Origin of the sequence: Pseudoxanthomonas spadix BD-a59 (assembly GCF_000233915.3) — a bacterium.
Taxonomy (GTDB): Bacteria; Pseudomonadota; Gammaproteobacteria; order Xanthomonadales; family Xanthomonadaceae; genus Pseudoxanthomonas_A; species Pseudoxanthomonas_A spadix.
Genome location: NC_016147.2, coordinates 2,955,890 through 3,068,519 on the forward strand (window position 1 = coordinate 2,955,890; position 112,630 = coordinate 3,068,519).

Sequence of the window (112,630 nt, forward strand, 5' to 3'; positions counted from 1 at the left end):
TTGTGACTTCTTCCAGCGAAGCGCCGCCATTGGAAGAGTGGCTGGGGGAGATCGCAGCGCCGCTGACGGACATCCTGGGCGGGGACGGGAAACTCAGGCTGCTGGGCTACCACAAGGTGATTTACGCCTCGAACTGGAAGGCGTACAACGACAACGACGGCTATCACGCGCCTTTGCTGCACAGCGCCTTCCGCATGCTGAACTGGCAGGGAGGAAAGGGCCGCCAGATTGCGACGCAGAGCGGACATAACGCGATCGAGGCAGAACTTTCGCTGCCGAAGGGCAACCGCTTCTTGAATGATCCTTCGCTGATCGAGTTCAAGGGGGCCGACCCCAGGCAGGGCTCACGGGTGGTGCAGCTTTTCCCCTTGACCGTGGCCACCAAGCACCTGGACACGATCAACCTGCGGTTTGCGATCCCGCGTAGCGTGGACGCGACAGAGGTGCATTACGCCTACTTCGGCCTGGAGTCGGATTCGGAGGAGATGCTTCGCCATCGCGTGCGGCAGAGTTCGAATCTGCTGGGCCCGTGCGGCATGATCTCGATGGAGGATGCTTCCATCTTTCAGCGCGTTCATCTTGGGACCTTTACGCCGGGCAACGTGGAGTTCCAGAAGGGTGTCAAGCGCACTGACGAGTTCTGGTCCGATTTCAAGCAGAATGACGAGGCCAGCTTTCTGCTGAAATGGGAGCACTACCGAAAGGTCATGGACTTCGAAAGGAGGCCGCAAGCATGAGCGCTGCATTGGAGCGTTTTGAGGTGCTGGAGCAGATTGATTCGTTGCAGCAGGCCTACGTGCAGGCGCTGGACTCGGCGAACATGGAGGACTGGCTCAATTGCTTCTCGCAGGAGCAGGCCTCGTATGTCTGCATCTCCGACGAAAACGAGAAGCGAGGCCTGCCGATCGCGTTGATGCTGGACGACTGCCGCGAGCGGATCAAGGACCGGGTCTCGTTCGTGACCAAGATCTGGGCGGGGACCTTCGAGCCGTACCACACGACCCATTTCGTGCAGCGCCTGGGCGTGGAGAAGATCGCCGCGGACACGTATCGTCAGGTTGGCAACTTCTCCATCATGATTTCCCCGGAGATGGGTTCGAGCTCTGTGCTGGCGACCGGGCGTTACCACGACCTTGTGGCCCTGGAGGATGGCAAGGCAGTGTTCCGGGAAAAACGCGCCATCTACGACACCCGGATTCTGCCGCGGTACGTCGTCTACCCCTTCTGATACCGGGCCTGCGCCTTTGCGCTGAACCCCGGTGGCCGCGCCGCGTTTGCCTGCTCGATCGGCAGGCACCCAACGGGTGCGGGTTGCTTGGGTCGGGCCACAAGCAGGGCAAACAGCCGGGCCCACAGCAGGCCCGGCGTTGCAGGCATGACCGCCGTCAGCCGAGGGCCATCAATCCTGCGGCATCTTCAGCTCGTACTGGGCCGGCGGCGTCCCACCTGCCGGGTGGCGCACGAAATAGTCCCAGCGACGGCGCAGGCACGGCTGAGTCGACAAGGTGACCTCGCCGGACGCTTACGGTCTGCCCGAGGCAAAGACGGCACCGATGACCGCCCCCATGCTGGTGCCGGCGACCACGTCGACCATGATGCCGGCACGCAGCACGCCGATGTGCGCCAGACCGCGCGCCGAACCGCTACCCAGCGCCAAGCCGATGCGGGCCGCCTGGGCGGCGTCAGGCCCGCCGCCGGGGCCTGCTTGGCTGGTGGCGCGTTCATTGGCTTTCTCCCTTGTCCGGCCCCTGCCCCGCAGGCCGGTGGCGCCCACCGGCGCGCCGGCGCAGACGCCGGATACCTTCGCGCAATGAGCGCCGCAGCATCGTGGCCCGCGCGGGTCGCGCGCCCTGGCGGGCCGGGAATTCACGCCCCACGGCGGCCTCGAACACCTGAAAGCGCTTGAGATAGGCCTCGATCTCCTGGCGCCGCAGGCGCCAAGCGTCGATCCGGCCATACTCGGCCACGAGTTCGGTGAACAGCACCCGCATGCGCCGCGCCCCCCGGTCTTGCAGCACCTCGTCGGCACGCTCGGTGGCGATGCGCGCCAGCGCCAGGCTGCGCTCCAGCAGGCGCCGGATGTCCTGTGCGCCGTCAAGATCACCCAAGCGCCCGATCTCCCGCAGAGGCCGTCTGGCCTGGGCCGCCAGCAAGCGCCGCAGGTCGGTCGCCAGGGCGCTGGCCAGGCTGCGCTGCACGCGGCTGAAATGCGCCGCATCGTCGGCCAGGGCGCCAGCCCCGTGGCCACGCAGGTCCTCAAAATAAAGCTGGTGGTCGCCGAAATAGCCGGTCAGCTGCTTGGTCGCGGCCGCTTCGAGAGGCTCCCGCGGCGCCTCGCGCAGCGCCCGCGCCACTGAGCGCAGCGGTTGCCCGAGCGACAGCGGAAAACGCGAAAAGCGATAGACCGCGTGGGCGCCCGGCACCTGCCGGTAGGCCACCAGTTCCATGCGCAGGGAAGCGTCTTCCTCGCAAACCTGCCGGGCTTCTTCAAAAATATCGAGCGGCATGGCCGGCAGCCACTGCCGCGCCAGCGGTGGCGAGCGGTCATAGCCGCCCGCGCGCAGGATGCGCACCACCACATCGGCGCAATTGAACTCGCTGCGGTCCCACAGCAGGCGGCCTTGCCGAAACGCCGCCTCGATCCGGTGCGCCTCGGCCACCATGGCCGCCTTGCGCCCTGCCGCCACGCCCGCCACCCGCAAGCCAAGCGTTTCGCGGCCATAGGCCATGCCGTAGGTGTTGGTATGCACCTGCGACGGCGACGGCGGCTGCACGCCGTACAGGTAGTCGGCCAGCGTCACATGCTGCAACAGGTTGGGGTCCTGTCCCGGCACGGCCACATGGTTGGCGCTGTAGACGGTGTCGTCCACGCGAATGGCAATGTGCCCGAACGGGTTTTCCAGCACCACGCGCTGCGGTGTTTTGGCGGTCGAGTAGGACAGCAGCAGTTCGATGTCGCAGGGCACCTCGGCCTGGAGCCGCGCCAGCGCCGCGTCGATGTCGGCGACGGCGCTGCCGTGCTCGGCGCCGAAGTCCACTGGCAGACCCGGCGCAGGCAGGGCCGGGTCGAGCGCGAAGCGGGCGATGCGCCCGAGGCCGGCACGGTCGTGAAAGGCGAGCTGGGCGCGGCGCATTGCCGCCTGCCGCTGCGGGCTGGCCAGCACCGCGGCCGCCAGCTCGCCCGCCTGCGCCAGGGTGTCAGCCAGATCGGCCACCCCCAGCCGCACGAACAAGGCGGCATTTTCCCGTTCATGGCCGCTCACCACATCGAGCAAGAGGGTCGGAATGCCGATGGCAAAGGCCTCGGCCGGCGTCATCCCTCCGGCCTTGGTGATCAGCAGGTCCGCCGCGCCCATCCAGGCCAGCAGGTCGGCGTGCGGCACCAGGCCGCAGACCTTCAGCGCCACCGCCTCGGGCAGGCGCTTTTGCAGTGCTGTCAGCTGCGCCTGCTGCCGGGCGTTGGCGCCGCAGACGGCAATGATCTGCAGCGGGCCGGCGTGGTGGCGCGCGAGGCTCTCCACCACGAGCGCGTAGTCGCCGATGCCCTCCTTGCCGGAGGTGATGAGCACGGTGGGCGCATCCGCGGCCAGACCCAGCGCCATGAGCGCCGTCTCCCGGGTTGCGCCGTCGGCGGCCGGGGCGCGCACCGGCATGCCGCTGGTGGTGACCTTGTCGGGCGGAACACCCGCCGCCAGCCAGCGCGATTCCAGCTCGGGGTGGGCGAGAAAAGTGCGGTCGATGCGTTTCGAGATGCGCGGAAAATAGCCCTCGAAGAAGTCCGTGTGCAGCCAGCCGATGTTCACCTGCGCCAGCAGCCCGCGCTCGCGCAGGGTCCCGAGCACCTGCGCCGATCCGTAATGCGTGGCGAGCACCGTGTCGGGGGCCTGTGCCTCCAGGAAGCTGCGCACCTTGTCTTCCGGGTAGTCGTTGGACAGCCATGCCAGCGAAGGCACCCGCTTGCCGCGCGCCTGCAGGGCATGGAACAGCGCGTCGAAGCTTTCCGGGAGATTGCCGGCGATGAACCAGTAGAGCCGCTCGTCCACCCAGCGCCAGAGCGGGTGCATGAACTCGCGGATGTCCTGCAGCACCACGCGCGCGCCCGGCGCCAGCCGGCCGATCTCCTGCTCGATGGCCTGCGCGGCGCTGATGTGGCCATGGCCGATGGACGAATAAAAAATGACGATCTTTCGGCTCTGGGCGGCCCCGGCATCGCCCGCCGCCGGCGGGTGCGCAGCCAGTTGCCGCACCCGGTTGCGTCGCCGCACCAGCGCCCGCCATGCCAGGGCCGCCAGCAGGGTGAATGCGAACACCAGCGCCAGCGCGATGAGCGGGTCCATGCCCCAGGTCTGCGGTCCGCTCATTCCTTGCCCCCGCTGCGCCAGATCGACAGCAGCAGCCAGAGACTGCCGATGACGGCACCGACGAAGCCGAGCAGGCCAAAGAAGGGCAGCCCCGGCAAGGTGGGGCCGCCGGGCACGGTCATGACGATGGACGAGCCGACGATGAGGGCGGCGACGACGATGCCGATCACCCGCCGGTCGGCGGCACTGTCGAGCTGGTTGCCGACGCGCTTCAGGTGCGTGACATCGATGTGGATTTCCAGCCGCCCACGCCGCGCGGCACGCAGCAGCCGGGAGAGATCCTGGGGAAGACCGGCCACCAGCGACAGCGCCTCGCTGACCCCGCGCCAGCCGCGCTGGAGGAGGACCGAGGGTGCATGACGCGCGCGCAGCGCCTGCTCCAGCAAGGGCATGGCCTCGCCGGCCATGTCGAAGTCGGGGTCGAGCTCGCGGCCCATGGCGTTGCGCACGATTGCCGTCACCGCGCCCAGAGACCCTGGTGACTGTCTTACGGCAACCAAGGCCGCAATTTCCTGGCCGCAAACTGGCTCGTCAACGCAGCAAGACCCGTCGTGCCAGCGAAGCGATTGGGCGCTCTGCCCAGCGCTGCAGCCGTGCGTTTAATTGCAAAGGTTTGAGCGCCATGCGCACAACCATATCCATGGGGTACTGTTTAATCATCAGTTCGCACACCTGCTTGTGGATGACCGCGTACGCAGGTGCTTCACCGCCCCTCCCCCGAAAGCGCCAGGCCACGGCATGTCGCAGCGCGATGTCGGCGTCGCTCTTGCGCAGTTCAGCCATGCGACGCCAAAGTGTGGCGATTACATGCCACCTGCGTAGATTTTCCTGCTGCCGATACCGGAGAAAGTATTTGTAGAAATGCTTGTAATGCAGCACCTCGTCGGTGCGGATGCGCCAGGTGATATCCCGCAGCACAGGCTCATCGAACATGGCATTGATCGCCTGATAATAGGTGGTCGTGCCCATTTCGACGATGCAGCGCGCCACCAACTCCTGACCCCGCGTGGGTTCCAGTTCGTCGCAGGTGCATAGCTTGACATATTCCGCGAAAAAGTCGCCATAAGCGCTGTCCCAGTCGAACTCAGGCCAGACATGCTGCACATAGGTCTTCAGCGCGCGGCCGTGCTGCAGTTCCTCGACTTTCCAGTGCTCGTTCAGCCATTCTCCGACCTCCGTATCGCCCGTGAAATAGTCCGCCAGGTTATGAGCGTAGGTTTCTGCGCCACTTTCGACGAACGAGGCGCTGCACACCAGAAGAAAGATGTCGTCGCGCATGCGCATGCGCGCGGTGTCGATGGAGGAGAAATCGATATCTTCCAGATGCCAGCGCAAATCTGTTGCACGTTGATCGCTGTGCATTGCCATTTCCCCCTCATGGAAGAGATTCGTAGCCTTTTGATCATGAATCAAGCGGTTTGTTGCAAATATAGCCACAGTTGCCGCGCAATCAGGCGCATCATTGCCACCATCCGTGTACGCACGAACAGCAAGGCCTGGAAAGCGCCTTCAGGGCACATGCCATCCGCACGATCCGCCGCCAATGCGACCGCGGGCCATGCTTGCCTCAGGTGATGCTCAACAAGTTCTGGCGATGGGCTGTGCTCCGCATCGGCGATAGGGTGCAAGGCACAAACCGCGCCACAGCCCAAGCCATGGCACGGATGCAACGCCGCAGACCCGCCGTTGCGGGATGCAGCACACACGCTGGGGGCTTGTTCAGCGTGGCCTAAAACGACTTGCTGATGGCGTCTTTGGCCTTCCGGGCCATTTCCGTTATTGCATCCAGAGCCTTGTTGGCAGCATCCCTGGCGACTTCTGCTGCACGCTGGGCCGCTTCCTTACCGGATTCGGCCGCGTTTTTGACCGATTCCTCGGCCTTCTGCGCCGCATCGCTGGCGGCATCCGCTGCTTGATCGGCCGCGTCCGAGATTTTTTGCAGCGCGTCCCGGGTGGCTTGCGCGGTTTTGTCGACCAGCGTTGTTTCAGCCTCGGCCAGCCGGCTCCGGGCCGTCTTCAGGTTATCCTGAAGACGGGTGCGCAAGCCGGCGATCTTCTCGCTGGTTTGGTCGGCAGTGGCCTGCAAAAGCGCATCGGCATCGGCAACAATCTGCTTCATGTCGGCGATCAGTTTTTCTTTGTTCATAGAACCGTTGGATTCAGACATGGAAAACCTCCATCAGTGATTAAGAAAAAAATATCGGTGTAACAATTCTCAGGTCGGTAAGCACGCTCACGGCGGCCTAACCCGTTCGAAGCAGCCGCCTGCCAAGGGTTACTTCGTCATGGCATCTTTGACGTCTTTGACCGTTTCCTTGGTTACCTCAAGCGCTTTGTCGGCTGCCTCTTGGGTGGCTTGCGTGGCTTTCTGTGCGGCGTCTCTGGCGGCTTCGGCCGCTTTCTGCGCAGCCTCTTTGCCAGATCTGGCCGCCTTTTCCGCCGCTTCCCCGGCCTTCTGAGCGGCTTCCTTGGTCGCTGCGGCGGCCTTTTTGGCGGCTTCCTCGGCCTTCTGTGCAGCCTGCTTGGTCGCTGGGGTCGCTTTCCGGGTGGCTTGCGCAGTCTTGCGGGCTGCCAATTTGGCAGCTTGATCAGCATCTTGCGCGGCCTGATGGGCTGCTTCGGCGGTTTCCTGCGAGGCTTCACTGACGGCTTGTTCAGCCTTCTCTGCAGCCCGCTTGGCGGCCTCTGCAGCCTTGTGCGTCGCTTCCCTGGCTTCCTCGGCCGCTTTCTTCGCGCCTTCCTCCGCGTTCTGAAGCATGGGCGCCTTGGCCGTCTCGCCCGTCTTTGCCGCGGGTTCTTGCGCAGCCTGTGCACTTGTGCCCACGACCAGCGCTGACAGGATCAACCATGTTTTCCATTTCATCATTGCTTCTCCTTGCAGTCATGGAGCAGAGACGTCTGCTCCGCACGTTTGCCCTGGGCCGGGGGTTTGTTGTGATTTTCCCTCGCTGTTTGTGCCAAGACCGTTACGCATCAAGCCCACGACATGCCGCGCAATGGCCTCTGGGTCTTCATGCTGTCGCTGGTAGCCCGGCAGGAAACGTCGCACCGACCGGGTTTCAAAGGGATAGATCACCAGACCGATCAGTGAAATGACGAAAGACTGGGGGTCATGGCCTGGAGCGACCTCAACGGCGAGATGACGCAGTGCGCTGAATAAGTCTCGAAAGACTTGATCGGCCAGGCTTTGCAGGCGCCGCTCATCGCTGTCCAGCAGTACCCACTGGATCAGGCGTCTAAAGTTCTCTTCCTTGGCGAGCAGGCGCGCGAACTGGAAAACGAAGGATTCGAGCCGGTCCCAAGGATTTCCTGCGCCGTCAAAAAGGGCCTTCAAGGGCTCCATTTTTTCTTCAAAGGCACAGCCGACCGCATCCAGATAGAGCTGATCCTTGTCGGAGAAGTAGTAGTAAAGCGCCGCTTGGGTGAGGCCGGCGACGGCAGCGACATCGCGCATCGAAACGCCGTCATAGCCGTACTGGGCAAATAGAGGCGCCGATAGCTCGAGAATCTCTTCCCGCGTTTTCCTTTTGGGGATGCCTTTAATCATCTGACTGCCCATGGACAGGCTCCAACAATGAACTTAACGAACGTTCAGTAACTATACGCCGTTGTGCTATTGATTGGCAAGCTGCCGGCGGAAAGTCTTGTTTAGGTGTCCGCGCCGCCAGATTTTGGAATGTCCGGTGGGGAACTGGCAGACTCAACTTCCAAGTGCAGTTCACCCGGATTCTGCCGCGGCACGTCGTCTACCCCTTCTGATACCGGGCCTGCGCCTTTGCGCTGAACCCCGGTGGCCGCGCGTTTGCCTGCTCGATCGGCAGGCACCCAACGGGTGCGGGTTGCTTGGGTCGGGCCACAAGCGGGGCAAACAGCCGGGCCCACAGCGGGCCCGGCGTTGCAGGCATGACCGCCGTCAGCCGAGGGCCATCAATCCTGCGGCATCTTCAGATCGTACTGGGCCGGCGGCGTCCCACCTGCCAGGTGGCGCACGAAATAGTCCCAGCGACGGCGCGCCACGTAGGCAGTCAGCGAGCCATAGCCGTGGCGCGCATTGGGGATCATCAGCATGTCGAAGTCCTTGTTGGCCTTGATCAGCGCCTCGGCCACCAGCAGCGACAGGTACGGCGGCACGTTATCGTCCAGGGTGCCGTGGACCAGCATCAGGTGGCCCTTGAGGTTGCCGGCCAGGGACTGGTTGGCCTGGCTGTCGTAGTTGCTCTTGCCGTCCTTTTCGATCAGTTCGCCCTGGTAGCGCTCGGCCCAGTCATCCTCGTAGCCGCGGTTGTCGTGGTTGCCGCTTTCCGACCAGGCCACCTTGAAGAACTCCGGATAGCGCAGGATGGCCGCGGTGGAGGCATTGCCGCCGCCGGAGTGGCCCCAGATGCCGGCGCGTGAGAGGTCGATCCACGGATGGCGCGCGGCCAGTTCCTTCATACCCGCCACCTGGTCGGGCAGCGTGTTGTCGGCCATGTCGCCATACCAGGCATCGTGGAAGGACTTGGAGCGCCACGGCGTACCCATGCCGTCAATGGCCACCACGATGAAGCCCAGTTCGGCCAGCGACTGATTGTCGACATGGGTGGCCAAAAAGCTGCGGCCGCGCACCGAGCCGGTCTGCGGGCCGGGGTAGATGTAGTTGACGATCGGGTACTTTTTGGACGGATCGAAGTTGGAGGGCTTGAACATCACCCCGTACAGCTCGGTCCTGCCGTCGCGCGCCTTGACCGTGAACGGCACCGGCGGCACCCAGCCGGCAGCCTTGAGGCGGGTGATGTCGGCGCGGGCGACTTCGGAGACCTCGGTCCCGTCGGCCGCGCTGCGCAGCAGCGTCACCGGCGGCACGGTGGTGGTCGAATAGGCATCGACGAACAGCTTGCCGTCCGGCGACAGCGACACGGTGTGGTCACTGGGTTCAGGCGTGAGCAGGATCGGCGCGCCACCGTCCAGGCTGGCCTTCCACAACTGCTGGTAGTACGGGTTGATGCCGGGGGTGCGGCCGACGCCGCGGAACCACACGGTGCGCGAAACCGGATCGACCTTGAGCAACTCGGTGACGTTGCCTTCGCCGGTGGTGATGGCGTGCTTGAGCTGGCCGGTGGTCAGGTCGTACAGGTAGAGCTGGCCCCAGTCGGAGCGCTCGGAAAACCAGACCGCCTCGTTGGTCTGCGGCAGGTAGGCCCAGCTGGCCGTGCCGTTGCCGCTTTCGTACTGGGTCTTGACGTGCTCGGAGAACACCGTGCGCACCTGACCGGTGGCCACATCGGCGATCCGGAACCACGCATCCTTGTGGAAACGCGAGGTGGAGACGAAGGCCAGCGCCTTGCTGTCCGGTGCCCACTTCACATCGTCCCAGCCGCCGTCCGGGCCGCAACTGATGTCATCGCACAGCGTGGAACGATGCTGGTCCGGGGCCATCTTCAGGCGGGTGACCTTTCTGGTGGGCACCTCGATCACCACGCGCTCGATCATGGTCACCTCCTTGTCGCCGGGCAACGGATATTTCCATGACTCCAGCTTCGGGTGGCCCACCTGGGTGTTGACCAGATACATCTGCCCGGTCTTGCGCTGGTCCTGCTGGAAGGTGGCGATCCTGTTCGAATCCGGCGACCACTCCACGATCGCCTTATCGGTGTGCTTCCAGCCGGCGTTGTCGGTGGCGTAGCCGTAATCCTCGACCCCGTCGGTGGTCAGCTGGGTCTCCTTGCCGGTGGCCAGCTCGCGCACCCACAGGTTCCAGTCGCGAACGAACGCCTCGGACCGCTTGTCCGTGGACAGCGCGCCGGGCTCCGGATCGGCCTTGGCGTAGACCTTGGCGCAGCGGGCGTTGGCATCGCAGACCACCTGGGTGTCACGCACGGCGAAGCGGTAACGGCGATCGGCGGTCAGCGCGATCTTGCCCAGGCCCAGCTTCTCGGCCTTGATCGGCTTGTCGCCTGTGGCCAGCAGGGTGTTCAGCGCAGCCGCCAGCGCCTGGGCGTCGAACAGCGGCGCGGTCCTGCCGGTGGCCACGTCGGTCTGCAGCAGGCGGTCGCCAGTGGCGTCGTGGTCGGTGTAGACGAAGTGGGTGGCGTCCAGCCAGGTCACACGGGTCACGGCGTGGTCGACCAGCGGCTGGGCGAACAGCAGCTTGTCGGCCCGGGCATAGTCGGCGTAGGTCACGGTCGGGGTCTGCGCGCAAAGGCCGGCCGACAGCGCGGCCAGGACCAAGGCGCCAAACAGGCGCGGGGCAGTGGATGTCAGGTGCATGTGGATCCCAGGCGAAGACGGAGCACGCCGGCGTGGACCAGCGCGTTTGCGAACGGCCGATCGTACCGCCGCCGCGTCCCGGCTTCCCCTGCCAGAGGTCCCGCTCGGGGTTGCGTCGGCCACGCAGTCAACTGCCATTTCACAGCCGAGTTCATCACAATGTGACCGCCTGGCCTTCGCCGGGCCCATGGCGGAAGGTCCGTCGCGGCCGCGCAGGGGTGCCACGTTGAAGCATTCATTCCTGATGGATGACGGCCAGCTGGGACGGCTGATCGCGCAACACGACTGGGCATCGACCAGCCTGGGTCCGATCGACGACTGGCCGGACGCGTTGCGCACCGCCGTCGCCCTGATGCTGCAATCGCCGGTGCCGATCGTGACCCTGTGGGGCCGCGAAGGGGTGATGATCTACAACGATGCCTATTCCAGGTTCGTCGGAGAGCGGCATCCGTCGCTGCTGGGCTCCAACGTCCGCGAAGGCTGGGGCGAGATCGCCAGCTTCAACGACAACGTGGTGAGCCACGTGCTGCTGGGCAACCAGCCGCTGTCCTATACTAAGCCAAGCGTTAGTAAGCCTCATGCCGCGGCACAGGCGCATGTAGGCGTGCGGAAGAATCCAGCAACGATATGCGGGAGCTTCTGGAGTCGGCGCAGGGCACGACTGACGGCGGCCTTCATTGTGGCCCTTGGTCTGCACGGTGGCTTTGGCAACGCGTGCCTTGACGTGGTTCCAGACCAACTCGTCAGGGTTGAGGTCAGCTGAGTACGGGGGGCAGGAAGAACAATTCGATGCGATCGGCGTGTTCTTCGACAAAAAGCTTCACTAGCCTGGCCTTGTACGAAGGGTGGCCGCCGACGATCAGGAAGATCTTCTGCGTCTGGCCGGCAATCAGGCGCTGCAGGAATTGCTTGAACACCTGGCCATTGACGCTGCCCTCGACGCTCATGAAGCGGAAATGGCCGCGCGCGTTGACCGCCGAGAGTATGTTGAAACCAAAGCGCGCCCCGGTGGCCTTGACCACCGGGGTCTGTCCAACCGGTGCCCAGGTGGTTCCGGCATGATGGTCCGAACGGATGCCTGATTCATCGGCAAAGAACACCAGGGCGCCTTCGCGCTTGGCCCGGGCGACGATCTTCGGGTACTGCTTGGCGTGCCACTGCGCAACCAGTAGCGGATCCTGTTGCCAGGCTCGGTACAGCGGGCGCTGCGGCGAGTAGCCCAGGCGCTTCATCGTAAGCGTCCGCCCATCACACCTACCAGAACGCGTCCCAGCTCGCCACGCTCGCGCCCGATCAACCGGGAGCGAAGAACGTGGCGATGCAAATGGAACGGCGGCGATTCTGGGTGGGGCATGTGGCGCGCTTCGATGCAAGCGGTCTGACTCGGCGGCAGTATTGCGATCGGCACTGTCTGGCGCCAGCAACGCTGGACTATTGGCGGCGGCGCGCTCGCATGGAGCCCGCACCGGCGTTCGTGCCCGTGCAGGCCCGCGCCGGGTCTGTCGCCGTGGTCGCAGCGACCGCCGCTTCCGTGCTGCACCTTCGCCTTGGAGAGGTTGATCTCACATTGCCCGCCGATGTCGATCCGACATGGCTCGCATCGCTTCTGCGGGCGCTGCGCTGATGCGCGCGTCGCGTTGGTTCATGGCGGTGGCGCCGGTCGATCTGCGCTGCGGCATGGATCGTCTGCTCACGATGGTGCAGTCGGCTTTCGGTCGCGATGCGTTCGATGGATCGGCCTATGTGTTCCGCAATCGCAGTGGTACGCGCATCAAGCTGCTGCTGGGCGATGCCACCGGCGTGTGGCTGTGCGTGCGCCGCCTGCAGTCGGGCAGCTTCGTCTGGCCGCGCGAAGACGACGAACTGTGCGAGCTGTCGGCCGAGCAGTTCGAGTGGCTCTGCGCAGGCGTCGACTGGCGTCGACTTTCCGTGCCGAAAACGCTTGCAAAGATGCTCTGATCCGATAGCCTTCGCGGCATGGATTTGGCGCAGCTTTCGACCATCACCGATGCGGACGTGCTGCGCGAACTGGTCGTTGAAAAGATCGGCGAAATCGCCAAGCACCAGCAGACGCTGGCCACGCGCGATGAAACCATCCGCAACCGCGACATCCACATCGAAGCATTGACGCACGAGATCGCACGCCTTCGGCGCGTGCAGTTCGCGGCTCGCTCCGAACGCATGAATCCGGAGCAGCGCGCCCTGTTCGACGAGAGCATGGACGCCGACCTGGCCGCGGCCGAAGCGGCGCTGGAAGCGCTGCGGCAGCCCACCGACATGTCCGAACCGGCAGCGCCGCGCAATCGGCCCAAGCGCCGCCCGCTGCCGCCGGAACTGCCGCGCGTGACCACCGTGCACGAGCCCGACTGCCAGGGTTGCGAACGCTGCGGCGGCGCACTGGTGAAGATCGGCGAACACGTGCGCGAGCGGCTGGCCTGCAAGCCGATCGAGTTCTTCGTGCAGCGCCAGGTGTTTGCGCAATATGCCTGCCGTCCGTGCGAGCGCGTTGTCGCCACGCCGGTGCCGCCGGCGATCCTGGATCGCAGCCAAGCCGCACCGAGCCTGCTGGCGCAGAGCCTGCCCCCGCGAAGGCGGGGGTGGCGGTCGCCAAGTACGTCGATCATCTGCCGCTGTACCGGCAGGAAGCGATCTACGCACGCAGCGGCGTGCCGTTGTCGCGCTCGACCCTGGCCGAGTGGATCGGCGCGGTCGGTGTCGCCCTGCAGCCGCTGGTGGATGCCACCCGCCAGGCGCTGCTGTCGTGTCCGGTGCTGCACGCCGACGAAACCCCGGTCGCGCAGCTGGAGCCCGGCCGAGGCCAGACCCGGCGCGCCTACTTGTTCGCCTACCGCAGCGACAGCGAGCGACCGCTGATCGTGTTCGACTACTGCGCCAGCCGCAGCGGTGTGCATGCACAGCGGTTCTTGGGTGAATGGCGCGGGGCGCTGATGGTCGACGACTTCGCCGGCTACAAGGCGCTGTTCGCCGACGGCGTTACCGAACTGGGCTGCTGGGCGCATGCGCGCCGCAAGTTCGTCGATCTGGAAAAAGCCAGCGGCAGCGCGATTGCCCCCGAAGCGCTACACCGCATCGCGGCGCTCTATCGCATTGAACACGAGGTGCGGGGCGCCGATCCGCACACGCGTCACGCCTACCGGCAGCAGCACGCGGCGCCGATCGTGGCGGCCCTGCACGAATGGCTGCGTGAGTTGCACCCCAAGGTGCTGGGCAGCAGCGGCACCGACCGCGCCATCGCCTACACCCTCAAACGCTGGCCGGCACTGGTGTGTTACTTGGACGACGGCCGCTATCCGATCGACAACAACCCGATCGAAAATGCCATCCGTCCGATCGCATTGGGTCGCAAGAACTGGCTGTTCGCCGGCTCCGGGCCGGCCGGCCGGCGCGCCTGCGCGATCATGAGCCTGCTGGCGACCGCCAAGGCAAACGGCCACGACCCGCATGCGTGGCTGAGCGACGTGCTCGAGCGACTTCCCGTCACCAGGAACAGCGACATCGCCACCCTGCTACCGCATAGCTGGCAACCGGCCGGCTGAGAACTGCCGGAGTGAATCGCTGAGGGGAAGGTGTGATCAGCGGACGCTTACGCTTCATCAGTCGGCCCACCGAGACTTCGCTCAGCGAGACCGCGAACTCACGGCGGATCAACTCCCGGATCATCGACAAGGTCCACACCGCAAACTCGAACTGGCACTGCAGCGGAGACTTGCTTTGGATCATGCGCAGCAGCTTGGCCACCTGCTTGGGTCCGAGCTTTGGAGGTGCACCGGCGATCGGCTTGGCCTTCAGTGCGTCCAGGCCACCGTAGTGATACGCCAGAAGCCACCGATAAATCTGCCGCCAACTGATGCCAATCCCCTGGGCCACGGCCTCAGGGCTTTCACCAGCGTCAATGCGCGTGACTGCCGACATCCGAATCTGCTCCAGCGCCTGATGACTGAAGCTGCGCAGGTCAATGGATTTTTTTCATTCCATTAGCCTGCTTGCGAAGTATAAGGCTTTACTAATAAATCCACTTTTATTTCAAAGCACTCTCTTAGAAACGAATGACTGTCTTAAGCCAGAAATTGTCACCCTGCGGCCGATTACGCGCTGAAAATTCTCGCTGGTATTGGAACCACACTTGGATGGGATCGAAGTTATACTTGAGCTCTGGACCTACGGCGAAAACACGACCTCGAAAGCCGTCCGAACCGACGCGCATGCCGCCAACTCGGTCATCTGTCGTTTGCCGCAACACGTACCCTCCGATGCCGGCCGTCAATGGTCCAGCGTTCCAACCAGCAGCGTAGTCGGCGTGAAACACTTGTCCGGACTTATAGTTCGTGTCGTCGTTCTTCTCGTTGAAGTCGTACATAAGCTTCAAATCCAACTGCGGACCATTCGGTTTTGAATAGGAAGCTGCGAAGACCAGTTCATAAGTGCCGAAGCCAGGACTTGGGTTGGCGACCGCGCGCGGGTCATACTTCCCTGTGTTGAAGAAAATGTCGATGCCATAGGCCAAATGAAAATTTGGAAGCGGGTCGGATGTCGCGAACAGCGTGAGATCGAGGTTGCCCAAACCGGTCCGCTCCTGCCGCAAGGCGGGCGTGTGGACCGTCAGGTTGACAACTGGAATCAACACCATCATCCCGAACCTCTGCCCCCCCCAAAGCTCCGGGCTGACGACGAGGACGCGGGGATCTATCGAGTTTGCTTCGATACTAAAGTTGGGAATGGAACTCTTCCCGTTCCTGTCATTGAAACGGTCTGCCGAGTAATGATTGGCATAGACGACGGTATAAATACCCGGTGGCGGGGGCGTGACAAGATAGCTCTCCGCCCCATTTGGATAATTCCCTCCCCCTGCCTCAGTTGCGACGGCCGATTGCGATCCGAGGCCAAGCATGACCGCTCCGAATCCGATGATCCGACTCCAGCGACAGCATTTAGACATTATCCTTGCTCCTTGAGTGTGGATTTTCATTTCTGAGTTTTTGGTATACGCACGATGAGCCCGTTCATGCTTTCAGTTAGCTCGATCTGACAGGCAAGGCGAGAGCCGGGCTGACGGTTGACTGCGTAGTCAAGCATCTCGTTTTCCAGATCGTTCGCCGGCCCGGCTGCGGCGACCCAACTTGCGTCCACAATCACGTGGCAGGTCGCGCAGGCGCAGGCCCCACCGCATTCGGCCAAGATTCCCTGAACTCCCGACTGGACAGCAATACGCATGAGGGTCGTGCCAAGCGCTGCACTCCGGACCTGCGAAGTGCCGTCCTCGCTCAGAAAGGTCACGGCGATCATCGCGCCACCATCCCGACGCAAGCGGCGCGAAACGGTATCGCGGGATCGCTCAGCAGATCTGGATCGAGAATTCCAGCGCGGCCCATAACCTGCCGGGCCGCTAGAAAATCGCCCGGCGCACCGACCGCTTCGACAGCGAGCAGATGCCCTGAAGGCGTGAGATGCGCGACTGTGATTCGGTCGGATCCCGGACGTGTTCTGACAACGAGCGCCGCCCCCTGGGGCACTAGGCCCGCAGTCTGCAGTTTGTAAGCATACTGATCGGACCAGAACCAAGGGACTTCTAGAGGTGGTGGCGCGCTGCCGCAAAGATCCGCAATGACCTGGCGCCCCTGCTCTAAGGCGCTTGGCACACTCTCGAGACGAACATTGCCCTCATGGCCGGTGACAGGCCTGCTCGTGCAGTCGCCGATCGCGTAGAGACCAGGACAGACCCGCGCGGCTGAATCAACTTTGATAGGACCGTGGTGGAGTAGTCCGGCCTGCACAGCCAACCCGGTATCCGGCTCCACGCCCACACAGGACAGAACGGCATCGCATGCGATCCGAGTGCCGTCATCGAGCAGGACCGCTGACACCTTGCGATCCTTTCCTTCGATCTCGACTGCGGTGCGCCCGAGATGAAAAACCACGCCCTGGGCCTCGTGCCGAGTACGCAACCAGGCAGCCATGGTTTCGCTCGCGGTGCGGGCGAGCAAACGGTGCGCCCGCTCGACAACAGTCACCGTCACGCCTGCGGCGCGGAGGGAGGCGGCGACTTCGAGGCCGATCGTCCCGCCGCCGAGGATCACGAGGCGGGCGCCAGGCGGACTTGCGGCACCAAGTGCGACAGCGTCGGCTAATGTGCGTAGCGCGCCGACGCCGTCCAGAGTAGACCCGGGGATATCAAGCACACGAGGCCGTGCACCGGTAGCCATCACAAGCACGTCGAACCCTTGGCAGGTTCCATCGTCCGTGCTGACCGTGCGGGCAACGGGGTCCATCGCTGTCACTGCTGACCCGAGCCGGAGATTGATCCCTGCGGTTGAGTAGGCAGGGGCGGGACGTAGCTCAAGCTCGTCACAGGCCGGCGCCGGCCAACGTTTGGACAGCGGTGGCCGTTGGTAAGGTAACGCGGTCTCGTTACCGAACACAGTAATGGGGCCGCGCCATCCGGCCTCACGAAGGCCGATGACAAACGCGCCCGCCGCATGTCCAGCGCCAATTACGCCCACTGAACGATCCAGCCCCTCACGCATGTGCGCAGCCCATCGTGAATGCGACATTCTCAGGTTTGGGGATATCAGACTCAAAGCCATCGCCGCCCTCCTCGGATACAAGCTCGCCGTTACGACTCATGCACGTCCGTAAGGCGCGCTCCTGAAAACTATTCGGGCGCCGCGGTAAACCTCCGCGCACGAAGGTACCAACTGACGCATCGGCCGTGCTGCTGTCCAAAAAGCCAACCCGCCAACTGGCTGCCGCAAATCGCAATGACCGACAGCGCGAGGATCGTGGTTGAGATACATCGGCCATGGTCTCGTGCCGCTGCTTGATGGAACGGTCGAGATTAAGCTGGTACTGGATGGAAGCCGAACTGAGGCCGCTCTTACGAGCGACCAATAGGCGATCTTCGGCCAATGGCGCGCGAAGGGTTTCCAGCTGAACCTTGCAGGCAACCCCCACGGGATCGCTGATACTGGCGGGTCGTTGGGCGATGAGTGGATACGCAGCCCATGACGCAGGCGCACCGGTCAGCGGCACGGTAACAGCGGCAGTCATGCGGCCGTCAATGCGAAGTCACGGGTGATGCGCGCAAACGCAACGGGATGCTCGATCATCGCCCAGTGACCGCAATAGGGCATGATATAGCCGGATGATTGCTCGATTAAATCCAGGAATTTGTAGGCATTTGAAACTGGAACAACTTTATCGTTCTTACCGTTGACGACCAAAGTTGGTACACGGTTCTGTCGAATATAGGCCTCGGGGTAAAAGAGGCCATTCTGTTCACGGATCCATGCCATGGCTGCCGCGTAAGCCCGGCGCGTATCTGGGTCGGTTGCCAGGGAGAAGCGATAGTCGATGAGCGCATCATCAATGACGAACGCGTCTGTCGTCAGGGCGCGGACCAGGCGGACCATTCCATCGCGCGTGAAATCGTAATGGATGACGGGCTTGAGGTCCTCGTGCACCTGCGTGTTGAGCCCGGCACTGCCCATGAGTATGAGCTTTCCAATCAATTCCGGATGCTCGACCGCGATACCCAAGGCGGTGGCGCCGCCCATGGAGTTGCCGACGACAAGCGGCGCGTCCAGGTCCAGGGCTTTCAGGAACGCGGCCATGTGCCGGATGCGGGCCTGTTGAGAGTAGACGAAATCGCCATTGGGCTTGCCCGTGTGACCGAAGCCAAGCATGTCAACGGCGATCACCCTGAAACCGTCACCCAGTGCCGGAATGACGTCCTTCCAGTTGCCCCAGCTATCCGCGCCAGCGCCGCCACCGTGGATCAGCACGATGGGCTTGCCAGCACCGACGTCGATGAAAAAAGTCGACACGCCATCCACCATGATGTTGTGGCCATGTACGTCTAGATTAATCACACGCAAATCTCCTGATATACGCCGGAGGGGCCTCCGGCGCGTAGGTGTTGTCAATAGTGGTAACGAACGGGCTAGGCAGCGATTGCCATGCCGGCCATTCCCGTCATCCATTGCGGCATGGCCTCGTAGTAGACCGGTACCGCCTTTGCGCCGGGCAGCATGGACGCTGCCATCATCCAGTTGACGATTTCGAGCCCACCATTCCCGCCATCACGCAAAATCTCTTCGACAGATAGGTCCGCCAACAGCTCAGGCGCGCCATTGGCCAAGGCATCCATCACGGCCTGGTCAAACACGCTGTTCACCTTGCCGTGGCCCGGGATATTGATCCAGTGTGACAATCCCCCGGTGCCAATGACCACGATCCGCTGATCGCCTGGTAAAGCAGACAGCGTCCTGCGCAAGACTTGGGCAAGCGCGAGACATCGGCCCGGCGTTGGCGCCGGATCCATGTTGATGTTCACCAGTAGCGGCAGGATCGGGATCGAGCTGGAAGGGTCCAGGAACATGAGCGGGATGGCTATGCCATGATCCGGCCGATACTCCTCAGCCTGAGTCAGGTCGAACCCGGCTGCGGCGGCATCGCGACAGAATTGCATGGCAAGAGCACGATGGCCGGGCCGCGGAGTCTGCGGGATGTCCATGTCGCCGAACGGGGTGAAGCTATCCGACAGGCCCACGGTAAAGGGCGGTTGCAGGCGCAAGTTAATGTTGAACATGTGATCGCTGCTAATCGCCACGATCAGATCTGGCTTGCACTCCTGCGCCTTCCGGCCCAATTCCTGAAGTCCGGCGAACACGCGGCCCGCCTGCGGGTCCGACGACTTATCACCGAATAGGACGTGCGAGGTAACGAACACACCAACTATGTTGGCCATTACGCCTTCTCCTTCAGAAACCTACGCACGCTGATCATCTTCCAAGAACCTACGTACGCTGATCATCTTCGTCATCTCGGGATTTACCGCCATCGCGTAGTGCATCTGCAGGATCGGATGCACCCCTGCCCCGGCCAGCGCATTCCTGTCGCCGGCGTCGAGGGCCGCCCGCTGCTTCGCATCGAGACCGTAGCGGTCATACAGGGCCGACCGGTCTTCCTGCAGCAGGGCCAGGTTGCCTGGCGTGCTGAACAACTCCTGAACCAACCGATTCACGGCGTAGCAGTCCATCAGAGGTGCTCGCGCGACTGGATGCCCCGGTTGTGCTCGGATGCCAGACGGCGCCACTCAATGATCGACTTATCCGGCTCATAGAGAATCTCATTGATCCAGCCACGGTCATCCTGGTAGAACCGCTGGGTCGAAAGGCGGGCCATGACGTCGTCGTCGTTGAAGCCGTGCAGCGCCATCGACACCCACTTTTCGTCGAACTCTTGCTTGAACTCGTCCGTCTCAGCCTCGGTCGGACACAGTTTTCCGATGGTCTGGAAATACAAGTGATTGTCCTCGTCAATCGGCACGTACCACTCGTATTGCGTGAGTCCCGGATTGGGGAAGGGCTCGACCCGTAGCACGCACGGAAGCCACATCGAGATGTTTTCGGCGACTCGCTTGCTGCCCATGTTGCCGCGAATCTTCACCTCACCCTCGATCGTTCCTTCGAACACTGGCACCGAATGCTCGCCGATCAAGTCGAAGACACCTTTGGGGCGTCCCGGCTCGATCTCTGACCGAGTAAGCTGGGCGGAGCTGCCAGGCGCAAAGCCCAGCGGAAGGGCAATGTCGTTCCCCTTCAGCAGGATCGAATCCTTGTGGATGTAAACGTGTCCTGCGTCGAACCCGTTCTCCGCTGCAATACGCCAGTTGGATGCCACCTCACGGTGCAACCCGAACACCGTCCGGTCTGCATCAAGAAATCCCGGAGGGACGTCTTCAGACAGATCGGTCGGTTCCCGATCACCGACGTAGACGAACACAATGCCCTTCACCTCCTGCACTGGATAGGAGCGAACGTTGTGCCGTCCGATCTGGATGCTCTGGGGATTGGTGAGGATATCGACCAGCTTGCCGGTGTCCCAACGGTAGGTCCAGCCGTGATACCAGCAGCTTATGGTATCTTTCGTCAGACATTCGAGTTTGTCCGAGAAGGCAACTCCACGGTGCAAGCACCGGTCCTTGATCGCGTAGACCTTACCGTCGATCCGGTTCAGCAAGATCTTTTCACCCAGCAGCTTGATAGGGACGGGTGTCTGCTCCAGGACCTCATGGGCAAAGCGGATGGGATACCAATGATTGCGGAAACCCAGCTTTGCCTCGACATAGCGAGCCCAGCCCTTGACTTGGCTGAGCACTTCGGGGGAAACCAATGCTGTCATGATAGAGACTCCAAATTATCGGACAATAGTGAATAAGGCATGGTCTTGCGTGCGGTGTGACGCCTTTCGTGCAGGTAGTCAACAGGGCTTCACGCTGGCGAGCAGCGTTGTTGCGCCCCACTCGATCAACAACATTATCGGACAATCTTGAATGAAAATTTCTCGTGTCTTGATACCAGATTCCGTTAGGACTGTCAACAGAGCTTGAGGATGGTGAACCTGAACCTAAGCCCCTACCGAAAATTCATAATTATCGGACAATCTTGAATGAAATTTTTCCTTCACGCGTTGATACCATCTGGACAGAAGTTAGTCAACACAAATTTGGGGGCGATGAGGACGAGTGCCGACCAACGCCCGGCAAACGCCAGTTCGCACGGGTTGCCTGCGGCGCGTGGGCAACATTGGTTGCATGCCACTTTTGCGACCGCGACGTCCTGCACCAAGGTCAGCTGCAGACGCGCCACGCCATGACTGCAAGGCCTGCCGGAGCACGTTCAACGCGCGGGCGGAAACGCCGCTGGCGCGCCTGCAACACAAGAAGAAAATGGTCCAGGCAACGCGGGCCCCTGACCATACGCAGCAGGTTACAAAACGGTACGCCTGACGCGGAGCTGGGGGGTTTGGATGGCGGCACAGGTTTTTTTTATGGTTCAAGGCAAACGCCATGCCTTGCACAGAGCTTCGAAGGCGGCGACACGCTTATCCTGGAAGCATCCAAGGGCAGGAAGTAAGCGCGATGCAGCGTCAGGCTCGCAAGAGAGGTGGCAAGCCCGTCAACCCCGAGGATCTCTGATGGAAGGGGACCAGCACTCGCCGCGCGTGACTGGCTATGATGATGGGCTACAGTGAAGAAATGTCCTAGATCTCCACGGAATTGCCACCAAGGGACTCCCCAATTATCTTGGCCAGTGCAGAATAAGCGCTTTGAGACAATCCCGCATCCGGTGCCTTGATCCTCAGGGCCAATTAAGACTCAGACCATGTCAACAGGCAATGCCATAAGAACCACAATGCTTGAGCAACCTTGCCCCGCATCAGACCCGCATAAAGGCGAAGCCATCATCCGCTCCGAGCGCGTTCGGCGCCCTCGCGGCAGCGTCGTCAATGTGGTCAATCGCATCCGCGCCGACATCTTCGAGGGGCGGATGACGCCAGGCCACCGCTTGGTCGAGTCGGAGCTAACCAGCGCCCTCAATGTCAGCCGAAGCACCATTCGGGAGGCGTTGAACAGGCTCGTCGCCGAGGGTCTGGTCCAGATCGAGCCGAACCGTGGCGCCTGGGTTCGGCGCACGAGCCGCCAGGCAATGCGGCAGATGTTCGCGGTGCGAGAGCTGCTAGAAGGCCAGGCCGCACGCGAGATGGCCGAGAAGGCGCCCGGCAGTCCGCAGGCGATCGCCAGACTTCGCCATATTCGGGCGATCGAGGCAGCCCTCGACCTGAAAGCTGACGCGCTAGCCTTCATGGCGGCCAACAAGGAGTTCCACACTGCCGTTCTGGAGCTCTCAGGAAACGAGGTGCTGCAGCATCTGGTGCCGCAACTGCAGTTTCCACAATTTCGGGCAGCGTTCTTTTGCTTCTTCTCGCCTCGGATCTCGGAGCAGTCCATGGTCGATCACCTTGCGATCATAGATGCTGCAATTGAGGGCGACGCCGATCGAGCGCAGGACGCGATGCGGGCGCATGTTCGCGGCACCGCGAACCTCGTGCTCACCATGGGAGATGAGTTCTTCGCCCCGTGAGCGGGTGCCTGCGCTACCGGTGACGAAAATTCTTGGGGCGACACGCCGCGGTTTCGGACGGCCTTTCCAGAAACCTGGCACGGTAAGCGGCGGCAAAACGACCGAGATGATTGAAGCCGCAATCCATCGCCACCATCGAAATCCCGCGCTCTCCCTCTCCGGACAATAGTCGCTTGCGAACCGCGTCGAGACGAAACTCGCGGAGCGCTTGAGTCGGACTGCTACCGCGAAAACGACGAAAGCTTTCCTGCAAGGTGCGCACCGGTACGCCGACCGACTTGGCAATGTCGTCCAGCGTAATGGACTCGTGCAGATGTGCCTCAATGTAAGACTCTGCCAGGCGCACGGCCCCTGGGGCGAGTGACGGGGCTCGGCTGGCCACGTCCCCCTGACCCCGCGTGAGCAGGGAGACCAGGAAGCGTTCGCAGTCCAGTGCCAGCCGAGGGTCGCTGCGCGCCAGCGCCACCATATCTGGGTCAGCCAGAAGCGATTGCACCTGGCGGAAAAAGGGACCCATTTCCGGTCTTCCGACGTCGATCGCCGATCGCAGCCGGTATCCTCCCTTGCCCGGATGAAGGAGGCGACGGTCGATCCGCACGACAAACTGCTCGGAATCTTCCGAGAACCGGACCAACAAGCGGTCGCCTGGGTTTAGGGCGACCCCGCGGGTTTGCTCGATCGCGACTTCGCCGCGTGGCAAGACCGCTTGCGCGCGACCCCGAAGGCAGAAGATGAGCAGGTGGTAGTCTGCAAGCGACTGCGTCTCAACCTCCATCGCGCCGAAGCCAATCGTGCCGAAACCGATACGATCCAGCCGGACGAAGTCCATATGGGCACGGAACGGTCCCGCTTGCCATGCCGGCGTGAGCCGGTGAGGTTGCATGATTCCGGAGATGCGCTCGCGCGTTTCATCCACGTCCGCCGAATCGAACAATCGGTGGGTCCGAAGAACGGGGGTCGGGTTGAGCTTAAGAACCTCGCGCACGCAACGTATCCAGCAACGTATGTTCGTATCCGATCATCATGGGCTTGTAATGTCAAGAAACATTCACGGAACTCTCTATGGCGGGCCATCGCGCTGCATCCGGTGCTTTTCCCTGTGCTCCGCCACTCGCCTAGCTCGGGGCCTCCATTGACCTCGACGCCGCGGACCGACTGGATAACGCCATCAGTCAGAGCCCAGCAAGCGGGGCCAGGCAACGTTGCGCAGATTCTGAATCGCCCTGGATCTATGGACGCTCAAAACGGCTGCGCGCGCACAACTGGCCAGCAAGCACGCGCGACGCAAATGGCCGAAAAGTGCTTGCTTCCAAGACTAAAGACCACTTCGACTCGCCGAAAGCGCCCACACGATTCCGCAAAGGCCCACTAAAATCAACGGACCGAGACCTCAATCCGGCCGCCTACGACCCGAACTCGGTAAGTCTGTACGGGATTAACGATCGGCGACGACCTTGGCAACCCAGTCGCGATCTCCACCAGCCCTTGGTGCAGCGGGCATTCGACGCAGCCATTTTCGACGAAACCGTCCGAGAGCCTCGCCTGCCCGTGTGAACACAGGTCATGGAGCGCATGGAGGCTGTTGCCCACACGGAACACCGCAACCTGTATTCCACCCGCGACGCCGGCGACCACCCCATCGTCCTGGAGGGCGTCAGCAGCCCCGACGTCATACCAGTCCGGTTCGCGCGGCATCAGATCGGTACCGCCAGCAACGTATGCACCCGGAGCGTGTCGTAAATCACACGACGTTGCTGGAAACGCCAGCCAGCGTCGGTCCTCACCAGTCGGTCCTGGTAGCGACCAGCCTGATAGATTTCCGTGGCGCCGTCCTGCCCAGTGTTCAGCACCATGTAGCTGCTGCTCGCTTCGACCGTGTCGGCGTCGATCGCCTTCCATTGCAGGCCAGATGTGAAATGCCGATAAACCGGTTTCTCGTAGATGTTCGCCTCTCGCAAAGAGATCACCCGGTCGCGCAGCATGCGCGCATTGTCGCAGTGGATCACCGGCGCCGGCAGACCCGCATCCTCGTTCTCCTTCGGGATGATCTCGTAGAGGCAGTCCTCGGTGAACAGGCTGGGCCACTCCTCCAGCCGGTCGTTATCGAGCACGTCGGCATACTGGTCGAATACCTCCTGGAGCTCCAGGCGCATCAGCAGCCGGTCTACCCTAGCATTTGCGAAAGCATTCATGGGCGGGCCGCCTCCAACTGCATGTCGTCGAAGTCCATGAGGCCCTGGTAGCCCACCCAAAAGCGTCGAATGAGGCTTTCAGTAATCAGCGTGTCCTGCTGCTCTGGTGCATCGCGGGACATCTCGATAAACGACGTCTTATCGCCATCCCGTATTGTGCCGCGCTGTACCAGCTCCGTGGCTTCGGTATCTTCCATGGAGATATATCCGGCCGGGCCGACCAAGTTGGCCTGCTTAATGCGTAGCTTGCGCATCTCAGGTGTGTCGTCTGCATATCCGAAGAAATGAAAAATAAGCTCGAAATGGTTCGGCCCCTTCGGCAGGAGCTGTCGGGCCACCAGCGTGTTGTGGATCTGCTGGATCACCAGCTGCGGAAAGATCGCCTGGATATGGTTGGTCGAGAGCTCCGCGAACTCGGGTACCATCGCCAGGATGCTGTCGTCTTCGAGTTTGAAACCCTCGTCGTAGGAGCGGATGTTCTGTGCGGCGTAGTCGGCGGAGGTCGTGTCCTCTTCGTTCTTCACCGCAAGTATGATGCTGTGCAACCCCTGCGCCTCGTCTGGCCGGCAGGTCGCCTTCATGCCGACGCGGAAGATGTTGAACGTGGTGTGGAAAAGGTGCAGCAGGCTGGCGTGATAGGGGTCCTTCACGTTCTCCATATACAGCTTCCAGTTGCTGTCGGAGTATTGCCGGGTGCAACCTAAGTATTCGATAGGCCGGTTGAAGATGCGATCCACGAAAGGCCGCATCTGCGGCCCGATGTAGTCGGAAAGGGGCGGCGCATCGTCGCTGAACGAGGCGAACACCAAGCCCGCGTAGCTATCGCAACGCAAGGTCTGCAGGTTGTGCTTGGCCGGGTCGAAGTCCCGGGGCATGCCAGTCTGGCCCTTCTGGCCGCGCCGGAACGGCACGCCCTGCAGGTTGCCCTTCGCTCCGAAATTCCACTGGTGGTAGACGCAGCTATGCGACAACGCGTTACCACGTGGTGCCCGACATATCACGGCTCCTCGGTGGGCACAGCGATTGACCCAAGCGTGCAGTGTGCCGTCATCGGCCCGGGTCATCACCACTGGCGTGTCGCCGACGAACGTACTCTTGTAGTCACCTGGGTTGGGGATCTCGGCTTCGAGCCCTAAAAAGCTCCAAGTCGTGCCGCGGTAAATTTGCTCCTGCTCTCTATCATAGATCTCTTGGCTGCTGAACACCTTGTAGGGCACGCGTGACCCGTCGGTGTGCGGAAAGACCGCTAGCGGTGTGGCGATCATCGAATTCTCGTTCATGGCTTGGCCTCTGCACTATGCTGCTTGAATGATTACGTCTGCCGTGATCACTCCACTATCCACTTTACGCAGCGCGCACCGGCTCTATCCGGATTGCGCGGGAAATGTGGTCGCCACCGTTGATGGCATCTGCAGACTCAAGCGTGCCGTCCCGGAACGCGCTGCCAACGCCATTAGGCGAAAATATGCTGCGCCTGCTTCCGCCCCCTCCATGGGTTGTGTGAGTACGGAACTCGGCAGCTTCCGACGGAATGTGCAGTCGCGACCGGCCGTTACCTGACCGTCTGGGCGGCGGTGCATACCAGCTCGGCTGACATGTTCAGGGGCCATCGCCCAGCCGATGAACTTGCGCGCGTACTGGTGAGGTGTCCCCCCTTGTGTTGGAGCAGACATGACGCTGGCCAGCACCCGGGAGCCGCAGCCCCTCCCGCGGCGCTCGGCGCCCACGGCAGCGGCAGTCAACTGCCATTTCACAGCCGAGTTCATCACAATGTGATCGCCTGGCCTTCGCCGGGCCCATGGCGGAAGGTCCGTCGCGGCCGCGCAGGGGTGCCACGTTGAAGCATTCATTCCTGATGGATGGCGGCCAGCTGGGACGGCTGATCGCGCAACACGACTGGGCATCGACCAGCCTGGGTCCGATCGACGACTGGCCGGACGCGTTGCGCACCGCCGTCGCCCTGATGCTGCAATCGCCGGTGCCGATCGTGACCCTGTGGGGCCGCGAAGGGGTGATGATCTACAACGATGCCTATTCCAGGTTCGCCGGCGAGCGGCATCCGTCGCTGCTGGGCTCCAACGTCCGCGAAGGCTGGGGCGAGATCGCCAGCTTCAACGACAACGTGGTGAGCCACGTGCTGCTGGGCAACCAGCCGCTGTCCTACAAGGACATGGAGCTGGCCCTGAACCGCGACGGCCAGTTGAGGACCCTGTGGGTGGATCTGGACTACTCGCCGGTGCTGGACCAGACCGGCACCCCCATCGGCGTGTTCGCCATCGTGGTGGAAACCACCGAGCGGGTCCTGGCCCAGCGCACCATCGCCGCCGAGCGCGAGCGCCTGGCGCAGCTGTTCGAACAGGCGCCCTCGTTCATGGCGGTGGTGCGCGGGCCCGAGCATCGCTTCGAGCTGGCCAACCCGGCCTTTCGCCGGCTGGTGGGCGATCGCGCGGTGATCGGCAGCACCCTGCCCCAGGTGCTGCCCGACGCCGTGGACCAGGGCTACCTGGCCCTGCTGGACCGGGTGTTCGCCGACGGCCAGGTGTACGCGGCACAGGGCGCGCCCTATGCGATGCAGGTCCATCGGCAAGCAGCGCCGGTGCGACGGGTGGTGGATTTCGTGTTCCAGCCGATCAAGGACGAACAGGGCCAGCCCATCGGCATCTTCATCGAGGGCGTGGATGTCACCGACCGCGCCCGCGCCGAATCGGCCCGCGAGGCCCTGGTTGCCCTGACCGACGCGATCCGCGATGCCCGCGAGCCGGCGCAGCTGGGCCTGCTGGCCAGCGCCATCCTGGGCCGTGCGCTGGCCGCCGGCCGGGTCGGCTATGCGCATGCCATCGAGAGCAGCCAGGTCCTGCAGGTGACCTGTGAATGGCGCGCCGCCGGCATCGAACCCCTGGACCCGATGCTGGACCTGCGCTACGGCGCGCTGGGCAGCATGCTGGAGACCGGCGAGCTGGTGGCCGTCGAAGACGTCTGCGACCACCCCCTGACCCAGTCCATGGCCGCGCCGCTGGAAAGCAGGCAGGTGCGCGCCCTGATCAACGTGCCGGTCATCGAACAGGGCCGGCTGGTGGCCATCCTCTACGTCCATGAAAGCCAGGTGCGCCACTGGGACGAGCAGGAAATCGCGCTGGTGCGCGAGTTCGCCGAGCGCCTGCGCACCGCCGAACAGCGGCTGCACGGCGAGGCAGCCCTGCGCCATGCCAACGAGACGCTGGAGCAGCGCGTGGAGCAGCGCACCCGCGAGCTGATGGACACCGAGGCGGCCCTGCACCAGGCGCAGAAAATGGAAGCGGTGGGCCAGCTCACCGGTGGTCTGGCGCACGACTTCAACAATCTGCTGACCGCCATCACCGGTGGCCTGGAACTGCTGAAGATGCGCCTGGCCCAGGGCCGCACCACCGACCTGGACCGCTACATCAACATCGCCGCCAGCGCCGCCGGGCGCGCAGCCAGCCTGACCCATCGCCTGCTGGCCTTCTCACGCCGGCAGACGCTCTCGCCCAAGCCGACCGACGTCAAGCAGCTGGTCAACGGGATCGAGGAATTGATCCAGCGCACCGTGGGCCCATCGATCACGGTGGAGACCGTCAACGCGGCCGGGCTGTGGCCCTCGCTGATCGATCCGAGCCAGCTGGAAAACGCGGTGCTCAACCTGTGCATCAATGCCCGCGATGCGATGCCCGATGGCGGCAGGATCACCATCGAGACCGGCAACCGCTGGATGGACCGGCGCACCGCCAGCGAGCGCGGCATCGCTCCCGGCCAATACATCTCGCTGAGCGTGTCCGATACCGGCACCGGCATGCCGCCGGAGGTGATTGCCAAGGCCTTCGACCCGTTCTTCACCACCAAGCCGCTTGGCCTGGGCACCGGGCTGGGGCTGTCGATGATCTACGGCTTTGCCCGCCAGTCCGGCGGCGCGGTCAGCATCTACTCCGAGCCGGACAAGGGCTCGACGGTGTCCATCTACCTGCCGCGCTACCTGGGCGAGGCCGACCAGCCCGGCGAGGCACAGGCCTGCGGCGATGCCCCGCGCAGCCTGCAGGGCGAGACCGTGCTGGTGGTCGACGACGAAGCCGCGGTGCGGGTGCTGGTGACCGAAGTGCTGGGTGACCTGGGCTATGCGCCGCTGGAGGCCGAGGACGGCGCCAGCGGGCTGCGCATCCTCAATTCCGACGCGCGCGTGGACCTGCTGGTCACCGACGTGGGCCTGCCCGGCGGCATGAACGGCCGGCAGATGGCCGACGCGGCGCGGGTGCAGCGTCCGGGCCTCAAGGTGCTCTTCATCACCGGCTATGCCGAAAACGCGGTCCTCAGCCACGGTCACCTGGAACCGGGCATGCACGTGCTGACCAAACCGTTCTCGCTGGACGAGCTGGCCGGGCGCATCCGCGAACTCATCGCCAGCTGAGGCCGGCGCGGGTCCGGGCACTCAGGCCGCGCGCCTCACCCCGGCAGCGGCCGCAGGCACAGCCAGATCGCAGCCCAGTGCGCCGCCGCACCGCCCAGCACGTGGGCGTGCCACAGCGCACGGTTGTAGACCAGCGACTTGCGCACGTAGAACCCTACGCCCACGGTGTAGATCAGCCCGCCTGCGGCGATCAGCCACAGCACCGCACTGTCCAGCCCGGCCATCAGCGGCTTGATGGCGATCACCGAGGCCCAGCCCAGCAGCAGGTAGATCGCCACCCAGAAGCCCTTGCCCACCCCGGGCAGGAACAGCTTGCCGACCACGCCAAACAGCGCCACGGCCCACACCCCCAGGATCATCGCCCAGGCCCACGCCCCGGACAGGCCCAGCACCAGCAAGGGCGTGTAGGAGCCGGCGATCATCACGAAGATGCCGGCGTGGTCCAGCTTGCGCAGCAAGGGCTGGCGCGCGGCGGGGGCGAAGTTGTAGGCGGCCGAACAGGCAAACATCACCAGCAGTCCCAGCGCGTAGACGCAGGTGGCCACCAGCAGCGCCTCGTTGGCAAGCGCACGCCACACCAGCACCGCCCCGCCGAAAATCGCCAGCACCAGGCCGGCAAGGTGCACGATCAGGTCGGCGCGGCGGGCGGCGGCGGTCTTGTAATGGGGTGCAGCGGGGACGGGAGCGGACAAGGGCGATGTATGCGTCGGGAAGAAGGCACACAGGATACCGGCCAGGCATGGCGCGCCGGCCTTGGAAACTCATGAGAGCCGCGTAGGGCGGGTCTTGACCCGCCGTGGTCGCACCGCAATCGCAATCGCAATCCAGGCCGTACCGCGGTGGCGGGTCAAGACCCGCCCTACGGCCTCAGGCTGCCATGCCGTTGTGGCGCAGCAGCGCATCGATGCTGGGCGCGCGGCCGCGGAAGGCGGTGAAGTTCTCCAGCGCGCTGCGGCTGCCGCCGCGCGAGAGGATCTCGGCGCGGAAGCGTGCGCCGGTATCGGCCAGCTGGTCCGGGGCCTCCTCGAAGGCGGCATAGGCATCGGCACTGAGCACCTCGGCCCACTTGTAGCTGTAATAGCCCGCGCCGTAGCCGCCGGCGAAGATGTGGCTGAAGCTGTGCGGGAAGCGGTGCCAGCTCGGCGGGCGGTTCACCGCCACTTCGTCGCGCACGCGCTCCAGCAGGTCCATCACGCTGTCCTGCACCGGGTCGAACTCGGTATGCAGGGCCATGTCGAACAGGGCGAACTCCAGCTGGCGCACGGTCTGCATGCCGCTGAGGAAATGCCTGGCCGCGATCATCCTGTCGAACAGCGCCCGCGGCAGCGGCTCGCCGGTCTGCACGTGCCGGGTCATGCCCTGCAGGCGCGTCCATTCCCAGCAGAAGTTCTCCATGAACTGGCTGGGCAGTTCCACCGCGTCCCATTCCACGCCGTTGATGCCCGACACGCTCAGCTCGCCGACCGCGGTCAGCAGCGCATGCAGGCCGTGGCCCATCTCGTGGAACAGGGTGATCACCTCGTCGTGGGTCAAGGTCGCCGGCTGCCCGTCCACGCCCTTGCCGAAGTTGCACACCAGGTAGACCAGCGGGGTCTGCACGCGGTCGGCGCGCTGACGGCGGTTGCGGCAGTCGTCCATCCACGCCCCGCCGCGCTTGCCCTCGCGCGCGTACAGGTCCAGGTAGAACTGGCCGACCAGGCTGCCGTCGGCATCCTGCAGGCGGTAGAAGCGCACGTCCGGATGCCAGACCGGCGCGGTGTCGGCCACCACCTCCACGCCATAGAGCGACTTGATCAGGTCGAACAGGCCGCCCAGCACCGCCTCCTCGGTGAAGTACTGCTTCACCTCCTGCGCCGAGAAGCTGTAGCGTGCCTGCTTGAGCTTCTCGCTGACGTAGGCGATGTCCCACGGCTCCAGCGTCTGAAGGCCCAGCGCCTCGCGGGCGAAGGCTTCCAGCTCGGCCCGGTCCTGCCGGGCGTAGGGCAGCGCGCGTGCGCCCAGCTCGCGCAGGAACTCCAGCACCTGGGCCGGGCTGCCCGCCATCTTGGTGGCCAGCGAGTATTCGCCATAGGAGGCAAAGCCCAGCAGCTGCGCCAGCTCGGCGCGCAGGGCCAGGATCTTCTGGATCAGCGGCGAGTTGTCCAGCTTCTCATCGCCGGCCTCCGAGGCGCGCACCGCATAGGCCTGGTACAGCGTCTGGCGCAGGGCGCGGTCGTCGGCATAGGTCTGCACCGGCAGGTAGCACGGCATCTGCAGGGTGAACTTCCAGCCCGGCTCGCCCTCGGCCCTGGCCGCGGCGCGGCTGGCGGCGATCACCTCGTCCGGCAGGCCGGACAGGTGCTGCCTGTCCTTGATCCAGAACGCGTATTCGTCGGTGGCATCGAGCACGTTCTCGGAAAACCTGGCCTGGACGCTGGCCAGCTCCTCGCGGATCTGGGCGAAGCGTGCCTTGGCCTCGTCGGCCAGCTCGGCGCCGCCGAGGCGGAAATCGCGCAGCGCGTTGTCCAAGGTCCTGGCGCGGGCCGGATCCAGCGCGGCCGGGTCGGTCGTTTCGGCCAGCGCCCGGTACTGGGCGAACAGTGCCTGGTTCTGTGCCAGCGCGCTGGCGAAGCGGGTCACCTTGGGCAGGTTGTCGTTGTAGGCCTTGCGCAGCTCGGGCGAGTTGAGCACGCCCTGCAGATGGTTGACCTGGCCCCAGGCGCGCCAGAGTTTTTCGGTGGCATCGTCCAGCGGCACCACGAAGCTGTCCCAGGTGACCGGGCTGACGGACTGGGCCCGTTTCACCGCCGCCTCGGCATCGGCCAGCAGCGTGTCGATGGCCGGGCCGACATGCTCGGGGCCGATGGCATCGAAACGGGGCAGGCCGGAAAAATCGAGCAGCGGGTTCATCGGTGAATTCCTGGGAAAGGGCATTTCAAGATAGGGCGCGTGGCGGACACATCCAAGCGCGCCGGCGCTCAGCCGTCGTGGCGGGCGGTCTGTAGTTCAGGCAGGGCCGCGCCGGCCACCGCGGCGGCCGTGGCCGCGTCACTGAGTCGGGTTTCGATCCCGCAGCGCACGTACCAGGCCGGATCGTAATAGCTGTGGGCATAGCGCTCGCCGCTGTCGCACAGGATGGAGACGATCGAGCCGCTGCGCCCGGCGGCCTGCATCGCCTGGGCCGCGTGCAGCACGCCGACCAGGTTGGTGCCGGTCGAGCCGCCCACGCGCCGGCCCAGCGCCGTGCTGGTCCAGCGCATCGCCGCCAGGCTCAGCGCATCGGGCACCTTGAGCATCGCATCGATGCAGCTCGGCACGAAGCTGGCCTCCACCCGCGGCCGGCCGATGCCCTCGATGCGCGAGCCGCAGTGGTGCAGGCACCCGGCATCGGCCTGGCCTGCCAGCGCCTGGCAGTAGTAGTGGAAGAACACCGAATGCTCCGGATCGGCGCACAGGATGCGGGTGCGATGGCGCCGGTAGCGCACGTAACGGCCCAGGGTGGCGGCGGTGCCGCCGGTGCCGGGGCTGCAGACGATCCATTCGGGGATCGGGTGCGGCTCGGCCGCCATCTGCTTGAAGATCGATTCGGCGATGTTGTTGTTGGCCCGCCAGTCGGTGGCCCGCTCGGCGTAGGTGAACTGGTCCATGAAATGGCCGCCATGCGCCCGCGCCAGGCGCTCGGACTCGGCATTGATCGCGCCGGGCTGTTCGACCAGATGGCACTGGCCGCCGTAGAAGGTGATCGCGGCGATCTTCTCCGGCGAGGTGCTGGCCGGCATCACCGCGATGAACGGCAAGCCCAGCAGGCGCGCGAAATAGGCTTCGGACACCGCGGTCGAACCGCTGGAGGCCTCGATCACCGGCGCGTCCTGGCGCAGCCAGCCGTTGGCCAGCGCATACAGGAACAGCGAGCGCGCCAGGCGGTGCTTGAGGCTGCCGGTGGGATGGCTGGATTCGTCCTTCAGGTACACGTCGATGCCCGGATAGCCGGGCAGCGGCAGCGGGATCAGGTGGGTGTCGGCCGAGCGGTTGAAGTCGGCTTCGATCTTGTGGATGGCGGCGGCCACCCAGTCGCGCTGCGACATCGGGGTGAGCTTCGAAGACAAGGTGTGCCGCCCATTCTAGGGCCGCCGCGCCGCCGGCGCCCGGCCGGGGCATCATCCCGTTGCCGCCGCAGCGGCGGGCCGGGCCAGCGACGCGGACCAGACCCACCCTGCACAGCGGTCATATCGCGCCCTGGCTGCAGCCCCTGATCGGTGAGCCCCTGCCGCGCACCTTCACCGCGACAACAGCACCGCGCCCGGCGCACGCATCGCGCGCAGCGTCACCACCAGGCTGATGTAGCCGGCGGCCAGCTGCGCGAACAGCTCGGCCGTGGCGCTGCGGCCGCTGTCGGCCACCTCGGCATAGGCGCCGCGGCCCAGGTCGATGAAGTAGTCCTCGCTCACCCGGCGCCGCTGCGCCAGCCCGGGGAACAGTCCGGCGATCAGCAGGCAACGATCGCCCACATCGCGCAGCGCATCGGCGCGCAGCTGGCCGGTCTGCTGCTGCGCATGCAGCCATTCCAGTGCCTGGGTGCGGGCCAGCAGGTCGCGTTCGCGCTGGTAGCGCAGCAGCACGAAGACCAGGTACGCCTCCTGCGCCTGGTCCAGCGTTTGCCCCTGCTCGCCGGCTGCCTCATGCACCAGTGCCTGCCACAGTTCCATCGCCGCCCCATCCCGCCATGCCTTCATCACCATGCACCTGCCTCTTTGGTTGACCTGGCTTGACGCTACCGCGTGTGCCCAGCGCGGTGTTGGCAGGCGGCCGGCCACAGTGCTAACGCGGCCGGGCATGGATCTGACCGGCGGACCGTCGCCAGGCCAGCCCCTGGCAGGTCCGGTGAACTTCAGTCGCCGGCGCGCCTGCTGCGATGCCGGCGGCGCTTGCGATAGAGCTCCTGGTCGGCATGGGCCAGGGTCTGCTCCAGCGTTTGCCCGGCGATGCGCAGCGCAGCGCCCTTGGAGAAGCCGATCGGCGACTGGTCCGCATCGGCGCGCAGCTGGGCCATCCATTGGGCCAGGCCTTCGGCGTCGGCGTGGGCCAGCAGCACCGCGAATTCGTCGCCGCCCAGTCGCACCACCACGCCGGGCTCGGGGGTATGGCGCCGCAGGAAATCGGCAAAGCTCACCAGCACCTGGTCGCCGCGCTGGTGGCCATGGGTGTCGTTGACCTGCTTGAAATGGTCCAGGTCGAAGGCCACGCACGCGGCCGGCATGTCGGCCCACAGCGTTTCCAGCTCCAGCAGGTAGCGGCGGTTGAAGCAGTTGGTCAGCGGATCGCGCCGGGAGAGTTCGCGCAGCCGCCGCTCCTGCCAGTACTGGCTGGTGACGTCCTGGGCGTGGGCCAGCACGTAACGCTCTCCGTCGTCCTCGTCCAGCACGTTATGGAAGTTCCAGTAGCGCAGGGTGCCGTCGCGCGCGACCAGCTCGATGGTGCCCGAGGCATTGCCTTCGCGGTAGATCTCGGCCAGATAGTCGCCGAACCAGGCACGGCGCTCGGGCTGCATGAAGTCGGTGAGCTCACGCCCCAGCAGCGCCGACACGTCCATCCCTAGCGAACGCGCGGCGGCCGGGTTGATGTTCAGCAGCACGCCATGCGCATCATGGGTGCAGATCAGGCCCAGGCTGAACTCGAAGATCTTGCGGAACCGGCGCTCGCTGGCCTCCATCGCCTGCACTGCGCGGTGGCGCATGGTCACGTCCTGGAAGGCGCCCAGCAGCTTGCGCCGGCCGTCCACCACGTCCATGCGCCCCACGGTGCGCACCCAGATCGCGCGGCCGCCGCGGGTGACCAGTGGCAGCTCCAGATCCCATCCTTCGCCGGTCTCCACGCTGCGCTGCACCGCGGCGTTGACCACCTCGCGCGCCGGCTCGGGATAGAAGGACAAGGCCTGCTCGTAGCTGGCCGGGGTGAAGCCCGGCGGTACCTCGTGGATCCGGCAGGTTTCGTCGGACCACAGGATCTGGCCGCTCTCCAGGTCGGCCTCGTAGCCGCCCACGCCGGCGGTCCTGCCGGTGCGTTCCAGGAACGCCTCGCTGGCGCGCAGTTGCCGTTCCAGCGCCGCGCCGCGCTGCACCTGGGCCGACAGTTCCAGCGCGTTGTCGGTCAGTGCTTCCTGGTTTTTCATCAGCTGCTCGCGCAGCTCGATCGCCGCCACCGTGGCCTTGGCCAGCTGCTGCAGGGCGCTGCGCTGCTGCTCGCTCAGCGCGCGCGGCACGGTATCCAACACGCACAGCGTGCCAACGCGATGGCCGCTGGACAGGGTCAACGGCGCGCCGGCGTAAAAGCGCACGTGCGGCTCGCCCACCACGATGTCAAAGCGCGAGAAGCGCACGTCGCCGCGCGCATCGCGCACCTCCATCAGCTCCTCACCGCGGATCGCGTAATCACAGATGGCGGTGCTGCGCGCGGTCGATTCGACGCCGGGCAAGCCATAGTTGGACTTGAACCACTGGCGCTGCTGGTCGATCAGGGTGACCAGGGCCACCGGCGAGCCAGTAAGCTCGGCCGCGGCACGGGTCAGCGCGTCGAACAGCGGTTCTGGCGGGGTATCCAGCAGACGCAGGTCCAGCAGCCGCTGCAGGCGCTCGCGTTCGTCGTCGGTTTCCAAGCCCTTTGCATCCATCTCGCATTCTCTGCACGTTGGCGGCCCCGGCCGCATGCGCAACGGGGTCACCCGCCATCTTCGCCCATCGCCAGGGACCATTCATGCCCGGCGGCGGGATCGGATGCACAGTTTGATCACCTGCAGCAGGACTGGTGATTGCGCCGAAACGGCTCGTGCTTGCGACGAATGTCATCGGCGATCGGCGCAAATGCGCGCTGGGTTTGGCCGAGACATCCCCGGATAATCGGTGCATCCGCGCAGCACGGCGGGGCGCTCGCGCCCGCGCCACCCGGCTTCCACACCCCAAGGAGTCACCATGTCCGCTGACCTGCTCAAGGCCCTGGGCCTCAGGCACACCAATTCCGGCACCTACCTCGGCCATGGCCAGTGGTCCCAGGCCACCGATGCCGGCGTGCTGGAGTCGGTCAACCCGACCACCAACGCCGTCATCGCCCAGGTCCAGGCCAGCAGCCAGGCCGACTACGACACGGTGATCGCGCGCGCCCAGGCCGCGTTCAAGGTGTGGCGCACCACCCCGGCCCCGCGCCGCGGCGAAGCGGTGCGCCTGTGCGGCAACGCCCTGCGCGCCAACAAGGACCTGCTCGGGTCGCTGGTCGCCCTGGAGATGGGCAAGTCCAAGCCCGAGGGCGACGGCGAAGTGCAGGAGATGATCGACATCGCCGATTTCGCCCTGGGCCAGAGCCGCATGCTCTACGGCTACACCATGCATTCGGAGCGCCCCGGCCACCGCATGTACGAGCAGTACCACCCGATCGGGCTGGTCGGGATCATCAGCGCGTTCAACTTTCCGGTCGCGGTGTGGTCGTGGAATGCCTTCCTGGCCGCGATCTGTGGCGACATCTGCATCTGGAAGCCGTCCAGCAAGACTCCGCTGACCGCCATCGCCACCCACAAGATCTGCAATGCGGCGCTGGCCGATGCCGGCTTTCCGGACCTGTTCTTCCTGATCAACGATGCCGGCACCGAGCTGGCCCGGCAGTTCGTCGATGACAGCCGCGTTGCCCTGATCAGCTTCACCGGCTCGACCGAAGTCGGCCGCACGGTCGCCGAGCGCGTGGCCCGCCGCCTGGGCCGCAGCCTGCTGGAGCTGGGCGGCAACAACGCGATCATCCTGGACCAAACCGCCGACCTGAAGCTGGCCGTGCCGGGCATCGTCTTTGGCGCGGTGGGCACCGCCGGCCAGCGCTGCACCACCACCCGCCGCCTGATCGTGCATGCTTCGATCCACGACACCGTGCTGGCGGCGCTGGTCAAGGCCTATCGGCAGGTCGAAGGCAAGATCGGCGACCCGCTGGATCCGGCCAACCTGATGGGCCCGCTCAACAGCAGGTCGGCGGTCGATGCGTTCCTGGCCTCCGTCGAACAGGCCAAGGCCGCTGGCGGCATCGTGGAAACCGGCGGCAGCGCACTGGCGCGCGAGGGCAACTTCGTCCTGCCGACCATCATCACCGGCCTGGACAACAGCGATCCCATCGTCCAGCACGAGACCTTCGCCCCGATCCTGTACGTGATGCGGTACGAAACGCTGGACCAGGCCATCGACCTGCAGAACGGCGTGCCGCAGGGCCTGTCCTCGGCGATCTTCACCAACAGCCTCAAGAGCGCCGAGAAGTTCCTGTCCGCCGCCGGCAGCGACTGCGGCATCGCCAACGTCAACATCGGCACCAGCGGTGCGGAGATCGGCGGCGCGTTCGGCGGCGAAAAGGACACCGGCGGTGGCCGCGAATCCGGCTCGGATGCGTGGAAGGCCTACATGCGCCGCCAGACCAACACGATCAACTATTCCGATGCTCTGCCGCTGGCCCAGGGCATCAAGTTCGATCTGTAGCCGTACCTGGCAACGGGCGGCACCCGATCATTCGACCGTGACCGCCTTGGCCAGGTTGCGCGGCTTGTCCACGTCGGTGCCGCGCGCCAGGGCGGTGTGGTAGGCCAGCAGCTGCACCGGGATGGTGTGCACCACCGGCGAGAGCACGCCGGTGTGGCGCGGGGTGCGGATCACGTGCACGCCGGCGGACTCGCTGAAGTGGCTGTCCTGGTCGGCGAACACGAACAGCTCCCCGCCGCGCGCGCGCACTTCCTGCATGTTGGACTTGACCTTTTCCAGCAGGCGGTCGTTGGGGGCGATGAACACCACCGGCATGGTGGCGTCCACCAGCGCCAGCGGGCCGTGCTTCAACTCGCCGGCCGGATAGGCCTCGGCATGGATGTAGGAGATTTCCTTGAGCTTGAGCGCACCTTCCAGCGCGATCGGATAGCTCAGGCCGCGGCCCAGGAACAGCGCGTTTTGCTTGAGCGCGAAACGCTCGGCCCAGGCCGCGATCTGCGGTTCCAGGTTGAGCGCGTGCTGCACGCTGCCGGGCAGGTGGCGCAGCTCTTCCAGGTATTGCGCTTCTTCTTGGTCGCTGACCTTGCCATGCAGCCTGCCCAGGACCACAGTCAGCTGGAACAGCGCCGCCAGCTGGGTGGTGAAGGCCTTGGTCGAGGCCACCCCGATCTCGGCGCCGGCGCGGGTGTAGCAGACCAGTTCGCTGGCACGCGGGATCGCGCTCTCGGGCACGTTGCAGATCGACAGCGTGTGCAGGTGGCCCAGCGACCTGGCGTACTTGAGCGCCTCCATCGTGTCCAGGGTTTCGCCGGACTGGGAAATGGTCACCACCAGGTGCTTGGGGTTGGCGTAGGCGGCGCGGTAGCGGTATTCGCTGGCGATCTCCACGCTGCACGGCAGGCCGGTGATGGCCTCGATCCAGTAGCGCGCGGTCAGGCCGGCGTAGTAGCTGGTGCCGCAGGCCAGGATCTGCACCCCGGTGATCTGGCGCAGGATGCTTTCGGCGTTTTTTCCGAACAGCGTGGCCGGAAAGCCGCCCGCATCGACCGCCGCCTCGATGGTGTCGGCGATGGCGCGCGGCTGCTCGTGGATTTCCTTCTGCATGAAGTGGCGGTACGGGCCCAGCTCCAGCGAGGCCAGCGACACGTCCGAGACATGCACCTTGCGCTCCACGCGGCTGTCGGTGGCATCGAAGACGGTGACGCCGGTGCGGGTCACATCGACCGTGTCGCCCTCTTCCAGGAAGATCACCCGGCGGGTGGCCTGCAGGATCGCCGACACGTCCGAGGCGACGAAGTTCTCGCCGATGCCCAGCCCGACCAGCAGCGGGCAGCCCATGCGCGCGGCGACCAGGTGCTGCGGCTCGGCCTTGGACACCACGGCCAGCGCATAGGCGCCGGTCAGTTCCTTGACCGCCGCCTGCAACGCGGCCAGCAGGTCCAGGCCCTGCTGCTGATGGTGGTGGATCAGGTGGGCGATGACCTCGGTATCGGTCTGCGATTCGAACACGTAGCCCAGCGCGGCCAGCTTCTCGCGCTGCGCCTCGTGGTTTTCGATGATGCCGTTGTGGACCAGGGCCAGCGCGCCGTGGCTGATGTGCGGATGGGCGTTGGCCTCGGTCACCCCGCCGTGGGTGGCCCAGCGGGTATGGCCGATCCCCAGGGTGGCGCTGAAGTGCTCGGCCTGCGCGGCCGCTTCCATCTCGGCGACGCGGCCGGTGCGGCGCACGCGGCGCACCTCATCGCCCACGACCATGGCAATCCCGGCCGAGTCATAGCCACGGTATTCCAGGCGCTTGAGGCCCTCGATCAGGACCGGGACCACATCGCGATCCGCGATCGCGCCAACGATGCCGCACATGGATGACATCCTTCGAACATTGAAAATGATCCGCGCAGTTTAGAGCGTGCGATGCACCTGGAGATGGTCCGGAGCCGGCTTACGACCGCGCAGCCTTGCCCCCTCTCCCCCGCAAGCGGGGAGAGGGTCGGGGTGAGGGGGGCCCGGGGTGACAGGCATGCTGACGATGGCTATCGACACTCCGGAGCCGGCTATGGTCTGCCGGGATCCAAGCAAAAAGCCCCCCTCACCCCAGCCCTCTCCCCCGCAAGCGGGGGAGAGGGGGCGACATCCGTGCGCTGATGAAGACCGCCGCCGCCACGACTGTCCGCGCGGACGCCGCCAGTGTCCGCGCGGACACTGTCCGGCCGTGCGCTTCCTTTCGATTCAATGAGTTGCCGTTGGCACGCGCCATGCTTGGCAAGCACGGACGACTCAGCCGCCGATGCCATCCAAGCTCATGCAGACCGCCAACCCTTTCCGCATCCGTAACACCGCTGCCCAGGACACCGTGGTCCTGGCCAGCAAGGGCGCGCGCTGGAAGCGTTGGGGCCTGGTCGGCGGCGGGGTGGTCGTGCTGGCCGCCGCGCTGGCCTGGGTGGTGATGGGCTGGGCCGCGGGCGGGCGCTCGTTCGACGCCAGCCGCGTGCGCATCGCCACGGTGACCCGCGGCGACCTGGTTCGCGACCTGGCCGCCGACGGCCGAGTCATCACCGCCAACAGCCCGACCCTGTACGCCATCGACGGCGGCACGGTCACCCTGCAGGTGGTGGCCGGCGATGTGGTCAAAAAGGGCGACGCGCTGGCGGTGATCGACAGCCCGGCCCTGCGCAGCAGGCTGGTCCAGGAGCAATCCACCCTGGCCGGGCTGCAGGCCGAGGCCAGCCGCGCCACCCTGGACGTGACCCGGGCCAGGGCCGAGGCCAGCAAGACCATCGACCAGGCCAGGATCGACCGCCAGGCCGCCGAGCGCGATGTCGAGCGCTACCAGCGCGCCTTCGACGGCGGCGCGCTGCCGCAGGTGGAACTGGCCAAGTCGCAGGACACCCTGAAGAAATCCGAGATCGAACTGCAGCACGCCCGGCAGGATGCTTCGCTCAAGCAGCAGGGTGCGCAGCTGGATGCCCGCAACAAGGCGCTGCTGGCCCAGCGCCAGAACGCGGTGGTCGAGGAACTGCAACGCCAGGTCGACGCGCTGACCCTGCGCGCGCCGTTCGACGGCCAGGTCGGCCAGGTGCAGGTCGCCCAGGGCACCAACGTGGCGATCAACGCACCGATCCTGAGCGTGGTGGACCTGAGCAAGTTCGAGGTCGAGATCAAGGTGCCCGAGAGCTTCGCCCGCGACCTGGCCATCGGCGTGCCGGCGCAGCTGACCTCCGGCAGCGGCGAACCCTACCCCGGCAAGATTTCCGCCGTGTCGCCCGAGGTGGTGTCCGGCGAAGTCACCGCACGCGTGCGCTTCGACGGCAAACAGCCACCGGGCCTGCGCCAGAGCCAGCGCATGAGCGCGCGGATCCTGCTGGACACGCGCTCGAACGTGCTCAAGGTCGAGCGCGGCCCGTTCGTCGAGCAGTCCGGCGGCCGCTACGCCTACGTCATGGCCGGCTCCAGCGCCCAGCGCCAGCCGGTGCAGCTGGGCGTGTCGAGCCTGTCGGAAACCGAAGTGCTGTCCGGTTTGAACGAAGGTGACCGGGTAGTGGTCTCCGGCGCCGACCAGTTCGGCGACGCGCCACGGGTGACCGTCCACTGATCCATCCCCGGGTCGTGGGAGCCGCTACAGCGGCGAGGGGCTTTATCGGTGGGGTTCCATCGCCGCTGTAGCGGCTCCCACACATACAACACCACAACACCACATCCGTTGACTGACAAGGAACCCGCCATGCTCGACATGCACGCCGTCTCCAAGGTCTACCGCACCGAGCAGGTGCAGACCCACGCCCTGCGCTCGCTGGACCTGCATGTGGCCGAAGGCGAGTTCGTCGCCGTCACCGGCCCCTCCGGCTCGGGCAAGACCACCTTCCTCAACATCGCAGGACTGCTGGAGACCTTCACCTCGGGCACCTACAGGCTCGATGGCGAGGACGTGTCGCACCTGTCGGACAACGCCCGCAGCAAGCTGCGCAACCAGAAGATCGGCTTCATCTTCCAGAGCTTCAACCTGATCCCGGACCTGAACCTGTTCGACAACGTCGATGTGCCGCTGCGCTACCGCGGCATGGCCGCGGCCGAGCGCAAGGCCCGCATCACCCAATCGCTGGAGCGCGTGGGCCTGGGCTCGCGCATGAAGCACTACCCGGCCGAACTGTCCGGCGGCCAGCAGCAGCGCGCGGCCATCGCCCGTGCCCTGGCCGGCAGCCCGCGCCTGCTGCTGGCCGACGAACCGACCGGCAACCTGGACACCCAGATGGCCCGCGGCGTGCTGGAACTGCTGGAGGAGATCAACGCCGCCGGCAGCACCATCGTCATGGTCACCCACGACCCGGAACTGGCCGCCCGCGCCCAGCGCAACGTGCACATCGTCGACGGCCAGGCCACCGACCTGGTGCGCGAAGCGGGGTTGATGGCCTCGGCTGCACCAGACCTCTCCGCACAGGCGTAGGGCGGGTCTCGACCCGCCTTTCGCCCTCGACCCGCCATCCGGGAATCTCGCCCCGCCTCGTGCACCGCGCCACGCCAGCCCCCCGGCGGGTCGAGACCCGCCCTACGAGATCGCCATGTTCACCTACTACTGCAACCTTGCGTTACGCAGCTTCAAACGCAACAAGGTGCTGACCGCGCTGATGGTGCTGGCCATCGCGCTGGGCATCGGCGCCTCGATGACCACGCTGACGGTGTTCCACGTGCTGTCGGGCGATCCGATCCCGGCCAAGAGCGAGCGGCTGTTCCGCGTGCAGCTGGATCCGGAAGGGATCGACGGCTATACACCCGGCGAGGAGCCGCAGCGGGACCTTAACCGCTACGACGGCGAGACCCTGCTGCTGCAGAAGCAGGGCAAGCGCCAGGCGCTGATGAGCGGCGGCAGCGTCACGGTCGAACCGGCCGGCGGCGCACTGCGGCCTTTCATGCTGGATGCGCGCTACACCTCGGCCGATTTCTTCGCGATGTTCGAGGTGCCCTTCCTGTTCGGCCACGGTTGGTCGGCCAACGAAGATGCCGGCCAGGCACGCGTGGCGGTGATCGCCAGGACGCTCAACGACAAGCTGTTCAACGGCGCCGACAGCACCGGCAGGACCCTGCGCATCGATGGCCATGATTTCCAGATCGTGGGCGTGATCAACGACTGGAAGCCCAAGCCGCTGTTCTATGATCCCGACATCGGCACCTACGACACCGAGGAGCAGGTGTTCGAGCCGTTCCAGACCGCCATCGGCCTGGAACAGGAACGCAACGGCAGCATGAACTGCTACGGCGCCACCGCCACCGTCGACGGCACTGCCCGTGAAGCGCCATGCGCCTGGGCCCAGTACTGGGTAGAGCTGGACAGTGCGTCCAGGGCCGGCGACTACAAGGCCTACCTGGATCGCTATTCGCAGCAGCAGAAAGAGGCCGGTCGCTACCAGCGCCCGCCCAACACGCGCCTGCGCAACGTCATGGACTGGCTGGAATACAACGACGCGGTGCCCGGCGACGTGCGCCTGCAGCTGTGGCTGGCGATGGGCTTTTTGCTGGTGTGCCTGGTCAACACGGTCGGCCTGCTGCTGGCCAAGTTCCTGCGCCGCAGCGGCGAGATCGGCGTGCGCCGCGCGCTGGGCGCCAGCCGCGCCGAAATCTTCAAGCAGTGCCTGGTCGAAGCCGGCAGCATCGGCCTGGCCGGCGGCGTGCTGGGCCTGGGACTGGCTGAGCTCGGCCTGTGGGCCGTGCGCCATCGCCCCACCGGTTACGCGGCGCTGGCGCAGCTGGATGGCTCGATGCTGTTGATGACCTTCGTGCTGGCGGTGTGCGCCAGCCTGCTGGCCGGCCTGCTGCCGGCGTGGCGCGCCATGCAGATCACTCCGGCGGTGCAACTGAAAACGCAGTGACATTCCCCTCCCCTTTCGCGCGCAGCGCGAAGGGGGAGGTCGGGAGGGGGTGCGTTTGGCTGTGCAGGCCAGGGCATGCCAGAAGCAACCCCTCCCCAGCCCTCCCCTTGGCCGATGGCCAAAGGGAGGGAGCAAAAGCTGGCTTGCTCCATCCGACCCACCACTTCGGTGCCGAACCCGTACCCCAACGCCTCTCAAGGACGAGGGGCTCAAAGCTTCACGGAGTTGCCCATGGAAATCCGTCCGATCCTGTCCACCCTGCGACGCCACAAGACCGCTGCGGCGCTGATCGTCGTGGAGATCGCGCTGGCCTGCGCGATCATCTGCAACGCGCTGTTCATCGTGTCCCAGCGCTGGGAAAATCTCCAGGAGACCAGCGGCGTCGCCGAGCACGAGCTGGTCACCGTTTCCCTGAGCGGCGTGGGCAAGCAGACCAATCCCGATGTCATCACCCAGGAAGACCTGGCCGCCCTGCGCGCCGTACCGGGTGTGACCAACGTGGCGATGGTCAACCAGCTGCCATTCCGGCGCGGGTCCAATAATTCATCGCTGACAATCATGCCCGACCAGAAGATCCCGACCCTGAGCGCGGCGATGTACACCGGTGACGAAGGTACGGTGCGCACGCTGGGCCTCAACGTGATCGCCGGCCGCGACTTCCAGCCCGATGAATACCTCAACTGGTCCGAACTGATAACCCAGTTGAACGGCAACAGCAACGTGCCGCTGCGCACCATGGCGCTGATCGTCAGTCGCGAAGCGGCCCAGAAGCTGTACCCCGGTCAGTCGGCCGTGGGCAAACCGGTGTACATGGCCAACATCCCGCTGACCATTGTCGGTGTGGTCCAACGGCTGCGTCGTCCCAATAGCTTTGACGGCGACACCAGCTATTCGATGCTGATGCCGTTGCGTCAGAACTACACCAACGGCGGCTTCTACGTCCTGCGCGTCGGCGACCCCGCCCAACGCGGGCGGGTCCTGCACGATGCGGTCGATGCGCTGAACCGGGTCGATCCCAACCGCCTGGTCATGGCCCAGAAGACCTTCGACGACTGGCGCAGCGACTACTTCAGCAACGACCGCGACATGATGGGTCTGCTGATCACCCTGTGCCTGGCGCTGCTGCTGGTGACCGCGCTGGGCATCATCGGTCTGGCCAGTTTCTGGGTGGCCCAGCGCACCCGCCAGATCGGCGTGCGCCGCGCCCTGGGGGCCACGCGCGGCCAGATCCTGCGCTACTTCCAGACCGAGAACTTCCTGTTGGTCAGCGCCGGGATCGTGCTGGGCATGGGCCTGGCCTATGCCATCAACCAGCTGCTGATGAGCCGGTACGAACTGCCGCGCCTGCCGCTGGTGTATCTGCCGGTGGGCGCGGTGCTGCTGTGGGCGCTGGGCCAGATCGCGGTGCTGTGGCCCGCGCGCCGCGCCGCGAACGTGCCACCGGCGATCGCCACGCGGTCTGCGTAGGGCGGGTCTTGACCCGCCATGGCTTTCGGATGAGTCACAAGGCGGGTCGAGACCCGCCCTACGGTACAGCCATGGCGGGTCGAGACCCGCCCTACGAACACCCGATGAACTACGCCCTCGAAACCGGACTGCGCGGCCTGCGCCGCCACCCCCGCACCATGGTCCTGTCGATTCTCACCCTGGCCCTGGGCCTGGCCTCGGTGATGACCATGCTCAGCCTGCTGGCGATGCTCGCGGCCGATCCGCTGCCGGGCTTGAGCCAGCAGTTGTACCTGGGCTGGGTGGATTCGCGCGAGGCGGCGAAAGGCACGGCGGACCCGAGCGCGGGAGATCCCGAATATCTTTGGAAAACCCGCGATGTGGAGGCGTTGATCGCCGCACGGCCCCAGATCAGGCAAACAGCAGTGGTCACCTCGTTCTTCAGCCTGGCCGGCGCAGACGGGCGCAAGAGCGTCGACTCGGTCAACGGCATCGCGGCGATCGGGCCGTTCGGCGCGATGTTCGGCGCGCCGCTGCTGCACGGCCGGTTCTGGACCCCGCAGGAAGAACGCAGCCGCGCGCGGGTGATCGTGCTGGGCCGCAAGACCAGCCTGCGCCTGTTCGACACCGAGGATGCCGTCGGCAGGCAGGTGCGGCTGGGGCAGGACCTGTTCCACGTGATCGGCGTCCTCGCCCCCTGGCAGCCACGCCCGCGCTTCTACTTCATGCAGCCCGGCAACCCGGGCTGGAGCGCGGTCGGCGAGGAAGTGCTGGTGCCTGCGCAGGCCGTGCTGGAGGCCAAGACCCCGCTGATCAGCGAGCGCAGCTGTGACCAGGGCGCCACCGACGGCTATCAGTTCAACTCCGTCGACCAGAACGCCTGCCGTTGGCTGGCGCTGTGGGCCGAGCTGCAGACCCCGCACCAGGTCCAGGACTATCGCACCGCCCTGCTGCATTACGCGCAGGATCGCCATGCGGCCGGTGCGTTCCCGCGGCCGGCGCACACGGATCTGTACAGCGTGCAGGACTGGCTGGAAGCCAACCGCGTGGTGCCGCCCGACGTGCGCCTGAACCTATGGCTGGCATTGGGTCTGCTGGCGCTGTGCCTGGTCAACGTCGCCGGCTTGCTGGCGGCGCGTTTTCTGGGTCGCTCGACCGAACTGGGTGTGCGGCGCGTGCTGGGCGCGCCGCGCCGGGCCATCTTCATTGCCTGCCTGGTCGAATCCAGTGCCGCCGGCCTGCTCGGCGGCGTGCTCGCGCTGCCACTCACCCTGGGCGGCCTGTGGCTGGTGCGCCAGCAGGCGCAGCAGTACGCGTCGATGGCGCAGTTCAAACCCGGCCTGTTCGCCGTGCTGGTGCTGCTGGCGCTGTGCACCGGCATCGTGGTCGGGTTGGTTCCCGCCTGGCGCGCCACACGCATGCAGCCTGCGCTGCAGGTCAAGACCCTTTAAGGAGACCCGGATGTCGATCAAGCACATCGCCTCCAGCGTGCGCCGCCAGCGCATGATGCCGATCCTGCTCATCGCCCAGGTCGCGCTGACCTGCGCGATCCTGGGCAACACCCTGTTCCTGCTCGGCCAGCGCCTGGCGCCGATGCTGGTGCCTGACGGCATCGTGCGCGATGAGGTGCTGGTGGTCGACCAGGTCGTGAGCACCGAAGGCAACTGGAAATCCACCGACGTGCGCGCAGCTCGCATGGCCCTGGCGTCCATCCCCGGCGTTCGCGTGGTGTCGCAGTCGCTGGGCGTGCCGATGCGGCAGACCTTCAACCTGGCGTTTTCGCTGAAAGGGCCCACAGGTGTTTCGTTGATCGCCAGCGGCTTCGCAGGCGACCATCTGATCCAGGCGCTCGGCCTGCAGCTGGAGGCGGGTCGCGATTTCACAGCGGAGGATGCAGTGGACATCTTCGGCGGCGACAAGGACAACGCGCCGCCCATGCCGGTGATCATGACCCGCGCCCTGGCCGACAGGCTGTTTCCCGACGGGGGCGCGCTGGGCAGCGTGCTGTCCGATCCAGACGGCGACAGCTCTGGCTATCGGGTCGTGGGCATCGTGCGCCATCTGCTGCGTTATCAGATGAGCGAGTTGGACGATGGAAAATCCGAGTATTCGATGCTGGTTCCCACGCACGATGCGGGCACGCCGATCCTGAGCTACGTGCTGCGCACCGACCCAGACCGACGCGAGTCGGTGAAGCAAGCCATTCCCGACGTGCTCAAGCGCAGTTTTGGACAGCGCATCATGCGCGGCATCGAACCGGCGGTCGCAACTTACGAAGACCTGCGCGAGATGGGCTTCAAAAGCCGCCGCGCCAGCGTCTGGCTGCTGGCGGTGGTCAACCTGGTGGTCGCCACGATCACCGCCATTGGCATCGCCAGCCTGACCGGTTACTGGATCGCCCAACGCACCCGCCAGATCGGCGTGCGCCGCGCATTGGGCGCCACGCGCGGGCAGATCCTGCGCGACTTCCTGCTGGAGAATTTCCTGCTGGTCAGCGCCGGGCTGGTGCTGGGCATGGGCCTGGCCTATGGCACCAACCAGCTGCTGATGGCGCACTACGCCCTGCCCCGCCTTCCGCTTGGCTATCTGCCCATCGGCGCTGCCCTGCTGTGGGCCCTGGGCCAGTTCGCCGTGTTCTGGCCCGCCCGCCGCGCCGCGGCAATCGAACCGGCCATCGCCACGCGCGGCGCGTAGGGCGGGTCTTGACCCGCCATGGCTTTCGGATGAGCGAGTCCCGTAGGGCGGGTCTTGACCCGCCATATGGATCATCGGAAAGCAATGGCGGGTCAAGACCCGCCCTACGGACTGCTTCGCACCCCGGCCCACGCCAGCGGCGTGGGCGCTCCCGGGCACGCCGGTGCCGGCATGACGCCCCAGGCCAGACCGCTATGCTGTTCCAACCGCTTCCATGAATCCTGAAGGTCTCCCCCTCATGCTTGCCGATCCGAAACGCCTGTTGCTTGCCCTGGCCGTGTCGCTGGCCGCGTCCGCGCCCTGCGCGCTGGCCTGGCAGGCGGCCGATGGTGTGCTGGTCTCGCAGGAGACCCTGGATGGCTACGCGGGCCGCTATCTCACCGTCGACGGCCTGGCCTTCAAGGTCTGGCGCGAAGGCACGGTGTTGAAGCTGCAGCCCGAAGGCGGCGCCGCGGCCGAGCTGGTGCCCGATTCGGAGACCACCTTCCACCTGCGCGGCATGCAGGGGCACGTGGAATTCGTGTTCGACGCGGCCGACCGGGTCAGCCATCTGCTGCTCACCCAGGGCGGCGCCACCGCCAAGGCCATCCACCAGTAACCGGCACACGCCCATTGCCATGCCCACCCTGCTGATCATCGACGACAACCCTGCGGTCGCCACGGCGCTGGACGTGCTGTTCTCGCTGCACGAGATCGACACCGTGCACGCGGCCGACCCGGAGGCCGGATTGGCGATGCTGGACCGCGGCGGCATCGACCTGGTGATCCAGGACATGAACTTCTCCGCCGACACCACCAGCGGCGCCGAAGGCCGGGCGCTGTTTGCGCAGATCCGGGCGCGCCATCCGGACCTGCCGGTGGTGCTGCTGACCGCCTGGACGCACCTGGAAGCGGCGGTGGAGCTGGTCAAGGCCGGCGCGGCCGATTACCTGGGCAAGCCGTGGGATGACCGCCGCCTGCTGGCCACGGTCAACACGCTGCTGGAGCTGTCCGAAGCGCGTGCGGAGCTGGATCGCCGGCGCGCGCGCGACCGGCTGCAGCGCAGCCAGCTGGAGGCCAGGTACGACCTGCGCGGGGTGGTGTTCGACGACCCGGCCAGCGAACGGGTGCTGGCCCTGGCCTGCCAGGTCGCGCGCAGCGACCTGCCGGTGCTGATCACCGGGCCCAACGGCAGCGGCAAGGAGAAGATCGCGCAGATCGTGCAGGCGAATTCCTCGGTGCGCCACGGCGCGTTCGTCACGCTCAACTGCGGGGCGCTGCCCAGCGAGCTGATTGAAGCCGAGCTGTTCGGCGCCGACGCCGGGGCCTACACCGGCGCCAACAAGGCGCGCGAGGGCAAGTTCGAGGCGGCCGATGGCGGCACGCTGTTCCTGGACGAGATCGGCAACCTGCCGCTGGCCGGGCAGATGAAACTGCTGCGCGTGCTGGAGACCGGCCGGTTCCAGCGCCTGGGCTCCAACCGCGAGCGCAGCGTGCAGGTGCGGGTGATCAGCGCCACCAATGCCGACTTGGCCACGATGATCCGCGAAGGCAGCTTTCGCGAAGACCTCTACTACCGCCTCAATGCGATCGAACTGGCCTTGCCGCCGCTGGCCGAACGCCCGGGCGACATCCTGCCGCTGGCCGCGCACTTTGCCGACAAGCCGATCGCCGAAAGTGCGCGCGCCGCGCTGCTGCGCCACGGCTGGCCGGGCAACGTGCGCGAACTGCGCAACGTGATCCAGCGCGCCGGCCTGCTCGGCAGCGGGGCGCACATCGAGGCCGCCGACCTGCAGTTGCCGGCCAGCGCGCCCGCCTTGCGCATGCACGCGCCGCTGCAGGAGCCGGACCGGGTGCAGATCGAAGCAGCCCTGGCCCGCGCCGGCGGCGTCATCGCCCAGGCCGCGGCCGAGCTGGGCCTGAGCCGCCAGGCGCTGTACCGGCGCATGGATCGGCACGGGATCAAGTCGTCATGAACCCGCCGGCGCATTGCCGTTTGAGGCATTTGCGGTCCCCGGCCCTTCCGCGCAGGCCGGGGCTTGGTGGCTTGCCGCGCTCGCTTCGCTCGCCCCCCTCACCCCGGCCCTCTCCCCCGCAAGCGGGAGGAGAGGGAGCAAGGCATTTCGCCCTCGTCGCCCCACGGGCGGAGGAGAGGGAGCAAGGCATTTCGCCCCCATCGCCCCCACGGGCGGAGGAGAAGCAAAGCATGCGGACGGCGGCCCCGTCGACATCTGCGGCATGAACGCCCACGGCACGCCGCGTTGAAGCGCTCGCTTGCCGGCCGCCTGCTGCTGTGGCTGGCGCCGCTGGGCGTGGTCGCCATCGCCCTGCCGCTGGCGCTGCAGGCCTGGCTGGCCGATGTCTGGCTGTCCGGGGTGATCGCCGCGGCGATCCTGCTGCCGCTGGCGGTGTGGGTGCTGCGCCAGGCGCTGGCGCCGCTGAACTCGCTGTTCCGTGCCCTGTCCGGGGCGGTCAACAGCTATCGCGACGGCGAGTTCAACTTCGGCGTGCACTGGGACGGCAACGACGAATTGCACGATCTGGTGGTCTCCCACGAACAGCTGGGCCAGGTGCTGCGCGACCAGCGCCAGGGCCTGGCCCAGCGCGAACTGCTGCTGGACAGCATGGTCCAGCACTCGCCGGTGGCGATGCTGCTGCTGGCGCCCGGCGGCGATGGCGGCCTGCGCGTGGTGTTCGCCAACCTGGCCGCACGTGCCTTGCTCCACGGCGGCAAGCGCATGGACGGCCAGCGCTTGGAATCGCTGCTGCAGCAGGCCCAGCCCGAGCTGGTGGAGGCGCTGGAGCGCGGTGGCGACAGCCTGTTCGTGGTGCCCGCCAGCGAGGAAGGTGGCGAGGAACAGATCTACCACCTGGCGCGGCGGCGCTTCCAGCTCAACGGCCGCCCGCAGGAGCTGCTGCAGCTGTGGCGACTGACCAGCGAGCTGCGCCGCCAGGAAGTGCAGACCTGGAAGAAGGTCATCCGGGTGATCAGCCACGAGCTCAACAACGCGCTGGCGCCGATCGCCTCACTGGCCCATTCCGGCGGCGAACTGGTCCGGCGCGGGCGCCACGACCCGCTCGAGCACGTGTTTGCCACCATCGAGGAACGCGCACGCCACCTGGAGGAGTTCATCCGCGGCTATGCGCGCTTTGCCAAGCTGCCGCAGCCGCAGAAGCAGGCCGTCGAGTGGGCCGGGTTCCTGCGCGGGCTGCAGCAGCAGATCGGCTTCACCATCGAAGGCCAGGCCCAGGACACGCACAGCCGCATCGACCCGGCGCAGTTCGGCCAGGCGCTGCTGAACCTGGTCAAGAACGCGCACGAATCCGGCGGCGACCCGGCGCAGGTCACGGTCAGGGTGCTGCCCCTGCACGGCCAGGTGCGCATCGAGGTGCTCGACCGCGGCGCCGGCATGAACCAGGCCGTGCTGCAGAACGCGCTGGTGCCGTTCTATTCGACCAAGCGCAACGGCACCGGCCTGGGCCTGGCACTGACCCGCGAGATCATCGAGGCCCACGATGGCCGCATCGCCCTGCACAACCGCGAAGGCGGCGGCCTGTGCGTGACCCTGCACCTGCCGGGGAGCTGAAGCGAGAAACCGGTGGAGGACAGGTCAGATGCGCACGGGCAACAGCAAAAGCGCGGTCACTTCTCGTGCTTGACGCCTGCCTTCGAAGGCCGCTGCCAGTCTTCCAGGGTGACCTGACGCGCCCGCGCCAGGGTCAACTCGCCGGCCGGCGCATTGCGGGTGATCACCGAACCGGCCCCCAGGGTGGCGCCATCGCCGATGGTCACCGGCGCCACCAGCGATGCATTGCTGCCGACGAACACGTTGTCGCCGATGGTGGTGGTGAACTTGTTCACCCCGTCGTAGTTGCAGGTGATGGTGCCGGCGCCGATGTTGGTGCGGCTGCCGATCACCGCATCGCCCAGATAGCTCAGGTGATTGGCCTTGGTGCCCACGCCCAGCACCGCGTTCTTGGTCTCCACGAAATTGCCGATGTGCACGCCGTCGGCCAGCACCGTGCCCGGGCGCAGGCGCGCAAACGGGCCGATCTGTACCGCGCCCTCGGTGACTACGCCGTCCAGGTCGCAATGGGCGCGCACCTCGGTTCCGGGACCAAGCTTGACGTCCTTCAGGCGCACGAACGGGCCGATCTGGACCCCGTCGCCCAGTTCGACCTGACCTTCAAGTACGACGTCGACGTCGATCTGCACGTCCTGGCCCACGCGCACGCTGCCGCGCTGGTCCACCCGCGCCGGGTCGATCAAACGCGCACCGGCCGCGCACAGCGCCCTGGCCTGGCGCAGTTGCCAGGTGCGCTCCAGCTGGGCCAGCTGCCACGGATCGTTGGCGCCCTCGGCCTCCAGTGGATCGGCGACCAGCACCATCTCGGCCGGGCTGAATTCGGCCGCGGCCATGGCGAAGATGTCGGTCAGGTAGTACTCGCCCTGCACGTTGTCGCTGGACAGCTGCGCCAGCCAGCGACGCAGCGCGGTCGACTCGGCGGTGATGATGCCGGTGTTGATGGTGTGGATGTGGCGCTGCTCATCGTCGGCGTCCTTGTGCTCGACGATGGCGCCGACCTTGCCGGCCGCATCGCGCAGCACCCGGCCGTAGCCGCTCGGATCGTCGGGCTCGGCGACCAGCACGGCCAGGCGGCCGGGCGCATGCAGCAGCCGCAGCAAGGTCTGCGGACGGATCAGCGGCACGTCGCCGTACAACACCAGCACGGTGGCCGCATCGGGGATGTTCTCCATCGCCTGCTGGACCGCGTGGCCGGTGCCCAGGCGCTGGGCCTGCTCGGCCCAGATCAGGTCGGGCTGGTCGGCAAAGGCCTCGCGCACCTGCTGGCCGCCATGGCCGTAGACCACGTGGATGGCAGCCGGACCCAGGGCGCGCGCGGCCTGGAGCACGTGCGCCAGCATCGGCCGCCCGGCGATCGGCTGAAGCACCTTGGGCCGCGCGGACTTCATCCGCTTGCCTTCGCCGGCGGCAAGGATGATCACGTGCAGGGGCAGGGACATGGCGGGGAACCGGCGGCATGAGGACCGCGGAAGTTTAGAGCACCGCACGCATCCAACCATCATGCCGACGCCACGCCCGGTAGCATGGCGCGCATGCCATCGCCGCAGCGCCCATGTCCCTGATCCGCCAAAGCCGTGCCTTCGTCATCGTCGGCGGCCTGCAGCTGCTGCTGGACTGGAGCGTGTTCGTGGCCTTGAGCGCGCTGGGCGTGGACGCGGTGCCGGCCAACCTGTGCGGCCGGGTGGCCGGGGCGATGCTGGGGTTCTGGCTCAACGGCCGTTATACCTTCGCCTCGCGCGAGGACGGCGCGAGGCTGGGCTGGCCGCGGTTCTGGAAATTCCTTGCGGTCTGGCTCCCCGCGACCCTGCTCAGCACCTGGCTGATCGTGCTGGTCGAGCATCACCTGGGCCTGCGCCTGGCCTGGCTGGCCAAGCCGCTGGTCGAAGGCGGGCTGGCGGTATTGACCTTCCTGGCCGGGCGCTACGTGATCTACCGGTGACCCGGTCGAGCCGTTAACGAGGCTTGTTGCCCCCTCTCCCCCACACGTGGGGGAGAGGGGGCAAAGCCGGACGCGGGAAGATGCCCGCTTGCAGTCGCTTCCCAAGCGAACGACGCCGGCGTCGTCGTGTTCCCGCTTGGCGGCCAGGCACCGCCGGGCGCGGCCCTCAGTGCTTGAGCGTCCTGCGCAGGCGCTCCAGCGCCTGCAGCTGGACGATGGCTTCCATCAGCTTGCGCTGGGCCGCCTCCAGGTCCTCGGTCTCGCCGCGGTTGGCAATGACACGCTCGGCCTCTTCCTTGGCGGCCTTGACCGCGGCCTCGTCGATGTCCTGCGCGCGAATCGCGGTGTCAGTCAGCACGGTCACCACCTGCGGCTGCACTTCCAGGATGCCGCCGGAGATGGCGAAGTCCAGCTGCTCGCCGCTAGGTGTGGTCACCACGACCTTGCCGGCCTTGAGCCGGGTGATCAGTGGCGCATGCCTGGGCGCGATGCCCAGCTCGCCCAGCTCGCCGGTGGCCACCACCAGGGTCGCCTCACCGTGGTAGATCTCCTGCTCGGCACTGACGATGTCGCAACGGATGGTGCTTGCCATGGTCGACTCATTCCCACGTAGGGCGGGTCTTGACCCGCCGATTGGTAACGCAATGGCAGGTCAAGCCCCGCCGATTGGTGACGTAGGGCGGGTCTTGACCCGCCGATTGATGATGCAGCGGCGGGTCGAGACCCGCCCTACAACTTACGCCTTGGCGGCCAGTGTCTTGGCCTTTTCCACGGCCTCGTCGATGCTGCCGACCATGTAGAAGGCCTGCTCGGGCAGGTGGTCGAACTCACCGTCCAGGATGCCCTTGAAGCCACGGATGGTGTCCTTCAGCGACACGTACTTGCCCGGGGCGCCGGTGAACACTTCGGCCACGTGGAAGGGCTGGCTGAAGAAGCGCTCGATCTTGCGCGCGCGCGAGACGGCCTGCTTGTCCTCTTCGGACAGCTCGTCCATGCCCAGGATCGCGATGATGTCCTTCAGTTCCTTGTATTTCTGCAGCGTGGCCTGCACCCGGCGCGCGGTGTCGTAGTGCTCGTTGCCGATCACCAGCGGATCCAGCTGGCGGCTGGTGGAATCCAGCGGATCGACCGCCGGATAGATGCCCAGCGAGGCGATGCTGCGGCTCAGGGTCACCGTGGAGTCCAGGTGGGCGAAGGTGGTCGCCGGCGAGGGGTCGGTCAGGTCGTCGGCGGGCACGTACACGGCCTGAATCGAGGTGATCGAACCGGTCTTGGTCGAGGTGATGCGCTCCTGCAGCACGCCCATCTCCTCGGCCAGCGTGGGCTGGTAACCCACCGCCGAGGGCATCCGGCCCAGCAGCGCCGACACTTCGGTGCCGGCCAGGGTGTAGCGGTAGATGTTGTCGACGAAGAACAGCACGTCGCGGCCCTTGCCGCTCTCGTCCTTCTCGTCGCGGAAGTACTCGGCCATGGTCAGGCCGGTCAACGCCACGCGCAGGCGGTTGCCCGGCGGCTCGTTCATCTGGCCGTAGACCATCGCCACCTTGTCCAGGACGTTGGAGTCCTTCATCTCGTGGTAGAAGTCGTTGCCTTCGCGGGTGCGCTCGCCCACGCCGGCAAACACCGACAGGCCTTCGTGCGCCTTGGCGATGTTGTTGATCAGTTCCATCATGTTGACGGTCTTGCCGACCCCGGCGCCGCCGAACAGGCCGACCTTGCCGCCCTTGGCGAACGGGCACATCAGGTCGATCACCTTGATGCCGGTTTCCAGCAGCTCGGTCGAAGACGACTGGTCTTCGTAGGAGGGCGCGGCGCGGTGGATTTCCCAGGTATCGGTGCCTTCGACCGGACCGGCCTCGTCGATCGGGCGGCCGAGCACGTCCATGATCCGGCCCAGCGTGGCCTTGCCGACCGGCACGGAGATCGCCTTGCCGGTGTTGGTGGCCACCAGGTTGCGCTTGAGCCCGTCGGTGGAGCCCAGCGCAATGGTGCGGACGATGCCATCGCCCAGCTGCTGCTGCACTTCCAGGGTGATTTCGGTGTTGTCGACCTTGAGCGCGTCGTACACCTTTGGCACGTCACCGCGCGGGAATTCGACGTCGACGACGGCGCCGATGATCTGAACGATCTTGCCCTGACTCATGTTGATGTCCTCTGAACTCTCAATATCGCGTTGTAGGAGCGCCGCTTGGGCGCGATTGCAGGTCGCGGCCATCGGCCGCTCCTACGGGATGTCTCAGACTGCTGCCGCGCCGCCGACGATTTCGGAAATTTCCTGGGTGATCGCCGCCTGGCGCGCCTTGTTGTAGGACAACTGCAAGGTGCCGATCAGCTTGCTTGCGTTGTCGCTGGCCGCCTTCATGGCAACCATGCGCGCGGCGTGCTCGGATGCAACGTTTTCGAGCACGGCCTGGTAGACCAGCGACTCGATGTAGCGCGCCAGCACGTGCTCGAGCACGGTCCTGGCGTCAGGCTCGTAGATGTAGTCCCAGTCGTGCTGGGCGACGCTTTCGTCGGCTTTTGGCAACGGCAGCAGCTGGTCGAAGGCGGCCTTCTGCGACATCGTGTTGACGAACTGGTTGTAGACCAGAAACACCCGGTCGACCTTGCCCGACTCGTAGGCGTCCAGCATCACCTTGACCACGCCGATCAGCTGCTCGACATGCGGCGCATCGCCCAGGTGGCTGACGCTGCCGATCATGTCGACCTTGAGCCGGCGGAAGAACACCGAGGCCTTCTGGCCGATGGTGACCACGTCGATCTGTGCACCCTGCTCCTGCCACTTGCGCATCTCGCCCAGGGTCTTGCGGAACAGGTTGTTGTTCAGGCCGCCGGCCAGGCCGCGGTCGGAAGAGATCACCACATAGCCGACCCGCTCGACCTTCTCGCGCTCGACCAGGTAGGGATGCTGGAAGTCGGTGTTGGCCTGGGCCAGGTGGCCGATCAACTGGCGCATGGCGCGGGCGTAGGGGCGCGAGACCTTCATGCGCTCCTGCGCACGGCGGATCTTGGCGGCCGACACCATCTCCAGCGCGCGGGTCACCTTGCGGGTGTTCTGCACGCTCTTGATCTTGTTTTTGATTTCTCTGCCGCCTGCCATTTTTTTTTCTCGGTAGGGCGGGTCTGGACCCGCCATTGCGATGTATACCGAAGGCGGGTCGAGACCCGCCCCGCCTTTACCAACGGCGGGTTGAAACCCGCCCTACGCCTTTACCAGCTGCCGGTCTGCTTGAACTCTTCGATGCCCTTCTTGAAGGCCGCTTCGATCTCGCCGTTCCAGTCGCCGCTGTCGTTGACCCTGGCCACCAGCTCGCCGGCGGTGTTCTCGAAGTGCGCATGCAGGCCTTCTTCGAAGGACAGCAGCTTGTTGACCGGCACCTCGTCCAGGTAGCCCTCGTTGACCGCATAGATGCTCAGCGCCTGCAGGCAGATGCCCATCGGCGCGTACTGCTTCTGCTTCATCAGCTCGGTCACGCGCTGGCCGCGCTCGAGCTGCCTGCGGGTGGCTTCGTCCAGGTCCGAGGCGAACTGCGCGAACGCGGCCAGTTCACGGTACTGGGCCAGCGAGATGCGGATGCCGCCGGAGAGCTTCTTGATGATCTTGGTCTGGGCGGCGCCACCGACGCGCGACACCGAGATGCCGGCGTTCACGGCCGGGCGGATGCCGGCGTTGAACAGGTCGGTTTCCAGGAAGATCTGACCGTCGGTGATCGAGATCACGTTGGTCGGCACGAACGCGGAGACGTCGCCGGCCTGGGTTTCGATGATCGGCAGCGCGGTCAGCGAACCGGTCTTGCCGGTGACCTTGCCCTCGGTGAACTTCTGCACGTAGTCCTCGGACACCCGGCAGGCGCGCTCCAGCAGGCGCGAGTGCAGGTAGAACACGTCGCCCGGGTAGGCTTCGCGGCCCGGCGGACGCTTGAGCAGCAGCGAGATCTGGCGATAGGCCACGGCCTGCTTGGACAGGTCGTCGTACACGATCAGCGCGTCCTGGCCGCGGTCCAGGAAGTACTCGCCCATGGTGCAGCCCGAATAGGCGCTGATGTACTGCATCGCCGCCGACTCGGACGCGGTGGCGGCCACCACGATGGTGTGGGCCAGGGCGCCGTTCTCTTCCAGCTTGCGCACGATGTTGGCCACCGTCGAGGCCTTCTGGCCGATGGCCACATACACGCACTTGATGCCCGAATCCTTCTGGTTGATCACCGCGTCGATGGCCAGCGCGGTCTTGCCGGTCTGGCGGTCGCCGATGATCAGCTCGCGCTGGCCGCGGCCGATCGGGATCATCGCGTCGACCGACTTGTAGCCGGTCTGCACCGGCTCGTCGACCGACTTGCGCCAGATCACGCCCGGTGCCACGCGCTCCACCGGCGCGGTCTGCGCGGTACTGATCGGGCCCTTGCCATCGATCGGCTCGCCCAGCGCATTGACCACCCGGCCAAGCAATTCCGGACCCACCGGCACTTCCAGGATGCGGCCGGTGGTCTTGGCCACGTCACCCTCGCGCAGGTCCTCGTAATCGCCCAGGACCACGGCGCCGACCGAGTCGCGCTCCAGGTTCAGGGCCAGGGCGAAGGTGTTGCCCGGCAGCTCGATCATTTCGCCCTGCATCACGTCGGCCAGGCCGAAGATGCGCACGATGCCGTCGGCCACACTGGTGACCGTACCTTCGTTGCGCGCTTCGGCGGCCAGCTTGACCTGCTCGATGCGGGTCTTGATGAGGTCGCTGATTTCAGAGGGGTTGAGCGTGGTGGCCATGATGGTTTTCCTGTAGGGCGGGTCTTGACCCGCCATCGTGATCGTTCGGCGGGCCTTGACCCGTCATTCGGAGTCTTGACCCGTCATTCGGAGCCTTGACCTGCCATTCGGCGGGTCTTGACCTGCCATTCGGCGGGTAAAGACCCCACCATTCGGCGGGTCAAGACCCGCCCTACGTATTCCGGTCAGTTCGCCAGCGCCGCCTGCAGACGCGCCAGCTTGCCCTTGAGCGAACCGTCGATGACCACATCGCCGGCGTTGATGATCGCGCCGCCGATCAGCGAGGCATCTACCGCCGTGCTGACCTGCACGTCACGGCCGAACCGCCTGGCCAGTGCTGCCTTGATCGTGTCCAGCTCGCCTTCCGGCAGCTCCGCGGCCGAGGTGACCGTGGCCAGCACGACGCGCTCGGCCTCGGCGCGCAGCTGTTCGAACAGCGTGGCGATCTCCGGCAACAGGGTCAGGCGACGCGCATCGGCCAGCACGCCGAGGAAGCGCACATATGCTTGGCCGGCGCCGTCGGGCGACAACAGCATCACCGCCTGCTCGCGGCTCAGCTGCGGGTTCAGCAGCAGCGCGGCAACCCTTGGATCGGCAGCGACCTGGGCGGAAAAGCCCAGGGCCTGCGACCACGCCGGCAGCTGCTGTTCGTCGCTGGCCGCACCGAACGCGGCACGGGCGTAGGGGCGGGCAAGCGTGATGGACTGGCTCATGGGTGGATCATCCGATTCAGATCTGCGCCGCCAGCTCGTCCAGCAGCGCCCTGTGGGCGGCCGGATCGATCTCGCGGTGCAGCAGCTTCTCGGCACCACTCACCGCCAGCGCGGACACCTGCTTGCGCAGCTCCTCGCGGGCACGGTTGGCGGCGGCGGCGATCTCTTCCTGGGCCAGGTCCTTCTGCCGGTTCGCTTCGGCGACGGCTTCGTTGCGGGCTGCCTCCACGATCTGGTTGGCGCGGGCATGGGCCTGGTCGATGATCTCGTTGGCCTTGACGCGCGCGTCCTTGAGGGCCTCGTTGGCCTTCTCCTGCGCCTGGGCCAGGTCGCGCTGGCTGCGGTCGGCAGCAGCCAGGCCTTCGGCGATCTTCTTCTGCCGTTCTTCAAGCGCCGCGTTCAGCGGCGGCCAGATGAACTTCATCGTGAACACGATCAGGATCACGAAGGAGAGCATCTGGCCGAAGAAGGTCATGTTGATGTTCATGACGTGTCCTCAACGGGTTTCGTTTCGTCCCGCCATGCGTGGGTGCATGGCGGGCAGTGCATCGCGGCCCGCCTCTGGGGCGGTCCGCGCGCGACGGCTTAGCCTGCCGACTGCAGGGCCGACAGCAGCGGGTTGGCGATGCCGAAGAACAGCGCGATGGCCAGACCGATAATGAAGGCCGCGTCGATCAGGCCGGCCAGCAGGAACATGCGACCCTGCAGCACCGGGATCAATTCCGGCTGGCGGGCGGCAGATTCCAGAAACTTGGAACCCATGATGGCGATGCCCAGGCAGGCACCCAGGGCGCCCAGGCCGATGATGAGGCCGATGGCGATGGCGGTCAGGCCCTGCACGTGTGCGATGAATTCCATTGAAATCTCTCCAGCGATTGGTTGGTTGGAACGAAGGGGTGAAGCAAAAAAACGGGCAATGCGAATTCAGTGACTCTCACGCGCACCGGCGATGTAGACCACGGTGAGGATCATGAAGATGAAGGCCTGCAGCAGGATGATCAGCATGTGGAAGATGCCCCAGGCGGCATTGGCGATGACGCCGGGCACCAGGGTCACCCAGCTGGTCATCAGGCCGGCGATCAGCATGAAGACCAGCTCGCCGCCATACATGTTGCCGAACAACCGCATCGCCAGCGAGATCGGCCTCACCAGCCACTCGATGATGTTCATGACAAGATTGACAGGCGCCAGCACGATGGCCAGTGGGCCGTGCGCGTGGAACGGTGCGCTCAGCAGCTCCTTGCCGAAACCCCATCCCCCCTTGGCCGAGATCGCATGGCCCAGCAGGATGAAGAACACGGTGACCGACAGCGCCGCAGGGGTCATCAGATCTGCGGTCGGCACCAGACGCGCATAGGTGTGGTGCATGGCCTCCTCACCGGCGAAGGTCTTGATCAGCCAGCCCGGCAGATCCAGTGGCAGCAGGTCCATGGCGTTCATGAAGACCACCCACATGAAGATGGTCAGCGCCAGCGGGGTTACCGAACGGCGGTCGCCGTGGAAGGTGTCCTTGACCTGACCATCGACGAATTCCATCACCAGCTCGACGAAGGCCTGGCCCTTGCTGGGCACCCCGGCCGTGGCCCGGCGGGCGAAGAACGAGAACCACGCCACGAAGGCCAGGCCCAGCCCCAGTGCGATGAGCCAGCTGTCGAGATTGAAACGACCCAGCGCGCCATCGCCCACCAGCTGCACGCTGTTGTGCGTCAGGTGATGGTTGATGTACTCGGTCAGACCGCCCGAACTGTTGGATTCACTCACGAAACAGCACCTTTCCGTCGAATCACATTGGCCAGCACCATACCCAGCGTGGCCCCCAGAACCCCGGTGACCACCGCCAGGCCCGGAAGTCCGAACCCGGCCAGCGCAGCCACCAGCACCAACACCACGACCACCCACTTGATCGCCACGCCCATCATCAACCGCGCGAACGCGGCACCGGCCGGGGCGACTCCGCCGCCCAGCGCCACTTTCGCGGCGGCCCAGGAGCCAGCGGTGATGCCCAGGCCGCCGACCAGTGCCCCCAGGGCATGGATCGGCGAGGTTGCCAGCCAAGCCAGCGCGACCAGCACCGAGGCGGCAGCCTGCCAGGCTGTCGCCCGCTGCGCCAGTTGCCGACCCGTATGTACGGAGTTCAGCACGTTGCGATGGCCTTGCAGGGTTGCGGGGACGGGCGTGCGGGTGGGCCCGTCAAGCCAACGAAGTATAGCAGTGCGGTGAATTTGGCCACAACCGGCAGATGCCTGATTTGCCCTGTAAAAGGCGCCGATTCGCAGGGCGTGCGGCGCAATCGGTGTGGAATCGGTTACCCGGGTACCTTCTCCTGTCCAGGGGCACAGGAACTTTCCCGGCAGGGTGCGGTCGATGACCACAAGGCCCGCGCCCACTTCCTCGTCGATGCGCCGCGCGGACCTTCGAAGCCCCGGCCAGTGCCGGGGCTTCTCTTGTTTGTGGCCCTCGTTCGCTGCCGGGCAGGCGCATCGCGTGCCCTCGCCAACGGGATCGCTGGCCTGCGCAGGCAGCGCGCGCCCATCGCCGCAGCGTGCGCCAGCTGCGCCGCCGGCACACGATGCCGCCGGCGCACAAGACCCACCTCGAAAGGTGCCTTGTCCGCGTTCCATATTTGAATCTTCAACTTCCAATTCTTCACCGATCCTGCACGAGAGCCGGTGCAGCTTGTGCCCTCGCTGGCGCCCGCCGGTGACCTATTTTTGCAGGAGCAATTTTGATGAAAGCCCTTTCTTCCCTGACCTTGGCTGGCCTGACCACTGCGGCGCTGGCTGCCTTTGCCGCCCCGGCCGCTGCGCAGGCCCAAGGCGACAGCGCCTTCACCCTGCGCATCGGCGCGATGAGCGCCGACGGCGATGCAACCCTGAAAGGCAGCGCCAATACCGTGGACCAGAGCTTCAGTGGCAGTGAGGATTTCGATTTCGGAAGCTCCGAAGTCTCGCCGCGCGTGGATGGCGTCTGGAAAATCAGCGATCGCAACCGGCTGATCTTCGATTACTTCAGCTACGACAAGGACAACACCCAGACCATTGGACAGGACGTTTCCTTCGGCGGCTATTCGGTGCCGGCGGACAGCTCGGTCAAACTGGAGACCAAGTTCCAGCTGGCAAGCCTGATCTATGATTTCGCCGTGATCGAAACCGAAAACGTATCGCTGGGACTGGAGCTGGGCGCGGAGTGGGCCAAGATCGACGCGACCGTGAGCGGAGATGCGGGCGAACTTGGCAGTTTCCGCGAGTCGGTAGAGGAAGACGGCATCGCGCCGGTGGTGGGTCTGCGCTTCACCGCCATTCCCGGTGAGCACTGGATGATCAATGTGCAGGGCCAGTATCTGGACGCCGAGTGGGGCAACTTCGACTACACCGGCAAGATCAAGCGCGCCAATGCGGCCGTGGAATACAAGTTCACGCCCAACTTCGGGGTCTATGCAGGCTATGACTGGTTCGACATCGATTACAACGAGAACTACTCTTCCGGCGATGTGACAGGCCGTGCCGGTCTGGAACTGGAATTCAAGGGACCGGTGGCCGGTTTGACCTTCGCGTTCTGAAGACACGCACCACCACAGGGACGAGCAAGGGCCGCGATGCAGATCGCGGCCCTTTCGCTTGGCGGCTGCAGCCGGAGCGGCGGGTCGAGACCCGCCCTACGTGCTGCTTGCGGGGCCGAAAGCGGCGGCGTTGCTTACTTTTTCTTCGGGATGTACAGGTCGGTGATCGTGCCGTCGTAGACCTCGGCGGCCATGCCGACCGACTCGCTCAGGGTCGGGTGGGCGTGGATGGTGTGGCCGATGTCTTCGGCTTCTGCGCCCATTTCGATGGCCAGGCCGATCTCGGCCAGCAGGTCTCCGGCATGCACGCCGACGATGGCGCCGCCGACGATGCGGTGGGTGGCTTCATCGAAGATCAGCTTGGTGAAACCTTCGGTGCGGCCGATGCCGAGGGCGCGGCCGCTGGCGGCCCACGGGAATTTCGCCACGCCGACCTTGAGTCCCTTGGCCCTGGCCTCGGTTTCGGTGACGCCAACCCAGGCGATTTCCGGGTTGGTGTAGGCGACCGAGGGGATCACCCGGGCGACCCATTCCTTCTTTTCCCCCGCGGCGACTTCGGCGGCGAGTTTGCCTTCGTGGCTGGCCTTGTGGGCCAGCATCGGGTTGCCGACGATGTCGCCAATGGCAAAGATGTGCGGCACATTGGTGCGCATCTGCGGGTCGACCGGAATGAAGCCGCGCTCGGTCACCTGCACGCCGGCCTTCTCGGCGTCGATCTTCCTGCCATTGGGCGAGCGTCCCACCGCGACCAGCACCCGATCCCAGGTGCCTGATTCCAGCGCCGGCTTTTCGCCCTCGGTCGCCGCTTCGAAGGTGACGGTGATGCCCTTCTTCTCGGCCTTGACCCCGGCCGCCCGGGTCTTGAGGTGGACGCTGACGCCTTGCTTGTTCAGACGGTCGGCCAGCGGCTTGACCAGGTCCTTGTCGGCGCCGGGCATCAGCTGGTCCATGAACTCCACCACCGTCACCTCACTGCCCAGGGCGCCGTACACGGTGGCCATTTCCAGGCCGATGATGCCGCCGCCGACGACCAGCAGCTTCTTCGGCACCTCGGCCAGTTCCAGCGCGTCGGTGGAGTCCATCACCCGCGCATCGTCCCAGGGGAAGTTGGGCAGCTTCACCGCCTGCGAGCCGGCGGCGATGATGCACTGCTCGAAGCGCAGCAGCTGGGGCTTGCCATCCTCGCCGGTGATCTGGATCTCGTTGGGCGAGACGAACACGCCGGTGCCCTGCACCACCTGCACCTTGCGCTGCCTGGCCATGGCGGCCAAGCCGCCGGTGAGCTTGCCGACCACCTTGTCCTTGTACTCGCGCAGCTTGTCCAGGTTGATCCTGGGCGCGGCGAATTCGACTCCGCATTCGCTCGCGTGGGCCGCCTCGTCGATGACATTGGCCGAGTGCAGCAGCGCCTTGGACGGGATGCAGCCGACGTTGAGGCAGACCCCGCCCAGGGCGGGGTAACGCTCGATCAGGACCGTGTCCAGGCCCAGGTCGGCGGCGCGGAAGGCGGCGGTGTAGCCGCCGGGGCCGGAACCGAGCACCACCAGGCGGCATTGGATGTCGGCTTTGCTGCCGGTGCCGGCGGCGGCCCTGGGTGCTGCGATGGCATCGGGCCGGGCGGGGGAAGGGGTCACCGGCGGCGCGGCGCGCGCCGCTTCGGCGGCCGCCGGCGCGGCGGCAACATCGCCGCCCTCGCCTTCCAGGATCGCGACCAGGTCGCCCTGGCTGAGCGGGTCACCGACCTTGACCTTGACCTCCTTGACCACACCGGCGGCCGGAGACGGCACTTCCAGGGTGGCCTTGTCCGATTCCAGGGTGACCAGACCCTGTTCCTTGGCGACGGTGTCGCCGACGGAGACCAGCACCTCGATCACCGGCACGTCGGAGAAATCGCCGATGTCGGGCACCCGCACTTCGATCGGGCCGCCGGTAGCGGGCCTGGCGGCTTCAGGCTTGCTGGCTTCAGGCTTGGTGGCTTCAGGCTTGCTGGCTTCAGGCTTGCTGGCTTCAGGCTTGCTGGCTTCAGGCTTGGGGGTTTCGGGCTTGGGGGCTTCGGGCGCGGCTTTGGCCGGCGCGGCGGGCTTGGCCGCTGCTGGTGCAGCCGCTTGGTCCTCACCTTCGAGCACGACCACCAGATCGCCCTGGCTGAGCGTGTCGCCAACCTTGACCTTGACCTCCTTGACCACACCGGCAGCCGGAGACGGCACTTCCAGGGTGGCCTTGTCCGATTCCAGGGTGATCAGGCCCTGTTCCTTGGCGACGGTGTCGCCAACGGAGACCAGCACCTCGATCACCGGCACGTCGGAGAAATCGCCGATGTCCGGAACCTTCACTTCAATGGTGTTTGCCATGCGCAGCCTCGTAGGAATTGGGCAGGTGCCATCCCTGGCGTGTGTTCAGCGGCCCCGGAGAGACGGCCCGACCCTCCATGGTCGTGCGCTCACCCCGGCTGCGCAGCATCGCCGCGCAAGGCCCCATCGTCGCTGGCCTTACAGCAGGACCCGGCGCATGTCGCCCAGGACCCTGGCCAGATCGGCGGTGAAGCGCGCGGCAAGCGCGCCGTCGATGACCCGATGGTCGTAGCTCAGCGACAGCGGCAGCATCAGGCGCGGCTGGAAGGCCTTGCCGTCCCACACCGGCTGGATCGACGACCTGGACACGCCCAGGATCGCCACTTCCGGCGCGTTGATGATCGGCGTGAATGCGGTGCCGCCGATGCCGCCCAGCGAGGAGATCGAGAAGCAGCCGCCACTCATCTGCGCCGGGCCGAGCTTGCCCTCGCGGGCCTTGCCGGCCAGCTCGCCGGTCTCGGCGGCGATCTCGTTGATGCCCTTGCGGTCCACGTCACGGATCACCGGCACGACCAGCCCATTGGGGGTGTCGGCGGCAAAGCCGATGTGGAAGTACTGCTTCAGGGTGAGGTTCTCGCCGGAGGCATCCAGCGAGGCATTGAAGGTCGGGTACTTCTTCAGCAGCGCGGCGCTGGCCTTGATCAGGAAGGCGAGCAGGGTCAGCTTGACGCCGGACCTGGACTTTTCCGCTTCCTGGTTGAGCGCCACGCGCAGGTCTTCCAGCTCGGTGATGTCGGCCGCATCGAACTGGGTGACGTGCGGGATCATGGCCCAGTTGCGGGCCAGGTTGGCGCCGGAGATCTTCTGGATGCGGCTGAGCGGCTTGACCTCGGTCTGGCCGAACTTGCTGAAGTCCACCTTCGGCCACGGCAGCAGCGCCTGCCCGGGACCTGATCCGGGGCTCAGGCCGTTGCCACCCCCGGCGGCGCTCGCGCCGCCACCGGCCAGGGCCTGCTTGACGAATCCCTGCACGTCTTCCCTGGTGATGCGCCCATGGCGGGCGCTGCCGGTGACCTGGCGCAGGTCCACGCCCAGCTCGCGGGCAAACAGGCGCACGGCCGGGCTGGCGTGCGGCACCTTGTCAGGCATCACCCGCGCGGCGTCGAAGCTCACCGGCGGGGTGCTGGTCGGCGGCGATGGCGGTTCGGCCTGGCCGGAGGTCGCGCCCGAGGCGGTGCGCGACTGCGACATCGCGATCTCGCGCTGGGTCAGCTTGTCGGGCGTGGGGCTGGTGTCGACCGGCTCGACCGGCGCGTCGGGTTCGACCGGCCTGGCCGGCGACGGCGCGACGGCCTTCGCCGGCGCCGCCTCGGCTTCCTGTTCGGCCTTGGCCGCGGCGGCCTGGCTTTCGCCTTGCGGCTCGATCAAGGCGACCACGTCGCCTGCGGACAGGGTATCGCCGACCTTGACCTTGAGTTCCTTGACCACACCGCCGAACGCGGCCGGCACTTCCAGGGTGGCCTTGTCCGACTCCAGGGTGATCAACCCTTGATCCTTCTTCACCGTGTCCCCGACGGAGACCAGCACCTCGATCACGGGCACGTCGCGGTAGTCACCGATGTCGGGAACGCGTGCTTCCTGGGCTTGAGCCATCTTGGGGAACTCCGGTTTTGGATTGCATGTGGGGCGGGCGGGCCATTGTACGTCCGCCCGGCGGCCGGCCAACCTTGGCGGATGGTCGCAGGGCGAAAACGCGTCACTCAAAGACGATATTTCGTCTCCGCGCCGGTTCCAGCCGTTGCTTCATGATGAACACCGGGTGTTCACCGGCATGTGACAAGAATGCCGGCCACCGAATGTTTGCCTGTCGAAGACCGCGGCCATGACCGTCAGCCCCCCGAACCGATTTCCGCCGCCACCGGCGTTGCCCGAGCGCTGCGCGCTGTTCCTGGATGTGGACGGCACCCTGCTGGAATTCCAGGACGATCCCGGCACCGTGGCGCTCCCCAGCGGCGGGCTGGACACGCTCGCAAGGCTGGCCGATCGGCTGGGCGGCGCCCTGGCCGTGGTCAGCGGCCGGCCACTGGCGACGCTGGACCAGGTCTTCACTCCGCTCCTGTTGCCCGCCGCCGGCATGCACGGCCAGCAGTTGCGCGGCGCACCGGAGGCTCCACGGGAGGTCCCTGACGCGCTGGCCGAGCTGCATCGCCAAGCCACCGTGCTGGCCCACCGCTATCCGGGCGTGCGGGTGGAGGACAAGGGTGGTGCCGTCGCCCTGCACTGGCGCGCCGCACCGCAGGCTGCCGATGCGTTGCAGGCACTGGCCGCGCGCTTTGCCCCGCGGCTGGATGGCTACCGCATCCAGCCCGGCGACCAGGTGCTGGAACTGGTCCCGGCCGACGTGGACAAGGGTCGCGCGGTGCGCAGGCTGATGGAACACCCGCCATTTGCCGGGCGCACCCCGGTATTCGTCGGCGACGACCTCACCGACGAATACGGCTTCGAGGCGGCCAATGCGCTCGGCGGCTGGAGCGTGCTGGTCGGCCGGCGCCCCAACAGCCATGCGATGTATGCCCTGCCCGACGTCACCGCGGTGCACGCCTGGCTGCAGTCGAACCTTTAGTGTTCGGGACCCGGGTCCTGGAAAAGCGGAGACGCGGAGGGTTCAAACTGTGAACCCTGCTGTTGCTGTTGATATTGATGTTGCACCTGCTCTTGCTCCTCCCGGGTCCCGAGTCCCGAGTCCCGGGTCCCCGGTCCCCGGTCCCGAGTCCCCGGTCCCGCCACTCTCCCCTTCCCCCCGCCCCCGCCGCGACAACCCTGGAGCACGCATGAGCCACCCGAATCTGGACATGGGCGTCATTGGCAACGGCAGTTTCGGTGCCCTCATCGACAAGCAGGCGCGCGTGGTCTGGAGCTGCATGCCGGCCTTCGATGGCGACCCGGCCTTCTGCAGCCTGCTCTCGCCCAGGGACCAGGCAGGTGGCGACTTCGCGGTGGAGCTGGAAGACTTTCAATCCAGCGAGCAGCACTACATCACCAACACCGCGATCCTGCGCACCGTGCTGCGCGACACGCATGGCAATGCGCTGGAGATCATCGACTTCGCCCCGCGCTGGCGCGAGAACCAGCGCTTCTACCGGCCGGTCAGCATCATTCGCCAGGTGCGCCCGCTCACCGGCAACCCGCGTATCCGCGTGCGCGCCCGACCGCTGGCCGACTGGGGCGCGCGCAAGCCCGATTCGACCTGGGGCAGCAACCATATTCGCTGGGTCCTGCCCGAGTTCACCCTGCGCCTGACCACCGACGTGCCGGTGCGCCTGGTCCGCGAGGAAACCTCGTTCGTCCTGAACCATCAGCTACACCTGGTGCTGGGCGTGGACGAATCACTGCGCCGCTCGCTGGCCGGTTACGTGCGCGAGGCCGAGGAAAACACCCGCCTGTACTGGACCGAGTGGGTGCGCTACCTGTCGGTCCCGCTGGACTGGCAGGACGCGGTGATCCGCAGCGCGATCACGCTCAAGCTGTGCCAGTACGAGGACTCCGGCGGGATCATCGCGGCGATGACCACCTCGATCCCGGAAGCGGCCAACACTCCGCGCAACTGGGACTACCGCTACTGCTGGCTGCGCGATGCGGCCTTCGTGGTGCGCGCGCTCAACCGGCTGGGCGCCACCCGCACCATGGAGCAGTTCCTGGCCTACATCTTCAACATCGCCACCCATGACGGCTCGCTGCAGCCGATGTACGGCATCAACTTTGCCGTGGAGCTGCACGAGGATGAGATCCCCAGCCTGGCCGGCTACCGCGGCATGGGCCCGGTGCGGCGCGGCAACCTGGCCTGGATCCAGAAGCAGCACGACGTGTACGGCAGCGTGGTGCTGGCCTCGACCCAGTTGTTCTTCGACCAGCGGCTGGTCGATCCCGGCGATGTGCACACCTTCGAGCGGCTGGAACCCCTGGGCGAGCGCGCCTTCGCCCTCTACGACGTGCCCGACGCGGGCCTGTGGGAATTCCGCGGCCGCGCCGAAGTCCATACCTACACCGCGGCGATGTGCTGGGCCGCCTGCGACCGCCTGGCCAAGATCGCCGCGCGCCTTGACCTGGGCGAACGCGCCGCGCGCTGGCGCGAGCGTGCCGACGCCATCCGCAGCCACACGGTCGCACGCGCCTGGCGCCAGGAGCTGGGTTACTTCAGCGCCTCATTCCAGAGCGACTACCTGGATGCCTCGTTGCTGCTGCTGGCCGACATCGGCTTGGTCGCCGCCGACGATCCCAAGTTCATCGCCACCGTCGAGGCCATCGGCAACACGTTGAAGAAGGGCGATGCGCTGTTCCGCTACGTGGCGCCCGATGACTTTGGCGAGCCGGAAACCAGCTTCACCATCTGCACCTTCTGGTACATCGATGCGCTGGCCGCCATCGGCCGCACCGAGGAGGCGCGCGGCATGTTCGAACGCATCCTGGCGCGCCGCAATCACCTGGGTCTGCTCTCGGAGGACCTGGCCTTCGACGATGGCGAGGCCTGGGGCAACTTCCCGCAGACCTACTCGCACGTGGGCCTGATCATCGCCGCCATGCGCCTGTCGCGCTCCTGGCAGGAGGCCTCATGAGCCGCCTGGTGGTCGTCTCCAACCGGGTCGCCCTGCCCGGCCAGCCGCAGACCGGCGGTCTGGCCACCGGCCTGCGCGCGGCATTGAAGGAACGCGGCGGGCTGTGGTTCGGCTGGAGCGGCAAGGTCACCCGCCAGGACAGCGGCACCCTGCACGAGCAGGTCGACGGCCAGATCACCTTCGTCACCATGGACCTCAACCGCGCCGACCACGATGCCTACTACACCGGCTTCGCCAACCGCGCGCTGTGGCCACTGCTGCATTTCCGTCTTGATCTGGTGGACTACGACCGCAGCAAGCGCGAGGGCTACCACCGGGTCAATGCCCTGTTTGCCGACAAGCTGGCGCCGCTGCTGAAGGACAGCGATACGGTCTGGATCCATGACTACCACCTGATCCCGCTGGGCGCACGACTGCGCGAACGCGGGATCGGCTGCAGGATCGGTTTCTTCCTGCACACCCCGATGCCCTCGGCCGACCTGCTGGCCGCGCTGCCGGACCATCAGCGATTCTTCAGCACGATGTATGCCTACGACCTGATCGGCTTCCACACCCGACGCGATGTGGAGCGCTTCCAGGCCTATGTGCGCCTGTATGGCGGCGGCAAGGTGCTCGGTGGCGACCTGGTCGAGGCACCGGGCGGACGCCGCGTGCAGACCGGCGATTTCCCGATCAGCATCGATACCGGCTTCATCGCCCAGCAAGCCAGGGCCGCGATCAACAAGCCGGCCGTGCGCGAGCTGCGCCAGAGCCTGCGCGGGCGGCAGCTGGCCATCGGCGTGGACCGGCTGGATTATTCAAAGGGCCTGCCCGAGCGCTTTGCCGGCTTCGAGCGTTATCTCAAGCGGTACAAGGAGCAGCGCGGCAGCCTGACCCTCCTGCAGATCGCGCCGGTCTCGCGCGGCGAGGTGGCCGAATACCAGATGTTGCGCAGCCAGCTGGAGCAGATCGCCGGCCACGTCAACGGCACCTACGCCGAAGCCGACTGGACCCCGATCCGCTACGTCAACCAGAACTACACCCACGCCACGCTCACCGGCTTCTTCCGCGCCGCCAGCATCGGCCTGGTCACGCCCCTGCGCGACGGCATGAACCTGGTCGCCAAGGAATACATCGCCGCCCAGGATCCGGAAGACCCGGGCGTGCTGGTGCTCTCGCTGCTGGCCGGTGCGGCCAGCGAATTGACCCAGGCCCTGATCGTCAACCCGCACGACCTGGATGGGGTGGCCGACGCCATCGCCACCGCCGCGGCGATGCCCAGGCCGCAGCGCATCGAGCGCTGGCGGGCGATGTTCGAGCACCTGCAAAAACACGACATCGCCAAGTGGCGACAGAACTACCTCAAGGCGCTGGAAGCGGTGTGACCGCAGGCTTGCTGCAACTGTCCCGCCAGGATTTTCCCGCCCGCCCGCCGCGCCACATGCGCCGGCTTCCATCGCCTGACAACCGATGCATCATGTGCGCGAATGACAACGCCGACATGGCGCAAAGATGAATTCGCCACGGCCACAACCCGACCGCGTCAGCGTGAAGAAATCCGCCAGGATTTAACGTTTCCCTACGTCGCCATTGGCGATGCGCCGGGCACCGCCTGCAACAAGATGAAGCGCGGCTGTGGATCAGCCTGAATGCTGACCGGGGCGCGGGCAAGTGTTCATCTTCCGCTTCCTATGGTGTGCGCCGTCCCGCCATCGAGGCGGGCCGCAACTCACAAGAACGAAGAGGTACACCCATGAAGATTCGCCTGTTTGGCCTGGCCCTGGTGCCGCTGCTCGCCGCTCCCCCCGTGTTTGCACAGGACGCCGTCGCCGCGGCGACCGACAACGATGGCAGCCCGCGCGGGGTAGCCACCAACAGCACCACCGGCGGCGACGCCGATGCCGCCTACAAGCGCTGGGCCGTGGTTGGCAGTGCCACGGTGCTGCAGCCGTCCTCGCGCCCGTTGGATGGCTCGAGCCTGGACGTGGACGGCGACACCGCCCCGACCATCAGCGCCAGCTGGTACGCCACGCCCAACATCGCGGTGGAGCTGTGGGGCGCGGCCGACAAGTTCAAGCACGACGTCAGCGACAACGCCGGCAAGGTCGGCCGTGTCGACCAGCTGCCGCTGGCGATCAGCGGTCAGTATCACTTCGGCACGCCGGACCAGGTGTTCCGTCCGTTCGTGGGCTTGGGCTATTACCAGTCCAATTTCAGTAACGAAACGCTGGGCAGTGTGCCGGGCGCACACGTCGGGGTGGAGGACGCCAAGGGCGCCATCGGCACCGTGGGCCTGGACATGAACATCAACCCGACCTGGTTCGCCCGTGTCGATGCGCGCTACCTGGATGGGTCGCCGGAGCTGACCGTCAACGGCAGCGGCACCGGCGAGGAGTTGGACCTGAGTCCGTGGACCGTGGGCGTGGGCATCGGCGCCCGCTTCTAAACGAAGCGCCCGCGGCGCGGCCATGCATCGGTGGCCATGCCTGATCGAAGCGACGGACCTTGCCGGTCCGTCGCTTTTTTCATGCATGCAGCAAGCGCCGCAACCCGTTGTGCTCACCGCACCTTCGCACCGGCGTGGTCAGCATCGTGGCCCAACACTTCATCGGGAGTACCGCATGCCCACCGTCCGCCTGCGCGTCACCGGCACCGACGACGCCACCCTGGCATTGACCCACGCGCTGGAAGCCATCGAAGGCATCGAGCACGTCGAGGAGATCGAGGACCTGATGCCGCACATGGACGACGACGATTCCAGTTCGGCCGGCCTCAGCGATGATGCTGCGCCGGGCTTTTCGGTAATCGAGGTCGAGGCGCCCAACGAGGAAGGCGTGCGCCGCGTGCACGAGGTGGTCGAGCGCATCGCCCGCGCCACTGACAGCGCGATCGAGATCCTCAACGACCAAGACGACCAGATCTGATCGCTCAAGGCCTGCGCGGCAGCCGCCAGCGCAAGCCCCAGGCCGTGGCCAGGCCATGGCCCAGCAGCAGGCCGTCCCAGCAGCACGGCCAGCGTGCCGGTGCACAGACCCGCAACCAGGCCGCAGAGCGCATGCGCCAGGGCGTCGGGCCACCAGTGCCCGGTCAGCGCCATGCTGGCCACCAACACCCCGGCCGACCCCAGCATCACCCAGGACCCAGGCGTTGAGCCGCACCAGCCGGCGACGAGCCCTGCCCTGGCGCGAGCGCAGGGACAGCCACAGCGGCAGCAGCAGCACCCAGGCCACCAGCACCAGCATGAGGACCCCAACACGATCAGCAGCGGCATGGCGTGGAGCTCCCCGCGCGAGCAAGGGCCCGCATCGGATCATGGCGGCACCTGTGCGCGGTGACGATGGCCCGCTCGCCGCCACGACTGGCGCCTTGCAGCGGCTGCGCTACCCTTGCACTTCTTTTTTCCAGTTTCCGGTGCACGCCATGCCGTCCTTCGACGTCGTTTCCGAGGTCAACCGCCACGAACTCACCAATGCGGTGGACCAGGCCAACCGCGAGCTGTCCACCCGCTTCGACTTCAAGGGCGTGGACGCCAGGTTCGTGCTGGAAGAGGACACCATCAATCAGTCCGCGCCCAGCGATTTCCAGCTCAAGCAGATGGAGGACATCCTGCGTGCGCGCCTGATCGCCCGCGGCATCGATGCGCGCTGCCTGGAATTTGGCGAGGTCGAAACCAACCTGGCCGGCGCCCGCCAGAAGATCACGGTCAAGCAGGGCATCGAACAGAAGCTGGCCAAGCAGATCGCCGCCACGATCAAGCAGGCCAAGCTCAAGGTCGACACCCAGATCAACGGCGACAAGCTGCGGGTCAACGGCAAGAAGCGCGACGACCTGCAGGACGCCATCGCGCTGTTGAAGAAGCAGCAGTTCGAACAGCCGCTGCAGTTCGACAACTTCCGCGACTGAAAGCCGCGGGAGGCTGGCGGAGTCAGCCGGGCAGCAGGCCTGCGTCACGCGCCCGGCGCAGCTTGGCGTAGAGCGTGGTGCGCGAGATGCCCAGCTGGCGTGCGGTGGCGGCGATGTTGCCGTCGCGCTCGCCCAGCGCCTGGACGATGGCCCGCAGCGTGTGTTCCTGCAGATCGCCGTCGCCGGGCGCCGGTCCGACCGCGCGCGCTGGCGCGGGCACACCCGGATGCGCCTGCAGGCGCGCAGCCGCGGCCACGCCGCGCAGCGGCGCGCGCAGGTGCTGCACCCACAGGTGACTGCCGTCGGCGCGAGCCAGCCGCTGCGCGTGATGCGCCGGCTGCAGCAGGCGACGCTGCTGCGCGGGCAAGGCGTCCTCGAAGAGCTGCTCCAGCGTCCAGGTGGACACCGCGCCCTGCACAGGCAGGCCCAGCATGCGTCGCGCCACCCGGCTGGCGGCCCGCAGGCCGCCGTCCTCGTCGACCGCCAGCATCCCGGCCAGCGGCGTGGCCAGCCAGCGTGGATCGTGCTGGACTGCCAGCAGATGGCAATGGCGCAGCGTGGCAAACAGCCGATGTTCGGCCGACAGCGCGGCCTGGCGGAAGTGCTCCTGCAGCAGCCCGGCATCGCGCTGCCCGCGCCCGGTGATGTCGAGCGCGCCGATGACCTGGCCTTCGGTGCCCCACAACGGCACCGACAGGCAGAAGATCTGCGCGAATGCACGCAGGTAGTGCTGGTTGCCCTGCACGGTTGCCTCGCAACCATCGCTGAGCACACAGCTGGGCGCAGTGGTGCCGATGTCGCGTTCGGCCATGCGCCGACCAGTGACGATCGGTCGCAGGACCGCGTCATCGCAGGACGGGCTGTGCCGGGCGTGCACGATCACACCCTGGGGATTGGCGCAGAAGATGGTCCACGCCGGGCCACCAAAGGCGCTCCACAGCTGCTCGATTTCCTCATGCACGGATTGGTAAAGACGACGGTCGTCCGGCTGCTCACGCACGTTGTGCGGGCGCTGCGCGATGTCGTATTGCGGCGCCTGCCAGGGCTGCACGCCGGCCCGGCGCGAACGCTCCCAGGAGCGCGCCAGGCCATCGGGAAGCAGGGCCTCCGGCAGCGGTTCGCCCTGCGCAAACCGGGTACGGGCCACATCGAGCTGCTGTTGCTGCATCACCGGGAACATCGACATCGACACCGGCCCTCCGCCGTTTCACCGACTGCGAAGGATACGCCGCAACTCCACCTGGAGGAACCAATGACGGACCGCCGCCCGGAGCGCGACGAATCGGCTGCAGCCAAATCAGTTAAGTATCATTTCCTACCTCGCAGCATATCTTGCACCGCACCATGAAGCCGATGCACTTCCCGTCCCTGCCGACGCCGGCCCCGCACCTACGGGGCCTGTCGCTGCTGGATGGTGATCGCAGCATCCACCGTTGAGTTCGCCAGCGGAGCTGTCATCCACCCACATCCGCATGATGGGTCGGCATCGAGCTTCGGGCGCGGGGCAGCTCAACGGCGCGGCTTGCGCACCGCCTCATCCGCCCTGCTACAACACGATGCCGAGCATCTTCATCGTGCTCCATTGGCGGGCCCTCGGTTCAGTGACCTGAGCGCGAGCAAGTGCGCTTCTGCTAAATTGCACAGGCCGTCGCTGCGACGGTCCCTCAGGGTGATTCCTGCCCGAATATATTCGCTGCACGGGCAAGCGAACTGATCCTTCCGCATGGCAATCTGGTCGGGCTGAACTCTGAACGCTTCACCCAATCGGCCAGCATCTGCTCGCACCTGATCACGACCAGGGCCACTTTCGACTTCAGGCCAGCAAGTCTTGGGCGAGCGCCGACCAATGCGCTCGTGGGAGACTTGAACGAGCACGTCTGCCGCGCTGACTGAAATCCAGCTCTCAGCTTCGGAAGCTCATCCTGGGATTCGATTGAAAAATCTATCGGCATATATGCATTCGCGCGCCACGCCAAGTCGGAGAAGCACCAACTCCGCCGCATCCACCATCGGGGGCGGTCCGCAAAGGTATCCCTCACACGACTGCCCCCGCAGGAACTCCTCGAAATATTCAGTCACCATGCCTCGCTTTCCCTGCCACGCAGACGCAACCGGCTCTTCAGATAAAACAGGAATAATCTCAAAACGTCCGCCCCAGATCTTCTGCAGCGCCCTTATCTCATCAAGGCAATAGAGATCACGCTCTTGACGAGCCCCGAAAAACAGCAGCACGTCGCGCCTACGCTGAGCCTGGCTCATTCCCTGCAAAACGCACTTGATTGGCGCCAGGCCCGTTCCGCCCGCCACGCAAACCATCACCGCATCGCTTTCATGTAGCCCAAACTGTCCATAAGGCCCCCGCAATGTCACCGTGGTGCCGATTCGATCAGCACCGAACAACCAACCACTGAAGACGCCGCCCGGAACGAGACGAACATGGAAACTCAGGGAACCTCCAGCCTGGAAAGGCGAGGAAAATGAATAACTCCTTACAACAGACAACTCCCGGCATTCAATATCCGCATACTGCCCCGGCTTGAAAAAGATCTCGTTCTCCGGCACGAGGGTTAACTCGATTACGTCGTGCGCAAGCTTTCTCTGTCCGCTAATCACCGCACTCGTTTCTTTGGGCGCGATTGCCCCGCCCAGCTGTGTATCCAGCTCAATTTCCAGATCCCCCTTGGGAATGGATTGGCAACCCAAGCGATATCCGGATTGATACAAGTCACCACTCAGTCCCATGGCAGAGGATGCAAGCTCGCCTATCTTTCCGGAGACCAATTTATACCTGCACGTACCACAGGTACCCACTTTGCAATCGTGTGGAAACCCTATTCCTTCACGCAGGGCGCTTTCGAGGATCGTTTGACCTCGCGGCACGGTGAATTCAATATGCTGGCCCCTCACCAAAACCTTCGATGCCGGAGCAGGGGAAAAGAGCCCAGTGATTTTCTTATACAAATTCATTAGAAAGACCCGTAATTAAGCTCGTACTCGGTCGCTTGCCTAAAAAACTATTTATGTACTCCCGCGTGAGCACTTGCAGGAGGAGTTAGCGCACCGTTCGCTAACTCACTCCCCGGTCGCCCACATTCACGAGCTTCGGCCCACTTCAATCAGCGAGCGCCCTGTTCAACCCAAACGGGCCACCCGGTCTTTTTATTGGCTGCCATTGCGAGCTCGCGCTCACCTGGCGACGCATATCGTTGGTCCCAGTCCTTCAATTTTGGCTTTGCAATCAGATTGAACCACAGAGGCGGAACCAGCCCAAGAAGGAAACACACGAACAGCGAAGGCATCTGCGGGGCTTCCCTTTCCGGACGCAATTCGTAGAACCTGGTATAGCCGTCAATGTGATGATTGATATGGTTCGTGATCTCGCAACCCAGCGGGCGCACGATCGGCCCCATATGGTTCCAGGCATGGTGGAGGCGGATAGGCTGGCCGATTTCGCGCACCAGACCATAGTGCTGGAAGTAATTGAAACCCTCGACAATCGTTTTCGCAATGATCATCGCAGCAATGGTCACCAACCCGGCTGCCGCTCCTCCAAAGAAAGCCACTGTACCGGGCAAGGCGATCAGAAGCACCACATACTGGTAAACGCGGTTAGACAAATTCCATGGCGACTTGCCTTTTCTCCGCAAGGTTTCAGCCTCGATCTTGACCGCATCCTTGACAGAACCAATCGTCGCGGTCACCGCGAAACTATAAATTGTCTGGCCGCGGTACGGCGTATCACTATCTAGCGGGGTATCGAGTTCGAGGTGATGCGTCGTAACATGAGCAATGTCACGGTTTGGGTCACCATAAAACGTCGCCAACAGCTGAGCAATTCTCCGCGGCAACCAATGCCTCCGATGCATCAGTTCATGCGAAACCGGAAGAGTGGGCACACCACTCAACCAGGCCAAGGAAAGAATGCACCCTATGACTTGGCTTGGTTCACTAAGGTCGATCCTCCCGTCCCTGACCCCAAAAACAAGCAGTCCATACAGGCCGATCATCAATGGCAGCTGCAAATACTGCGTGAGATCCGCAAAAAACGGGTTGGCCCTTCTGACTGCGTAATCCTTGGGCAGAAGGACATCAAAAACCAATAGTGCTGGGAAGGTCGCAGCGCCGAGCCAGACCCACCCGCCACCGGCGTAAAAACCGAACATCCCACACGCAGTAACCAGGGGAATCAGATAATAACGAAGTGTATCCACGCGTCTCTCCCTATTCTACCTATTCAGATGATTAAACCAGTCAACTTTCAACCAGGCTAATCCATTGAGGCTGATGCAATTCATCAGTACGAATGCCTGCGAGTCAGCCAACGCTCATGGAACTAAAATTTGTTGAAGGAGCGGAGAGGTTAGCATCTCCCCCCCCCAATCATTGCCCTCGCTTTCCTCACGTTCATGATCAGGCACATGCGCCATTGGGCTCAAACAGGATTTTTAACGACTTTCCATTCAACGCCATTTCAAACGCATCCTGTGCATCGGAAAGGGCCACGCGATGCGAAACAAGCGAAGACTTCGCAAAGTCGCCCCACGTGTAGATCAGCAGGTCAGTACCGCAGATTCCAGCTGCCTCGACCTTCACCAATACGTCGCTGCCGCGGGCCTCCTTTGGCGCAGGCACATCGTCTACAGACAGACTCCCATGCCCGGCGGTAATTTTTCTTGTCGCCAACATCGCGCCACCCGCCCAAAGGTCAAATGTTATAGATATCAAGCACAGTGGGAATCAAATCATTCATCACAATGACTTTCTTGGCCCCGATACGGAACTCGCTTCCATCTTCGATAAGATGGTAATGGTAGGTTCCGTAAAACGTCGTGGTTTCTCCACCCCCTCATCAAACAGCGACAGCCACTTATCCCAGTCCCGGTCATCCAGATAACGTATCTCTGCAGAAATAAAATCCTGCACGCGCATCCGCGCTTCCAACGCAACAGCCATTACTGCTCTCCTTCAAGCCCCATGAGTTCCAGCCACCTGGCGTGCTGCGCCAGGAAGATCCCTTCATCTTCGATTTTTGCACCACTACTCGCCGGACTGATGCCCAATTCTTTTGCGAGATCGTCGGGGCCCAAGATTTCATGACTCATGCCTCTGGACATGTCGCTCCAGCGAACCACATCATGCGCCCGCGAACCCTTCTGGACCTCGGAAAACTCCGTCAGGTCATCGGGAGTTGCCATGCCACTGGCATTGAAGAAATCCTCATACTGCCTGATCCGATGCGCCCGAGCCGCTGGCGCCTCCCCCTTGGGGGCAAAACAGTAGATCGTCACTTCCGTCTTATCCACCGCCAAGGGACGAAATACCCTGATCTGACTGCTGGTCTGGTCCATGAAAAACACGTTGGGATAAATGAGCAGATTTCTCAACCTGCCGACAGCCCACTCCGCCTTTGCCTCGCCCATGCGCGACTTGAGCTCGTCCTTCACAGGAAACAGAGGCCTATCCTGAGGATTTGTCCAGTCCGACCAGATAAGGGTATGACCGTTCTTCAAGTCATAATAACCACCCCGGGCATTCGGGAGGTCTCCCACATTCATGGCCTTCGTCTTCTGACCCTTGGTGGTGGAACTCGCCCGGTTTTTTAGGGTCTGAACATAGTTTGCATGAGTGGCCGCAACGTGATAAGAGGGCCTTCTTTTCGAAGCCATCGGGGTAGCCGGCGTCTTGCTCATTCATCGGGGCGATCAAGGAACCGTTATCGTCAAATGCCCAGCCGTGAAACGGGCAGACAAAATTTGCACGCGTTCCCTTGGAAACGCGGCACAGCGTTGCGCCTCTGTGCGTACATACATTTACGAACGCATTGATTTCGCCGGCCTTGTTGCGGTTGATAATGACCGGCACGCGGCCGACCCACCGGGTAACGAACGAGCGAGGCTTGGCGATCTCGCTCTCGTGGGCGCCATAGACCCAGACCTTTTCCCAAATCCTGGGAAACTCAAGCTCGAAAAGCTCGGGGCTCGTGAATATCTCACGACTGACCCGTCGTGGCCCGGATTCAGCTTGATCCAGGAAAGGGATCGTCTTTTCCAACATGTTCATTTGTCTACTCCATTATCAATGAGTTGAAGCGCGTTCAAGTGCAAAACCCCCGCCACCTGCAACACAAAAACCGCACAAAATCAACTTAAATCAATCCAGACCGAATTATTTATAATCCTGGTCCTGTAGGTTTTGATCGGCACCACACAAGGATATTTGCATGCGGCGCCACTTCTGACGTCAAATGTCCCGCCATGGAACGGACAACTCACCTCTCCATTCGAAAATAACTCTCCGTCCGATAGAGATGCATCACCATGCGTGCACGTATCATCGATGACAAAGAACTCGTCGCTCAATCAGAGCACCGCCAATGGAGGAACCTCACTCAACTCGAGCTTCGCGCCGAAATCGTCCTCCAGCTGGCTGCACGCGATCAGTTTCACAAAGTCTTGTTGTTGCATGTGCCCCTAGATCTCGATTTATTCAGTCGAATATTTGGAGGATGGCGCGGCTACATAGGATTTCGCGGGGTTTTCAGCGTCCGTTACACGCGTCGACCGAAAGGATTGCAGATTCGAATTCGCACCAGGTCACCTCGAAAGTGCATGCCCGCGTCACTGCGGCATACGCAGCACCGCCTTGAGGGTAAGGCCCTTGGTGCTGTCTTCTGCGGCCTGGTTGATCTGGTCCAGCGGATAGAACTTGACCAGCTTGTCGAATGGAAACCGGCCCTGCTGGTACAGCTGCACCAGCTGCGGGATGAACACCTGCGGCACGCTGTCGCCTTCGACAATGCCGCGGATGCTGCGTCCGCCCAGCAACAGGTTGTTGACGTCGAACTCGGCCTTGGTCCCCAGCTTGGGCGCGCCGACCACCCCGATGCTGCCCAGCGAGCCCAGCGCCTCGATGCCCTGCGCCAGCACTTCCGGGCGGCCGGTGGATTCAAGCGCGAAATCCGCACCGCCGCAGATGGCGCGCACGGTTTCCACGATGTCCTGCTCGCCGCTGTTGATCACGTGGGTGGCGCCCAGCTCGGTGGCCAGCTCCAGGCGCGAGGCCACCACGTCCACCGCGATGATCGTGGTCGCGCCGGCCACGCGCGCGGCCAGCACCGCGCTCAGACCCACCGCGCCGGCACCGAGGCTGACGAAACTGCTGCCCGGGCCGACTTTCAGCGAATTGATCACCGCGCCGGCACCGGTCTGGATCCCGCAGCCCAGCGGCCCGAGCAGTTCCAGCGGCGCATCGGCCGGGACCTTGACCGCGTTGTTCTCGCGGCTCAGGGCATAGCTGGCAAACGAGGACTGGGCGAAGAAATGATCGTGCAGCGGCGCGCCGGCCGGATCGGTGATGGCGGTGTTGCCCTGTAGGTCGCTGCCGCCGAAGTTCAGGCCGAAGAAATCCTTGCAGTACGCGCCATGGCCGCTGTCGCAATGATGGCAATGACCGCAGGCGCCATAGGTGAGCACGACATGGTCACCGACCTTGAGATCCTTGACGTTGGGGCCAAGTGCCTCGACCACGCCGGCGCCTTCGTGGCCCAGCACCGCCGGCAGCGGCACCGGGTAGTACTGGTCGCGCACGATCAGGTCGGTGTGGCACAGGCCGGTGGCGACCACGCGCACCAGCACCTCATCACCCTGCGGCGCGCGCAGCCGGGCCTGTTCGATGGTGAACGGCGCGCCCTGCGAGCGGACGACGGCGGCGGTAATCTCGCGGATGTTCACTTCTGCGTTCATGGGTATGGTCCTTCGGATCAGAGCGGATAGGCGGGCGCATCGCCCTTGACGGTCAGCCACTGCCACTGGGTGAACTCCTCCCAGTTGGCCGCCCCCCCGATGCTGGTGCCGTTGCCCGAGGCACCGACGCCGCCAAACGGATTGATGACCTCGTCGTTGATGGTCTGGTCGTTGATGTGCAGCAGCCCGGTGCGCAACTGTTCGCCGAGCTTGAGCGCGCGCCCCACGTTCGATGACAGCACCGCCATCGACAGGCCGTACTCGGTGTCGTTGGCCAGGGCGATGGCTTCCTCATCGGTGTCGAACGGCACCACCACTGCCACCGGCCCGAAGATCTCATCGTTGAAGGCCGGGTTGTCACGGGTCACGCCGCTGAGCACGGTGGCCTGGAAGAACAGGCCTTCGTACCCGCCTCCGGTCTCGACCTTGGCACCGGCGGCGGTGGCATCGGCCACGGCCTTGGCGGTGTGGTCGCGCTGGGCGGTGTTGATCATCGGCCCCAGGTGTACCTGGCCCTTGGACGGATCACCCACCACCATCGAGCTGGCCTTGGCGTTGAGCTTTTCCAGGAAGGCATCGTAGATGCCGCGCTGGACCAGCACCCGGCCGGCGGCCATGCAGATCTGGCCCTGGTGCAGGTAGACGCCCCATGCGGTGTTGGCAATGGCCAGGTCCAGGTCGGCGTCGTCCAGCACGATCAGCGAGTTCTTGCCGCCCAGTTCCAGCGAGACCTTCTTCAGATGCTTGCCTGCCGCTTCGCCGACCTTGCGGCCGGCGGCGGTCGAACCGGTGAACTGGATCATGGCGATGTTGGGGTCGGCGGTCAGCGCCGCGCCGGCCGCGCCATCGCCCGGCAGCACGTGCAGCAGGCCCGCGGGCAGGCCGGCCAGTTCGAACAGGCGCGCAATCACGAAGCCACCGCACACGGCCGTGCGCGGATCGGGCTTGAGCACCACCGCGTTGCCCAGGGCCAGCGCCGGGGCGACCGCGCGCATGGCCAGGTACAGCGGGAAGTTGAATGGCGAGATCACCCCGACCACGCCCAGCGGGCGGCGTCGGGCCAGGCTCAGGCGGCCCGGCACCGAGGGCAGCACTTCGCCGACCGCGCGCGAGGGCAGCGCGGCGGCTTCATGCAGCCCCTTGGCGTTGATGGAAGCCTCGAAGCCGGCCTTGGGCTGGGTCGAGCCGCTTTCGCGCACGATCCATTCCATGATCTGCGGGGTGTACTGCTCGGCCAGCTGGGCAGCCTTGCGCAGCACCTGGGCACGCTCCTCGTAGGGCGCCGCTGCCCAGGCCTGCTGTGCGGCCCGCGCGGCCGCAGCACTGCGCCCGATCTGCGCGGCGTCGGCCATGCCGATGCTGCCCAGGGTGTCGCCGCTGGCCGGTTCGATCACCGGCTGGGTGGCGCCGGTGGCGCTCCACTGGCCGGTGAACACCTTGCCGGCCCACAGGCTGGCAGGCAGGAAATCGTCTTTTGACATGGAAAGTACCTCGATGGAAAACCGTCGCCGCAGCCTGCGCGTGCCCGCATGCGCAGGCCATCCACCTTTGGCTCAATCCCGCAACCCCTTGTCGCTGCGAGGCGCTGGCCGTCACATTGTCCAGAATCTGGACAATGTGACGGTTGCCCGGCGCGTGGCCAGAACGTGTACCCGACCGTGGTCTGCGGGCGAGGGGGTCGCCCTGGGCATCGTGGGCCAGCTCGCGCGCCCGGCCCAGCTCAGCTCGGCGCCCCTCCAGGCGCGGCAACGGCCAAGCCCAAGGTGCCTCCGTAGTGCAGCAGGCCCACCGCCGGCTCATCGGTGGAGAGGAGGCTGAAAGCGCCAGGGTGCTGCGCAGGCTGGCGGTGCAGCGGTCTCGCCATGCCGCCAGGCCTGCGTCGCCGTCCATTCTGTTTTCGGTCAGAAATGATAGGTTATGCCGACCATCGATCCGAGCTGGTTCCGCGGATCACGTAGAGGTTGGCCCTGGTGCTCCGATCACCCTTTTTGACATGGAGGAAAGCGGCCACGGCAGAAAGCACGCCGCGCTGCTCGCCTCAGGATGAGTGCTCGGCAGGGTCGAGTATTTCAACCTCAAACTGGCTCATGCCAACCTACGAAGACTTATTCGGTCCCCAATTGATATTGCTTGCCCAGGCCCAGGATGTCGCGATAGGCGTCCCAAAAGCCGACTATGGCGCCCTCGGTGACCAAGTGCTCGGCGTCCTCAGCCTTGCCGCCGCCCATCCCGATGTAGGAAGCCTGCTCCTGATCGCGCACCACCGCGCCGTGCACCAGCTCTACCGCCTCGCCGTCCTCCATCGAAATCAGCCCGGCCGGCCCGATCAAGTTACTCTGTTTGCGGCGGATGGACTGCATCTCCTGGTCGTCGTCGGCATAGCCGAACTGCGTCCACACCAGTTCGAACTCGTTCTCGGAGTAGGTGACGATCTGTCGTACCGCCAGCGTGTTGGCGATCTGCTGTAACACCAGGTTTGGGAAGACCGCCAGGATCATCAGCGTTACCGGATCGTCGAACTCCTTGCGTCCGGCCAGCAGGGAAGGATCCTGCAGCCTGAAGTTGGAGTCGAAGGAGCGCGCGTCCTTGAATATCTCTTTGTCGAGCTCGTCGTTGTTCGAGCTGCTCTGCGAATACAACATCGAGTGACGGCCCTGGCGGCCACCGAGCAGCGAGCCCCCTGTCTGTGAGGAGCGGTACAGGCCGAAGGTGGCATGGAACAAGTGCAGAAGACTGGCGTGATAGGGGTCACGCGTGTTTTCCGCGTAGAGCTTCCAGTTCCCGTGAATGTACTGTCGCTGATCGCCCAGGACCTTGATCGGGCGATTGAAAATACGTGCTATCGCATTAACCGTCCGCTCGCCCAGATACTCCTGCAGCGGTTCGACCTCTTCGGAGAAGGTGGCGAAGACCACGCCGTGCAACGTCTCCACGCGCAGCTGCGTGAGGCTGTGCCTGCTCATGTCGAACGACTCAGGCATGCCGCCCTTGCGCTTGATGCCTCGGCGGAACGGCACGCCGATCAGGTTGCCTTTGAGATCATAGGCCCACTGGTGATACACGCACTCCAGATTAGGGGTGTTGCCGCGCAGGCTGCGGCACACGCGCGCGCCGCGGTGGGCGCAGCGGTTCTGCATCACGTGCACACTGCCGTCTTCGGCGCGGGTGACGATCACTGGGATCTGCCCCACGAAAGTGGCCTTGTAGTCGCCCGCGCTGGGGATCTCGGCCTCCAGTGCGACGAAGGACCAGCTATTGCCACGAAACAGCCGCTCCTGCTCCAGATCGAAGTACTTGCGCTCGGTGAAGACCTTGTACGGAACGCGGTGGCCTTCCTCCGTCAACTGGACCCGTGCCTGGGCCTGCTCAGATGCGACATTCATTGTGTGTTCTCCTCTGTTCAGAGTCTGCGCGACGTTCGCCCTAAAGAGGGCGCGCGAGCAGAGTGTCGATGCGATAAGTGTCCAAGATCACCAGTTTTTCCTTGAAGCGCAGGGCGTCGCCGACCGCGACGATGCGGTCCATGTAGCGGCCGGCACTGTAGAGCTTGGTAGTGCCGTCGTTGCGGGTTTGCAGCACCGCGTAGTTGCTCTGGACGCTGATCTCGCCATTGTCGATGCCTGCGATATGGACGCTGCTCACCAGGTGCCGGTAAAAGTGCTCGGGATAGACGTTGGCATTGCGTAGCGAGACGACGCGGTCATGCAACATGCCGCGGCTGTCGCAATCCATGATGCCGATCGACATGCCGCGATCGGCATTCTCGCGCGGAATGATCCGATAGCTGCAATCGTCCACGAACAAGTCCGGCCATGCTTCCAGCCGATCATCATCGATGCATTGGACATAGCGGGTTAGCAATTGCTCCACGTGGTACTGGAGCTCCATCGCCGATAGTGTCTCCACTTGCATGTCTTCCTCCGATTCGGAAATGACTCTTTGCGGCATTCATATGCCGATGTGTTTTTGAAGCAGTTCCGGCTGGCCCTGCAGGGCCAGGCTTGGACCGTCGTAAACGATGCGGCCCTTAACCAGAATCATGCTGCGGTCGGTAAAGCCGAGCAGCACGTTGAGGTTTTTGTCGACGATCAGGGTGGCGATGCCGGAATCCTTGATGGTGCGCACCACCTGCCATATCTCCTTTCTGATCAGCGGCGCCAGGCCTTCGGTGGCCTCGTCGAGGATCAGCAGGTCGGGGTTGAGCATGAGGGCACGACCGATCGCCACCATCTGCTGTTCGCCGCCGGAGAGATTGCCAGCAAGGTGATCGATGCGCTCGGCAAGCCGCGGGAACGTCTTCAGAACTCGGGCAAGATCCCACTCGTTGCGTCCGTCGCGTCCAGCGCGGGCAGCCATGACCAGGCTCTCGCGCACGGTCAGGTTTGGGAACATTCCGCGCCCCTCGGGCACGTAGCCGATGCCTTGGCGGATGATTTCGTGGGTCGCCGCGCGGCTTACGTCGCGCCCATTGATCAGTACGCGACCTTCTCGTGGCGGGGTCAGACCCAGGATTGAGCGGATGGTGGTGGTCTTGCCCATTCCGTTGCGTCCGAGCAGGCACACGCTCTCGCCGCGGGCGATATTCAAATCCACTCCATGCAGCACATGGCTGTTGCCGTAGTAGGTATGCAGATGACTCGCCTGCACCAACAAATCGGGCGCGCTTTGCATTGCTTCTGCCATCAGTAGGCCTCCTCGCCGTCGCCCAAATACGCTTCCTGCACTGCAGCATCGGCGCGAATCTGATCCACCGGCCCGCTGGCCAGGACCCGGCCGTTGACCATGACCGTGAGCACGTCGGCGATGCTAAATACCGCATCCATGTCGTGCTCGACCAGTACCAGGGGATAGTCCTCAGCCAGCTGCCTGAGCAGTGTGGCCAACTGCGCCGACTCCTCCTGGCCCATGCCGGCCATTGGCTCGTCAAGTACAAGACAGGTGGGCTCGGTGGCCAGCACCATGCCGATTTCTAGCTGACGCTGTTCCCCATAGCTCATGGCATAGGCCGGCATCTCGGCACGGTGGTTCAGGCCACACAGCTCCAGCCCACGCTCGGCGCGGGCACGCACCGCACGGTAGGTCTCGGCGCGGCGGAAGAAGCGCATCGAATGTGGAAGGCGCGACTGCGCGGCCAGCCAGCAGTTTTCCAGGCAGGTAAAACTTGGAAAGATATTGGTGCGCTGAAAGCTGCGACCGATACCCAGCTGCGAGATCGCATTGGGCGACAACCCAGAAATATCACGGCCGTGGAAGAGCACCTGACCTTCGCTGGGCGCCAGATGCCCGGTGAGCAGGTTCACCATCGTGCTTTTTCCGGCCCCGTTGGGGCCAATGATCGCGTGCACCTGGCGCGGGCCCACGCTCAGCGAGACATCGCAGACGGCGGTGAGCCCACCGAAGTGGCGCGTGAGCCCGTGCGTTTCGAGAATATTTTCGCTCACAAATCGGCTCCTTCATTCACTGGGGCGGCCTTGTCGGTGTCCGGCCCAGCGGGCTGGACGATGGGCTTGTTCCTGCGATCAGCCCATTTCAACAGCAGTCCGCCGATCCCGCCGGGCAGCAGCAGCACCAGCGCGATCACGGTAAAACCCATGGGCAGCTCCCAGTGCGGGGTGATCGTCGAGTACCAATATTGCAGCCCTTCGAACGCGAAGGCGCCGAGGATAGGGCCAAACAAGGTACCCATGCCGCCGAGGATTACCATGATCAGCGCGTGCGCCGAAAGCATCCAGCTGACGTCGCCCGGATTCACAAAACCATACTGCGTGGCCGAAAGAAAGCCCGCGTAGCCCGAAAGGGTACCGGCGATAACGAAGGCAACGAGCTTGTAGATCACCGGGTTATAGCCCAGCGCGCTGACACGGATTTCGTTCTCCTTAATGCCGGACAGTACCCGTCCGAAGGGCGAACGTAGCAGCGTACGCAGCAGCAGATAGACTACCAGCATCGAGGAAAACACCACGTAAAAAAGCGTGGTGCTGTTTTCCAGATCAAGCAGCTGTACGCCAGCAATGCTCACCTCGGGCTTGAACATCAGGTAAATTCCGTCGGAGCCGCCCGCGAACGGGGCGTCGTGGAACAGATAGAAGAACATCTGCGAAAAGGCGATCGTGGCGATGATGAAGAAGATGCCCGAAGTGCGGATGATCAGCGCGCCAATGATCAGAGAAGCCGAAGCCGCGAGAAGCAGGCTCATTGGCAGGGCGACCCAGATATTGGCCGGTGCGAACTCCGGTGCGGTCAGTGCCAGGGTGTAGCCGGCGATGCCAAAGAAGACAGCCTGTGCAACGCTGACCATGCCCCCCACCCCGACCAGCAGATCCAGGCTCAGGGCCATAATGGCCAGAATCATGATCGTGGTAACCTTTTGCGTGAAATAGTCATGCTTGCTACCGGCCAGCGCTTCGCCAAACACGGGGTAAAGGGCAAGCAGAACCGTAAGTACCAATAACATGATCTTTATTGAGCGAGGCAGAGAGCGCATCGAGAAATTCCTATGCAAAGAGGCCGCGGGGTTTCCACAGAACGATGACCGCCATCAGGGTATATACCACTGCGCCTGCGAAGTGAGGGACCAGTACGGCGCCCCAGGTGGAGGTCAGCCCTACCATCAGCGCGCCGAGGAAGGCGCCCTTGATTGAGCCGATGCCGCCGATGACCACCACCACGAAACAGATGATCAGGACCTCATTGCCCATGCCCGGATACACCGAGGAGATCGGGGCGGCCAGCACGCCGGCGAAAGCGGCCAGAGTGGTACCGACGGCGAACACCAATGTATGCGTCCAGGAAATATTAATCCCCAGGGCCTGCACCATCTCGCGGTTGCTGGTGCCGCCGCGGATAATCATGCCCAGCCGCGTCCTTTGCAGGATCACGTACATGGCGATGGCGATGGCCACGCAGATGCCCGAGAGGAACAGGCGGTAAACGGGATACTCGAGATTCTCGGTGAGCACGATTGCGCCGCGCAGGGACTCAGGGATGGGCACGCTGTGCACGTCATTTCCCCACAGGATGCTTTGCATGGCATCGAAGACGAGGATGAGTCCAAAAGTGAGCAACACCTGGTCGAGGTGGTCACGCTTGTAGATGCGCTGAATCAACAACTTCTCCAGCGTGATCCCCAGCAGCAGCGCGATTGGAAGCGCGGCGAGGGCGGCCAGCCAAAAGTTGCCCAGAACCGAGGTCAACCAGAACGCCATATAGGCGCCGATCATATATAGCGCGCCATGTGCGAGGTTGATGATGTGCATGATGCCGAAAACCAGGGTCAGGCCGCTGGCAATCAAGAACAGCAGCAAGCCCTGCTGAATGCCGTTGAGCATCTGTATGAAAAAAGTGGACAGGTCCATCGACAGCTCCTCCCAGCTATGTAAAGGGCGGCCGGTATGGGCCGGCCGCCACCTGCGCTACTTGGCCATCTTGCAGCCGGTTGCCGGGTCGTCCAGGGCCTTTGCCGCGGTGCCGACCATCACGTTCTTGCCGCCGCGCACTTCGCTCATGTAGATGTTCTGGATCGGGTTGTGCGCCTTGGACATGGTCCAGGGGCCGCGCGGGCTGTCTTGGAACTTCACCTTGCGCATCGCCTCGATCAGCGCTGCCTGATTGGAGGTGTCGCCCTTGACAGCCTCCATAGCGCGAATGAGCAATAGGCCGGAGTCGTAACCCTGCACCGCATAGACGCCGGCTTCGTCGTTGTAGCGATCCTTGAACGCCTTGCGGAACGCAATGTTGTACTTGTTGTCCAGATCATCGGCGTAATGCAGGGTGGTGCGAATGCCGTCCGCGCGGTTGCCCAGGCCCTCAAGGCTCTCGGTCAGGAAGCCGGTGGAGAGCAGTGGAATCTTGCCCTTGAGGCCGGCGTCGGCGTAGTCCTGGATGAACTTCACCGCACCGCCGCCACCGAAGAACGTATAAACGGCGTCGGGCTTGATCGATGCGATCTCGGTGAGGTAGGTCTGAAAGTCGACGCTTGGGAAGGGAACCAGAATCTGCTTGACGATCTGGCCGCCGTGGCGCTTGAATTCTTCTTCGAAACCGCCCAGATGCTCGGTACCAGCCGCATAGCGCCAGGATATGGTCACGATGCGGCGATAGCCCTGATCATAGGCCGGCTTGGCCATCGCGTAGTTGGGCTGCCAGTTCGAGAACGAAGTGCGGAAAATATTGGGCGCGCACAGCTCACGCGTGGCCACGTTCAGGCCGGCGTTGGGGATCACCAGGATGGTGCCGGTCTGGCGCGCCACCTTGAGCGCAGCCATGGCGACGCCGGAGTGGATCGGGCCGACCACGAAGTCGACCTTCTCGGCGGAGATGAGCTTTTGCATGTTGCTCACGGCCTTGCCCGGGTTGGCCTCGCTGTTGACCACGACAAATTCGACGTCGCGCCCCCCAAGCTTGCTCCCGCGTTGTTCGATCGCCAGGCGTATGCCTCGGTCCACGCTGGTGCCGAGCATTCCGTATGTACCTGAGTAGGGAAGCAGCAGGCCGATCTTGACCTTCTTCTGCGTCGATGCTGCACCCGTCATTGTAACCGTCATGAGTGCAGCAGCGGCTGCAGCCAGTGCAAAGCGTTTTGCCAGTGCGTTGAAAAAATTCATCTGCTTCTCCTTTTTAATTATCGGCCTCGAAAGAGGCCAGGATTATCGGCCTCGAAACAGACCGGGACCTATGGCTCGACTACGCGTTACGCCCTTACCAGTATCTCCTCGCCATCGACTTGCACGAGATAACTGTTGATGCCCTCCGTCACCGGCGTACCTGCTGGGCTGCCATCGCGTACGTCGAAAAGCCCCTGATGCAGCGGGCACTCGATCAGGTAGCCCTCAAGAAAGCCCTCGCACAGGCTCGCCTTGCCGTGGCTGCACATGTCGTCGGTGGCGTGGAACTCGCCGTTCACGTTGTACAGAGCCAATCGACGGCTGCCCGCCTGGACACACAGCACGTCCTCCTCACCGAAGTCGCAGATACTGGCGACCCGCTGCCAATCCAGAGTCTTCGCTTCGCTTCCCATAAAATGAATGACCTCGTTGCGCTGGAGAATTTCTGTTAACAGGCACATCACCGGAGCAAGGGCGCTACGCAGGCTGCCGGTGCAAAGGATTCGCCATTCCGCCAAGCCTGCGTCGTGTTCCGTTCTGTTTTTGGTCAAAAACGATAGCGGACACCGGCCATCGATCCGAGCTGGGAATTTCCCGGGGCCGGCGAAGCCCCGCCGCCGCCAGTGGATACGCCATAGGCGGCCTCCTCACTGTTATCCACGAAGCCCAGCGACAGATAGGTACTGAGCCGGTCGTCGAATCTGTAGGTTCCACGGATCACGTAAAGGTTGGCCTTGGTGTCCTGATCGTCGTTCTTGATATGGAAGAAGCCGCCATCGACGACCACCTTCGGCGTAATTGCATATTCACCCTGCAGCCAGGCCATATCCTGCGTCACATCACGACTGGTCGTGCTGACCTTGCGCCCCAGCCAGCCGCCGGCCAGCTTCAGGGCGCCGAAGCGCACGTAGCCGTTGGCGGTGATGCGGCGGTCTTCGTCGCTGGACGAGGGCATCGGGATGAGCGATGCCCCGTTGAATAGATTGGCCTGGGTCGTTGCGCTGCCGCCGCTTTGATTATCGATGGCGGCCGCAATGCCAAAGCGAGGATCGTCGTACCTGGCCATGGCCGACCAGCTACGGCAACGCGAGGCATCGCCTGGATCTTCGCCTCCGCAGATACCGGAACCAGGCACCGAGACCGATGATGTGGCAGACGCGTCGCGGCCGAACGAATAGTGGGCACCGAGCGACAGCTTGTCGAACTTGGTACGCCACACGACCGAATTATCGTGCCTGGCGTTGGGAATATACGCGTCGAACGAGCCGATGCCCTGGATATTGGGGCCCAGGATATCGCCGCCCACGAGGGCATACAGCAGCATCGAATACTGGCGACCGACAGTGAGACTACCAAAGCGGCCCGAATCAAGGCCGATATAGATCTGGCGACCGAACAGCCGGCTGCCCTGGCCGGAGCTTCCGCTATCCAGGTAAATCCCCATTTCGGCCTTGCCCACCACGGCAATCGAGTCGTTCACACGATGACGAAGATCCAGGCCCACATTGCTGGGGACCGAGCCTGTCGTGGAAGGAACACGGGTCACCGTGCCCTTGTCCGGGCCGACATTGGTCACGTTTTCCACGCCGCTGTCCAGCGTCCCGTAAATCGTCAACCCTTCCGGCAGAAGATTGCCAGACCTGACCGTGGCTGCCGGCGTGGGCGTCGAGGCCGTTGCCGGCGCCGCTGGCGTGGCACTCGAGGCCACTGCCGGAGCCGCCGCCTTCTGCGCCGCCTCGATTTCTTCGATCTTCTTCTAGAGCTGTTCGACCATCGCCCTCAGCTCCCGAACCTCTGTATCGGATGCCTGAGCAAATGCCGGTGCTGCTGAAAACGCCTGGGCAACCAGCATCGCCACGCACAGCGTGGTTTTCCTCATTGGCAAGCCATTGGTTCTTTTATGATCAATCATCGATTATCTCTCCCGTTTTAATCAAAAAACGCTGTTTTTTTAACCGCCAAAAGAAAGGACGCTTCAATGATCAAGTGCAGCATTTGACTTGAATCCTTCGCCTTCCTTCTCCATCGCTTCGCGCAGCGTGGGTTCGGCATTTACCCGCTGCAACCTGCTGCTGTTCGATGTTTCTCTGCCACGGCACCAGTACTTCGCCTTCCAGATGGCATCCGCGCTGGTGCCGGGTGGCATCTCTGGCCACCGCTCCAGGGCGATGCCCGGCGCGAACGATGACGCCGGTGATGGCCCCGCAGGGCAGGCGCACCGAGTGGCAGTGATGGGTGGATCCATGTATTCCCTCCCAGGAATGACCTTGATCGATGCCCTGCCCGGCGATCCCGATGCAGTGGCGGTGTAGCGGTGCAACTTTCCGTCGCGCGATGCAGGCGCGCCGGCCCCCCTCGCAACAGCCGCGTCAGCGCAAGGCACCTCCCGCAGGCACCGCCACGCGGGCGCGGCCCCGCATCAGCAGGTGCGTGGCCACGCCGAACACCAGGCTCCAGAACGCTGCACCCAGGCCGAACAGCGACATCCCCGAGGCGCAGACGATGAACGTCACCAGCGCCGCATCGCGGTCACGCGCGTCGGCCACTGCCGCGGTCAGCGAGGTGGCGATGCTGGGGAACAGCGCCAGTCCGGCCAGGGTGGCGATCAGCTCCTTGGGCAAGGTCGCCAACAGCGCCAACACGGTGCCAGCAAAGCAACCCAGCACCAGGTAGGCGATGGCGCCGGCCGCACCGGCCACGTACCGGCGCTGCGGATCCGGATGCGCTTCGGCGCCGGTGCAGATCGCGGCGGTGACCGCGGCCGGATTCAGGCCGTGGCAGCCGAATGGTGCCAGCAGCGCCGACCCGGCCGCCGACCAGGCCAGCAGCGGTCCGGCTGCCGGGCGCGGGTAGCCGCTGGTCCGCAGCACCGCGATGCCGGGCATGAACTGCCCGGTCAGTGCGACCACCACCAGCGGAATGCTGATGCCGACGATCGCCTGCCAGTCGAACTGCGGGCTGACCCACAGCGGCCGGGTGAGCGCCAGCGCAGGCAGCGGTCCATGCACCTGCCCGGTGGCCAGCGCCACGGCCACCCCGCTCAGCAGCACCGCCACCACCGCATAGCGCGCAAACCAGCGCCGGCCAATGAAGAAGGCGACAAACATCGCCAGCACCAGCGGCAGCTGCGCGGCCATGCCCACGAACAGCTTGGTGGCAAAGCCGAACAGGATGCCGGCCAGCATCGCCGCGGTGATCGCCGGCGGCAGCCACGCCACGATGCGGTCGAACGCGCCGGACAGGCCCACCGCCAGCATGACCGCGCTGGCCACCAGGTAGGCCCCGACGGCCACCGCGAAGTCCACCGTCGGCAGCAGGCTGACCAGCAGCACCGAGCCGGGAATCGACCAGGCGATCACCACCGGCACGCGGTAGAACAGGCTCAGGCCCAGCCCCAGCACGCCGCTGCCGATTGCGATCGCCCACACCCACGAGGCCAGCAGGGGCGCGGGCAATCCGGACGCGGCCTGGAACACGATCACCAGCGGACCGGCAAACGAGATCAGCGTGGCGACCACCCCGGCCAGCACGGCCGGCAGCGAGGCATCGCGGATCAGCTGGCCCAGCGCGGTCATCGGCTCATGGCACGCTGTCTGCGACCACCAGCTGCGGCGCGGTGAGCGCACGCTGGGTGGAGATCGCAAAGACCACCCCGCCCCGGGTCGGCCCGACGATCGCCCCGACCCGGCCCACGCCCGAGGCCCAGCCCAGTCCGGTCGAACTTACCGACATGGTGTACAGCTGGGCAACGCTGGCATGGAGCTGGTCCGGGCTGGTGGCAAAACCGGTGCACAGCGTGGCCACGGTGAACAGCAAGAAGCTCACCGCCACCCCCTTCCTGCGGCCGATCCTGTCGGCCAGCGGCCCCAGCACCAGCGCGCCGAACATCATCCCCAACAGCGCCCAGGCCTGCAGGATGCCGGCCTGCGGCTTGCTCAGCCCCCACTCCTTGATCAAGGTCGGCAGCACCGTGCCGGCGACGAACACGTCGTAGCCGTGGACGATCAGCAACAACCCGCACACGATGACCACCGAGCACTGGAACCTGCTGAAGCGATCCTGGTCGATCGCCTCGCTCACATCGATGCTGCGCATGACCTCCCTCCCAGGATGTGCACTGCGTTGGAAGGCGGTCCTCGGCGAGGGCGCCCTTGAACCTGTTCGGCGTGATCGGCCTCAGCGCATGGCCAGGGCCTGTTTCTGGGCGCTGGCCGCGGCGGCGGGCCAGCCCAGCGCGCTGCGCGCGCGGGCCAGCTCGTCGGCCAGGTCGTAGTTCCAGATCCAGTCGTAGCGGGTGGCCAGCGTTGCCCCCAGCCGCGCATCGTCGTCACCGACGCGTGGATCGCGCATTTCATACAGCTCGCCGGTCTCCCACGAGGTCTGCTGCACGCGACAGGCGCGCGGACGGCGCAGCTGGTCATAGACCTGCAATACCTCGGGCAGCTGGGCGCCGGTCAGGCCCGGCTCGGCCAGCAGATGGGCGAGCAGGTGGGCGTCCTCCAGCCCCTGCCCTGCGCCGGCACCCTGATGCGGCAGCATCGCGTGGGCGGCATCGCCGATGAGCGCCAGCCGGCCATCCACGTAGCCGGGAAGCTGGGCCAGGTCGTGCAGCGCCCAGTGCGTGGGCGCGTCGATGCACTCCAGTATGGTCTGTGCTGCCACGCCCCAATGCGCGAAGGCATCGAGCATTTCGCGGCGGCTGGCCTCGCGCACCCAGGGCTGCTGCGCGGGCCACTGCGGATCGGGCGTGCTGCGGTCGGAGAAGAATGCCACGACGTTGATCAGGCGCCCGTGCTTGACCGGAAAGGTGAGGATGTGCGCATCCAGGCCCAGCAGCACCTGCGGCATGTCGATCAGCGCGGTGTCCACGCCGCGGGCGAGGTAGGCCGCACGCAGTCGTTCGCTGTCGATCAGGCCGCGATATGCACAGGTGCCTGTGAAGCGCGGCGCCACCGGCGGCTGGCCCAGGCCCTTGAGCACCTCATCGCGCATGGCCGACTTGATGCCGTCGGCGGCGATCAGCACGTCGCCGTGATACTGCGTGCCGTCGGTGAACTCCACCTGGATGCCCTGCGCGTCCTGGCGCACGGCCACGGCGCGCTTGCCGAAGCGTGCCAGCCCGTCCGGCAACAGCCGCGCCAGTGCATCAAGAAAATCGGCGCGATGCACCGTGGACTGACCGACGCCAGGTGCGTAGGTTTCACCGATCAGGCGCGCGTCCTCGCCGCGGCGCCACTGGAACCACAGGTCCTGCCATGGCGCAGGCGTGCGGTCGGCCAGCTCGACATAGGTCTCGCCCATGCCCAGCCCGGCCAGCGCGCGCACCGCATTGGGGCCAAAGGACACGCCGGCGCCGATCTCGCCAAAGGCCGCAGCGGATTCAAACAGCTGCACGTCCAGGTGATCATGGCGGCTCAGGCCCAGGGCCAGGCCCACGCCGGCAATGCCGCCGCCGACGATGCCGATCCGCAACGGCGCGCGGCTCACGACCTGTGCTCCGGGGCGATGGCGTAGCGTATTGATGAAGTGTCCAAGCGTTGCATGGTCCGTCTCTGGGATCTGTGTGACATGAAGAATCAAAGCCGCTGCGCGCAAGGCGCGGGGCGTGTTTCAGCCGGTATCGCCTCCGGCCACGGGCAGGATCGAACCGGTGATGTAGGAGGCCTCGTCCGAGGCCAGGAACAGGATCGGCGCGACCTGTTCGTCGATGGTTCCGTAGCGCCTGAGCAATGCCGAGGCGGTGGACTGCTCGACCACCTCGCCCATCCAGGCCTGTTCCTGCGCGGTATCGCCGCTGGCATTGCGCGGGACCCGGCGCGGCGGCGCGCTGGTCCCGCCCGGCGCGGTGGCCACCACGCGGATGTTGCGATGGGCGTATTCCATCGCCAGCGACTGGGTGATGGCATTGACCCCGCCCTTGGCCGCCGAATAGGGCATCCGGTAGATGCCGCGGGTGGCGACGGAGGAAACGTTGACGATGGCGCCTGCGCCGCGCGCGATCAGGTGCGGCAGCACCGCGTGGCAACCGTACAGGGTGGGCATCAGCGAGCGGCGGATCTCCGCGTCGATCTGCTCAGGCTCGAACTCGGCAAACGGCCGCATGCGGATCGCACCGCCGACGTTGTTGACCAGGATGTCGATCCCGCCAAAGGTCCGTGCGGCAAAGTCCATTGCCGCCTGCGCGCCGGCATGGGTTTCCAGGTCGGTGATGAAGAACGCCGCACCGTTTCCCGCCTCGCCTGCGACTTCCGCGACGAACTCGGCGCGGTCCACCAGCAGCACCTGTGCACCCTCGGCCGCGGCCCGCAGCGCGACACCACGTCCGATGCCCTGCGCGGCCCCGGTCACCACCATCACCTTGCCGGAAAAGCGGCTCATGCGGCCAGCTCCTGCACCGTGCCGGCCGTCGCATTGGGGGTGAACTTCTCGTAGTAGAAGCCGGCCGGCTCGACCTTGATCTGGGCAAAGTGGTTGCGCACCGCATCAACCATGGCCGGCGGACCGCACAGATACACGTCCACCGCGCCCTGGTGCAGCGCTTCGGGCAGCAGGTGCTCGGTGACGTAGCCGATCCTGGGGTGTCCGGATTCGGCTTGGACCACGCAGGTGTCGAAGCTGAAGAAGGGCAGTCGATCGGCCAAGCGCTGCAACTCCGGCACCAGCACCAGGTCGGCGCCGCGGGTCACACCGTACACCAGGTGCACCGGATGGTCGCTGCCGCTGTCTTCCAGCCAGGCCAGCATCGACAGGAACGGCGCCAGCCCAGTGCCCCCGGCCAGCATCAGCACCGGGCGCTTGACCTGGCGCAGGTAGAAGCTGCCCAGCGGGCCGGTCAGCTCCAGCACCTGGCCCGGGCTGGCGCTGTCCAGATAGCGGCTCATCAGGCCACCGGGCACGCGCTTGATCAGGAATGAGAGCGCGTGCGAACCGGGCTTGGAACTGAAGGAATACGCGCGGCTCTGGCCACTGCCGGGCACGGCGATGTTGACGTACTGGCCGGGCAGGAAATCAGGCGCATCGCCTGCGACTTCCAGCTTGAGCTCCAGCGCGGCATCGGCGTGCGGCAGCACCTGCGCCACCGTCGCCTTGAAGGTGCTGGCGCCGGTCTTGCAGGCGGTGGAAGTGACCGGCACGGCGATGGCACAGTCGCTGGACGGCACCATCTGACAGGTCAGCACCAGGCCGGCCCGCGCCTCTTCCTCGGTCAGCGCATCGTCGATGTAGTCCTCACCCAGGTCATAGGCGCCAGCCTCGGCGCGGCACTTGCAGGCGCCGCACACGCCGTCGGCACAATCCATCGGCAGGTTGACCTTGTTGCGGTAGGCCGCGTCCAGCACCTTCTCGCCTGCGTTGCAGTCGATGAAGCGGGTGACGCCGTCTTCGAAATTCAGGGCGATGCGGTAGTGCATGGGAATCCTTCGGCCAGGCTGATCAGACATGATAGATGTCGATGACCTGGCGGATGTAGTCGTTCTTCAGCACGATCTTCTTGTTGCTGATCAGCAGGCTCTCACCTTGCCGGCGCAGGGTCACGAAACACGTGCCGAAGAACTGGTCGGTGACCTTGTAGCGGTGGCTGAGCGTATGAAAATTGTAGCGGACGTCAAGCTCATCGCCGCGCGTGTCCAGCAGCTCGATGTTGTTGACGTTGTGGCTGGTGCGCGGCTCGGGCGTGGAGGCGCCCGAGCGCTCGGTCTTGATCCGGAACACGCGGTCCTCCAGCCCGTCGCGGCTGGGATAGAAGATCAGCGAGATCTGCGAGTGCGGGTCCTCGGTGAGCTGGTCGTCGTCGTCCCAGGTCGGCATCCAGTAGGTGACGTCGCTGGCGTACAGCTCCAGCCACGCGTCCCACTGGCGGTCGTCGAGCAGGCGTGCCTCGCGGTAGAGGAAAGCAGCGATGGCGGGCAGGTCCTGGTTCAAGCCGCGTCTCCGGTCGCTTCACGCGCCAGTGCCTGGCGCATGGCCCTGGCCCAGTACTCATGCTGACGCACGAACAGGCCCTCGTCCTCGCTGCGGTTGCCGCTGAGCAGCGGCTTGATGCCCATCTTCCGCGCGTTCTCGTCGGCACCCTGCACCCACAGCGGCGCGCCGCGGCTGAGGTCGTTCCAAGCCGCGGCGGTACCGGCGTAGCCGTTCTGGCAGGCGCGGAATTCCTCCAGGTCATCGGCCGTGCCCATGCCCGAGACATTGAAGAAATCCTCGTACTGGCGGATGCGGGTGGCGCGGTCCTGCGCGCTCTCGCCCTTGATGCCGAAGCAGTAGATGGTGACCTCGGTCTTGTCCACCGCGATCGGGCGGGTGACCCGGATCTGGGTGGAGAACTGGTCCATCAGGTACACGTTGGGGTACAGGCACAGGTTGCGGGTCTGGCGGGTGATGAACTCGGCCTTGGCCGCGCCCAGGCGCGCGGCGAGTTCCTCGCGGCGGTTCCACACCGGGCGCACTTCCGGGTTGAGCGAGTTGGTCCACAGCAGGATGTGGCCATTGTCAAAGCCGTACACGCCGCCGACGCTCTTGCTCCAGCCGTTGGCGTCCACCGCCTTGGTGCCGGTCTGCTTGCGCCGGCCCATGGTGGCCGCATAGTTCCAGTGCACGGAACTGACGTGGTAGCCGTCGCAGCCGTTTTCCATCTGCAGTTTCCAGTTGCCGTCGTAGATGTAGGAAGAACTGCCGCGCAGCACTTCCAGGCCATCCGGTGCCTGGTCGACGATCTGGTCGATGATGATCCTGGTCTCACCCAAAAAGTCCTCCAGCGGGGCGACCTGCTCGCTCAGGCTTCCGAACAGGAAACCGCGATAGCTTTGCAAGCGCGCCACGCGCTTGAGGTCATGCGAGCCGTGCTCGCCGAACTGCGGCGGATACTGGGTGGTCTTTTCATCCTTGACCTTGAGCAGCTTGCCGGTGTTGCTGAAGGTCCAGCCATGAAAGGGACAGGTGAAGCTGCCCTTGTTGCCGTGCTTGCGCCGGCACAGCATTGCGCCGCGGTGCGCGCAGGCGTTGATCAGCGCATGGAGCTCGCCGGCCTTGTCGCGGGTGATCACCACCGGCTGGCGGCCGATGTAGGTGGTGAAGTAGTCGTTGTTGTTCGGGATCTGGCTCTCGTGCGCCAGATAGACCCAGTTGGATTCGAACAGGTGCTTGATCTCCAGCTCGAACAGGTCGGGGTCGGTGAAGATGTCGCGGCGGCAGCGGTAGAGGCCGGCCACTGGATCGTCCTGCACCGCGGTGGCCAGCAGCTGCTCCAGGTCGGTCTTGTTTTCGATGATGGCGGACATGCGAGGCTTCCGGTGCGGTTGCTGTTGCGCGCAAGGCGCGCGGCGGAACGATGGCGAGGGGACGGCGTGCGGGTTGGCGCAGGTGCGGCAAGACGGCCCCGACGCGTTCGATCGTCGGGGCCGGGTGGCTGACCGGAGGAAAGGCGCGCTGGATGCCGATTCTTGGAACCGATGCGCGATGGAGTCCAACACGTCTTTGGTCTTTTAACAATACTTTTATGGTATTCTTGCCGCCGCAAAGCCTTGTATTGCTCGCTTTGATGCACCGCACCATGTTCCGCCGGTATAGTTAAGACTTTGGTCTAAGCCTCATGGATCTGCGCCAGCTCAGGTACTTCGTCGCCGTCGCGCGCGAGCGCAATTTCACCCGTGCCGCCGAGCAGCTGCACATCGCCCAACCGCCACTGAGCCGGCAGATCCAGCAGATGGAGCAAGAACTTGGCGTACAGCTGCTGGTGCGCAGCAGCCGGCCGATCCGGCTTACCGACGCCGGGCGCCTGTTCTATGAGGAGGCCCAGCAGGTGCTCGGACGCGTGGAGCAGATGAAGGACGCCGCACGCCGCATCGGCCATGGCCAGCGGCGGGTGATCAGCATCGGCTTCGTTGCCTCCACCCTGTACGCGGGCCTGCCCACCGTGGTGCGCCGGCTGCGCCAGGCGCGGCCCGATGCCGACGTGCGTCTGGTGGAGATGATGTCCGGCCCCCAGGTCGAAGGCCTCAAGAACGGCCGCATCGACGTCGGCTTTGGCCGCATGCGCAGCAGCGATCCCAGCGTGGAGCGCCAGGTGCTGCGCGAGGAACGCCTGGTGGTGGCGATCCCGCCGGCCTTTGCGCTGGCCGCCGAGGATGCGCCGCTGAAGCCAGCGGCGCTGAAGGGCCAGAAGCTGGTGGTCTATCCCAGTGAGCCGCGGCCGAGCTTCGCCGACCAGATGCTCTCGCTGCTGGGGCACCATGGCGTACGCCCGCCGCAGCTACAGGAGGTGCGTGACCTGCAGACGGCGCTGGGCCTGGTCGCGGCCGAAACCGGCGTGTGCCTGATCCCGGCTTCGGCCCGGTTCCTGCGCTCGGACCTGCGCTACCGGCTGATCGATGACCAGGAGGCCACCTCGCCGGTGGTCATGAGCTACCGCCGCAACGAGGACCCGGCGCTGATCGCCCTGCTCCGGCAGCTGATCTGCGAGATGTACGCGGAAAACCCGCCGTGGCTGGACATCCCCCACAATCGCCTGACCACGCCGTAGGACACCGCACCCATGCCCCCCATCGACACCGAAGCCGCGCCATGGGATGGGCGGCACGATCCCATCGCCGACACCCGCCGCTGGCTGGAGCGGGCGGTGATCGGCCTGAACCTGTGCCCGTTCGCCAAGGCGGTGTACCTCAAGCAGCAGGTGCGTCTGGTGCTCAGCGATGCGACCACCCCCGAGGCGCTGCTGGAACAGCTGGCCGAGGAGCTGCTGGTCCTGCGCGACACTCCGGCCGAGGTGGTGGACACCACCCTGATCGTGCATCCGCAGGTGCTGGGCGACTTCATCGAATACAACGACTTCCTGGACAACGCCGATGCGGCGGTGGAGACGCTGGACCTGCAGGGCATCGTCCAGGTGGCCAGCTTCCATCCGGATTACCAGTTCGCCGGCACCGCGCCGGACGATGTCTCCAACTACACCAACCGTTCGCCCTGGCCCACCCTGCACCTGCTGCGCGAGGACAGCGTGGAACGCGCGGTGGCCGCCTTTCCCGATCCGGATGTGATCGTCCAGCGCAACATCGACACCCTGGACAAGCTGGGCGTGGAAGGCTGGCGGCGGCTGATGGCGGACTGACGCGGCCCGCCCCGAGCGTCCTGCAGGCACACGCTGCACGCGATCTGGATGCGCGCCGGGCCACACTCTGCGGCCCGCAACCTCCAGGAGCCGCGCATGCCGCTGATCCCCTCCATCACCCCCTGGAACCCCGCACCGCTGGCGGGCCGGGTGGTGATGATCACCGGCGGCGCCCAGGGCATCGGCCGCGGCATCGCCCAGGCGGTGTTGGGCGCAGGCGGCCAGGTGGCCGTCGGCGATCTGGACGCCGAGGCCGGCAGGGCGTGCCTTGCGGAGTGGAACCGCGGCGGCGATGCGTTCTTCAAGCGCATGGATGTGCGCCGTGAGCGCAGCGTGGCCGCGTTCGTGGCCGCGGCGCTGAAGCATTTCGGCCAGCTGCACGGGCTGGTCAACAACGCCGGGCCGCCGGGCCCGCATGTCCCGCCGCTGGATACCCTGGACCTGGCACAGTGGAATGCGCGCCTGTCCAGCCTGCACGGCGCCTTCCTGTGCAGCAAGCATGCGCTGCCGGCGCTGCGCCAGGACCGTGGGGCGATCGTCAACATTGCCTCGACCCGCGCCCATCAGTCCGAGCCACACAGCGAAGCCTACGCGGCGGCCAAGGGTGGGCTGGTCGCCTTCACCCATGCCCTGGCGTTGAGCGAAGGCCCACAGGTCCGGGTCAACGTCATCAGCCCGGGCTGGATCGCCACCGATGCCTGGCGCGCGCCACAGCGACGGCGCGCGCCGAAGCTTTCCAGGGCCGACCATGCCCAGCACCCGGCCGGGCGCGTGGGCACGCCGGAGGATATCGGCGCGCTGGCGGTGCAGTTGCTGGCGCCGGCGCTGTCCGGGTTCGTCACCGGCCAGGAATTCATCGTCGATGGCGGCATGACCCGCAAGATGCAATACGTCTGAAGCGTTGGCGCAGCGGCGCCCATGCCTTGCCCGAGACGGCGCGCTCAGCCGGCGCGCAGGCGCGCCTGCAGCAGTTCGCGCGCATGGTGCAGCGAGGCGACGATGCGGTGTCCGCGGGCGCGCAGCCCTTCGTCGGGAACCACCAGGTCCGGCACCTGGATCACGGTCATGCCGGCAGCCAGCGCGGCGCTCACGCCGGCCGGCGAATCCTCCAGCGCCAGGCAGCGCGCCGCTGGCACCCCCATGCGCTGGGCCGCGAGCAGGTAGATGTCCGGTGCCGGCTTGGGATGGGCCACATCGTTGCCGGTGGTGATCGCCTTGAAGTATCCCAGCAGCCCGGCCATTTCCAGCTTGCGCGGGGCCAGCGGCCGATGCGTGGAGGTGGCCACGCCACACGGGACGCCATGCGCCTGCAGCAGCTGCAGCAGTTCGCCGATGCCCGGCCGCAGCGGCACGCCGGCCTGCACTTGCTGGTGATACTAAGCCGGTCGGAGGGAAAGCCTCACTCAGCGGTCCTGCCGCTGTTCGTGGCAAGGCGCCGCGAGCGCAGTGTACTGACCGTACATAAGCGAGCGGCAACGCCGCCACGGACAGCGACAGGACCGCCCTGCGGGAGCCACGGACAGGCCCGCCGGCGGTGTTGCGCTGGCTTGACAGGGGGTGGCCCTGCCGGCGCCAGCGCGCCTAGCCGGCGGGCCTGTCCGTGGCTCTGAATGAGGCTTTCCCTCCGACCGGCTTAGTAAAGCGCCTGGGCGCGCGCCAGCAGTGCCTGGACCTGCGCCGGGGCCAGGCACTCGCGCAGGATGACCTGGCAGGCGTCCGCGCTGTGGCCGACCAGGCGCAGCCAGTGCTCGTCCTCGATCTCAAGGCCCAGCTCGCGCGCGGCGCGGCTCCAGCTGCGCAGCGAGGCACGCTCGCTGTCCAGCATCAGCCCGTCCATGTCGAAGATCACCGCATCGGGCGTGAACGCCAGCGCTTCCACCGCATCGCTCATGGCGCGTCCGACGAGAACAGCCGGGCCAGGCCGCCCGCATCCAGCACCCGCCATTGGCCTTCGGCCAGCCCCTCCAGCGACAGCCCGCCGATGCGGCTGCGATGCAACGCGCTGACATGGTTGCCGACCGCGGCGAACATGCGCCGGACCTGGTGGTAGCGACCTTCGTGCAGGGTCACACGCACCCGGCGCGGTTCGATGACTTCCAGCGCGGCCGGCAGCAGCGGCCTGGTTTCGTTGTCCAGCAGCAGCGTGCCGCTGGCGAAGGCTGCCGCCTCGTCGCCGCGCAGCGGCTGCGCCAAGGTGGCCTCGTAGACCTTGGGCAACTGCGCCTTGGGCGAGATGATCCGGTGCAGCAGGCCACCATCGTCGGTCAGCAGCAGCAGGCCGCTGGTGTCGCGGTCCAGCCGCCCGACGGTGGACAGCACCGGATCGCGCAGGCGCCAGCGTGGCGGCAGCAGGTCGTAGACCAGCCGGCCGCTGTCCCGGGTCGAACAGGTATAGCCGACCGGTTTGTGCAGCAGCACGCACAGCCCCGGCGCCGGATCCAGCGGCTGGCCGTCGATGCGGATCGCATCGTGGTCGACCGGGTCGTCGGTGTAGAGCACCGCGCCGGCCGCATCGGTGACCCGGCCCTGGCCGAACAGCGCCTGCACCTGCCTGCGGCTGCCATAGCCCAGGTTGGCGATGTGGCGCACGATCTTCATGCGCGCGCGCCGGTGGCGGCGATCACCTTGAAGCCGCCGCCTTCGGCCACCGCGCGCACTTCGGCAAAGCGCGAGTCCAGCGCGGCTTCGTAGGGCAGGTGCTTGTTGGCCACCAGCCACAGCTGGCCGTTGCGGTTGAGCGAGGCGGCGGCAGTCTCGATGAAGCGACGGCCGATGTCCGGGCGCTCACCGCGACTGAGCGCGTGGAACGGTGGGTTGCTGACGATCACATCAAAGCGCTTGCCCAGTCCTGCGACCACGTCGTGCCAGTGGAACGCCAGTGCAACGCGCGGCGCATGCGCGGCCAGGTTCTCGCGGGCCAGCTCCAGCGCGCGCGCCTCGGCTTCATACAGGTCCAGCGAGCTGATGCCCGCGCAGCGGTTGAGCAGTGCATCGGACAGAAAGCCCCAGCCTGCACCCAGATCGGCCGCGGCGCCGCGCAGCGTGGTCGGCAAGGCTCCCACCAGCAGCTGCGAGGCCGCATCGACCCGATCCCAGGCAAACACCCCGGGGCGGCTCTTGAAGCGCCCATCCAGGATCGGCCGCACCCGATCCAGCTGCGCCCACTGCGCGGCCAGCTGCGCATCGTGCTGACCGTCCAGCGGCGGACTCCAGAACACCCGGCAGTGGTGCTTGGCAATCGAGCCGCCCAGGCCGGTGAGCTGGGCCAGGTCCTTCTCCACCGAACGCGCGCCTTCGTCATTGGCCACGCTGGCCACGATCCGACCGCCCGGCGCGCAATGCGCCACCATCCGCGCCAGCAGCGCGCGGGTTTCCTCCTTCTGCCGCGGCGGCAGGGCCAGCACCAGCGGCGACTGCGCAGTGGCATCGCACTGCAGCTCCACCTCGTAGCCCTGCCGATGCAGTGCATCGAAGGCCGGCCGGAAGCTCTGCTCGCAGCGCAGCCTCAGCCCCTGCAGCGTGCGCAGGGCCGCCCCGGGGCGCGCACGCAGGAACAGGGCATCGCCGTCGGCACCGGCAATGGCGCCGGAGCGCAGCGCATGCACCAGGGCTTCCAGGGGAAGGTCGGAGCTCGCCACCGGATGGCCACCAAAACCAGGATCAAGGCGCGCGATTCTACTGTGCGGCAGCATTGCGGCCAAAAAAACCCCAGCCATTCATCATGCGTTCGCCGTCCAGCCAGCGACGCCGAGGTCAACGGGCTCCCTACGCACCGCCCAGGGTCAGCGACGACAATGCCTTCGTCGAGTCGCTGTCCCGCACCGTCACGTAAGTACCGGCCGGAATTCCCGGCCAAGGGCTTTGCCGACCTGCACGGTGCACGCCAGTGGGCGGCGGCCTTCGTGCATTGGTACAACGTCGAGTACCGCAGCGGCATCGGCGACGTCAGCCCGCAGCAGCGCCACGCCGGACAGGATGTGGCCCTGCTCCAGGCGCGCCATGCGCTGTACCGGCAGGCCCGCCAGGTCAACCCTGGTTGGAGCGGTCGAACCCGAAATTGGGATCCCATCGACGCAGTGGCGTTGAATCCCGAGAAAAAGGCAGTCGTCGCACGTTGACACGTAGGGGGTGCTCACGCGGCGGGCCGCTGGCTTCGTCGCTGACAGGATCACGCGCGGCTTCACCGCGCGCTACGCCCGCCCGCCCGCATCGCTGCGGCATCTGACGCATGGCCTTTGACATCACACGTGTCCTCGGTCACTCACTCTCGTTCGGACCTTCGTCCTTTTGGTTCGGCTTCATCAGCCCCCGACTCGGACTACTACGGCCTCTGCTGACTTCTCGCTCCGGCATGGCCGTCGCCCTTTGTGCGCTGCGCGCATCCTTCGCCACGCTCAGGACCAGCCGACGGCTGTCCTGCGCCCTTCGGGCTGGTCAGGCGCAAGGCGAGATCTCCCCGAGTAAGAACGCACTCCTTCGCTGCACAACCGCCGGATCTACGCCACCTCGCCTTGATCACGAGAGCTTCGCGGTTTCTCGCCCGCTCGCCCTGCTCGGCAGCGCCTTCTATCCGGTTCTTGTTCATCGGCTCGCAGCTGCGCTCCACGCTTCCTTCCCACACTCGGTCGCCCTCGTGCAGTTGCGCTTCGCTTCGCTCGTCGTGATCAACTTGCGGGAGGACTTGCACCTCCAGGAGTGCGCCCGTGCCGGGCGCACCAACGACAAGGCCCGCATCGCTGCGGGCCTTGTGCTTCATGGGTCAGCTTAATTACCCCCGTCCCCTTTAGTTGCGTTTCCTAAAAACAGGTGGCAGCACGAAGAGCTGCAATAACAAAAAAACTGCTAAGAACAATAAAAGGCCTTTCTGCATTCCGAGGTAGAACCAAAAGATGGCGCCTAAGCCAGACGAAACGAGCAAGGCGGGGAGCTCAGCGGATAGAACTTTTTTCTTTGTCATTTGATCCTCTCTTCCGCCTTCTTCTGCGCAGCAGACACTGCTGTTTCTTTCGCTATATCAACAACACGGCCACCAGCCGAAGCTGCACCTTGAACGGCTGATGTGCTGGCGGTTGACCCACCTGCAGATTGAGTAGTCCTGAGAATGTGATCGCCAATGCCTTGAGGGGATGTCGGGCTGCCAGATGCCATCTTCTCTGCCAGAACGCCTTTAGCTTCAGCTAGGCCAGCCGCAAGACTGAGGCCGCCATTGGTCGCTGCTGCAAGCGCCATCTTTCCAGCGCTAATGGATTCCCCATTGACGGCGCTATCCATTGCTGAACCTGCTGCACCAACAGCCGCATTTGTTGCTGTTACTGCTTTGCCGACAGTAACAGTGCCTCTGATCGCTGCAACACGCGCGACCGACGCAACGCCTCCAGACACCGCTCCGACTGCGGCTGAAACGCCGACAGATCTCCAGTTAATCGGTTGGCCTGGATTGGCAATCTTCTGCGCCGCAATTTCGACAATGGCACCAACGGGCGCACCCCAAAGAGCTTGAACGAATCGCCCATCCGGATCGGTGAACTTGTAAGGGTTGTTATTTGCATACCAGTAGCGGTTGAACGCACCAACCGGGTTGCTGTAAGCCGTTACCGGATCAACGCTAAGGAACCTTCCAATGCTCGGATCGTAATAGCGCTGCTGCATATACGTCAGCCCGGTGGGGCCATCCATCACATGGCCAGTGTAGCCCACGCCATCGACCGTCTTGCCGATGGCCGCGCCGTAGGGCTCGTACTGGGTGCGCTCGATGACCTGCGCGGCGGTGTCGGTGACGGCCACCGGGCTGCCCAGCGCATCGGTGTGTTGGTACTTGATCACGCCACTGTTGCGCGTGGCCAGCAGGCTGCCGCCCAGGTAGATGTGCTCGAAGTTGCCCTTGCCGCTGCGTTCTTCGTACATCAGCTGCCCGGCGCTGGAATATTGCGAGAGCATCAGGCCGCCATTGCGTTGGCCCAGGACGCGGCGACCCTGGGCGTCGTAGCGATATGACTCCTTGCCCGGTACGTCCCGCAGCCGGTTGCCGTAGTCGAAGGTACGGGCAGCCATCGGCGAGTCCTGGGCGATGCAGGTGAAGATCTGGCGCAGGCTGCGGGTCGCTTCCGCCGACCAGACGACCCTCATTCCAGCATGCCGAACTCGGCCAGCAACTCCTCCACCGGCACCACACGCCCGGCCTTGACGTCGGCCAGACCCCGCTCGATCGAGGCACGCAGCTCGACCTGATAACGCACCTCATCCCACGTCGCCTCCGGCGGCAACTGCTCGGCGATCTGGTGCACCTGCTGGCTGAGCGTGGTCATGGCAAGAACCTCGTGGGCTACGGCTGCATTCTACCCTCCAGGTCAGGGCGCGCATGGCCGGGCGCCGAGCCGCGTCAAGGCGCCGCTCAGGGCCTTTGATGGATTGCCCGGCAACCAGCAGGTGCTCGAGCAGCATGAGCGCATCTACGTCGGCTTCGCGCGCTGGCTCTTGCGTGGGCCGCGGCCGATGTGGCAAACGCACGGCTTGGCTGTCATGCGAGAAGCGAACATGCGCAGGGCCAGCAGTGACTTCAGATCCGATGGAATCAGCGGCTCTTGACCTTGCGGTCCCCGAGCAAGGCGCTGATGACGATGCTGGCGCCCAGGATGGCGCCGATGAACAACAGGATCATGGCCACGGTGGGATAGCCGAACAGGGTGCTGGCGGTGGGCACGCGCATCATCAGGGCCGAAGCCAGGATCAGGGCGGCGGTGACCACGCCGGCGGCGCCGCGGTTGGCGATCTTCTGCAGGCTTTCCATCAGGTGGGATTCCTCCAGCCCGGAAACGCGGATCTGCAGCTTGTTCTCGGAGAGCAGGCTGAGGATGTCGGACAGCTTGCGCGGGCCTTCGCGGGCCAGCGACTGCAGGTCCATCAGCTCGCTGGCCATGTTGGGCGAGGACAGCGACTGGCGCAGGCGCGCGCGCATCACGTGTTGCAGGTGGCCTTCGACCACGGCCTTGGCATCGAGCTCGGGCGAGAGCGCGCGGCAGACGGTATCCAGGTTCAGCAGGGCCTTGCCCAGCAGTGACAGCTCCGGCGGCGTGCGCAGGCCGCAGGCCATCGCGGTGCGGACCAGCTCCAGCACCACCAGGCCCTCGGAGGTGGTGCCGCTGTGCGCCGAATAGCGGCTGATCAGCTGGCCGGTCTCGCGGCTGAAGCGCTCGCCGTCGAACTCCTCCAGCTGCGTGCCCAGCGCCAGCATCTCGCGGGCCACCGCCTCGCCGCGCCCATCCACGGCCGCAAACAGCAGCCTGAGCAGGCATTCGCGCTGGCCCGGCGGCACATTGGCCACCATCCCCAGGTCGAAGATCGCCAGCCGGTTGTCGGCGGTCACCCGCAGGTTGCCCGGATGCGGATCGGCGTGGATCTCGCCAAAGATGAAGATCTGATCCAGGTAGCCGCGCAGCAGCGCCGAGGTCATCGGCAGCATGGGCTGCTCGATCCGGCGCACCGCCGGCACCTGGTCCACGCGCACCCCTTCGATCAGCTCCATGGTCAGCACCCGGCGACGGGTCAGGTCCCACACCGGGCGTGGCACCACCAGCTCGGGGTAGGCCTCCAGGTGCAAGGCGAAGCGCTCCAGGTTTTCGGCCTCGGCCACGTAGTCCAGCTCGGCCATCAGGGTGCGGGTGAATTCGTCCAGCCAGTCGCTGAAGCGCAGGGTGCGCCCGACCTTGGTCAGCCGATCGGCGGCCCCGGCGATCGAGCGCAGCATGGCCAGGTCCGACAGCAGCCGCTGGGCCACCCCGGGCTTCTGCACCTTGACCGCCACCGGCGTGCCATCGCGCAGCACCGCGCGGTGCACCTGGGCCAGCGATGCGGTTCCCAGCGGCTCGGGGTCGAAGGTCTGGAAGACCTTGCTCAGGCGCACGCCCAGGTCGGCTTCCAGCGCCTGGCGGATCTGTTCCACCGGCACCGGCGAGACCTCTTCCTGCATCCGCTCCAGCGCGGTGGCGTAGCTGGGCGGGACGATGTCCGGGCGGGTGGACAGCATCTGGCCGAGCTTGATGAAGGTCGGCCCCAGTGCTTCCAGGTCACGGCTGAATTGGGCCGGGGTGCCGTCCTCGACGGTCGCCTCCTCGCGCAGCGCGTCCTGCCCCAGGCCGGAGAACACCCCCGAGTTCCGGTAACGAAACAGGAACTTCATGATCTGCTTGCGCCGCTCCATCGCCCCCTCGCTGCGCGCCGGCGCAGGGTCTTGGGTGGCGGCCAGGCCGTCTTGGGTCATGGGTGCGGGTCCGGATGGGTGGGTGCGCGGATTGTGTGAACGCTGGGATCACAGGCCGGTGAAGCCTGGGCCGCGCTGACCCGCCGCTTCAGCCCTGCAGTTCGCGCAGGGTCACCGAGGGCGGTGCATCCAGCACCTTGCGGGTGGCGAACAGGCCGGCCACCAATGCCGCCAGCACGCCGGCCGCGCCGCCGACTGCGGCCAGGGTCCAGTTCGGTTCCCATGGCAGGTCGAACACCCTGACCGCGACCACCCCGGACAGGATCGAGGCGGCAATGGCCGCCACCAGGCCCGAGAGCAGGCCGATCGCGGCAAACTCGGAGGCCTGGGCCATGCGCAGCTGGCGCCGGCTGCCGCCGAGCACGCGCATCACCCCGCCTTCCAGCAGGCGCTCGTCCTGGCTGGCGCTGACCGCGGCCATCAGCACCAGCAGGCCGGCGGCCAGCGAAAACCAGAACACCACCTGCACCACCGTGCTGACCTGGTCGGCGGTGCTGCGCACCTGCTTGAGCACCTGGTCGATGTCGATCACCGTCAGGTTCGGAAAGGCCTGCACCAGCTGCGCGGTGAAGCGCGGATGGTCGGCCGGCACGTGGACGGCGGTGATGTGGCTGGCCGGGTAGTCCTTGAGCACGCCGGGCGAGACCAGCACGAAGAAGTTGGGCTTGAAGCTCTCCCAATCCACCTTGCGCAGGCTGGTGATCCTGCCGCTCAGCGTTTGCCCGGCGATGTCGAAGGCGACGATGTCGCCGAGCTTCCAGCCCAGTTGTTCGGCGAAGCCTTCTTCCACTGACAGTTCCGGGCTGGGTGTGGGCTGCGGGCCCCAGAACCTGCCGGCGGTGACCTGGTTGTCTTCGCGCCGGGTGCTGGTGGTGGAGAGGTTGAACTCGCGTTCGGCGAAGCGGCGGGCTTCAGCGTCGGTGTAGTCGGCGCCGCTGACCGGCTTGCCGTTGAGGCTGAGCAGGCGGCCACGCACCATCGGGAACAGGACCGGTGCGTCCAGCCCTTGTCCGGCGATGAACCGGGTCACCGGCTGCACCTGATCGTCCTGCACGTTGATGATGAAGCGGTTGGGCGCATCGGCCTGCAGCGACAGCTGCCAGCGATCCAGCAGGTCGGTGCGCACGAAGGTCAGCAGCAGCAGCGCCATCAGCCCCAGGCCCAGCGCCGAGACCTGCGCCACGCTGGTGCCGGCGCGGCGACTGACATTGGCCAGCCCGTAACGCAGCGCCCCGCGCAGGCGCGAGCGCAGCCTGCGCACGGCCAGGATCAGCAGCCAGGCAAGGCCGGCCAGCACCAGCAGCGTGGCCGCGATGCCACCGAGCATGGCAAAGCCCAGCGCCGGCGAACCGGCCTTCCACCACAACAGCGCGGCCAGGCCGGCAAAGCCGGTCACCGCGACCAGCACGGCGCTAGGTTCGGTCGGGTCCAGGTCGCGGCGCAGCACGCGCAGCGCCGGCACCCGGCGCAGGGCCAGCACCGGCGGCGCACCGAAGGCCAGCAGCACGATCAGGCCCACGCCGTAGCCTTGCGCGATCGGCCCCCAGCCCGCGGGTGGAATGGCGACCTTGAGCACCGAGGCCAGCCACCCGGCCACCCCCCACTGCAGCGCGAAGGCGATCGCCACCCCGACGGTGCAGGCCATCAGGCCCAGCAGGATCAGCTCGCCCACGTGGATGCCCACCAGCTGCCACTGCTGGGCGCCCAGGCAGCGCATCACCGCCACGCCGGACAGGTGGCGTTCGCTGTGCCGGCGCGCGGCCATCGCCACGGCCACCGCGGCCAGGATCACCGAGACCAGTGCGGCCAGGCCGAGGAAACGCCCGGCGCGGTCCAGCGCCGAGCGCACTTCCGGGCGCGCGTCCTGGATGGTCTCCAGGCGCTGGCCGCGCTGCAGCGCCTGGCGCGCGGTGGCGGTGAAGCGCTCGACCGCGCCGGCATCGCCGGCCACCACCAGCCGGTAGCCGATGCGGCTGCCCAGCTGGACCAGGCCGGTGGCCGGCAGGTCGGCGGCGTTGAGGAAGACCTTGGGCGCGACGTCGAAATAATCCAGCGCCGCGTCCGGCTCCTGGGTGACCAGGGCGGCCAGGGTCAGGGTCGCATCGCCGACGCTGACCTTCTCGCCCAGTCGCGCGCCCAGCGTGTCGGCGCCGGCCCGGGTCATCCACAGCGTGCCCGCTGCGGGAATGCCGCTGGCCGGGTGTTCGTCCGGGGTGTTGGCATCGATCACGGTGAAGCTGCCGCGCAGCGGAAACCCCTGGCCCAGCGCGCGCAGCTCGCCCAGGCGCAGCTGCACATCCTCGCCTTGGCCGACCCGGAGCATGGTGTTGAGCTCGATCGTGCCGGTGCTGCGCAGGCCGGGGGCCTTGGCGGCCTGGGCAATGGCGCCTTCGATCGGCGCATCGCTGCGCACCACCACGTCACCGCCGAGCAGACGGTTGGCCTGCAGCGCCAGGGCGCGCTCGGCGCGGTCGGTGACCAGGCCCACCGAGGTCACCGCCACCACCGCCAGCACCAGCGCGGCCAGCAGGATGCGCACTTCGCCGGCGGCCAGATCGCGCCGCAACTGGCGCCAGGCCAGCGCCAGGGTGTTCATGCGCCGGCCACCAACTTGCCGCTGTCCAGGCGCAGCACGCGGGTGCAGCGCCCGGCCAGGGCCTCGTCGTGAGTGACCAGCACCAGGGTGGTGCCGGCCTGGGCGTTGAGGGCGAACAACAGCTCCTCGATGGCCTGGCCGGTGCGCTGGTCCAGGTTGCCGGTCGGCTCGTCGGCAAACAGCAGCGCCGGCCGGGTCACGAACGCACGGGCCAGGGCCACGCGCTGTTGCTCGCCGCCGGAGAGCTGGCGCGGGTAATGGGCCAGGCGCGCGGACAGGCCGACATCGGCCAGGATCTTCTCGGCCGGCGCGCGCGGATCGGCGTCGCCGCGCAGCTCCAGCGGCAGCATCACGTTTTCCAGCGCGGTCAGCGAAGGCAGCAGCTGGAAGTTCTGGAACACGAAGCCGACCTTCTCGCCACGCACCCGCGCCCGGCCGTCTTCGTCCAGCGCCGAGAGTACCTGGCCATCCAGGGTCACCGTGCCGCTGCTGGGCGTGTCCAGCCCGGCCAGCAGCGACAGCAGCGTGCTCTTGCCCGAGCCGGAGGCGCCGACGATGGCCACCGTATCGCCGCGCCCGATCTGGAAGGACACCCCGTCCAGGATGGTCAGGGTGCTGCCCGGCAGGGTGACCTGCTTGCCGAGCGAGGCGACCTGCAGCACCGGTGCGGCCTGGGAGGAAGCGAGGGGCGTGTCAGCGTGCAGCAGGGGAGCGTCGGCCATGATGGGGGAGTTCTTGGATACCGGAAGAAAGAAGATGCAGGCAGGTTATGCGGTCGTGCGCCGCCGCGCGCAATGGTGGCTGGCGCTGGTGGTGATGACATTCATGCAAGCGCTGCTGGCCCAGCCAGCGCCCCGGGCCGCCACCGCGGCGACCACCAAAACCGTGCTGGTGATGGGCGACTCGCTGTCGGCCGGCTACGGGCTGGGCCCGAATGAGGGCTGGGTGCCGCTGACCGCCGCCAGGATCGCCCGCGAAAAACCCGGCTGGAAAGTGGTCAACGCCAGCATCAGCGGCGAGACCAGCGCCGGTGGCGCCTCGCGCATCGGCGCCCAGCTGCAGCGGCTCAAGCCGGCCGTGGTGGTGATCGAACTGGGCGCCAACGATGGCCTGCGCGGCCTGCCGCTGGACCAGACCCGGGCCAACCTGGAGAAGATGATCACCGCCTCGCAGGCCGCCGGCGCCCGGGTGCTGCTGTTGGGCATGCAGATGCCGCCCAACCTGGGCCGGACCTATACCGAGGGCTTTGCCAGCCTCTACAGCGCGCTGGCCCGGCAGTACCACACCGCGTTCGTCCCGTTCTTCCTGCAGCCCATCGCCGGCGACCGGGCCAACTTCCAGGCCGACAACCTGCATCCCACCACCGAAGTGCAGCCG

The 112,630-nt window shown here is 65.5% G+C and carries 105 protein-coding genes and 5 pseudogenes (2 of these 110 cut by a window edge); 32 read left to right on the forward strand and 78 right to left on the reverse strand.

Annotation, left to right across the window (positions count from 1 at the left end):
- Together DSC_RS13340 and DSC_RS13345 are read left to right on the forward strand one after the other, a co-directional pair.
- Positions 1–737 carry the 3' portion of an aromatic ring-hydroxylating oxygenase subunit alpha gene (locus DSC_RS13340; protein ID WP_052299814.1) on the forward strand. The gene continues 460 nt to the left of window position 1, outside the view, so only the last 737 of its 1,197 coding nucleotides appear in the window; its start codon lies beyond the left edge, outside the window; it ends in the stop codon at positions 735–737.
- Positions 734–1,228: an aromatic-ring-hydroxylating dioxygenase subunit beta gene (locus tag DSC_RS13345; protein WP_014161713.1), complete on the forward strand. Its 495-nt coding sequence runs from the start codon at positions 734–736 to the stop codon at positions 1,226–1,228. Before DSC_RS13340 ends, DSC_RS13345 begins: the two co-directional genes overlap by 4 nt.
- A 294-nt stretch (positions 1,229–1,522) precedes the next feature.
- Here the strand turns inward: DSC_RS13345 and DSC_RS16290 are convergent, their stop codons facing one another.
- The 8 genes from DSC_RS16290 to DSC_RS13380 all read right to left on the reverse strand — a co-directional run bounded on the left by DSC_RS16290 (position 1,523) and on the right by DSC_RS13380 (position 10,607).
- Positions 1,523–1,657 carry a patatin-like phospholipase family protein gene (locus tag DSC_RS16290; protein ID WP_014161714.1) on the reverse strand — a complete coding sequence of 45 codons (135 nt, stop codon included), beginning with the start codon at positions 1,655–1,657 and terminating at the stop codon, positions 1,523–1,525.
- A gap of 64 nt (positions 1,658–1,721) precedes the next feature.
- Positions 1,722–4,265 carry an MGDG synthase family glycosyltransferase gene (locus DSC_RS13350; protein ID WP_202944885.1) on the reverse strand — a complete coding sequence of 848 codons (2,544 nt, stop codon included), beginning with the start codon at positions 4,263–4,265 and terminating at the stop codon, positions 1,722–1,724.
- A 92-nt stretch (positions 4,266–4,357) separates the two neighbouring features.
- Entirely contained in the window at positions 4,358–4,822 is a 465-nt protein-coding gene (locus DSC_RS13355) for a hypothetical protein (protein WP_043290695.1), read from the reverse strand.
- 70 nt (positions 4,823–4,892) lie between these two features.
- Complete coding sequence (locus tag DSC_RS13360) at positions 4,893–5,729, reverse strand: ferritin-like domain-containing protein (protein WP_202944886.1); 837 nt, start codon at positions 5,727–5,729, stop codon at positions 4,893–4,895.
- Positions 5,730–6,090: 361 nt separating this feature from the next.
- The gene (locus DSC_RS13365) at positions 6,091–6,528 is read right to left on the reverse strand and encodes an ElaB/YgaM/YqjD family protein (protein ID WP_043290696.1); all 438 of its coding nucleotides are present in this window, start codon (positions 6,526–6,528) and stop codon (positions 6,091–6,093) included.
- Positions 6,529–6,636: 108 nt separating this feature from the next.
- A complete protein-coding gene (locus tag DSC_RS13370; RefSeq protein WP_043291393.1) occupies positions 6,637–7,224 on the reverse strand; it encodes a hypothetical protein in 588 nt (195 codons plus the stop codon).
- An 18-nt stretch (positions 7,225–7,242) separates the two neighbouring features.
- Positions 7,243–7,920 carry a TetR/AcrR family transcriptional regulator gene (locus tag DSC_RS15780; protein ID WP_014161720.1) on the reverse strand — a complete coding sequence of 226 codons (678 nt, stop codon included), beginning with the start codon at positions 7,918–7,920 and terminating at the stop codon, positions 7,243–7,245.
- 368 nt (positions 7,921–8,288) lie between these two features.
- The gene (locus DSC_RS13380; RefSeq protein ID WP_014161721.1) at positions 8,289–10,607 is read right to left on the reverse strand and encodes a S9 family peptidase; all 2,319 of its coding nucleotides are present in this window, start codon (positions 10,605–10,607) and stop codon (positions 8,289–8,291) included.
- A gap of 226 nt (positions 10,608–10,833) precedes the next feature.
- Here DSC_RS13380 and DSC_RS17010 point away from each other — a divergent pair, with 226 nt between their 5' ends.
- Positions 10,834–11,370 carry a hypothetical protein gene (locus DSC_RS17010; protein WP_193384085.1) on the forward strand — a complete coding sequence of 179 codons (537 nt, stop codon included), beginning with the start codon at positions 10,834–10,836 and terminating at the stop codon, positions 11,368–11,370.
- On the opposite strand, the pseudogene DSC_RS13390 reads toward DSC_RS17010, so the two are convergent.
- A pseudogene (locus DSC_RS13390) lies at positions 11,363–11,839 on the reverse strand (IS630 family transposase); the annotation flags it as partial. The gene DSC_RS17010 and the pseudogene DSC_RS13390 sit on opposite strands and share 8 nt — an antisense overlap.
- Positions 11,840–11,925: 86 nt before the next feature.
- On the opposite strand from DSC_RS13390, the gene tnpA reads away from it, so the two are divergent.
- From tnpA to tnpC, 4 genes and pseudogenes are all read left to right on the forward strand, one after another.
- Positions 11,926–12,231: an IS66 family insertion sequence element accessory protein TnpA gene (gene tnpA, locus DSC_RS16750; RefSeq protein ID WP_425476623.1), complete on the forward strand. Its 306-nt coding sequence runs from the start codon at positions 11,926–11,928 to the stop codon at positions 12,229–12,231.
- On the forward strand, positions 12,198–12,566 hold the full coding sequence (tnpB, locus tag DSC_RS13395) for an IS66 family insertion sequence element accessory protein TnpB (RefSeq protein ID WP_014161724.1): 369 nt from the start codon (positions 12,198–12,200) through the stop codon (positions 12,564–12,566). Before tnpA ends, tnpB begins: the two co-directional genes overlap by 34 nt.
- A gap of 222 nt (positions 12,567–12,788) precedes the next feature.
- A pseudogene (locus DSC_RS17300) lies at positions 12,789–13,049 on the forward strand (IS66 family transposase); the annotation flags it as partial.
- Between the two features lie 53 nt (positions 13,050–13,102).
- Complete coding sequence (gene tnpC / locus DSC_RS13400) at positions 13,103–14,164, forward strand: IS66 family transposase (RefSeq protein WP_202944887.1); 1,062 nt, start codon at positions 13,103–13,105, stop codon at positions 14,162–14,164.
- Here the strand turns inward: tnpC and DSC_RS16295 are convergent.
- From DSC_RS16295 to DSC_RS13435, 9 genes are all read right to left on the reverse strand, one after another.
- A complete protein-coding gene (locus DSC_RS16295) occupies positions 14,106–14,585 on the reverse strand; it encodes a helix-turn-helix domain-containing protein (protein ID WP_425476624.1) in 480 nt (159 codons plus the stop codon). The two genes, tnpC and DSC_RS16295, sit on opposite strands and share 59 nt — an antisense overlap.
- Before the next feature lie 79 nt (positions 14,586–14,664).
- Entirely contained in the window at positions 14,665–15,594 is a 930-nt protein-coding gene (locus tag DSC_RS16300; protein ID WP_083833564.1) for a SphA family protein, read from the reverse strand.
- Positions 15,591–15,911 carry a 2Fe-2S iron-sulfur cluster-binding protein gene (locus DSC_RS13410; protein WP_014161728.1) on the reverse strand — a complete coding sequence of 107 codons (321 nt, stop codon included), beginning with the start codon at positions 15,909–15,911 and terminating at the stop codon, positions 15,591–15,593. The genes DSC_RS16300 and DSC_RS13410 overlap by 4 nt, the downstream gene beginning before the upstream one ends.
- Positions 15,908–17,209, reverse strand: a complete 1,302-nt coding sequence (locus DSC_RS16305; protein ID WP_083833565.1) for an FAD-dependent oxidoreductase — start codon at positions 17,207–17,209, stop codon at positions 15,908–15,910. The genes DSC_RS13410 and DSC_RS16305 overlap by 4 nt, the downstream gene beginning before the upstream one ends.
- Positions 17,142–17,672, reverse strand: coding sequence for an FAA hydrolase family protein (locus DSC_RS16935; RefSeq protein ID WP_158308245.1), 531 nt, complete (start codon positions 17,670–17,672; stop codon positions 17,142–17,144). Before DSC_RS16935 ends, DSC_RS16305 begins: the two co-directional genes overlap by 68 nt.
- A complete protein-coding gene (locus DSC_RS13420) occupies positions 17,669–18,493 on the reverse strand; it encodes an alpha/beta fold hydrolase (RefSeq protein ID WP_014161730.1) in 825 nt (274 codons plus the stop codon). The genes DSC_RS16935 and DSC_RS13420 overlap by 4 nt, the downstream gene beginning before the upstream one ends.
- A gap of 71 nt (positions 18,494–18,564) precedes the next feature.
- Positions 18,565–19,371, reverse strand: a complete 807-nt coding sequence (locus DSC_RS13425; RefSeq protein ID WP_014161731.1) for a DODA-type extradiol aromatic ring-opening family dioxygenase — start codon at positions 19,369–19,371, stop codon at positions 18,565–18,567.
- 21 nt (positions 19,372–19,392) lie between these two features.
- A complete protein-coding gene (locus DSC_RS13430) occupies positions 19,393–19,662 on the reverse strand; it encodes a subunit of meta cleavage enzyme (protein ID WP_014161732.1) in 270 nt (89 codons plus the stop codon).
- Positions 19,662–20,807, reverse strand: coding sequence for a Rieske 2Fe-2S domain-containing protein (locus DSC_RS13435; RefSeq protein WP_014161733.1), 1,146 nt, complete (start codon positions 20,805–20,807; stop codon positions 19,662–19,664). The genes DSC_RS13430 and DSC_RS13435 overlap by 1 nt, the downstream gene beginning before the upstream one ends.
- 1,013 nt (positions 20,808–21,820) lie before the next feature.
- Here DSC_RS13435 and DSC_RS13440 point away from each other — a divergent pair.
- Positions 21,821–22,549 carry a GntR family transcriptional regulator gene (locus DSC_RS13440; RefSeq protein WP_014161734.1) on the forward strand — a complete coding sequence of 243 codons (729 nt, stop codon included), beginning with the start codon at positions 21,821–21,823 and terminating at the stop codon, positions 22,547–22,549.
- A 13-nt stretch (positions 22,550–22,562) separates the two neighbouring features.
- Here DSC_RS13440 and DSC_RS13445 read toward each other — a convergent pair whose 3' ends face one another.
- The 4 genes from DSC_RS13445 to andAc form a co-directional block, all read right to left on the reverse strand.
- Positions 22,563–23,534, reverse strand: coding sequence for an AraC-like ligand-binding domain-containing protein (locus DSC_RS13445; RefSeq protein WP_014161735.1), 972 nt, complete (start codon positions 23,532–23,534; stop codon positions 22,563–22,565).
- A gap of 389 nt (positions 23,535–23,923) precedes the next feature.
- Positions 23,924–24,244, reverse strand: coding sequence for an anthranilate 1,2-dioxygenase ferredoxin subunit AndAb (gene andAb / locus DSC_RS17595; protein WP_014161736.1), 321 nt, complete (start codon positions 24,242–24,244; stop codon positions 23,924–23,926).
- On the reverse strand, positions 24,244–24,741 hold the full coding sequence (andAd, locus tag DSC_RS13455) for an anthranilate 1,2-dioxygenase small subunit AndAd (protein ID WP_043290708.1): 498 nt from the start codon (positions 24,739–24,741) through the stop codon (positions 24,244–24,246). Before andAd ends, andAb begins: the two co-directional genes overlap by 1 nt.
- On the reverse strand, positions 24,738–26,021 hold the full coding sequence (gene andAc / locus DSC_RS13460) for an anthranilate 1,2-dioxygenase large subunit AndAc (protein ID WP_043290711.1): 1,284 nt from the start codon (positions 26,019–26,021) through the stop codon (positions 24,738–24,740). The genes andAd and andAc overlap by 4 nt, the downstream gene beginning before the upstream one ends.
- A gap of 575 nt (positions 26,022–26,596) precedes the next feature.
- On the opposite strand from andAc, the gene DSC_RS13465 reads away from it, so the two are divergent.
- Positions 26,597–29,158, forward strand: a complete 2,562-nt coding sequence (locus tag DSC_RS13465; protein WP_014161739.1) for a PAS domain-containing hybrid sensor histidine kinase/response regulator — start codon at positions 26,597–26,599, stop codon at positions 29,156–29,158.
- Positions 29,159–29,193: 35 nt separating this feature from the next.
- Here DSC_RS13465 and trhA read toward each other — a convergent pair whose 3' ends face one another.
- The 5 genes from trhA to DSC_RS13490 all read right to left on the reverse strand — a co-directional run bounded on the left by trhA (position 29,194) and on the right by DSC_RS13490 (position 35,804).
- Positions 29,194–29,850: a PAQR family membrane homeostasis protein TrhA gene (trhA, locus tag DSC_RS13470; protein WP_014161740.1), complete on the reverse strand. Its 657-nt coding sequence runs from the start codon at positions 29,848–29,850 to the stop codon at positions 29,194–29,196.
- Positions 29,851–30,025: 175 nt separating this feature from the next.
- Positions 30,026–32,047 (reverse strand): M3 family metallopeptidase, encoded by a 2,022-nt coding sequence (locus tag DSC_RS13475; RefSeq protein WP_014161741.1) that lies wholly within the window; start codon positions 32,045–32,047, stop codon positions 30,026–30,028.
- Between the two features lie 68 nt (positions 32,048–32,115).
- Positions 32,116–33,222 (reverse strand): PLP-dependent cysteine synthase family protein, encoded by a 1,107-nt coding sequence (locus tag DSC_RS13480; protein WP_014161742.1) that lies wholly within the window; start codon positions 33,220–33,222, stop codon positions 32,116–32,118.
- Between the two features lie 192 nt (positions 33,223–33,414).
- Positions 33,415–33,873, reverse strand: a complete 459-nt coding sequence (locus tag DSC_RS13485) for a hypothetical protein (protein ID WP_148268218.1) — start codon at positions 33,871–33,873, stop codon at positions 33,415–33,417.
- Positions 33,874–34,025: 152 nt separating this feature from the next.
- Positions 34,026–35,804 carry a sensor domain-containing diguanylate cyclase gene (locus DSC_RS13490; protein ID WP_014161744.1) on the reverse strand — a complete coding sequence of 593 codons (1,779 nt, stop codon included), beginning with the start codon at positions 35,802–35,804 and terminating at the stop codon, positions 34,026–34,028.
- Between the two features lie 298 nt (positions 35,805–36,102).
- On the opposite strand from DSC_RS13490, the gene amaB reads away from it, so the two are divergent.
- Positions 36,103–37,635, forward strand: coding sequence for an L-piperidine-6-carboxylate dehydrogenase (gene amaB, locus DSC_RS13495; protein WP_014161745.1), 1,533 nt, complete (start codon positions 36,103–36,105; stop codon positions 37,633–37,635).
- 27 nt (positions 37,636–37,662) lie between these two features.
- Here amaB and glmS read toward each other — a convergent pair whose 3' ends face one another.
- Positions 37,663–39,495 (reverse strand): glutamine--fructose-6-phosphate transaminase (isomerizing), encoded by a 1,833-nt coding sequence (gene glmS, locus DSC_RS13500; RefSeq protein WP_014161746.1) that lies wholly within the window; start codon positions 39,493–39,495, stop codon positions 37,663–37,665.
- Positions 39,496–39,919: 424 nt separating this feature from the next.
- On the opposite strand from glmS, the gene DSC_RS13505 reads away from it, so the two are divergent.
- The 9 genes from DSC_RS13505 (at position 39,920) to DSC_RS13545 (ending at position 51,199) form a co-directional block, all read left to right on the forward strand.
- Positions 39,920–41,224: an efflux RND transporter periplasmic adaptor subunit gene (locus tag DSC_RS13505; RefSeq protein ID WP_014161747.1), complete on the forward strand. Its 1,305-nt coding sequence runs from the start codon at positions 39,920–39,922 to the stop codon at positions 41,222–41,224.
- A 129-nt stretch (positions 41,225–41,353) separates the two neighbouring features.
- Positions 41,354–42,073: an ABC transporter ATP-binding protein gene (locus DSC_RS13510; protein WP_014161748.1), complete on the forward strand. Its 720-nt coding sequence runs from the start codon at positions 41,354–41,356 to the stop codon at positions 42,071–42,073.
- A 115-nt stretch (positions 42,074–42,188) separates the two neighbouring features.
- Complete coding sequence (locus DSC_RS13515; RefSeq protein WP_014161749.1) at positions 42,189–43,493, forward strand: ABC transporter permease; 1,305 nt, start codon at positions 42,189–42,191, stop codon at positions 43,491–43,493.
- A gap of 231 nt (positions 43,494–43,724) precedes the next feature.
- The gene (locus DSC_RS13520; RefSeq protein ID WP_014161750.1) at positions 43,725–44,960 is read left to right on the forward strand and encodes an ABC transporter permease; all 1,236 of its coding nucleotides are present in this window, start codon (positions 43,725–43,727) and stop codon (positions 44,958–44,960) included.
- Between the two features lie 104 nt (positions 44,961–45,064).
- Positions 45,065–46,390, forward strand: coding sequence for an ABC transporter permease (locus DSC_RS13525; protein ID WP_014161751.1), 1,326 nt, complete (start codon positions 45,065–45,067; stop codon positions 46,388–46,390).
- Positions 46,391–46,400: 10 nt separating this feature from the next.
- Complete coding sequence (locus DSC_RS13530; RefSeq protein ID WP_014161752.1) at positions 46,401–47,633, forward strand: ABC transporter permease; 1,233 nt, start codon at positions 46,401–46,403, stop codon at positions 47,631–47,633.
- Between the two features lie 238 nt (positions 47,634–47,871).
- Positions 47,872–48,231, forward strand: a complete 360-nt coding sequence (locus tag DSC_RS13535; protein WP_014161753.1) for a hypothetical protein — start codon at positions 47,872–47,874, stop codon at positions 48,229–48,231.
- 19 nt (positions 48,232–48,250) lie between these two features.
- Positions 48,251–49,588, forward strand: a complete 1,338-nt coding sequence (locus DSC_RS13540) for a sigma-54-dependent transcriptional regulator (protein ID WP_014161754.1) — start codon at positions 48,251–48,253, stop codon at positions 49,586–49,588.
- A gap of 285 nt (positions 49,589–49,873) precedes the next feature.
- The gene (locus tag DSC_RS13545) at positions 49,874–51,199 is read left to right on the forward strand and encodes a sensor histidine kinase (RefSeq protein WP_014161755.1); all 1,326 of its coding nucleotides are present in this window, start codon (positions 49,874–49,876) and stop codon (positions 51,197–51,199) included.
- Positions 51,200–51,255: 56 nt separating this feature from the next.
- Here DSC_RS13545 and glmU read toward each other — a convergent pair whose 3' ends face one another.
- A complete protein-coding gene (gene glmU / locus DSC_RS13550) occupies positions 51,256–52,638 on the reverse strand; it encodes a bifunctional UDP-N-acetylglucosamine diphosphorylase/glucosamine-1-phosphate N-acetyltransferase GlmU (protein WP_014161756.1) in 1,383 nt (460 codons plus the stop codon).
- Between the two features lie 113 nt (positions 52,639–52,751).
- Between glmU and DSC_RS13555 the strand changes: the two genes are divergently transcribed.
- Positions 52,752–53,138, forward strand: a complete 387-nt coding sequence (locus DSC_RS13555; protein ID WP_014161757.1) for a GtrA family protein — start codon at positions 52,752–52,754, stop codon at positions 53,136–53,138.
- Between the two features lie 166 nt (positions 53,139–53,304).
- Here the strand turns inward: DSC_RS13555 and DSC_RS13560 are convergent, their stop codons facing one another.
- From DSC_RS13560 to DSC_RS17305, 9 genes are all read right to left on the reverse strand, one after another.
- On the reverse strand, positions 53,305–53,730 hold the full coding sequence (locus DSC_RS13560; protein WP_014161758.1) for a F0F1 ATP synthase subunit epsilon: 426 nt from the start codon (positions 53,728–53,730) through the stop codon (positions 53,305–53,307).
- A 144-nt stretch (positions 53,731–53,874) separates the two neighbouring features.
- The gene (gene atpD / locus DSC_RS13565; RefSeq protein WP_014161759.1) at positions 53,875–55,281 is read right to left on the reverse strand and encodes a F0F1 ATP synthase subunit beta; all 1,407 of its coding nucleotides are present in this window, start codon (positions 55,279–55,281) and stop codon (positions 53,875–53,877) included.
- Positions 55,282–55,374: 93 nt separating this feature from the next.
- Entirely contained in the window at positions 55,375–56,238 is an 864-nt protein-coding gene (gene atpG / locus DSC_RS13570) for a F0F1 ATP synthase subunit gamma (protein ID WP_014161760.1), read from the reverse strand.
- Positions 56,239–56,348: 110 nt separating this feature from the next.
- On the reverse strand, positions 56,349–57,896 hold the full coding sequence (atpA, locus tag DSC_RS13575) for a F0F1 ATP synthase subunit alpha (protein WP_014161761.1): 1,548 nt from the start codon (positions 57,894–57,896) through the stop codon (positions 56,349–56,351).
- Positions 57,897–58,081: 185 nt separating this feature from the next.
- Positions 58,082–58,609, reverse strand: coding sequence for a F0F1 ATP synthase subunit delta (locus tag DSC_RS13580; protein ID WP_014161762.1), 528 nt, complete (start codon positions 58,607–58,609; stop codon positions 58,082–58,084).
- Between the two features lie 16 nt (positions 58,610–58,625).
- Positions 58,626–59,096, reverse strand: coding sequence for a F0F1 ATP synthase subunit B (locus tag DSC_RS13585; protein WP_014161763.1), 471 nt, complete (start codon positions 59,094–59,096; stop codon positions 58,626–58,628).
- Positions 59,097–59,194: 98 nt separating this feature from the next.
- Positions 59,195–59,467: a F0F1 ATP synthase subunit C gene (gene atpE / locus DSC_RS13590; protein ID WP_014161764.1), complete on the reverse strand. Its 273-nt coding sequence runs from the start codon at positions 59,465–59,467 to the stop codon at positions 59,195–59,197.
- Between the two features lie 66 nt (positions 59,468–59,533).
- Complete coding sequence (atpB, locus tag DSC_RS13595) at positions 59,534–60,370, reverse strand: F0F1 ATP synthase subunit A (RefSeq protein WP_014161765.1); 837 nt, start codon at positions 60,368–60,370, stop codon at positions 59,534–59,536.
- Complete coding sequence (locus DSC_RS17305; RefSeq protein WP_238527649.1) at positions 60,367–60,996, reverse strand: hypothetical protein; 630 nt, start codon at positions 60,994–60,996, stop codon at positions 60,367–60,369. The genes atpB and DSC_RS17305 overlap by 4 nt, the downstream gene beginning before the upstream one ends.
- A 341-nt stretch (positions 60,997–61,337) precedes the next feature.
- Between DSC_RS17305 and DSC_RS13605 the strand changes: the two genes are divergently transcribed.
- Positions 61,338–62,168 carry a TonB-dependent receptor gene (locus DSC_RS13605; RefSeq protein WP_014161767.1) on the forward strand — a complete coding sequence of 277 codons (831 nt, stop codon included), beginning with the start codon at positions 61,338–61,340 and terminating at the stop codon, positions 62,166–62,168.
- 134 nt (positions 62,169–62,302) lie between these two features.
- Here the strand turns inward: DSC_RS13605 and lpdA are convergent, their stop codons facing one another.
- The gene (gene lpdA / locus DSC_RS13610; protein ID WP_014161768.1) at positions 62,303–64,519 is read right to left on the reverse strand and encodes a dihydrolipoyl dehydrogenase; all 2,217 of its coding nucleotides are present in this window, start codon (positions 64,517–64,519) and stop codon (positions 62,303–62,305) included.
- 138 nt (positions 64,520–64,657) lie between these two features.
- A complete protein-coding gene (locus tag DSC_RS13615; RefSeq protein WP_014161769.1) occupies positions 64,658–66,112 on the reverse strand; it encodes a dihydrolipoyllysine-residue acetyltransferase in 1,455 nt (484 codons plus the stop codon).
- A 229-nt stretch (positions 66,113–66,341) separates the two neighbouring features.
- Here DSC_RS13615 and otsB point away from each other — a divergent pair, with 229 nt between their 5' ends.
- The 6 genes from otsB (at position 66,342) to DSC_RS13645 (ending at position 72,954) form a co-directional block, all read left to right on the forward strand.
- Positions 66,342–67,082, forward strand: a complete 741-nt coding sequence (gene otsB, locus DSC_RS13620) for a trehalose-phosphatase (RefSeq protein WP_014161770.1) — start codon at positions 66,342–66,344, stop codon at positions 67,080–67,082.
- Between the two features lie 208 nt (positions 67,083–67,290).
- Complete coding sequence (locus tag DSC_RS13625; protein WP_014161771.1) at positions 67,291–69,072, forward strand: glycoside hydrolase family 15 protein; 1,782 nt, start codon at positions 67,291–67,293, stop codon at positions 69,070–69,072.
- Complete coding sequence (gene otsA / locus DSC_RS13630) at positions 69,069–70,436, forward strand: alpha,alpha-trehalose-phosphate synthase (UDP-forming) (RefSeq protein WP_014161772.1); 1,368 nt, start codon at positions 69,069–69,071, stop codon at positions 70,434–70,436. The genes DSC_RS13625 and otsA overlap by 4 nt, the downstream gene beginning before the upstream one ends.
- 368 nt (positions 70,437–70,804) lie before the next feature.
- Positions 70,805–71,497 carry an OmpW/AlkL family protein gene (locus tag DSC_RS13635; RefSeq protein WP_014161773.1) on the forward strand — a complete coding sequence of 231 codons (693 nt, stop codon included), beginning with the start codon at positions 70,805–70,807 and terminating at the stop codon, positions 71,495–71,497.
- A 175-nt stretch (positions 71,498–71,672) separates the two neighbouring features.
- A complete protein-coding gene (locus DSC_RS13640; RefSeq protein WP_014161774.1) occupies positions 71,673–71,975 on the forward strand; it encodes a hypothetical protein in 303 nt (100 codons plus the stop codon).
- Positions 71,976–72,471: 496 nt separating this feature from the next.
- Positions 72,472–72,954, forward strand: a complete 483-nt coding sequence (locus DSC_RS13645) for a YajQ family cyclic di-GMP-binding protein (RefSeq protein WP_014161776.1) — start codon at positions 72,472–72,474, stop codon at positions 72,952–72,954.
- A gap of 22 nt (positions 72,955–72,976) precedes the next feature.
- On the opposite strand, the gene DSC_RS13650 is transcribed toward DSC_RS13645, so the two are convergent.
- The 28 genes and pseudogenes from DSC_RS13650 to DSC_RS13760 all read right to left on the reverse strand — a co-directional run bounded on the left by DSC_RS13650 (position 72,977) and on the right by DSC_RS13760 (position 98,574).
- Positions 72,977–74,140: a helix-turn-helix domain-containing protein gene (locus DSC_RS13650; RefSeq protein WP_014161777.1), complete on the reverse strand. Its 1,164-nt coding sequence runs from the start codon at positions 74,138–74,140 to the stop codon at positions 72,977–72,979.
- Between the two features lie 731 nt (positions 74,141–74,871).
- Entirely contained in the window at positions 74,872–75,921 is a 1,050-nt protein-coding gene (locus tag DSC_RS13655) for an NADH:ubiquinone reductase (Na(+)-transporting) subunit F (protein WP_083833567.1), read from the reverse strand.
- Between the two features lie 149 nt (positions 75,922–76,070).
- Positions 76,071–77,165: a xylene monooxygenase subunit XylM gene (xylM, locus tag DSC_RS13660; RefSeq protein WP_043290721.1), complete on the reverse strand. Its 1,095-nt coding sequence runs from the start codon at positions 77,163–77,165 to the stop codon at positions 76,071–76,073.
- A 199-nt stretch (positions 77,166–77,364) separates the two neighbouring features.
- Entirely contained in the window at positions 77,365–77,640 is a 276-nt protein-coding gene (locus tag DSC_RS17015) for an alcohol dehydrogenase catalytic domain-containing protein (protein WP_193384086.1), read from the reverse strand.
- 63 nt (positions 77,641–77,703) lie between these two features.
- Positions 77,704–77,907, reverse strand: a complete 204-nt coding sequence (locus DSC_RS16760) for a nuclear transport factor 2 family protein (protein ID WP_148268144.1) — start codon at positions 77,905–77,907, stop codon at positions 77,704–77,706.
- Complete coding sequence (locus DSC_RS17375) at positions 77,907–78,644, reverse strand: SRPBCC family protein (RefSeq protein WP_337998573.1); 738 nt, start codon at positions 78,642–78,644, stop codon at positions 77,907–77,909. The genes DSC_RS16760 and DSC_RS17375 overlap by 1 nt, the downstream gene beginning before the upstream one ends.
- A 19-nt stretch (positions 78,645–78,663) precedes the next feature.
- A pseudogene (locus DSC_RS17380) lies at positions 78,664–79,014 on the reverse strand (Rieske 2Fe-2S domain-containing protein); the annotation flags it as partial.
- Between the two features lie 80 nt (positions 79,015–79,094).
- The gene (locus DSC_RS17600) at positions 79,095–79,313 is read right to left on the reverse strand and encodes a Rieske 2Fe-2S domain-containing protein (RefSeq protein WP_202944890.1); all 219 of its coding nucleotides are present in this window, start codon (positions 79,311–79,313) and stop codon (positions 79,095–79,097) included.
- Between the two features lie 258 nt (positions 79,314–79,571).
- Positions 79,572–80,696: an NAD(P)-dependent alcohol dehydrogenase gene (locus DSC_RS13670; protein ID WP_014161782.1), complete on the reverse strand. Its 1,125-nt coding sequence runs from the start codon at positions 80,694–80,696 to the stop codon at positions 79,572–79,574.
- A 17-nt stretch (positions 80,697–80,713) separates the two neighbouring features.
- Positions 80,714–82,192 (reverse strand): benzaldehyde dehydrogenase, encoded by a 1,479-nt coding sequence (locus tag DSC_RS13675; RefSeq protein WP_425476625.1) that lies wholly within the window; start codon positions 82,190–82,192, stop codon positions 80,714–80,716.
- Positions 82,193–82,801: 609 nt separating this feature from the next.
- Positions 82,802–84,079: an aromatic ring-hydroxylating dioxygenase subunit alpha gene (locus DSC_RS13680; protein ID WP_014161784.1), complete on the reverse strand. Its 1,278-nt coding sequence runs from the start codon at positions 84,077–84,079 to the stop codon at positions 82,802–82,804.
- A gap of 40 nt (positions 84,080–84,119) precedes the next feature.
- A complete protein-coding gene (locus DSC_RS13685) occupies positions 84,120–84,608 on the reverse strand; it encodes an aromatic-ring-hydroxylating dioxygenase subunit beta (RefSeq protein ID WP_202944891.1) in 489 nt (162 codons plus the stop codon).
- A 36-nt stretch (positions 84,609–84,644) separates the two neighbouring features.
- Positions 84,645–85,379: an ABC transporter ATP-binding protein gene (locus DSC_RS13690; protein WP_014161786.1), complete on the reverse strand. Its 735-nt coding sequence runs from the start codon at positions 85,377–85,379 to the stop codon at positions 84,645–84,647.
- A complete protein-coding gene (locus tag DSC_RS13695; protein ID WP_014161787.1) occupies positions 85,379–86,137 on the reverse strand; it encodes an ABC transporter ATP-binding protein in 759 nt (252 codons plus the stop codon). Before DSC_RS13695 ends, DSC_RS13690 begins: the two co-directional genes overlap by 1 nt.
- Complete coding sequence (locus tag DSC_RS13700) at positions 86,134–87,180, reverse strand: branched-chain amino acid ABC transporter permease (RefSeq protein WP_043290724.1); 1,047 nt, start codon at positions 87,178–87,180, stop codon at positions 86,134–86,136. The genes DSC_RS13695 and DSC_RS13700 overlap by 4 nt, the downstream gene beginning before the upstream one ends.
- A gap of 10 nt (positions 87,181–87,190) precedes the next feature.
- Positions 87,191–88,051, reverse strand: coding sequence for a branched-chain amino acid ABC transporter permease (locus tag DSC_RS13705; protein ID WP_014161789.1), 861 nt, complete (start codon positions 88,049–88,051; stop codon positions 87,191–87,193).
- A 57-nt stretch (positions 88,052–88,108) separates the two neighbouring features.
- Positions 88,109–89,299: an ABC transporter substrate-binding protein gene (locus DSC_RS13710; protein WP_148268145.1), complete on the reverse strand. Its 1,191-nt coding sequence runs from the start codon at positions 89,297–89,299 to the stop codon at positions 88,109–88,111.
- An 86-nt stretch (positions 89,300–89,385) separates the two neighbouring features.
- Positions 89,386–89,817 (reverse strand): non-heme iron oxygenase ferredoxin subunit, encoded by a 432-nt coding sequence (locus DSC_RS13715; protein ID WP_238527650.1) that lies wholly within the window; start codon positions 89,815–89,817, stop codon positions 89,386–89,388.
- A gap of 29 nt (positions 89,818–89,846) precedes the next feature.
- Positions 89,847–91,007: a porin gene (locus tag DSC_RS13720; protein ID WP_043290725.1), complete on the reverse strand. Its 1,161-nt coding sequence runs from the start codon at positions 91,005–91,007 to the stop codon at positions 89,847–89,849.
- A gap of 48 nt (positions 91,008–91,055) precedes the next feature.
- The gene (locus DSC_RS16940) at positions 91,056–91,211 is read right to left on the reverse strand and encodes a hypothetical protein (RefSeq protein ID WP_158308246.1); all 156 of its coding nucleotides are present in this window, start codon (positions 91,209–91,211) and stop codon (positions 91,056–91,058) included.
- Between the two features lie 63 nt (positions 91,212–91,274).
- Positions 91,275–91,544 (reverse strand): hypothetical protein, encoded by a 270-nt coding sequence (locus tag DSC_RS16945; protein WP_158308247.1) that lies wholly within the window; start codon positions 91,542–91,544, stop codon positions 91,275–91,277.
- A gap of 124 nt (positions 91,545–91,668) precedes the next feature.
- Positions 91,669–92,874, reverse strand: a complete 1,206-nt coding sequence (locus tag DSC_RS13730; protein WP_014161796.1) for a benzoate/H(+) symporter BenE family transporter — start codon at positions 92,872–92,874, stop codon at positions 91,669–91,671.
- A 4-nt stretch (positions 92,875–92,878) separates the two neighbouring features.
- Positions 92,879–93,394: an MFS transporter gene (locus tag DSC_RS17135; protein ID WP_014161797.1), complete on the reverse strand. Its 516-nt coding sequence runs from the start codon at positions 93,392–93,394 to the stop codon at positions 92,879–92,881.
- Positions 93,395–93,475: 81 nt separating this feature from the next.
- Entirely contained in the window at positions 93,476–94,786 is a 1,311-nt protein-coding gene (gene salA, locus DSC_RS13740) for a salicylate 1-monooxygenase (RefSeq protein WP_014161798.1), read from the reverse strand.
- A 123-nt stretch (positions 94,787–94,909) separates the two neighbouring features.
- Positions 94,910–95,677 carry a benzoate diol dehydrogenase BenD gene (gene benD, locus DSC_RS13745; RefSeq protein WP_014161799.1) on the reverse strand — a complete coding sequence of 256 codons (768 nt, stop codon included), beginning with the start codon at positions 95,675–95,677 and terminating at the stop codon, positions 94,910–94,912.
- Positions 95,674–96,708, reverse strand: a complete 1,035-nt coding sequence (gene benC, locus DSC_RS13750; RefSeq protein ID WP_014161800.1) for a benzoate 1,2-dioxygenase electron transfer component BenC — start codon at positions 96,706–96,708, stop codon at positions 95,674–95,676. Before benC ends, benD begins: the two co-directional genes overlap by 4 nt.
- Before the next feature lie 22 nt (positions 96,709–96,730).
- Positions 96,731–97,219 carry a benzoate 1,2-dioxygenase small subunit gene (benB, locus tag DSC_RS13755; protein WP_014161801.1) on the reverse strand — a complete coding sequence of 163 codons (489 nt, stop codon included), beginning with the start codon at positions 97,217–97,219 and terminating at the stop codon, positions 96,731–96,733.
- Positions 97,216–98,574 carry a Rieske 2Fe-2S domain-containing protein gene (locus DSC_RS13760; protein WP_014161802.1) on the reverse strand — a complete coding sequence of 453 codons (1,359 nt, stop codon included), beginning with the start codon at positions 98,572–98,574 and terminating at the stop codon, positions 97,216–97,218. Before DSC_RS13760 ends, benB begins: the two co-directional genes overlap by 4 nt.
- A 311-nt stretch (positions 98,575–98,885) precedes the next feature.
- Here DSC_RS13760 and DSC_RS13765 point away from each other — a divergent pair, with 311 nt between their 5' ends.
- The 3 genes from DSC_RS13765 (at position 98,886) to DSC_RS13775 (ending at position 101,297) form a co-directional block, all read left to right on the forward strand.
- The gene (locus tag DSC_RS13765) at positions 98,886–99,815 is read left to right on the forward strand and encodes a LysR family transcriptional regulator (protein WP_014161803.1); all 930 of its coding nucleotides are present in this window, start codon (positions 98,886–98,888) and stop codon (positions 99,813–99,815) included.
- Between the two features lie 12 nt (positions 99,816–99,827).
- Positions 99,828–100,400: a DUF1415 domain-containing protein gene (locus DSC_RS13770; RefSeq protein ID WP_014161804.1), complete on the forward strand. Its 573-nt coding sequence runs from the start codon at positions 99,828–99,830 to the stop codon at positions 100,398–100,400.
- A gap of 96 nt (positions 100,401–100,496) precedes the next feature.
- Complete coding sequence (locus DSC_RS13775; RefSeq protein ID WP_014161805.1) at positions 100,497–101,297, forward strand: SDR family oxidoreductase; 801 nt, start codon at positions 100,497–100,499, stop codon at positions 101,295–101,297.
- A gap of 44 nt (positions 101,298–101,341) precedes the next feature.
- Here DSC_RS13775 and DSC_RS13780 read toward each other — a convergent pair.
- The 4 genes and pseudogenes from DSC_RS13780 to DSC_RS13795 all read right to left on the reverse strand — a co-directional run.
- Positions 101,342–101,776 (reverse strand): annotated as a pseudogene (locus tag DSC_RS13780) (HAD family hydrolase); the annotation flags it as partial.
- A 257-nt stretch (positions 101,777–102,033) separates the two neighbouring features.
- On the reverse strand, positions 102,034–102,291 hold the full coding sequence (locus tag DSC_RS13785; protein WP_014161807.1) for an HAD hydrolase-like protein: 258 nt from the start codon (positions 102,289–102,291) through the stop codon (positions 102,034–102,036).
- Positions 102,288–102,998, reverse strand: coding sequence for a pseudouridine synthase (locus DSC_RS13790; RefSeq protein WP_014161808.1), 711 nt, complete (start codon positions 102,996–102,998; stop codon positions 102,288–102,290). Before DSC_RS13790 ends, DSC_RS13785 begins: the two co-directional genes overlap by 4 nt.
- Positions 102,995–104,092, reverse strand: a complete 1,098-nt coding sequence (locus tag DSC_RS13795) for a class I SAM-dependent methyltransferase (protein ID WP_014161809.1) — start codon at positions 104,090–104,092, stop codon at positions 102,995–102,997. Before DSC_RS13795 ends, DSC_RS13790 begins: the two co-directional genes overlap by 4 nt.
- Positions 104,093–104,166: 74 nt before the next feature.
- On the opposite strand from DSC_RS13795, the pseudogene DSC_RS16770 reads away from it, so the two are divergent.
- Positions 104,167–104,518 (forward strand): annotated as a pseudogene (locus DSC_RS16770) (IS3-like element ISAzo10 family transposase); the annotation flags it as partial.
- Positions 104,519–104,721: 203 nt separating this feature from the next.
- On the opposite strand, the gene DSC_RS17140 reads toward DSC_RS16770, so the two are convergent.
- The 6 genes from DSC_RS17140 to DSC_RS13825 form a co-directional block, all read right to left on the reverse strand.
- Positions 104,722–105,156 (reverse strand): hypothetical protein, encoded by a 435-nt coding sequence (locus tag DSC_RS17140; protein ID WP_202944893.1) that lies wholly within the window; start codon positions 105,154–105,156, stop codon positions 104,722–104,724.
- 197 nt (positions 105,157–105,353) lie between these two features.
- Positions 105,354–106,526 carry an RHS repeat-associated core domain-containing protein gene (locus DSC_RS16325; protein ID WP_083833569.1) on the reverse strand — a complete coding sequence of 391 codons (1,173 nt, stop codon included), beginning with the start codon at positions 106,524–106,526 and terminating at the stop codon, positions 105,354–105,356.
- A complete protein-coding gene (locus DSC_RS13810; protein WP_014161813.1) occupies positions 106,523–106,705 on the reverse strand; it encodes a hypothetical protein in 183 nt (60 codons plus the stop codon). Before DSC_RS13810 ends, DSC_RS16325 begins: the two co-directional genes overlap by 4 nt.
- Before the next feature lie 266 nt (positions 106,706–106,971).
- Positions 106,972–108,657: an ABC1 kinase family protein gene (locus DSC_RS13815; RefSeq protein ID WP_014161815.1), complete on the reverse strand. Its 1,686-nt coding sequence runs from the start codon at positions 108,655–108,657 to the stop codon at positions 106,972–106,974.
- Between the two features lie 88 nt (positions 108,658–108,745).
- Entirely contained in the window at positions 108,746–111,253 is a 2,508-nt protein-coding gene (locus tag DSC_RS13820) for an ABC transporter permease (RefSeq protein WP_014161816.1), read from the reverse strand.
- On the reverse strand, positions 111,250–111,975 hold the full coding sequence (locus DSC_RS13825) for an ABC transporter ATP-binding protein (RefSeq protein WP_014161817.1): 726 nt from the start codon (positions 111,973–111,975) through the stop codon (positions 111,250–111,252). Before DSC_RS13825 ends, DSC_RS13820 begins: the two co-directional genes overlap by 4 nt.
- A 34-nt stretch (positions 111,976–112,009) precedes the next feature.
- On the opposite strand from DSC_RS13825, the gene DSC_RS13830 reads away from it, so the two are divergent.
- Positions 112,010–112,630, forward strand: the 5' portion of a protein-coding gene (locus tag DSC_RS13830) for an arylesterase (RefSeq protein ID WP_014161818.1). The gene runs 48 nt beyond the window's last position; the window shows 621 of its 669 coding nt (coding positions 1–621); it begins with the start codon at positions 112,010–112,012; its stop codon lies off the right edge, out of view.

What these genes read in the sequence shown, in the direction of transcription:
- DSC_RS13785 (WP_014161807.1), bottom strand. Translation starts at nt 102,291, where the DNA reads ATGAGCGATGCGGTGGAAGCGCTGGCGTTCACGCCCGATGCGGTGATC.
- DSC_RS16305 (WP_083833565.1), bottom strand. Translation starts at nt 17,209, where the DNA reads ATGGCTTTGAGTCTGATATCCCCAAACCTGAGAATGTCGCATTCACGA.
- otsB (WP_014161770.1), top strand. Translation starts at nt 66,342, where the DNA reads ATGACCGTCAGCCCCCCGAACCGATTTCCGCCGCCACCGGCGTTGCCC.
- DSC_RS16300 (WP_083833564.1), bottom strand. Translation starts at nt 15,594, where the DNA reads ATGAAAATCCACACTCAAGGAGCAAGGATAATGTCTAAATGCTGTCGC.
- DSC_RS13560 (WP_014161758.1), bottom strand. Translation starts at nt 53,730, where the DNA reads ATGGCAAGCACCATCCGTTGCGACATCGTCAGTGCCGAGCAGGAGATC.
- DSC_RS13615 (WP_014161769.1), bottom strand. Translation starts at nt 66,112, where the DNA reads ATGGCTCAAGCCCAGGAAGCACGCGTTCCCGACATCGGTGACTACCGC.
- DSC_RS13815 (WP_014161815.1), bottom strand. Translation starts at nt 108,657, where the DNA reads ATGACCCAAGACGGCCTGGCCGCCACCCAAGACCCTGCGCCGGCGCGC.
- DSC_RS13360 (WP_202944886.1), bottom strand. Translation starts at nt 5,729, where the DNA reads ATGGCAATGCACAGCGATCAACGTGCAACAGATTTGCGCTGGCATCTG.
- DSC_RS13605 (WP_014161767.1), top strand. Translation starts at nt 61,338, where the DNA reads ATGAAAGCCCTTTCTTCCCTGACCTTGGCTGGCCTGACCACTGCGGCG.
- DSC_RS13435 (WP_014161733.1), bottom strand. Translation starts at nt 20,807, where the DNA reads ATGACAGCATTGGTTTCCCCCGAAGTGCTCAGCCAAGTCAAGGGCTGG.
- DSC_RS13425 (WP_014161731.1), bottom strand. Translation starts at nt 19,371, where the DNA reads ATGGCCAACATAGTTGGTGTGTTCGTTACCTCGCACGTCCTATTCGGT.
- andAc (WP_043290711.1), bottom strand. Translation starts at nt 26,021, where the DNA reads ATGAACGAGAATTCGATGATCGCCACACCGCTAGCGGTCTTTCCGCAC.
- DSC_RS13790 (WP_014161808.1), bottom strand. Translation starts at nt 102,998, where the DNA reads ATGAAGATCGTGCGCCACATCGCCAACCTGGGCTATGGCAGCCGCAGG.
- DSC_RS17140 (WP_202944893.1), bottom strand. Translation starts at nt 105,156, where the DNA reads ATGAAGCACAAGGCCCGCAGCGATGCGGGCCTTGTCGTTGGTGCGCCC.
- DSC_RS13760 (WP_014161802.1), bottom strand. Translation starts at nt 98,574, where the DNA reads ATGTCCGCCATCATCGAAAACAAGACCGACCTGGAGCAGCTGCTGGCC.
- DSC_RS13430 (WP_014161732.1), bottom strand. Translation starts at nt 19,662, where the DNA reads ATGGACTGCTACGCCGTGAATCGGTTGGTTCAGGAGTTGTTCAGCACG.
- tnpA (WP_425476623.1), top strand. Translation starts at nt 11,926, where the DNA reads ATGCAAATGGAACGGCGGCGATTCTGGGTGGGGCATGTGGCGCGCTTC.
- DSC_RS13775 (WP_014161805.1), top strand. Translation starts at nt 100,497, where the DNA reads ATGCCGCTGATCCCCTCCATCACCCCCTGGAACCCCGCACCGCTGGCG.
- DSC_RS13380 (WP_014161721.1), bottom strand. Translation starts at nt 10,607, where the DNA reads ATGCACCTGACATCCACTGCCCCGCGCCTGTTTGGCGCCTTGGTCCTG.
- DSC_RS16325 (WP_083833569.1), bottom strand. Translation starts at nt 106,526, where the DNA reads ATGAGGGTCGTCTGGTCGGCGGAAGCGACCCGCAGCCTGCGCCAGATC.
- DSC_RS13795 (WP_014161809.1), bottom strand. Translation starts at nt 104,092, where the DNA reads ATGCTGCCGCACAGTAGAATCGCGCGCCTTGATCCTGGTTTTGGTGGC.
- DSC_RS13820 (WP_014161816.1), bottom strand. Translation starts at nt 111,253, where the DNA reads ATGAACACCCTGGCGCTGGCCTGGCGCCAGTTGCGGCGCGATCTGGCC.
- amaB (WP_014161745.1), top strand. Translation starts at nt 36,103, where the DNA reads ATGTCCGCTGACCTGCTCAAGGCCCTGGGCCTCAGGCACACCAATTCC.
- DSC_RS13475 (WP_014161741.1), bottom strand. Translation starts at nt 32,047, where the DNA reads ATGAACCCGCTGCTCGATTTTTCCGGCCTGCCCCGTTTCGATGCCATC.
- atpD (WP_014161759.1), bottom strand. Translation starts at nt 55,281, where the DNA reads ATGAGTCAGGGCAAGATCGTTCAGATCATCGGCGCCGTCGTCGACGTC.
- DSC_RS17015 (WP_193384086.1), bottom strand. Translation starts at nt 77,640, where the DNA reads ATGTTGGCGACAAGAAAAATTACCGCCGGGCATGGGAGTCTGTCTGTA.
- DSC_RS13765 (WP_014161803.1), top strand. Translation starts at nt 98,886, where the DNA reads ATGGATCTGCGCCAGCTCAGGTACTTCGTCGCCGTCGCGCGCGAGCGC.
- tnpB (WP_014161724.1), top strand. Translation starts at nt 12,198, where the DNA reads ATGGCTCGCATCGCTTCTGCGGGCGCTGCGCTGATGCGCGCGTCGCGT.
- DSC_RS13510 (WP_014161748.1), top strand. Translation starts at nt 41,354, where the DNA reads ATGCTCGACATGCACGCCGTCTCCAAGGTCTACCGCACCGAGCAGGTG.
- DSC_RS13515 (WP_014161749.1), top strand. Translation starts at nt 42,189, where the DNA reads ATGTTCACCTACTACTGCAACCTTGCGTTACGCAGCTTCAAACGCAAC.
- DSC_RS13525 (WP_014161751.1), top strand. Translation starts at nt 45,065, where the DNA reads ATGAACTACGCCCTCGAAACCGGACTGCGCGGCCTGCGCCGCCACCCC.
- DSC_RS16760 (WP_148268144.1), bottom strand. Translation starts at nt 77,907, where the DNA reads ATGGCTGTTGCGTTGGAAGCGCGGATGCGCGTGCAGGATTTTATTTCT.
- DSC_RS13530 (WP_014161752.1), top strand. Translation starts at nt 46,401, where the DNA reads ATGTCGATCAAGCACATCGCCTCCAGCGTGCGCCGCCAGCGCATGATG.
- DSC_RS13410 (WP_014161728.1), bottom strand. Translation starts at nt 15,911, where the DNA reads ATGATCGCCGTGACCTTTCTGAGCGAGGACGGCACTTCGCAGGTCCGG.
- DSC_RS13810 (WP_014161813.1), bottom strand. Translation starts at nt 106,705, where the DNA reads ATGACCACGCTCAGCCAGCAGGTGCACCAGATCGCCGAGCAGTTGCCG.
- DSC_RS13640 (WP_014161774.1), top strand. Translation starts at nt 71,673, where the DNA reads ATGCCCACCGTCCGCCTGCGCGTCACCGGCACCGACGACGCCACCCTG.
- andAb (WP_014161736.1), bottom strand. Translation starts at nt 24,244, where the DNA reads ATGCCGCGCGAACCGGACTGGTATGACGTCGGGGCTGCTGACGCCCTC.
- DSC_RS13540 (WP_014161754.1), top strand. Translation starts at nt 48,251, where the DNA reads ATGCCCACCCTGCTGATCATCGACGACAACCCTGCGGTCGCCACGGCG.
- lpdA (WP_014161768.1), bottom strand. Translation starts at nt 64,519, where the DNA reads ATGGCAAACACCATTGAAGTGAAGGTTCCGGACATCGGCGATTTCTCC.
- DSC_RS17375 (WP_337998573.1), bottom strand. Translation starts at nt 78,644, where the DNA reads ATGAGCAAGACGCCGGCTACCCCGATGGCTTCGAAAAGAAGGCCCTCT.
- DSC_RS13535 (WP_014161753.1), top strand. Translation starts at nt 47,872, where the DNA reads ATGCTTGCCGATCCGAAACGCCTGTTGCTTGCCCTGGCCGTGTCGCTG.
- DSC_RS13685 (WP_202944891.1), bottom strand. Translation starts at nt 84,608, where the DNA reads ATGCAAGTGGAGACACTATCGGCGATGGAGCTCCAGTACCACGTGGAG.
- DSC_RS13520 (WP_014161750.1), top strand. Translation starts at nt 43,725, where the DNA reads ATGGAAATCCGTCCGATCCTGTCCACCCTGCGACGCCACAAGACCGCT.
- DSC_RS13635 (WP_014161773.1), top strand. Translation starts at nt 70,805, where the DNA reads ATGAAGATTCGCCTGTTTGGCCTGGCCCTGGTGCCGCTGCTCGCCGCT.
- glmU (WP_014161756.1), bottom strand. Translation starts at nt 52,638, where the DNA reads ATGTCCCTGCCCCTGCACGTGATCATCCTTGCCGCCGGCGAAGGCAAG.
- DSC_RS13465 (WP_014161739.1), top strand. Translation starts at nt 26,597, where the DNA reads ATGGATGGCGGCCAGCTGGGACGGCTGATCGCGCAACACGACTGGGCA.
- DSC_RS13770 (WP_014161804.1), top strand. Translation starts at nt 99,828, where the DNA reads ATGCCCCCCATCGACACCGAAGCCGCGCCATGGGATGGGCGGCACGAT.
- DSC_RS13370 (WP_043291393.1), bottom strand. Translation starts at nt 7,224, where the DNA reads ATGAAATGGAAAACATGGTTGATCCTGTCAGCGCTGGTCGTGGGCACA.
- DSC_RS15780 (WP_014161720.1), bottom strand. Translation starts at nt 7,920, where the DNA reads ATGGGCAGTCAGATGATTAAAGGCATCCCCAAAAGGAAAACGCGGGAA.
- DSC_RS13825 (WP_014161817.1), bottom strand. Translation starts at nt 111,975, where the DNA reads ATGGCCGACGCTCCCCTGCTGCACGCTGACACGCCCCTCGCTTCCTCC.
- DSC_RS13700 (WP_043290724.1), bottom strand. Translation starts at nt 87,180, where the DNA reads ATGCGCTCTCTGCCTCGCTCAATAAAGATCATGTTATTGGTACTTACG.
- atpE (WP_014161764.1), bottom strand. Translation starts at nt 59,467, where the DNA reads ATGGAATTCATCGCACACGTGCAGGGCCTGACCGCCATCGCCATCGGC.
- DSC_RS13345 (WP_014161713.1), top strand. Translation starts at nt 734, where the DNA reads ATGAGCGCTGCATTGGAGCGTTTTGAGGTGCTGGAGCAGATTGATTCG.
- DSC_RS13365 (WP_043290696.1), bottom strand. Translation starts at nt 6,528, where the DNA reads ATGTCTGAATCCAACGGTTCTATGAACAAAGAAAAACTGATCGCCGAC.
- DSC_RS17135 (WP_014161797.1), bottom strand. Translation starts at nt 93,394, where the DNA reads ATGCGCAGCATCGATGTGAGCGAGGCGATCGACCAGGATCGCTTCAGC.
- DSC_RS13690 (WP_014161786.1), bottom strand. Translation starts at nt 85,379, where the DNA reads ATGGCAGAAGCAATGCAAAGCGCGCCCGATTTGTTGGTGCAGGCGAGT.
- DSC_RS13585 (WP_014161763.1), bottom strand. Translation starts at nt 59,096, where the DNA reads ATGAACATCAACATGACCTTCTTCGGCCAGATGCTCTCCTTCGTGATC.
- DSC_RS13555 (WP_014161757.1), top strand. Translation starts at nt 52,752, where the DNA reads ATGTCCCTGATCCGCCAAAGCCGTGCCTTCGTCATCGTCGGCGGCCTG.
- DSC_RS13440 (WP_014161734.1), top strand. Translation starts at nt 21,821, where the DNA reads ATGCTTGAGCAACCTTGCCCCGCATCAGACCCGCATAAAGGCGAAGCC.
- DSC_RS13490 (WP_014161744.1), bottom strand. Translation starts at nt 35,804, where the DNA reads ATGGATGCAAAGGGCTTGGAAACCGACGACGAACGCGAGCGCCTGCAG.
- DSC_RS13710 (WP_148268145.1), bottom strand. Translation starts at nt 89,299, where the DNA reads ATGAATTTTTTCAACGCACTGGCAAAACGCTTTGCACTGGCTGCAGCC.
- DSC_RS16945 (WP_158308247.1), bottom strand. Translation starts at nt 91,544, where the DNA reads ATGGATCCACCCATCACTGCCACTCGGTGCGCCTGCCCTGCGGGGCCA.
- DSC_RS13655 (WP_083833567.1), bottom strand. Translation starts at nt 75,921, where the DNA reads ATGAATTTGTATAAGAAAATCACTGGGCTCTTTTCCCCTGCTCCGGCA.
- benD (WP_014161799.1), bottom strand. Translation starts at nt 95,677, where the DNA reads ATGAGCCGCTTTTCCGGCAAGGTGATGGTGGTGACCGGGGCCGCGCAG.
- DSC_RS13680 (WP_014161784.1), bottom strand. Translation starts at nt 84,079, where the DNA reads ATGAATGTCGCATCTGAGCAGGCCCAGGCACGGGTCCAGTTGACGGAG.
- DSC_RS13505 (WP_014161747.1), top strand. Translation starts at nt 39,920, where the DNA reads ATGCCATCCAAGCTCATGCAGACCGCCAACCCTTTCCGCATCCGTAAC.
- glmS (WP_014161746.1), bottom strand. Translation starts at nt 39,495, where the DNA reads ATGTGCGGCATCGTTGGCGCGATCGCGGATCGCGATGTGGTCCCGGTC.
- DSC_RS16935 (WP_158308245.1), bottom strand. Translation starts at nt 17,672, where the DNA reads ATGACTGCCGCTGTTACCGTGCCGCTGACCGGTGCGCCTGCGTCATGG.
- DSC_RS13645 (WP_014161776.1), top strand. Translation starts at nt 72,472, where the DNA reads ATGCCGTCCTTCGACGTCGTTTCCGAGGTCAACCGCCACGAACTCACC.
- DSC_RS13730 (WP_014161796.1), bottom strand. Translation starts at nt 92,874, where the DNA reads ATGACCGCGCTGGGCCAGCTGATCCGCGATGCCTCGCTGCCGGCCGTG.
- andAd (WP_043290708.1), bottom strand. Translation starts at nt 24,741, where the DNA reads ATGAATGCTTTCGCAAATGCTAGGGTAGACCGGCTGCTGATGCGCCTG.
- DSC_RS16940 (WP_158308246.1), bottom strand. Translation starts at nt 91,211, where the DNA reads ATGATTGATCATAAAAGAACCAATGGCTTGCCAATGAGGAAAACCACG.
- otsA (WP_014161772.1), top strand. Translation starts at nt 69,069, where the DNA reads ATGAGCCGCCTGGTGGTCGTCTCCAACCGGGTCGCCCTGCCCGGCCAG.
- DSC_RS13705 (WP_014161789.1), bottom strand. Translation starts at nt 88,051, where the DNA reads ATGGACCTGTCCACTTTTTTCATACAGATGCTCAACGGCATTCAGCAG.
- DSC_RS13480 (WP_014161742.1), bottom strand. Translation starts at nt 33,222, where the DNA reads ATGTCGCAGCGCGACTGGGTGGCCGCCGCCATCCACAAGATCGAAGCC.
- DSC_RS13580 (WP_014161762.1), bottom strand. Translation starts at nt 58,609, where the DNA reads ATGAGCCAGTCCATCACGCTTGCCCGCCCCTACGCCCGTGCCGCGTTC.
- atpA (WP_014161761.1), bottom strand. Translation starts at nt 57,896, where the DNA reads ATGGCCACCACGCTCAACCCCTCTGAAATCAGCGACCTCATCAAGACC.
- benC (WP_014161800.1), bottom strand. Translation starts at nt 96,708, where the DNA reads ATGCACTACCGCATCGCCCTGAATTTCGAAGACGGCGTCACCCGCTTC.
- atpG (WP_014161760.1), bottom strand. Translation starts at nt 56,238, where the DNA reads ATGGCAGGCGGCAGAGAAATCAAAAACAAGATCAAGAGCGTGCAGAAC.
- DSC_RS13650 (WP_014161777.1), bottom strand. Translation starts at nt 74,140, where the DNA reads ATGTCGATGTTCCCGGTGATGCAGCAACAGCAGCTCGATGTGGCCCGT.
- DSC_RS13625 (WP_014161771.1), top strand. Translation starts at nt 67,291, where the DNA reads ATGAGCCACCCGAATCTGGACATGGGCGTCATTGGCAACGGCAGTTTC.
- DSC_RS13670 (WP_014161782.1), bottom strand. Translation starts at nt 80,696, where the DNA reads ATGAACGCAGAAGTGAACATCCGCGAGATTACCGCCGCCGTCGTCCGC.